Origin of the sequence: Winkia neuii subsp. neuii DSM 8576, assembly GCF_000420405.1 — a bacterium.
GTDB lineage: Bacteria > Actinomycetota > Actinomycetes > Actinomycetales > Actinomycetaceae > Winkia > Winkia neuii.
The window spans coordinates 172,546-287,888 of the sequence record NZ_ATUW01000002.1 but is presented as its reverse complement, the minus strand read 5'-3'; the positions used below and the strand labels follow the sequence as shown (position 1 = coordinate 287,888).

Below are 115,343 nucleotides of genomic sequence, written 5' to 3'. Positions count from 1 at the left end.
GGCGCGAGCAAATGGACATGCTTTTAGGGGCGGCGGACGACGTGTCCGCCCGCATGCCCAAAGGGCTCGACATCTTCAGCCGCTATTTAGGCGGGGATTCCCGCTACCAATTTCCAGCCCCGCTCGACAAACGAGTGGTTGGGTCCCTCTCATATCCCCAAATGCTGCACGCCTACCGGCGGTACAAGGCGTTCTTGAACGTCAACTCCGTGGTGAGTTCCCCGTCAATGTGCGCCCGCCGCATTTTTGAAATATCGGCTTGTGGCACCCCGGTGGTGTCTGCGCCCTCGCCGGCAATAGAAAACTTCTTCACGCCACAGGAAGTGGTACAAGTGTCCTCGCGCCCCGAGGCCGGTTATGCGCTGAGGGCATTAGTAAACGACAAGGAGTTGCGCGACCAGATCACGCACCGGGCCCAGCGGCGAATCTGGCAAAAACATACCTACGCCCACCGAATAAACCAGGTACTCGAAACAGTGGGGCTGGAAGGGAGCAGTTGGCATCTGCCCACGGTTACCGCCATGATTTCCACTAACCGCCCGGCCCAGGTGGACCACGTCCTCGATTATTTGCACGCGCAACGCGAAGTGCAGGTGCAGCCCGTAATACTAACCCACGGGTTTTCGCCCTCCGACCCTCAGCTGGGAAAAGCGAAGGACTTAGATCTGCAGATAACCTGGTTGCACGGGGATGCGCAGGACAGCCTTGGGGCTTGCTACAACCAAATTTTGCAGGCCGCCGAGGGCGAGTGGGTGGCCAAGATGGACGACGACGACCTGTATTCGCCGTACTATCTGTTCGAACAGTTGGTGGCCAGCGACTATTCGGGGGCCGACCTGGTTGGCAAACACGCTCACTACCTGTACCTGAAGGGGCGCGACCTGACGGTTTTGCGCTTTGGGGAGTTTGAACACCGCTTCACCAGTTTTGTCTCGGGGCCCACAATCGTGGCCAGGCGCGAGCTGGTCGAAGAAATTGGTTTCGCCGACCGCACTAGGGGCGAGGACACGGCGCTACTCAAGGCGGTGGCGGCGGCCGGGGGCAAAATATTCTCGTCCTCGCGCTTCGGCTTTGCCCAGATGCGCACGGGCGGTACTCACACGTGGGACATTTCCGACTACGAGATTTTGGCTAACTCCACTCTTGCCCACTGCGGGCGCCCCAACAGGGGCGAGCTGGGTTAGTTCTTCTGCAGTTCCACGGTGGTGGGCCCTTCTTCGACCTCAGGCTGGGGTTTCTTGAGCAGCTTGCGAATGGCCATAAGCGCCAGCGCCGCCGAATGTCCGTCCCCAAAGGGGTTCTTGGCATGCGCCATTTCCTGGTACTTTTCGGGATTTTCGATGAGGGCCAGGGCTTCGGAAACGATGTTGTCGGCATTGGTTCCAACCAGGCGCACGGTGCCGGATTGGACGGCTTCGGGGCGCTCGGTGTTGTCGCGCAGCACAAGCACGGGCTTGCCCAGGGCGGGGGCTTCTTCTTGGACGCCGCCGGAATCGGACAGGATTAGGTGGGAGCGTTCTTCCATGTGGGAAAATTCGCTGTAGTTTAGCGGCTCGCAGATAAGCACGTTGGAGTCGCCTTCGAGGTGGGGGCCGATGGTTTGGCGCACGGTGGGGTTGGCGTGAGCTGGGAAGACGATTTGCCAATCTTTTAGGTGCGTCGCCAGGCGGTGGACGGCCTCGCCCACGTGTTCCATGGGCTCTCCCCAGTTTTCGCGGCGGTGGCAGGTGAGCAGCAAAACGGGGGCCTTGGAGTCGTATATTCGCTGGAGGCGTTCGTCGGCAAAGGCAGCCGGCTTTTTTAGTACGTGCAGGAGTGCGTCGATCACTGTGTTGCCTACGACAGCAATGGTGTCGGGGTTTACCCCTTCGCGCAGCAGGTTGTTGCGAGAGACCTCGGTGGGGGCGAGGTTTAGGGAAGACACCTGCGTGGTGATCTTGCGGTTCGCCTCTTCAGGAAATGGCGAGAACATGTCTCCAGAGCGCAGCCCGGCCTCCAGGTGAATTACAGGAATCTGCATGTTGAATGCGGCGAGGGCGGCGATTGCCACAGTGGTGGTGTCACCTTGCACCAGTACAGCGTCCGGGCAGGTATCGGCGAGGATAGGAGTAAGGCGTTTGAAAATCTTTGCCGAAAGCTTGTTCAGCGACTGTCCTTTTTCGAAGGCCGACAGGTCGTAGTCGGGTTCAATGTCAAAAAGTTTGTTTACCGATTCGAGCATTTCTTTGTGCTGGCCGGTTGATACTGCGATAGGGGAAAAATCTGCAGCTGAATGCAATGCTCGGATTACAGGAGCGACTTTAATCGCTTCTGGCCTGGTGCCATATATCACAAGGATGCGGTGTTTATTAGGCATTTTATCGCTTTCGGATGGGAAGGGGAGCAAAAAATATACTAACATGTTTGCTTGAAGGCTCTCTTTGCTTGTGTTCCCCGCATGAATTGGAGTCTGAAGTATGTAGGTCCCACCAGAAGGGAAAAGAATGCGCGAACATGGTTCTTTAGCCGTAATTGGCCTCGGCTATATTGGTCTGCCCACCGCAGTGGTTCTGGCCCAAAACGGCTGGAAAGTGACGGGAGTCGACGTCTCAGAGCGCACTTTGGAATTCGTAAATGCCGGAAAGTTGCCTTTTGTCGAGGAGGGGCTCGAAAAAGCGCTCAAGGAGGTTGTTGATTCCGGCAGGCTCGTCGCGCAAAAAGAAACTCCGGCCTCGGATGTGTACATCATTTCGGTGCCCACCCCATTCCAGGGTGAGCACGAGGCCGACCTGTCCTACATAGATGCGGCGGTCGACAAGATAATCCCCCAGCTGCGGGGCAACGAGTTGGTAATTTTGGAGTCCACTTCGCCGCCGCTTACTACCGAGCGCATGGCCGAGCGCGTGTTTGCCGCTCGTCCGGATCTGAAGCGCGAGGGCGAGGGGCACGTAATGTTTGCTCACGCTCCTGAGCGCGTCCTTCCGGGGCGCATCATGGTCGAGATGACGGCCAACGATCGCATTATCGGGGGGCTGACTCCGCAAGCGACTCAGCGCGCCAAGGAGGTCTACGACACCTTTTGTGCTGGCCACGTGCACACTACCGATGCGAAGACCGCCGAACTGGCTAAGCTCGTCGAAAATTCCTTCCGCGACGTCAACATTGCCTTTGCCAACGAATTGTCGCTAATTGCTGACAAGTTGGGAATCGACGTGTGGGAACTGATCGACTTGGCGAACAAGCACCCGCGCGTGAACATTCTGCGTCCGGGCCCCGGCGTGGGCGGGCACTGCATCGCTGTGGATCCCTGGTTCATAGTCGCAGCTGATCGCCAGAATGCCCGTCTGATCGGGACCGCGCGCGAAGTAAACGATGCTAAACCAAAATTTGTGCTCAAGAAAGTGGCCGACGCCCTCGGCAATGTGGCCCGGCCGAAGATTGCAATCTTGGGGCTGGCCTTCAAACCGAATATTGACGATCTGCGCGAATCGCCCGCGCTGCGCATCGCCAAGGAACTGGTTAGTGGCAGGCAGGCCACCTTCGACATCTACGAGCCCAACGTCACCGAGCTGCCGCAGGCTTTACAGGCAGACGGGGTAACGCTGGCAGATACAGACAATCCCGGCTCCGGCTACGATTTGGCGCTGGTACTAGTTGGGCACGACCAGTTCACCCCGGAGTTTTTGGAAGGCCTCGGCGCCCACGAAACCCTCAATTTTATCGGCAGGTAACCATGGGCGGGCTAGTAGACAGCGCGGCAAATACACTCGTACTAGTAGAAGAATTTCCTGCTCCGCAACTAGCTGAGTTGGACTTGCCGGCGGGAAGCCGTATCGCGGTATTAGGGGAGCGGGAAGAGAAAACCTTCGACGGGGTCAGCCAAATCCTGCTGTGCTGCCAGGAGCCCAGTCTTGCTTTTCCCCTTGCCGAGCTCGCCAAAGACGGCGCCCACGCAGCCTTTTTGGCAGTTTCCCCACCTGCGGAATTCGACAACGTTTGGGTGCTGTCCTGGATGCGGATGCTGCGCTCGCTCGGTGCCAGCGCCTACGAGGGCGCAGCTGGCATGTGGCTATTCCAAATCGGGGGGCAAGCGGCGCCCTCGGTCATAAGCCGCTGGGTGGCAGACGCGCTCGCCGCGCCGGGGCGAGCCCTGCAAACTGGCACGGGCCAAGAGGTCGAAGAAAAATATTTGGGGTTGCTCAAATATGTGCGCAACCACCGCCAGGAAGCTTCGCCCTCGCCCGTCGCCAAAATCCCGGAAGGGCAGGGCCAAGACCGGGAACAGTTACTCAAAAAACTCAAAGATGTGCAAAACCAAAAGGACAGGCTGGCCGCCCGGTACAAATCGCTGGCTGAATCAAAACTGGGCTCGCTAACACTTAAATGGTGGGCGCGCGGAGGAAACAAGTGAAACGCACCGGAGAAGTACCCGAAGAAGTTCGCCGCCTGCTATTAGACGCCGGCGCCCTAGACGCCGAGATCGCGTCCCTTTCTAAGCACTTAGACCAAAACCAAAAGCTGCGCCCGCTCCCGCTCGAACAACATCCGTGCCGGGTATCCGTGATCGTCCCGGCCTACAATGCCGCTGCAACGCTCGGGCGCACCCTCACCTCTCTGGGCAGCCAGAGCCTGCCTGCAACAGACTACGAAGTGCTCGTAATTTTGAACGGGCCTGAAGACGGCAGTAGCAAGCTGCTGGAAGAATTCGGCCAGCAAAACCAGTACTCCAATCTGCGCTGGGTCAGAGCCGACCGAAAGGGGGCGGGGCGGGCCCGCAACATTGGCCTTTCGATGGCTAGGGGAGCCTACGTCACCTTCGTCGACGCCGACGACGCCGTAGAACCGCACTTTCTGGAGCAGCTGCTGGCCCACGCCGGTAAGGACGTAATCTCGGTAGCCCCAATAGTGAACTATGTGGGCAGTGCACCCCAAGCTCAAAACTCCCTCGCAGATCGAATAAACAACAATGCGGGCAAAGAAGTAGCCGTCGATTCGGTCCCGTGGATGCTGGGATTTAACGCCTGTAAGCTGCTGCCAGCCAAGATAGCGGCCGCCCTCAGCTACCGCGAAGACTTAGAATCAGGCGAGGACGTAGTGTACTTTGCCAGCGCGCTCGCGGGCAAGGGATTGCACTTTCACTTTCCGGATCAGGAAGGCGGCGCCTACCTGCGCTTCCTTACTCCCGATTCAGTTTCGCGCCAAGAGGTCTCCTACGCTTTCAACGTGCGGGCACGGCTGGACTGCGTGCGGGCTTTAGAGCAGGCGCGCAAGGCAGAAAATAGTGCGGTAATCACCTCTCTAATCAGCGCTCAATACGGGTTTGCGGTGCGCTATTTGCAGGCGTATCCCGAAAAGGCCGACTTGGTGGAAGCCGATCTTGCCGAGCGTTCACTGCTGGCATTTCCCTGGCAGAAGGTAAACGAGGGCAAGGCTACGAACCTGGTGTTTGCCTACTGTTTCTCGCCATTTTCCGACACTTCCGCTACGGTCGCGGCGAAGGTGGTTGCCGACCTCGGTGCGATCTCCGACGTTATTAGCAACGACATGTCCAAGTTGCGTCGCAAAGACCAGTCGTTGTCCGTGATCGCCGACCGCTGGATTGAGCATAAGTCTGTGGTCAACGCGCCCGTGTCTTTTTCGGGCTGGGAGCCCACGGTTTCATTTGCCCACCAGGCGGTTGCGGTAGCCGAGCGGCAGGCGGCAGCTGGAAGCGGATACCGCACAATGTATTCGAGGGCCTTGTGGGCGGCCTCCCACGTGGCGGCATTCCTGTTCAAACGGCGCCACCCTCAAGTACGCTGGACAGCCGAGTTTTCGGACCCGCTGCGGCGGGACGTTACGGGGAACCTGCGCTCGGGCACCTTTAGCGAGGGCGACATGTCAAAAATGATGCTGCGCTACCTGTCGCAGCAGGGCTACCAGTTGCTTGAGCAGAATTCATATTTTGAGCTGATCGAGATTTGTACGTTTCTCGCGGCCGATGAACTCATTTTCACGAACGACAACCAGTTGGACTACATGGTTGCCGACTACCCGGACGATATTCGGCGGCTGGTAAAAGCGAAAGCTACGGTGCGCCACCATCCCACCCCTCCCGCCGCCTCCTACGAGGTAGTGGAATCTGACTATAAGATGCCCTCGGGGGTTGTGAACATCGCCTACTTCGGGGCATTTTACAAAAATCGTGGTCTGGACGACGTGTTTGTGGCACTGCGAAATTTGTCGCAGGCAGAGCAGCGCAAGGTACGTTTCCACGTCTTTTGTAACAAACCTAAAGAGGTAAAAGAACGTGTTACCTCTTACGGGATCGACTTGCTCACCTACGTGAACGGGTACTTACCCTACTTAGAATTCTTGAATGTTTGCAAGCAATGTCAAGTACTCTTGCTGAACGATGCCATATGCCTCGACACCATGCCCATAAACCCGTTCCTGCCCTCCAAGTACGCTGACTATTTGGGAGCGGGGCGCGATATTTGGGCCCTGGTAGAACCGGGTTCTTCGCTAGCTAAGGCGAACGTGGCCTACAAGTGCCAGGCGGGCAACTCTGCGGCAATCTTGAAGCAGCTGCGCACAATCATTGCCCAGCAAGCTTAGCCTCGGCATCTTTCAGCAGCTGTAGGGTGCGTTGATATTCTAAGAAGTCCTTTTCGGTGTAGGGCAGAATACCGAAACCCGCTAGAGTCTTTATCAATCCGGGGCGGTAGCTAGGGGGAACTTTGTGTAAGAAGTTCGAATTGTAGCGTTCAAAGAAGGTCAAATCGGCCCGGGCAACGAACTCGTCTACGGCGGCGGGCACGTCTGAAACGAATATGTCGGCCACCTCCGCACCCAGGTGTTTTCTCATGTAGAAAGACAACATATGCGACGTAAAGGAAGAACCGAATGGCACGCGATGTTGGGGGTAGGGGCGGCGGGGTTCTTCCACAGGTAGGCTCTGGCCAGTGAGTCGTTCGACGAGCCTTAGCAGTACCCATTTGCGGTAGAGTTTTTCGGTCCCTGGTTCCGCCAGCGATTTCAGCGACTCAGACAGCAGTTCGGGGTGGGTTTTGGCGGAAATTAGTGCAGTCCCAATCTCGGTAAGGCCGAGGGCGGGGTTGTACCAGGTCAGGCCCAAGAAGTCGAAGACGGGATAGCCTGTCTCTATTTGCCCCAGTCCCCTGAAGGTCATGTTGGCCGAGCTAGCTTCTAAGATTGTTCCGAACGAGAGCGTCTGTAGGCCCAGGGTGGGGGCGGCCAAGATAGCGCCCAGGGCCATGAAGGCCCAGGTGTGGGTGTGGAATCTGGCGGCGACCAGGTTTGTCTTTACGGAAATTACGGGGAAATTAGTGAAGAACTGGGCTTCCCTCGAGAACCTGCCGCCGAAATCTAAACTGATCAAAGTGGTGTTTTGGGCCGGCAGCAGCTTCCAGGCAGCCAGGGAATCGAAACCTCCTGAAAATGACAGGCCGATATTTCCACTTTTTTGGGGCACGTAGGGGACGGCCAAATTCGGTGCTGAGGCAGAGGGGACAATTTCTGCCCTACAGAAGCTGCGGAGGAATTCCACACAGTCTGGGGGCAGGGGGTGGCCGACCTCTATGCGGTCAAAGGCTCTCCCCGAAATAATTGCCAAGGTGGCGGTCAGAGTCTTGTCGGTGAGCACAATCGGGCGCCCGAAGTCGAAGTAACAGCAAAAGTCCTTCCCCTCTCCACGCACCTGAAATTCGAACCTGGTGTTATCCACCAGTGCGAAATCAAAGTAGGAAACCGTAGCCATAGCGCCCTCTTTCAACAAATGTGTATAACCGCTAGTTAATAAAACTAGCCCAGTGGGGGAGCTAACCCAAGCCGTGACGGCGATTCGCAGAGGCTTCGACCTCGGAAAGTTCCACCAGATCAGGTTCGCTGTAGGCCGCCTTCGTTGCCGCCAAAATCTGCTGAGCCTGCTCGGGCTGGTCCTTTGCAAGCAGCCACGACCACTTGCGGTAGTTGCGCGCAACTAAGTAGGCGTCCCCGTCTTGAATAACACGCCCCTTGTGTATCCAAATCGCTCTGGTACACATTTCCTCTACCGTCTGGGCCGCGTGAGAAACGAGGAACATAGTGCCCGCGTTCTTGCGCATCTTTGTCATGGCCTCCTCGGAGCGTTCCCTAAACGCTGCATCGCCAGTATTCAAAGCCTCGTCGATAAGCAAAATATCTGGACGCGATGCCGTGGCAATAGCAAAGCGCAACCTAGAACCCATACCCGAGGAGTAGGTGCGCATGGGCCTGTAAAGCGCGTCCCCTATGTCTGCCAGCGCCGCCACGCGGGGGATAGCTTCTTCCACCTGGGCGGGACTCAATCCCATAGCGAAAGCCCCCAACTTGATGTTCCGGTAACCGGAAAGGTCGGGGATGAGGGCCGCAGACACACCCAGCAAAACCGGCTGCGAGGAAGCCTTTACCACGCCCTCGGTTGGGGTCTCTACGCCAGCGATAATTCGCAAGAGGGTGGATTTGCCAGAACCGTTTAGCCCTACCAGCCCCACCGCTTCACCCGAGCGAACTGCCAAAGACACGTTGGATAGGGCGTGCACCTGCCGGCGGGGATTGCGTCCCATAATCCGCATGGCCGCCCTTGCAGGCAATGAATGCGCCGCGCGCGCTTTGGCGTCGTTTACCTCGGTTTTGTAGGTGACGGAAATGTTATTCACCAAGACCGATATTGGTCCCAGGGGAACATCTACGCCCGTTTTATTGTTCTCGGCCATATTCGACCTCCCGCTGCCAGAAGAAAATAAAGCCAAATACGAATACGCCTGTGGACCAGGCACTTATTGCGGCAAAAAGTGAGGCTGAGGGGACGCGCTGGTAAAGCAAACACTCCCTGTACGCGGTTAGGAACTGGTAAGCCGGATTCCACTCCATCAACGTGACTGCAACAGGGTAGTGCTCGAAGCGCGAGACCGAAAAGAAAATGCCGGAGCCGTAGAACCAAAATCTGGAAAGCAAATTTATTAGCGCGCCCAAATCGGGAATCATATGGCAGAGCTTGCCGCCTATGAGGATCAGTCCCGTGCAGAAGAGCTGCTGGAGGGCCAAAAGGGGGATTAGAAACAACCAGGTAGGCCCGAAGGCGTTAGTGCCGTAGCCGATGGCCAGACAGATTAGCAGGGTGGCGATAGTGGGCAGGGAGTCCACAAAATTGCGTACGGATAGCGAAAATGCTAGCGCCGCCCGGGGGAACGTAAAGGCACGGATTAGATTGCGTCCGCCTCTAATCAGGTTAGAGCCGCCGTTTAGTGCCGAGGTGAAGAACGCGAAGAAAATAACGCCTATTGCTAAATAGCCAACGAATCTGGGCACGCCCCTGGAGGTCTTCAGCAGGAGGCCAAACATCAATCCGTATATGCCAATGTCTAAAAGGGGGTGCAAAATTAGCCAGATATGTCCGAGCAGCATATTTTTAGATTTGCCAAATGCGCGTGCCCTAGCGTTTTGCCAGATGAAATGGCGGCGCTGCCACAGTTGGCTGATGTATGTGCGAAGGGGTGGACGGCCGACTACGGGAGTGAGGTTCCAGTCGGCCAAATACGTTATGCCGTAGGGGGACGTATCTATGGCAATCTCGGAAAGCCAACTGTTCATGTCCTCGGTTACGCCCACTTCGCCGCCGCTCTTTCGGGGCCGGGTTGGGGGGTGCGTTACGGCTGGAATGTCCGCTTCTGGTTTTCTTCGCTTGCCAGCCATTAGAGCCCCCGAATTTTCTGGTAGATGGAATCGTAAATTTTCACGTTGTCTTCCCAAGTCCGTAGGCGGGGCGGGGCAAGCGGCGGTTGAGTCATTGCCCGCCAAATGGTCTTGGCCCACGTGGCTATGTCGGTCGGTTCTACTAAATAGCCCGAGGGCGCAGGTGGAGTGAGCTCAGCTAGCGCGGGGAGGTTTGAACTGACGATTGGCGTGCCCGCTGCTATCGCCTCCATCCCCTTGATTGGGGTGACGGTGCGACACACTGGTTCGTCGCGGCGGGGAATTACAAAGCAATCTAAAGCCTTGTACCACAGTCTGGCCTGCTGCGGGGATACCTTCCCTACGAAATCGACTAAGTCGGCTACTTGCTCCCTCTTTGCCAGGGCTCGCAGAGCAGGCAGGGATTCTCCGAATCCGACCAGCAGCAGGCGGGCGCGCCTACCTTGCCGCTTTAGTTCTTTGAGCGCCAAGATCGCCGTCTCGAAGCCCTCGTAGGGCACGAGCGAAGAAATGGAGCCAAACAGGTATTCGCCATCCGGTAGCCGCAGCTGTTGGCGGGCTTGTGCCTTAGAACAGGGAGCGGGCGGGTTGGCTGGAAGATTTGGCACCACATAAATTTTTTGCGGATTTACGCCGCGGTCAATAAGGCGTTGCCTGTGCACTTTCGACAGCACCACCACGGCGCTGGCCGCGTTGGCTAGTTGGGTTTCTTTGCGCGCAAGGGTGCGATACTGCCAGGTGCGTTGTCCGCCCTCGCGCGCGGCAGGAGGTAGTTTGGAAAGCCATGTGCTTTCTAGCTCTCCGCGCATTTCGTATACCCAGGGGAGGGCGAAACGCTCGGCCACGGCGCGGGTCATAAGCGCATTTTTGAAATCGGTGGTGGTGTGCAAAACGTTTGGCGCAAATGTGTTTGCCTGCTGCGCCAGAGCCTCAGCCTGGGCTTGTAACCTGGCAGGTAGAAAAGCGGGCCAGCGCCCCGGGAGGATGCGTCCGTACTCGACGCCGCCGAGTTGTTCTATATTGGCGTGGGCGAGTTTGCCTATAACTAGTGGGTATCCCAGACGGGTGAAGGCCCGCACCGCCATGTTCTGGCGCCTTTGGCCCGCAAGGATTTGCTGAGACCGCAAGGTGTAGCCCGACTGGGTGTGTGGCAGAGAATTGGTCAGCACGTGAAGCACGCGGTGGCGCCCGGTTGGGATCTGATAGCTGCGGGAGGCCAGCGAGGACGGGTGTAGTTGAAAACGCGGCGTCTGCACTGCGGCGATAGCTTGCAGGCGAGGGCGTAGCCGGCGGGGGGCAGCTTCGACCGCCTCGGGCAGGCGTCCGAGGCGCTGCAGGTACCTGGCGTGGGCAGCCCTAAAAGTGGGTGGGACCGGACGTCCGGCTAGGGCTAGTACTGCCGCTTCGAGCTGGTTGGTGGGACGGGCGCCAACTCGGTTTGCTGCCCCTTCTAAATTGCGCGCCAAAAGCTGGCAGATTACGGGCCCCGAAGGTAGTTTTTGGGCCGGCACGGCCAAAAGATTAGCTATCTTGGGCGGCATCCGGCGGCAGGCCTGCAAAGCCAATAGAGCGGGGTCGGTAGCGGCCATGGCCCGGGCTGCAGACACTCCTAGGAGTAGTTGCCTCAAGAAAAAGGACAAAGGGGCCATGGAACACCGATCTAGACGGGGATATACAACCGTCAATGATATCTGAACTTTCCTTCAGGGTTGAACAAAAGTGTGTCGGATTAGCAACGCGCGGCGGGGTGGTGTGAAACTGCCTACAATAGAAACGTTCAGTATAGACACTAGTGAAAGAAAAAGCTAATCTACTAGTTCGCGTGTTCTGTGTCCGAGGTGAGCTGGAAGTCCCGCATTTAAATGAGCGCAAGGTGCGGTTGAACCCAGTATCAGTTAGGGGCCAGTTCGACGCCGTGCGCAACCATCCATTTAGGAAGGGACACCTTTGGCTGCCTTGAGCACCTCAGACGCACCGGCAGTACGCCGCCGTATCTCATTTAACCAGATTCAAGAACCAATGCAGCTGCCCAACCTGCTGGGCTTGCAGATGCAGTCTTTCGACTGGCTGCTTGGTAACGAGGCGTGGAAAGAGCGAGTAGAAGAATCCCAGGCATCGGGTTCTAACGAACTCCCAGCGATGTCTGGCCTCGAAGAAGTGTTTGCCGAAATTAGCCCAATCCGCGATTTCGGCGAGACCATGTCGCTTTCCTTCCGCGAATACTACTTCGATCAGCCCAAGTACTCGATCGACGAGTGCAAGGAAAAGGACTACACCTATTCGGCGCCGCTGTTCGTTACCGCCGAATTCGTCAACGAAAACACCGGCGAGATTAAGTCGCAGACCGTGTTTATGGGCGATTTCCCGCTAATGACCCCGCGCGGTACCTTCATCATCAACGGCACTGAGCGCGTAGTTGTTTCCCAGCTCGTTCGCAGCCCCGGCGTATACTTCGAACGCACTGCCGACAAGACCTCTGACAAGGATATTTTCGGCTGCCGTTTCATCCCGTCGCGCGGGGCGTGGCTCGAGATGGAAATCGACAAGCGCGAGAACGTGGGCGTGCGCATCGACCGCAAGCGCAAGCAGTCGGCCACTATCTTCCTGCGCGCCCTCGGTATGACCCCCGAGGAGATCCGCACCGAATTCAAAGACTACCCGGTAATGCTCGAAACCCTCGAGAAGGATCCGGAAGGTATCCGCACCACCGAGGATGCGCAAACCGACATCTACCGAAAGATCCGCCCGGGCGAGCCTGCCTCGGCTGAGGCAGGGCGCTCCCTGCTCGAAGGCTTCTACTTCAACGACAAGCGGTACGACCTGGCCAAGGTTGGTCGTTACAAGATCAACAAGAAGCTTGGGCTCGAGACTTCGCTGGACGAGTCAACTCTGCGCCTCGAAGACATCATCACCGCTTTCAAGTACCTGCTTGCGATCCATGCCGGCCAGCGCACCTTCCCCGGTGTGAAGAAGGGCCAGGAAGTGGAAATGCGCGTCGAGACTGACGACATTGACCACTTCGGCAACCGTCGCATCCGCGCCGTAGGCGAACTGATCCAGGTGCAGGTGCGCACGGGCATGTCCCGCATGGAAAGGGTCGTGCGCGAGCGCATGACTACCCAGGACGTCGAGGCGATCACCCCGCAGACCCTGATCAATATTCGCCCGGTCGTGGCCGCTATCAAGGAATTCTTCGGCACCTCCCAGCTGTCGCAGTTCATGGACCAGAACAACCCGCTTGCCGGGCTTACCCACAAGCGCCGTTTGTCCGCCCTCGGCCCCGGTGGCCTGTCCCGCGACCGCGCTGGCATGGAAGTTCGCGACGTGCACCCCTCCCACTATGGGCGCATGTGTCCTATCGAAACTCCTGAAGGCCCCAACATCGGTCTGATCGGCTCGCTCGCTTCGTATGCGCGTATCAATCCGTTCGGCTTTGTCGAGACCCCCTACCGTCGCGTTGTGGACGGCAAGGTTACCGACGATGTCGAATACCTGACCGCAGACGACGAGAATGGCCACTTCATTGCTCAGGCGTCTACTCCTATGGACGAGCACGGCAACATTCAAGGGGACGAGGTCGTCTGCCGTATCGCTGGTGGCGACCCCACCTTGGTGCCGGTCGAGGACGTTGATTACATCGACGTTTCGGCGCGCCAGATGTGCTCGGTCGCGACCGCCCTCATCCCGTTCCTGGAGCACGACGACGCTAACCGTGCACTTATGGGCGCAAACATGCAGCGTCAGGCTGTGCCGCTGCTGAAGACCGAGGCCCCGATGGTGGGTACCGGCATGGAACGGCGGTGCGCCCTCGATGCCGGCGATTCCGTGGTGGCTGCCAAGGCTGGCGTAGTCGAGGAGCTGGATGCTGACTCGATTTCCGTGGCTAACGACGACGGCACCCACCAGGTGTACAAGCTCGAGAAATTTGAGCGCTCCAACCCGGGCAACTGCTCCAACCAGCACGTTGCAGTCGAGGTCGGCCAACGCGTCGAAAAAGGCGACCTGCTGGCGGACGGTCCCGCAACGGACGGTGGCGAACTCGCCCTCGGCAAGAACCTGCTGGTTGCCTACATGTCGTGGGAAGGCCTCAACTATGAGGACGCGATCATTTTGTCGCGCCGCGTGGTCCAGGACGACGTGCTCACCTCGATTCACATCGAAGAGCACGAAATTGACGCCCGCGAAACCAAGCTGGGCCTTGAAGAGATCACGCGCGACATTCCCAACGTGGGCGAGGACGCACTTGCTAACCTCGACGAGCGCGGCATCATTCGCATCGGCGCCGAGGTAACTTCCGGCGACATCCTGGTTGGCAAGGTCACCCCGAAGGGCGAAACGGAGCTTACCAGCGAAGAGCGCCTGCTGCGGGCCATCTTCGGCGAAAAGGCCCGCGAGGTACGCGACACCTCGATGCGCGTTCCGCACGGCGAGTCCGGCATTGTGATTGGCGTGCGCGAATTCAACGACGACGAGGACGAACTGCCCCCGGGTGTCAAGCACATGGTGCGCGTTTATGTTGCCCAGCGTCGCAAGATCACGGTTGGCGACAAGATGTCTGGCCGCCACGGCAACAAGGGCGTGGTTTCTAAGATTCTGCCCATCGAGGACATGCCGTTCATGGAGGACGGTACTCCGGTAGACATCATTTTGAACCCGCTGGGCGTGCCCGGTCGTATGAACGTCGGCCAGGTACTCGAGATGCACCTAGGGTGGATCGCTTCGCAGGGGTGGGATGCCACAGAGGCGCTGAAGAATAACGAGGAGTGGACCAAGCTGCTGCCCAAGGATGGCCTGAAGGCCCCGGCGCGCTCACTGCTGGCCACCCCGGTATTCGACGGTGTGCAGCAGGAAGAACTGAATGGCTTACTCACTTGCACTCTGCCTAACCGCGACGGGGTGCGAATGGTCAACGACCTGGGCAAGGCCCAGCTGTTCGACGGCCGCTCTGGCGAGCCGTTCCCGTACCGGATTGCGGTTGGCTACAAGTACATGCTGAAGCTGCACCACTTGGTGGACGACAAGATTCACGCCCGTTCCACTGGCCCGTACTCGATGATCACCCAGCAGCCACTAGGTGGTAAGGCGCAGTTCGGTGGCCAGCGCTTCGGCGAAATGGAAGTGTGGGCAATGGAAGCGTACGGTGCTGCCTACGCCCTGCAGGAACTACTTACCGTAAAGTCTGACGACATCGTCGGGCGCGTGAAGGTGTACGAGGCGATCGTAAAGGGTGACGACATTCCGGAACCGGGCATTCCCGAATCGTTCCGCGTGCTCATCCAGGAAATGCGTTCTCTGTGCCTGAACGTTGAGGCACTTGACGCAGAAGGCGCGGCGGTTTCGCTGCGCGACGAAGAAGATGATGCGGGCCGCGCAACCGAGGAGCTGGGTATTAACCTCGGCGCCAGGCCGAACGCTGCATCTTCCACGCTGGACGAGATTTAAGGAGTCGGTATGGACGCAAAGGCATTTGAAAAACTACACATTGGTCTTGCTACTGCAGAAGATATTCGCGGCTGGTCTCACGGCGAGGTCAAAAAGCCCGAGACAATCAACTACCGTACTCTGAAGCCCGAAAAGGACGGCTTGTTCTGCGAGCGTATTTTTGGTCCTACTCGCGACTGGGAATGTGCCTGTGGCAAGTACAAGCGTGTGCGCTACAAGGGCATTATCTGTGAGCGCTGTGGTGTCGAAGTAACCAAGTCCAATGTGCGTCGTGAGCGCATGGGCCACATTGAGCTGGCAGCTCCAGTTACCCACATCTGGTACTTCAAGGGTGTCCCTTCCCGTTTGGGCTACCTGCTTAACTTGGCTCCGAAGGACCTGGAAAAGGTCATTTACTTCGCTGCCTACATGATCACCGAGGTCGACGAGGAGGCCCGCCACGCGGATTTGCCTTCGCTGCGGAGCGAGCTTGAGGTCGAGATCAAGCGCGTTTCTGAAGGGGTTGACAACGCCATCAATAGGCGTGCCGAAAAGCTCGAGAAGGATCTTGCCACTCTTGAGGCCGAAGGCAAACCCACCAAGTCTCAGCTGGACAAGCTGAAGAAGGCTGCTGACAAGGAAATGGGGCAGATTCGCCGCAAGGGTGAGCAGACCCTGAAGCGTCTCGACGACGTGTGGGATAAGTTCGTCAACTTGAAGGTTGGCGATCTCGAGGGCGACGAGCTGATGTTCCGTGAGCTCGATTCGCGCTACGGCATTTACTTCAAGGGTTCGAAGGGTGCAGCTGCTGTGCAGAAACGCCTAGAAAACTTCGACCTTGAGGGCGAAGCTGAATCTCTTCGCGAGACCATCGCCACTAACACCGGCCAGCGCAAGACTCGCGCTTTGAAGCGCCTGAAGGTGGTTAATGCCTTCCTGCGCACCGGTAATTCGCCACAGGGCATGGTTCTCGACTGCATCCCAGTCATTCCGCCGGACCTGCGCCCCATGGTGCAGTTAGACGGGGGCCGGTTCGCCACCTCGGATCTGAATGACCTGTACCGGCGCGTGATCAACCGCAACAACCGTTTGAAGCGACTGTTGGATCTGGGTGCTCCCGAGATCATTATCAACAACGAAAAGCGCATGCTGCAGGAGTCTGTAGATGCCCTCTTCGACAATGGTCGCCGTGGGCGCCCGGTTTCGGGTCCCGGCAACCGTCCACTCAAGTCGCTTTCCGACATGCTGAAGGGCAAGCAGGGGCGTTTCCGCCAGAACCTGCTGGGCAAGCGCGTGGACTACTCAGGTCGTTCCGTTATCGTGGTTGGTCCGCAGCTACACTTGCACCAGTGTGGTTTGCCCAAGCAGATGGCATTGGAACTATTCAAGCCGTTCGTAATGAAGCGCTTGGTCGACCACAACTACGCCCAGAACGTCAAGGCTGCCAAGCGCATGGTGGAACGTCAGCGCTCCCAGGTGTGGGACGTCCTCGACGAGGTCATCCGCGAGCACCCGGTTTTGCTCAACCGTGCACCTACGCTGCACCGTCTGGGTATTCAGGCATTTGAGCCGGTGTTGGTTGAAGGCAAGGCAATCCAGCTGCACCCGCTGGTGTGTGGCGCCTTCAACGCCGACTTCGACGGCGACCAGATGGCAGTTCACCTGCCGCTGGGAGCCGAGGCACAGGCGGAAGCGCGCATCCTCATGCTGTCGGCAAACAACATTTTGAAGCCGTCTGACGGCCGTCCCGTGACGGTACCTTCGCAGGATATGATCATCGGCTTGTTCCACCTGTCCTCGGAGCCGGATCCGGCAGTCGAGGTTAAGAAGGACGAGGACGGCAACCCGGTGCTGCGCTACTTCTCTTCGGTAGCCGAGGCGATCATGGCGTTCGACCTGGGCGAGCTCGATCTGAACGCCAAGGCTCGCATTCGTTTCGAGGACATTGTCCCGCCAGCTGGCTGGCAGGCTCCCGAAGGGTGGCAGGCCGGCGACCCCGTGGTACTCGAGACCTCCCTGGGGCGCGCAATCTTGAACGAGACCCTGCCGGTGGACTACCCGTTCGTGGACGCGGTCGTAGACAAGAAGATGCTTGGCACCATCGTCAACACTCTCGCTGAACGGTACCCGAAGGTAGTCACTGCGGCATCGCTTGACGCCCTGAAGGCCGCTGGCTTCCACTGGTCCACCTGGTCTGGTATTTCCATTGCCTTTAGCGACGTCGTCAGCCCCGCTGTCAAGAAGACCATTCTGGCCGACTACGAAAAGCGTGCAGCGGACGTCCAGTCGAACTACGACCTCGGTCTTATTACCGACGAGGATCGCTACCGCGAAGTTGTGGCAATTTGGACCGAATGCACCGCGAAGGTGGCGGAGGCAATGCGCGCGAACTTCCCGGTTCGCAATACCGTGTTCCGCATGGTCTCCTCTGGTGCTCGTGGTAACTGGGACCAGATCCGCCAGATTGCGGGTATGCGTGGTCTAGTGTCCGACCCGAAGCAGAAGCTGATCGAACGTCCTATCAAGTCGAACTACCGTGAAGGTCTTACGGTTCTGGAATACTTCACCGCAACTCACGGCGCCCGTAAGGGGCTGGCCGACACGGCGTTGCGCACTGCAGATTCCGGTTACCTGACCCGCCGTTTGGTCGACGTGTCTCAGGACGTCATTGTTCGCGAGGAGGACTGCGGAACCCGGCGCGGTCTCACCATGAACATTGGTTCCATTGGCGAGGACGGCAAGGCAGTGCGTTCCGACATTGTCGAGACCACTGCATTTGCGCGCACCTTGCTGAAGGATGCTGTCGACGCCGAGGGCAACGTTGTTGCTGAAGCTGGAGCCGACGTGGGCGATGCCTTGATCGACAAGCTGATCGACGCCGGCATCACCACCATCAAGGTGCGTTCGGTGCTCACCTGTGAATCTTCTGTTGGAACCTGTGCAGCCTGCTACGGTCGTTCTTTGGCAACCGGCAAGCGCGTTGACATTGGCGAGGCTGTCGGCATTATTGCGGCCCAGTCGATTGGTGAGCCTGGTACTCAGCTGACTATGCGTACATTCCACACCGGTGGTGCTGCGGGTGCCTCCGACATTACGCAGGGTCTACCCCGTGTACAGGAACTTTTCGAGGCCCGTACTCCGAAGGGCGAAGCTGCTATCACCGAGGCCGCTGGTCGTGTGAAGATCGTCGACGAGGCCGATGGGCCGCGAGTGGTTACCATCACCCGCGACGATGGCGAAGCCGATCTCGAGATCGAGGTTTCGCGCCGCCAGAAGCTGTTGGTGGGGGACGGCGACCACGTTGCTGTCGGCCAGCAGCTGGTCGAAGGCCGCGTTGATCCCAAGAAGGTACTGCGTGTGCTCGGTGTCAATGCCACGCAGAAGCAGTTGGTCGACGAAGTGCAGGAAGTGTACCGCTCCCAGGGCGTGGACATTCACGCCAAGCACGTCGAGGTCATTGTGCGGCAGATGCTGCGCCGCGTGACAGTGCTCGATTCTGGCGACACCAAGCTGCTGCCGGGCGAGTTGGTAGACACCATGCGTTTCCGCGACGAAAATCGTCGCACGGTGTCCGAGGGCGGCAAGCCGGCCGCTGGGCGCCCTGAACTCATGGGTATCACCAAGGCGTCGCTGGCTACGGATTCCTGGCTGTCGGCTGCATCCTTCCAGGAGACCACCAAGGTCCTTACGGAGGCTGCTATGAACGGCAAGGACGACCCACTACTTGGGCTGAAGGAAAACGTCATTCTTGGTAAGTTGATTCCGGCCGGTACCGGCCTCACCAACTACCAGCACGTTTCCGTTGAGCCTACCGCCGAGGCAATGGCGAACGTGGGCTGGTCCGAAGAGGACTTCCGCGTTGGCGAGGTGGACGATGATTTCTTAGCCGGAATCAACTTTGAAACCGCCTTCCGCAACGGGTTGTAAATAGCGCAGAAAGGCCCGGGCTTCCCTCGTGGGGCCCGGGCCTTTCGCTTTTAAAGTCTCCGGTTGTGGAACCCTATCTGCGCTTCTGCCTGAGCGTTTGTGCCTTCGAGCTATACATTCAGAGTAAATTTACTCACATATGTGGGCTGACCTTTGACGGGTAGACACTTAGCCCGTAATCTTGACGCTGGTACCCGATGCGTCGGGTTGCCGCTTTTCGCCACTTTAGTGGCATCGGGCTTCTACCGTTGAGGCTCCGGACGTTCCAGTACAGCCAGTCTGGGCGGGCCGGCCCCTGGCGGTCGACGCTGCCCAGGGGCGGTAATCAAAAGTTAGGGTTTTTCCCAAGGACGCCGGAGCTAAACTTTATACATTTCATTTTCTAACAACGGAGACGTAGTGCCTACTATTCAGCAGTTGGTGCGCAAGGGTCGTCAGTCCAGGCGTAGCAAGGTATCAACACCTGCGCTAAAGGGCTCCCCGCAGCGCCGTGGCGTGTGCACCCGCGTGTACACCACCACCCCGAAGAAGCCGAACTCCGCTCTGCGCAAGGTTGCCCGTGTGCGCCTTTCGTCTGGCATCGAAGTTTCGGCATACATCCCCGGCGAAGGCCACAACCTTCAGGAACACTCCATCGTGCTTGTGCGCGGTGGCCGTGTAAAGGACCTTCCCGGTGTCCGCTACCGTATTGTTCGCGGCTCGCTAGACACCCAGGGTGTGCGCGACCGCAAGCAGGCTCGTTCCCGCTACGGCGCAAAGAAGGAGAAGTAAACTATGCCTCGTAAAGGTCCAGCTCCCAAGCGTCCGCTAGCAGTTGATCCCGTATACGGTTCGACAATCGTCACTCAGCTCGTAAACCGCGTGCTTCTCGATGGTAAGAAGTCGCTGGCGGAGCGCATCGTCTACGGCGCCCTCGAAGGCGTCCGCGGCAAGACCGACCAGGATCCGGTTGCCGTTCTAAAGCGCGCTCTGGACAACATTCGTCCTTCGCTCGAAGTGCGTTCTCGCCGCGTTGGTGGCGCTACCTACCAGGTGCCCGTCGAGGTGAAGCCGAACCGCGCAACTACTCTCGCGTTGCGTTGGTTGGTAGACTTTTCACGCAAGCGCCGTGAAGGCACCATGACTGATCGTCTGATGAACGAAATCCTGGATGCGTCCAATGGCCTTGGGGCTTCTGTGAAGAAGCGCGAGGACATGCACAAGATGGCCGAATCCAACAAGGCTTTCGCTCACTACCGCTGGTGATCCGCCGGGTTAAGCCGACGGCCACCGGATATTTCATCCGTTTCGTCAACAAGTTAGGACAACACCAGTGGCACTAGACGTGCTTACCGACCTTACTAAGGTTCGCAACATTGGCATCATGGCCCACATCGATGCCGGCAAGACCACCGTTACCGAGCGCATCCTGTTCTACACGGGCATCAACTACAAGATTGGTGAGACTCACGACGGTGCAGGCACCATGGACTGGATGGACCAGGAAAAGGAACGCGGCATTACTATTACTTCTGCTGCGACCACCTGCTTCTGGAAAGAAAACCAGATCAACATCATCGACACCCCCGGCCACGTCGACTTCACCGTCGAGGTTGAGCGCTCGCTGCGCGTCCTCGATGGCGCTGTCGCAGTGTTCGACGGCAAGGAAGGTGTGGAACCCCAGTCCGAGACCGTGTGGCGGCAGGCTGACAAGTACAACGTTCCCCGCATCTGCTTTGTCAACAAGATGGACAAGTTGGGTGCAGATTTCGACTACTCAGTAGGCACTATTCGCGAGCGTTTGCACGCGACTCCGGTAGTCATCACCTTCCCGATTGGTGCTGAGCATGATTTCGAGGGCGTCGTCGACGTGCTGCGTATGAAGGCCCTGCACTTCCCCGAGAAGGATGCTGATGGCAAGGAAACCTACGGTTCGATTGTCGAAGAGAGCGAAATTCCAGCAGAGCTAGCCGACAAGGCGGCCGCCCTCCGCGAGGAGGCAGTCGAGATTGCAGCTGAGGCTTCTGAAGAGCTCATGGAGACCTACCTGGAAAACGGTGAACTCTCCAACGAGCAGATCGTGGCCGGCCTGCGCAAGCGCACCATCGATTCCGAGGTTTACCCGGTGTTCGCTGGTTCCGCGTTCAAGAACAAGGGCGTCCAGCCCATGCTCGATGGCGTGTTGGCGTTCCTGCCCTCGCCGCTTGACGTTCCTCCGGTACACGGTTTCGAGCCGCGCCACGAGGACGAGGAGCTAATCCGCAAGCCCGACGAGAAGGAGCCGTTCGCAGCTTTGGCGTTCAAGGTTGCGGTTCACCCCTTCTATGGCAAGCTCACCTACGTGCGCGTTTACTCCGGTAAGGTGCACGCTGGCGATCAGGTCTCGAACTCCACTAAGGAGAAGCGCGAGCGCATCGGCAAGATCTTCCAGATGCACTCCAACCACGAGAACCAGGTGGATGAGGCTCACGCAGGGCACATCTACGCGTTTATCGGTCTGAAGGAAACCACTACCGGCGACACCCTGTGTGACCAGCAGAAGCAGATCATTCTCGAGTCCATGTCCTTCCCGGATCCGGTTATTCACGTGGCGATTGAGCCCAAGTCGAAGGCCGACCAGGAAAAGCTTGGCACTGCTATTCAGAAGCTAGCTGAAGAAGACCCGACCTTCACTGTCCGTCTAGACGAAGAAACCGGTCAGACCGTGATCGGCGGTATGGGAGAACTTCACCTCGACGTCCTCGTCGACCGCATGCGTCGTGAGTTCAAGGTGGAAGCGAACGTCGGTGCACCTATGGTTGCCTACCGCGAAACCATCAAGAAGGCCGTCGAGAAGGTCGACTACACCCACAAGAAGCAGACTGGTGGTTCCGGCCAGTTCGCAAAGGTGCAGGTTTCCTTCGAGCCGCTGCCGCTTGATGGGGAAGAGACTTACATCTTCGAAGATAAGATCACCGGTGGGCGCGTTCCTCGCGAATACATTCCGTCGGTTGACGCCGGTATTCAGGATGCGATGGAGTCCGGTATCCTCGCTGGGTACCCGCTCGTCGGTGTGAAGGCCACCCTTGTCGATGGCGCATACCACGACGTCGACTCTTCTGAAATGGCGTTCAAGATCGCCGGTTCTATGGTCTTCAAGGAGGGCGCCAAGAGGGCGAATCCGGTTCTGCTCGAACCGGTTATGGCCGTCGAGGTGCGTACCCCCGAAGAATACATGGGCGACGTGATTGGCGATCTGAACTCTCGCCGTGGCAGTATTTCTGCCATGGAAGATGCGCACGGCATCAAGATCGTGCGTGCAACCGTGCCTCTATCGGAAATGTTCGGCTACGTCGGAGACCTTCGGTCGAAGACTCAGGGCCGCGCAGTATACTCGATGGAGTTCGACAGCTACGCCGAGGTTCCTCGCAACGTAGCTGACGAAATCATTGCAAAGACCCGGGGCGAGTAGGACCCGCGGGTTTGATCCTGCACACAAAATTTAAAAACAAACCCGTAGTGGTCTCATTCGCCTGTTAGGCTTATAATCAGCCCAAGGCTTATTTGAGAGTAACTACCCGAGTCCCAGGAGGACAAAAGTGGCTAAGGCCCAGTACGACAAGTCCAAGCCGCACGTAAACGTCGGCACCATCGGTCACGTTGACCACGGTAAAACCACCACCACTGCAGCCATCACCAAGGTGCTGCACGACAAGTACCCCGATCTGAACGAGTTCACCCCGTTCGACGAGGTCGACAACGCTCCTGAAGAGCGCGATCGTGGTATTACCATCAACGTCTCCCACGTGGAGTACCAGACCGAGAAGCGTCACTACGCTCACGTTGACGCCCCCGGCCACGCCGACTACATCAAGAACATGATCACCGGTGCGGCTCAGATGGACGGCGCAATTCTAGTTGTTGCTGCCACCGACGGCCCCATGGCTCAGACTCGCGAGCACGTTCTGCTCGCCCGTCAGGTCGGCGTACCTGTAATCCTCGTCGCCCTGAACAAGGCCGACATGGTTGACGACGAAGAAATGCTGGAACTGGTCGAGGAAGAAGTTCGCGACCTGCTGAACTCCCAGGATTTCGATGGCGACAACGCCCCCGTCATCCGCATTTCCGCTCTGAAGGCCCTCGAGGGCGATCCGAAGTGGGTTGCTCAGATCGAGAAGCTGATGGATGCTGTCGACGAGTACATCCCGACTCCGGAGCGCGACCTCGACAAGCCGTTCCTGATGCCGATCGAGGACGTCTTCACCATTACCGGCCGTGGCACGGTTGTCACCGGTCGTGCAGAGCGCGGCAAGCTGGCTCTGAACTCCGAGGTCGAGATCGTTGGTATCCGCGACACTCAGAAGACCACCGTCACCGGCATTGAAATGTTCCACAAGACCATGGACGAGGCCTGGGCAGGCGAAAACTGTGGTCTTCTGCTGCGTGGCACCAAGCGCGAAGATGTCGAGCGTGGCCAGGTCGTTTGCGAACCCGGTTCGATCACTCCTCACACCAAGTTCAAGGGTCAGGTTTACATCCTGAAGAAGGAAGAAGGCGGCCGTCACAAGTCGTTCTACTCGAACTACCGTCCGCAGTTCTACTTCCGCACCACCGACGTCACCGGCATTATCCAGCTGCCCGAGGGCAAGGAAATGGTTATGCCTGGCGACACCACCGAGATCGAGGTTGAGCTGATCCACCCGATCGCTATGGAGGTCGGCCTCGGCTTCGCTATCCGCGAGGGTGGCCGCACCGTTGGTTCCGGTCGCGTCACCGAAATCGAGAAGTAAGCTTTTCGATTTAGCTAACTAGCTGCGTTGGGTCCGCCTGCTTTGGCAGGCGGACCCAACTTTTTTGTATTCTCTCTTTATGGGTAGAACGTCGGTTGTGGCCCACCTGCCAATTAGTGTCTCGAAAAGTGCCCCTGAGTCATTGCCGCAGCAGATTGTGGCGCAGATTCGCTCCGCGATTGGCAAGGGAGCGTTGGTGGGCCGGGATACTTTGCCCTCCTCGCGCTCGCTCGCGAATTCGCTTGGAATATCACGCGGTTCTGTTGTTTCGGCTTACGAGCAGCTTCAGGCCGAGGGCTATCTAGAAACCATTCCGGGCGGTCTAACTAGGGTGCGCACCGATATTGAGGTATACCATCCGGACATGCAGGGGCGGTCTGAATTGGGCACGTTCCGAGGGGTAAACGAGCCGGTAGCGGGCTTGTCGCTGGAGCCGGGACAACCCTACGAAGGCTCACTCGCAAACGCTAAATGGCGCTCAGCCTGGCGCAAAGGAGTAGAGCTGTCTACAATCTCTTCGCTGCCAAGGGCTCTTACGGAGCACCTGAGGCACATGCGGTCGGTGGTGGTGCCTGCTGCCAACGTGATGGTTACCTCCGGTGCTCGCGATGGATTGGCAACTATTTTGCATGCCTTCTCCTTGGTGAAAAAGCGTCCGGCGCGCGTTGGTTTTGAGTCGCCTGGAAACCCTCATCTGCGCGCTGTTGCGAAGATACTTGGGCACGTGCCCGTTCCCGTTGGCGTAGATGAGGCAGGGCCTCGGGTGAACCTCCTCGATTCTTGCGAGCTCGACCTTTTGGTTGTTACACCGTCTCACTTGTATCCGGCGGGTGCCTCAATGCCCGCGTCGCGACGCTTTGCGCTCTTGGAGTGGGCGCGAGCTAGGGGAGTTCTGATAGTTGAGGACGACTACGATTCGGAGCTGCGGCATGTCTCGGCCCCGCTGCCGGCGTTAGCAGCGTTAGATAGCGGAGATGATCCTCACGTGATTTTGCTCGGGACGTTTTCTACGTTGTTGACCCCAAAAATGTCCGCGGGCTGGCTGAGCGCTCCGGCTAGATTGTTCGATGTCTTGGCGAAGGTGCGCAACAAGATTGGCAATCCTGTAAGTTCAATCACTTCGCAGGCGTTGGCCGACTTGATCGAGACCGGTGAACTCGCCCGTCACACTAGGCGCATGCGTCGGCTCTACCGAACGCGTTCGGTGGCGCTTGAAGAGTGTCTTAGCCAGGTGCCTGGGGTGCGGATTCTTGCCCAGGCCTCGGGGCTCAACGTTGCCCTAACTAGTTCTTCCTATCCCGAGGGCGTACTCGTCGAACGCTGTGCTAAAGCGGGCTTGCGGGTGCGGGGGTTGCACGAATACTGGGGGAGCGCCTCCTGGCATGTTGGGCTCATGCTCGGGGTCGGAGCGCTTTCAAATGCCGATTACGTGCGTGCTCTTGACCGTCTTGCTTTAGCCTGTTCAGACGCTAGTGAACAAGTTCTTGCTCGTTGTGCGAACCACTAAGCACGAAGGCGCGACACGCCCGAGTGCGTGGAGCGGTGCAACTCACATCGGCAACGCCTTTTATGCCAGTCCAAAGGCTGTTATTGTAGATAACCGGTCTTCCGAAATGGCGCCTCTGCGCGCCCGCTCCGGAAAATCGGCAGTCAGAACTGCTCGAAAGAGCAGATGAGGCTGTTAAATAAGGAAACCACGAACTCGGTGCCGCGGAGCGCATGCGACACGCCCGAGTGCGTGGGTCGGCAAAATACGACATCAAAGATAGAGGTATGACGGCATGGCGGGACAGAAAATCCGCATCCGGCTGAAGTCTTATGACCACGAGGTCATCGACTCTTCGGCCCGCAAGATCGTCGACACGGTCACGCGCGCCGGCGCCACCGTGGTGGGCCCAGTGCCCCTGCCGACCGAGAAGAACGTGTTCTGCGTTATTCGGTCGCCGCACAAGTACAAAGACAGCCGTGAGCATTTCGAAATGCGCACTCACAAGCGGCTAATCGACATCATTGACCCGACGCCCACGGCAGTAGATTCGCTCATGCGACTCGATCTGCCCGCTGACGTCAACATTGAGATCAAACTCTGAGGAACTCTGCCATGAGCACGCTAAAGCAGACTGCGCCCGCAGTGCCCGTGAAGGCACTTCTCGGCCGCAAGCTAGGCATGACTCAGGTGTGGGATAAAGACAATAAACTTGTCCCCATCACGGTCGTGCAGGTTGATAAAAACGTGGTGAGCCAGATCCGTAACAACGAGACGGACGGTTACGAGGCAATTCAGCTAGCCTTTGGCGAGCTGGACCCCCGCAAGGTCACCAAGCCCCTGAAGGGGCATTTTGAAAAAGCTGGGGTAGCCCCCCGGCGTCACATCGTGGAAATCCGTACCCCCGATGCTAGCGAATACAAGCTCGGCCAGGAATTGGCTGCCGACACCTTCGAGGCCGGCACCAAGGTCGACGTCACTGGCAAGACCAAGGGTAAGGGCTTCGCAGGCGTCATGAAGCGTCACGGCTTCGGCGGCGGCCCTGCCAGCCACGGTGCCCACCGTATTCACCGCAAGCCCGGTTCCATCGGTGCTTGCGCGACTCCTGGCCGCATTTTCAAAGGCCTTCGCATGGCCGGTCGCATGGGCTCTGCCCGCCGGACCATCCAAAATCTGACGGTCCACGCAGTTGACGCCGAAAAGGGCATCCTGCTCATCACCGGCGCCATTCCGGGTCCCAAGAACGGGATCGTAGTGGTCCGCACTGCTGTGAAGGGTGCGTGAACATGTCCGAGAATCTGACTATTGAAATTGTGGACGCCGAAGGCAAGGCCACCGGCACTTACGAACTCCCGGCCGAAATCTTCGACCGCGAGCTCAACATTCCGCTGATTCACCAGGTTGTCGTTGCCCAGTTGGCCGCTGCCCGTCAGGGCACCCACGCCACCAAGACTCGCGGTAAGGTCCGCGGTGGTGGCCGCAAGCCCTGGAAGCAGAAGGGCACCGGTCGTGCACGTCAGGGATCCATCCGCTCCCCGCAGTGGGTTGGCGGCGGCGTCTCTCACGGCCCCCAGCCTCGCGACTACTCCCAGCGGACCCCCAAGAAGATGAAGCTTGGCGCGCTGTACTCGGCTCTTTCGGATCGTTTCCGCAAGAACCGTATGCACGTCGTTTCTCAGTTCATGGATGTAGACGCAACTCCCAAGACCAAGACTGCTAAGGCCGTTGTGAACGCTCTGGTTGCAGAACGTCACCCGCTGGTAGTTCTGGCTCGCGAGGAGCTGTCCACTGCGTCCTCGCTGTCTAACCTTCAGGAAGTTACCTTCCTGTGGGCCGATCAGCTGAACACCTACGACGTAGTTGACGCTGACGATGTCATCTTCACCACCGCCGCCCTCGACAACTTCTTGGGCAAAGGCAAGGAGGAAGACAAGTGAGCCTCGAAAAGCACAGGAATCCACGCGACATCATCATCGCTCCGATCGTTTCGGAAAAGGCCTACAGCCTGATGGATCAGGGCAAGTACACCTTCGAGGTGGAAAAGTCCGCAAAGAAGCCGGCGATTAAGGCCGCCATCGAATCCATCTTCGGCGTGAAGGTTGCTTCTGTGAACACGATCAACCGCCAGGGTAAGCGCGTTCGCACCCGCACCGGCTATGGCAAGCGCAAAGACACCAAACGCGCGATTGTCACGCTGCGCGAAGGCACCATCGACATCTTTGGCGATTCGGTTGCCTGAGCCGGGGAAATAGAGGAATAACATGGGAATCCGCAAATATAAGCCGACGACCCCGGGTCGCCGCTTCTCCTCGGTGTCTGACTTTTCGGAACTGACCAGGTCGACACCCGAGAAGTCGCTTCTTCGTCCGCTAACTAAGACTGGTGGCCGCAACTCTTACGGCCGCGTGACTGCCCGCCGCAAGGGCGGTGGCCACAAGCGCCAGTACCGCGTGATCGACTTCCGTCGTCACGACAAGGACGGCATCCCGGCTAAGGTCGCACACATTGAATACGATCCGAACCGCACGGCAAACATTGCTCTTCTGCACTTCGCAGATGGCGCAAAGCGTTACATTCTGCATCCGGCAGGCGTAAAGCAGGGCGACCGCATTGAGCAGGGCCCCAGCGCCGACATCAAGCCCGGCAACTGCCTGCCGCTGCGCAACATCCCACTGGGTACTGTTGTGCATGCAGTCGAGTTGAAGCCCGGCGGCGGCGCAAAGATTGCCCGCTCTGCAGGCTCTTCGGTTCAGCTAGTTGCTAAGGAAGGCCCCTACGCCCAGCTGCGCATGCCCTCCGGCGAAATCCGCAACGTTGAAGCTGATTGCCGCGCCACTGTTGGTCAGGTTGGCAACGCCGAGCAGATCAACATCAACTGGGGCAAGGCCGGTCGCATGCGTTGGAAGGGACATCGCCCGAAGGTTCGCGGTGTCGCTATGAACCCGATCGACCACCCGCACGGTGGTGGCGAAGGCCGCACTTCTGGTGGCCGTCACCCGGTGTCCCCATGGGGCAAGCCGGAAGGCCGCACCCGTCGTCCGAACAAGCCCAGCGACAAGCTCATTGTGCGTCGTCGCCGGACCGGCAAGAAGCGCTGATTAGGAGTTAGACGATGCCACGTAGTTTGAAGAAGGGCCCCTTCGTCGACGATCACCTAATGAAAAAGGTCGATGCCGCCGTCGAATCTGGCTCCAAGAATGTAATCAAAACCTGGTCGCGCCGCAGCGTCATTACCCCCGATTTCATCGGGTTGACCTTCGCTGTGCACGACGGTCGCAAGCACGTTCCTGTTTACGTGACCGAAGCGATGGTAGGGCACAAGTTGGGCGAATTCGCTCCCACCCGCACCTTCCGTGGCCACGACAAGGACGACCGCAAGGGTCGCCTCCGCTAGGGCAACCCATCTACTGGAAGAATTGAGGCAAAACGATGGAAGCCAAGGCGCAAGCGCGATTCGTGCGCTCCACGCCGATGAAGGCACGTCGCGTCGTGAACGAAATTCGCGGTAAGCGTGCCCTACAGGCCTACGACGTGCTGCGTTATGCACCCCAGGCGGTCGCCGAAGACGTCCGCAAGGTGCTACACAGCGCAATTTTCAACGCTAAGTACCAGGCCGAAGAGAACGGCCAGAACCTCAAGCTCGAGGATCTGACTATTCGTGCCGCCTGGGTAGACGAGGGGCCGACCATGAAGCGGTTCCAGCCTCGCGCCCAGGGCCGCGCAGGCCGCATTTTGAAGCGCACCTCCCACATCACCGTGGTTGTTGGCGCTGACGACAAGAAGGAAGAGGTCCGATAAATGGGTCAGAAGGTTAACCCCACAGGGTTCCGTCTCGGCATCACGACGGACCACCGCTCCCGCTGGTTCGCCGATTCGACCAAGCCGGGTCAGCGTTACTCTGACTTCGTCAAGGAAGATGTTGCCATCCGTCGCATGATGGAAGGCGAACTGGAACGTGCAGGCATTTCGAAGATCGACATCGAGCGCACCCGCGATCGGGTTCGCATCGACCTGCACACTGCTCGTCCGGGCATCGTGATTGGGCGCCGCGGCCTCGAGGCCGACCGTCTGCGCGACCAGCTCGAGAAGCTGACCGGCAAGCGCGTCCAGCTCAACATCCTCGAAGTGAAGTCGCCCGAAATCGACGCGCAGCTAGTTGCTCAGGGGATTGCCGAGCAGCTTTCGGCTCGTGTTTCGTTCCGTAGGGCGATGCGCAAGGGCATGCAGTCCGCGATGCGCTCCGGCGCTAAGGGTATTCGTGTCCAGTGCTCCGGTCGTCTCGGTGGGGCGGAAATGTCCCGCAGCGAGTTCTACCGTGAAGGTCGCGTACCGCTACACACCCTGCGCGCGAACATTGATTACGGCTTTTACGAAGCCCGCACCACCTTCGGCCGCATCGGCGTGAAGGTTTGGATCTACAAGGGCGATCTGACCGAACGCGAATTCGCGCGGCAGCAGGCCGAGGCCGCTCCGCGTGGTCGCCGTGGCGATCGCCGTGGCCAGCGCCGCGGACGCGGTGGCAACCGCCAGCAGCACGCTTCGAAGCAGCAGGCTCCGAAGCAGGATGCCAAGGTGGAAGCAGCTGAGGCCAAGAAGGCCGAAGCTCCGGCTACCGAGAAAAAAGAAACGGAGGCCTGAGCCGTGCTCATCCCTCGACGTGTTAAGTTCCGTAAGCAGCACCGCCCGAACCGACGCGGTGTAGCCAAGGGCGGTACCCAGATCAGCTTCGGCGATTTTGGTATCCAGGCAGTCGAGCACCACTATGTGACCAACCGTCAGATTGAGGCTGCCCGTATTGCCATGACCCGCTACATCAAGCGTGGCGGCAAGGTCTGGATCAACATCTTCCCGGATCGGCCGCTAACTAAGAAGCCTGCTGAAACTCGCATGGGTTCCGGTAAGGGCGCCCCCGAATGGTGGGTTGCAAACGTAAAGCCCGGCCGCATCATGTTCGAGCTGGCTGGCGTTTCCGAAGATGTGGCTCGCGAGGCCCTTCGTCGCGCACAGCACAAGTTGCCGATGCGGACTCGCTTCGTCACTCGTGAAGGTGGTGACCGCTAATGCCTAAAGGATCGAAGGGTCTGACTGCAGCCGACCTCGACATGATGGACGAGGCGCAGCTGGCGGAAGAGCTCGACAAGGCTAAAGCTGAGCTTTTCAACCTGCGTTTTCAGATTGCGACCGGTTCCGGGGCCGACAATGGCCGGGTCCGCGCACTGCGCCGCGACATCGCCCGTATTTACACAATTGCGCGTGAGCGAGAGCTAGGCATCCGCACCGCGCCCGAGGCAGGTAAGTGAGCAATATGAGCGAGACTGTAAACGAAGAGCGCAATCAGCGCAAGGTTCGCCGCGGTTACGTCGTATCCGACAAAATGGATAAGACTGTTGTGGTGGAACTGGAAGAGCGTTCCAAGCACGCTCTGTACGGCAAGGTTGTGACCAAGACTAAGAAGGTTAAGGCTCACGACGAGCAGAACGAGGCCGGAGTCGGTGACTACGTCCTCATCATGGAAACTCGCCCGCTGTCCAAGACAAAGCGGTGGCGTGTAGCCGAAATTCTCGAACGCGCTAAGTAGGCGATTCGAAAAGTGTGGCCCGAGCATCCGCTCGGGCCACACCCATATTTAAATCGGGCGATTTAAAACACGTTTGTTTGGGGCTTAGGTCCCTTCCGTATTAGCATCGGGGTTATGGCAAGAAATGGGAAAAGGGTCGTAGCTCCACGGTGCCCCCTCCGCCCGGGCGAGCCGTGCACGCTGTGCCAGGCGTTCGTTACGGGCCCCGAGGATTGTCAGACTGTAAAGCTCGTCATGGAGGATCCGGAGCTACGGGAATTGTTGGCGCAGCGCCGCCGTGAATATAACCGCCGGCGCCGGGCCGAGGCTAGCTCTTAGGAGCGCTTGCGGTAGGCAACGATGCCTGTTGCAGTGAGGGACAGCGCAGCTAGTAGCAGTGCTGCGGTGGGCGCCCCGGTCCTCGCTAGGTGCGAACCAGCCCGTGCGGAATGATTCGCCTGCTTTGGTGCTTTCGAAGCAGGTGCTTCGGAAGTTTCTGGTGCGGCGGTAGGTGAGGTGGTACCTGTGTCTTTCTTGCCCGGTGCTGGCGAAGGCATGCAGCTATCCCTGCCAAGCAAATCCTTTACGGTAGTTGCCTTGAAAAAGTAGGTTTCCCCGGAGGCATCTTTTAGACCATCGTTGTCGGTAGCTACGTAGAAATCGCAAGTCGGAGTTACTGCGAGTCCTTCGAATTTTTCCTGCATCCAACCGTGGTATTTGCCGGCCGGCCCCCGCAGATCTAACCCCGGCCCATTCTTTGTTAGAGGCGTTGGTTTGTCAGTACCGCCGGCTCTGTCTAGTGAAACGGTCTGCAGCTGTTTGAGGGCGGCTTTAGGTCCGTTTTGTTTGTCGCGTTCGATTACTGCCAACGTATTGTTATCGACGATCGCGATGTCGGAAAGCCCGATCCAATCGCCCTTCGTGCTTGTGTCTTCTAGTGGATAGGAATACCAACTCCACGTCTTGGTGGATACCTGATAGCGGCCTATACGTGCGCTGTTGCCTTCTGCAAATTCGAGCGGCTTTTGCGTGGGATTTTTCCAGAGCGGGCGCTGCAGAGCCACGTAGAGGACCTCGTCCTCGCCAGTGCCGGCGGCAGCGACTCCCTCGAGCCCCCACTTTCCAACCTTCTTGCTAACTTCGGAAGGAAGCGTTACCCGCTCAACGATATGCCCAGCCTGGTCCGTGCGAATCAGGGCGTTTTCGGATCCTTTTTTGCCCTCGTTAGCTAACCAGAATCCGCCCTCCTGGCGCGCGGCAATGCCCTCCAGGTCTAACGAGGCCGGTTCACCAGAATCGGTCACGGTGATTCTGCCCGAAATTGTTGGATGTGAGCCAATATTTTCGATGGTGTAGATATAGGGCTCTGCCAGTGCATCGTCTGAAATTGCATATAGCCTTGTTGGATCCTTTGGATTTGGGCTGAGTCCTGATAGAGCAGTCCACCCGATGGGCGCCCCATCTTGGATCTTAGAGGTGAGGTGGGCAGGTTCTTCAGCTCCAAGTTGGTACAGGCCAACCGAAGCCCGCACATTGTTTTTTGCGTTGTCGACCTCTGACGAGATCGCCAAAGTATTGCTCTTAGGGATTGGGAGGACGCCCTCAGGTCCGTTGGTAGTAAAAAGTGTCTGTTTGAAGAGCGGGTGAGAGGCGTCGGAAACGTCGTAAACTGCAACAAAATTGGAACGTTCAGAGGCCACAAATGCATAGGGCGTGCCCCCGTAGTTTGCTATAGCCAGGCCCTCGGGCTCAGGGCCTTTCTTGCCCGCACGCTTTTCGTTGTGAAGACCGTAGCTTGTGGCCAGATCCTCGATTTCGGTACCGGAATCCCAAACTATCTTTCCGTCAGTGTCGAATATGGTCCAACCTCGCGAGCCCCCCTTCCAATCGCCCTCGTTGGCTGTAGCCACGTGAGTGCCGTCGATCCAGCCGATGGCATCTGGTTCGCGTGGAACTTCGCGCAAAGATCCTGAGGCCTCGATAAGACCGTCCTTCTTCGTGTCGATGCCGTCCAGGTTAACCTTGCCCGCGCTGAAGGCGGCGGTGATCTTGCGGGTGGGTAGGTCGATGATCGCCACCCCGTTGTTTTCCTGAACCGTTACGGCTAGCTGGTTGTTCGAGTTGATCGAAACGTATTCAGGCTCCGGATCTTCTGGAGTGTCCCAGCCTGCTTTTGCGATTTGGGGAAGTGGCTTGCCGTCTTTGTCAGTAAAATTGATGGGCTCAGCCTGCCAAGAAGAGGGGCTGCCTGCCAGGTCGATCACCTGTACGAAGCCTGCCGGCAGCTGCGGCAGGCCGCCGTCGCCTGCGTCCTCGTCGCGCTGATTTTCGATAGCAATGGCTGCGTACTTGCCGTCGGGAGAGATTGCAATAGAATCGGGCTGGCCTTTCAGGTCAATGGAAGCAACCTTTTTTCGCGTTGCAGCTTCTAGCACGTCGAGCCGGCCAGCCGGGTGCGAGAAGTCTTGGCCCGATTGATCGATCACTACGAGCACATACTTTCCGTATGCTGCAACCGAGGTAGGTTGGTCGTCGGCGTGCCCGTTCTGGGCTAGATCATAGGAGCCGGCACCCTTAGGGTGGGAGGGATCTGTTATGTCTAGAAAGCCGATGCGTTTTCCGGCCGCGTCGGTGTAGATTAGCGTGTTGCCGTCTGCGGTAACAGTAGATATCTCGGCGTTAGTCTCGGCCTTCGGATCTACATCTTTAGGGACATTCTGGTAGACGGGGTAGGTTGCCACGCGCCCAAAAGGGGCATCTTCGGAGGCTGTGGCCGAGAGCGGAAGGGCTCCGGCAAACGCCAGGCAGGCCGAAACGGCGAGGGGACGACGCAAAAAATTCATCATGTTCCTTTCCTAGATAGTTCAATAAAACCCCGTAGGGGTGAACCAAAACTCTAGAAAAGGTGAATAAAAGGTAAATTGGTGTTCAGTCTTTGGAAGACTACCGATTTAACTATGCTAAATAAACGCCATAATTATTCTGGCTCAGTAACGAAAAAGGTAAGAGGAAAGTGCTGAAAGGTAAAAATAGTGGGTGCCTTCCAAAAGTGGTAAATATATAAGAATTAAAACTCAATTAAATACCTGGGGGGCAGGAAAACCTGCCCCCCCAGTCGATAGAAAACGCTTAGGCGGGAACGCTTTGCGTTTGCTCTATTTCGTCCTCTTCCTGGTTGTAAATGAACGGGTGCTTGCCATCCAATGTCTCGGCAACCCGTTTCTTGTCGAGCGTGTGAGTCCAAGTCGCCACGATCAAAGTTGCAACAGCGTTGCCAATGAAGTTGGTCAGCGTGCGCGCCTCATCCATCAGGCGATCGATGCCCACAATCAGGGAAACCCCATCGACTAGTTCGGGCCGGTAGGTTTCGAGGCCTGCGGCAAGCGTTGCCAGTCCAGCCCCGGTGACCCCTGCAATGCCCTTAGAGGCGATAATCAAAAACACCAAAAGGCCGATCTGTTCGCCTAGCCCCATGGGCTTGTTCATTGCGTCAGAAATGAAGATCGCGCACATGGTCACATACATGGACGAGCCGTCCAAATTGAAGGAGTAACCCGTGGGAATAACCAGTCCGACGGTGGCCTTTTCAACGCCCATGTGCTCGAGCTTTTGCATCAGGTGGGGCAGGCCGGTCTCGGAGGAGGAAGTAGCCAGCACGATCACCAGTTCGTTGGCTAAATACTTGAAAAGTTTGCCAATCGAAAGCCCGGTGAAGATCTTTAGCATAACTCCGAGCACCAAGAAGATGAATATGGCGCAGGTGGCGTAGTAAGTCAGTATCAGCTTCGCCAGTGCGAGCACTGCCTTCCAACCGGTTGTGGCCATTACTCCCGCCATGGCACCAAAAGCGCCAATAGGGGCGAGCCACAAGATCCAGCCCATGATCTTGAAAACGATTTTTTGTACGGAGCCAACCAGTTGCAACACGGGTTCGCCGGCCTTGCCCATGCCTAGCAGGGCAAAACCAACTAGCAGTGCCACTATCAACACCTGCAGCACGTTATGGGATACCAGTGGCGCAAATACGGATTCGGGAATAAGCCCCTGTATGAAACCGACGAGCCCACCAGGCCCCTCAGCTTTCTTCTGAACCTCATAGTGAAGATTCTCGAGGTTCAGCCCGGTCCCAGCCTTCACAAAGTTACCGACCGCAAGGCCAATGCCGAGCGCAAAAGTAGTCATGGTTATGAAGTAGACCAGGGCAATGCCGCCGATCTTGCCAACGGTAGCGGCAGCTTTAACCGAACCCACACCCTGCACAATCGTGCAGAAGATAATGGCGGGCACCATCATCTTGATTAGGCCTACAAAGGCTGACCCCAAGAAGGCCAGACCCACAACTTTTTCGCCAAAAATTGAGCCGACTGCAATACCGGCCACGACTCCAACTATTACCGCGATGAAAAGCCATTTCATCTTGTTGTTAGAAGGAGCTTTGGTTGACTTTACCGACGAAGACACCTCGCCCTCGCCCGCAGACTTAGTCTTAGATTCCATTTTTCTAACTCCGGGGAAATCTGGTACTTTATTTTTCGTCTTTGCCGTAGAACTTGCCCGAATAGTGCGGGTGCATCAAGTTCTCGGGAGCCAAGATCTGATCAATCTGCTCTTCAGACAATAAGCCCTTTTCGAGGATCACTTCCTTTACCGACTTGCCAGTGGCAGCGCATTCCTTGCCGATCTGATCGCCGGCAGCGTGGCCGATCACGTCGTTGAAGTACGTTACTATGCCGATCGAATTCATGACGTAGTTGTAGCAGCGCTCGCGGTTGGCAGTGATGCCGTCGATGCAGCGCTCGCGCAAGGTCTTGCAGGCGTTGGTCAGCAACTGGAGCGACTCGAACATTGAGGCGGCCAGTGCAGGCTCCATGACATTCAGTTCCAGCTGGCCCGCCTCCGCAGCAAACATGACGGTGGTGTTGTTCCCGAAAACTTTGAAGCAAGCCTGGTTTACGACCTCGGGAATTACGGGATTTACCTTCGCGGGCATGATTGAAGAACCAGCCTGAAGCTCGGGCAGATTGATTTCCTTTAGGCCGGCACGCGGTCCAGAGGCTAGCAGGCGCAAGTCGTTGCAGATCTTGGACAGCTTCATTGCCAGCCTGTTGAGGGCGGCATGCACCATCACGTAGGCACCATTGTCGTAGGTGGCCTCGATCAGGTCGGGCGAGGACACAACCTTGTAGCCGGTTACCTCGGCAAGCTTTTCAGCAGCAGCTTTTGCGTATCCCGGGGGAGTGTTTACACCGGTGCCAATAGCTGTAGCACCGAGGTTTACCTGAAGTAAAAGCTCGGTGGCGAACTCGATGGTCTTGAGATCTTCGGTTAGGTTGTGCTCGTACCCGTGGAATTCTTGTCCCAGGGTCATAGGTACCGCATCTTGGAGCTGGGTGCGTCCCATCTTGAGCACGTCGTCAAATTCGTTGCCCTTCTTTCCGAACGATTCGATGAGCTGCTCGAGCTGATCTGTTAGCTTCTGCTTCAGCGCGTAGACAGCCATGCGGAATCCGGTGGGATAGGCATCGTTAGTGGATTGGGATTTGTTTACGTGATCGTTGGGGTTTACAACGTCGTAACGCCCCTTGGGAAGTCCCATGGTTTCGAGGGCGAGATTGGCGATTACCTCATTCGTGTTCATGTTCACCGAAGTGCCAGCGCCGCCCTGGAACACGTCGATGGGGAACTGATCCATGCAGCGCCCTTGCTGCAACACTAGATCGCAAGCTTTCACTATTGCCTGACCGACTTCGTCTGGAAGTGCGTGGCAGGCCATGTTCGCCAGTGCGCAGGCCTTTTTGACCTGCACCATTGCCCTAACGAATTCGGGAACATCCTTGATCTTCTTTCCAGAAATCTGGAAGTTTTCCACGGCCCTAGCGGTGTGTACGCCGTAGAAATTCTGATCGTCGATCTCTTTGGTGCCGATAAGGTCTTCTTCGACTCGAGACATAATTTCCTCTACTGAATTAGTTAGTTATCGCACAAATGCGACAGCCGCATATGTGCGGCATGGCATAAGTCTAAACGACCAATTTCGCCGCAGAGGCGTCTTGAGTCCCAAATAAGAAAGTTTATTTGGCGTAGATCACTAAATTAGTCCAAGATATCGGAATGCATTTTTAATGCCATTCTCATATATCGAGGTAGAGGTCCATTTGCACATATCTTTAATTTCGGCAATCGCATTGCCCATCGCGATTGGAGTGCCCACTTTCTTCATCATGGGACCATCGTTGGCGCTGTCGCCGATACCTACAGTGTCGGAGAGTGGGATGCCGAGGTGGGTGGCTACCGCCTGAACGCCGCTGCCTTTGGAAACTCCCGCAGGTACTAATTCGCCGCCCTCGGTACCCTCGGCGGTAACTGAGCCAGCTACGATAGTGAAACGACTTCCAAAGTGGGATATAACGTCCGCTAGGGAAGCGGAGGCGGTCGGCGGCAAAGTGAAGGTGCATTTTGCGCAAGAACTAGGAGTTCCTGTTCGCAAGTAGGGTTCGACCTGTTTTAGATAAGGCCCCCAGTCGCCCGCAATGCGATCCGCACCTGCCCCAGAATAGGAATCGATAAAGGCTTGCGAGGGCATAATCCGGTCAGGGCCCTGCCAAATCCAATATCCGCCCACGGAATTGATGTATTCGGAGATTTCGCGAATTTCTTCGTCTGGGATGCGTACGTCTTGCAACACCTCGCCGTCGAATTGAATGTACGTGCCGTTAGCTCCGACTAACCCGGAAAATCCCAGGTCCCAAAGCCAGGGGTAGACCTCGGGCAAAGAGCGTCCCGTGCACATAACGAGTCTGTGTCCGGCCGCGGCGGCGTGCAGGCAGGCATCCTTTGTCGATTCGGGAACTTCTTGTGTGGAATCTATCAGCGTGCCGTCGACGTCTAGAAATACGAGTTTGCGCATGTTTGTATATTGTCATAGCTCACTTGCCCTGGCCATAGTGTGTAACTGGAGGCTTCGGAACTAAAGCCCATTTAGCCAGCACGTTTGGTGAGCAAAGGCACATGCGGTATTTAAGGCGCAGTGGTTTTATTTGTAGACGCAAGTCGGTAGGCTAGTTGAGTTGCGTGTCTACTGGGATTTTTCTAGTAGAAGTGCCGGACTGCCAATAGTTCGGCCGCTCAGGCAAAGCCTACGACGTGAGTTTTGCAGAGACCTGGCACGGATTGTGCCCGAGTCTGCGACTCACCTCTCAGGAGTTTGGGTGCGCAATAGTACAGATACGTTCGGCTAGGCTCACGGGCTCTGCCCAAAGAGAACCGGCACGACGACAGGAGATTACTCAATGATTCAGCAGGAGTCGCGACTGAAGGTCGCCGACAACACCGGTGCAAAGGAACTGCTTTGCATCCGTGTACTCGGTGGCTCGGGTCGGCGCTACGCCGGTATCGGCGACATGATCGTCGCTACCGTCAAAGACGCCATCCCCGGCGGCAACGTGAAGAAGGGCGAGGTCGTAAAGGCCGTTGTCGTTCGCACGAAGAAGGAACGCCGCCGCCCCGATGGTTCCTACATTCGATTCGATGAAAATGCTGCCGTGATCTTGAAGAACACGGACGGAGAACCCCGCGGGACGCGTATTTTCGGGCCGATCGGCCGTGAACTTCGCGATAAGAAGTTCATGCGCATCATCTCGCTGGCACCGGAGGTGTTGTAAATGGGAGCCAAGATCAAGAAAGGTGACCTGGTGCAGGTCATTGCAGGCCGCGCATCCGATCCTAAGGATGCTCGCCTAGTAGCCCGCAACAAGCGCCGCGAAGCCGAAGGCCTCAAGCCGCTCGCGCCTGGCGACAAGGGCAAACAGGGCCGCGTGCTCAAGGTATTTCCCAAGGAAAACCGTGCGCTGGTCGAGGGCGTAAACGTTCGCACTCACCACGTCCGGCAGGGCCAGAACGCCCAGGGGCAGGTAACTGGGGGCATCGAGAAGCGCGAGGCGCCGATTGATCTGTCCAACCTAGTCCTGGTCGATCCTTCCACCAAGAAGCCTGCCAAGGTCGGCTTCCGCGAGGAAGAGGTCGAGCGCGATGGGCGCACTCGCACTGTGCGTGTTCGTTACAACAAGGCGACCGGAAAGGATATCTGAGAATGACTGAAACTCAGACCCCGCGCCTGAAAGCGCGCTACCGCGAGGAAATTGTTCCCGCCCTCGAAAAGAAATTCGACGTCCAGAACCCCATGCAGATTCCTGGTCTTACCAAGATCGTTGTGAACATGGGTGTTGGTGAAGCTGCCCGTGATTCTAAGCTCATGGACGGTGCGATCCGCGATCTGGCCGCCATCACTGGTCAGAAGCCAGCTGTAACCAAGGCTAAGAAGTCCATCGCACAGTTCAAGCTGCGCGAAGGGCAGGCTATTGGCGCACACGTCACCCTTCGTGGCGACCGCATGTGGGAGTTCCTGGACAGGCTGCTCTCGACTGCTCTACCCCGTATCCGCGACTTCCGCGGTCTGTCGGCGAAGCAGTTTGACGGCAACGGTAACTACACCTTCGGTCTAACCGAACAGTCCATGTTCCACGAAATTGATCCGGATAACATTGACCGCGTTCGCGGCATGGATATCACCGTCGTCACTACGGCGAAGACCGACGAGCACGGCCGCGAGCTGCTGCGTCAGCTCGGCTTCCCGTTCAAGGAGGACTGACAAATGGCGAAGACCGCACTAAAGAACAAGGCTGCCGGCAAGCAGAAGTTTGCTGTTCGCGCCTACACCCGGTGCAACCGTTGCGGGCGTCCCCGCTCCGTGTACCGCAAGTTCGGCCTGTGCCGCATCTGCCTACGCGAGATGGCCCATGCAGGTCAGCTCCCTGGCGTAACCAAGAGCAGCTGGTAAAACGACTACTTCGCAGGTCCCCCGCCTAATGGGTGGTGTGGAAACCGCGTAGAGGAAGGGCTAAGGCCCAAAAATATGACTATGACAGACCCAATCGCAGACATGCTAACGCGTCTGCGTAACGCTAACTCGGCGCACCACCAGTCGGTGTCTATGCCTTACTCGAAGTTGAAGTTCGCTATTGCGGGCATCCTTGAGCGCGAAGGCTACATTTCCGGCTCCGAGGTCGCCGACGCCAGGGTTGGTAAGACCCTGACTTTGAATCTGAAGTACGGTCCGAAGCGCGAACGCTCCATTGAAGGCTTGCGGCGCGTTTCCAAGCCGGGCCTGCGTGTGTACGCAAAGTCCAACAACCTTCCCGAGGTTTTGGGCGGCCTGGGTGTGGCAATCTTGTCCACCTCCTCCGGCTTGATGACTGACCGTGAAGCAAATGACAAGGGTGTAGGTGGGGAAGTCCTCGCCTACGTCTGGTAAGGAAAGGGGGAAAGTAACATGTCACGTATTGGTAAGCTTCCCGTTTCCATCCCGTCCGGTGTCGATGTCACCGTTTCGGGCCAGAACGTTAAGGTGAAGGGCCCTAAGGGCGAGCTCACTTTGGATGTGCGCGAGCCCATTACCGTGAAGGTCGAAGACGGATCGATCACTCTGGAGCGTCCGGACGATTCCCGTACCGCTCGTTCTTTGCACGGCCTGTACCGCACCCTGATTGCCAACATGGTCGAGGGCGTAACCAACGGTTACAAGAAACAGCTCGAGATCGTGGGCACTGGTTACCGTGTCGTTGCCAAGGGCAAGAACCTGGAGTTCTCCCTCGGCCTGTCCCACCCGGTTGTTATCGAACCGCGCGAGGGCATTGAGTTCACTGTAGAGGCGGCGAACAAGTTCACCGTTTCTGGCATCAGCAAAGAGCTCGTCGGCGAAGTTGCAGCTAACATTCGGAAGCTGCGCAAGCCTGAACCCTACAAGGGCAAGGGCATCCGCTACGCGGGTGAACACGTACGCCGCAAGGCCGGAAAGGCAGGTAAGTAATGTCTTACTCTGTAAAAGGCAAAGGTAAGGTAGCCGCTCGTAAGCGCCGTCACCTGCGCGTTCGCAAGCGCGTATTCGGCACCACCGAACGTCCCCGTTTGGCAGTATTCCGCTCCAACCGCCACATGGTTGCGCAGATTATTGACGACGAAAACGGGCGCACGCTCGCTGCCGCGTCCACTTTGGAAGCGGATCTGCGTGCCGAGGGCGATTCCAAGACCGACGCAGCTCGCAAGGTTGGCCAGGCTGTGGCCGAGCGTGCGAAGACTGCCGGGATTGAAGCCGTGGTTTTTGACCGCGGTGGCAACAAGTACCATGGTCGCATCGCTGCTGTCGCCGAAGGCGCGCGCGAAGCTGGCCTGAGCCTCTGACCGAAAGAAAGGAAAAGCTGATGGCTCCTCAGAATAGCCGCCGGCAGGGCGGTCAGGGTTCCGCGGAATCGCAGGATACGGACCGTCGCGAACGCCGCGGCCGCAATAACAACGAGCGCAAGGACAACCGTCGCGGTGGTCGCAACAACGACCGCAACGAGTTTGTCGAGCGCGTCATTACCATTAACCGTGTTTCCAAGGTCGTGAAGGGCGGCCGTCGCTTTAGCTTTACCGCTCTAGTTGTGGTAGGCGATGGCGAGGGCACCGTCGGCGTTGGGTACGGCAAGGCTAAGGAAGTACCCCAGGCCATTTCTAAGGGCGTCGAGGAAGCTAAGAAGAACTTCTTCCGCGTTCCCATGGTTGGCCGCACTATTACCCACGTCGTGCAGGGTGAGGATGCCGCAGGCATTGTTCTGCTTCGTCCCGCCTCGTCTGGTACTGGTGTAATCGCGGGTGGTCCTGTCCGCGCCGTCCTGGAATGCGCTGGCATTCACGACGTTCTTACTAAGTCTCTCGGCTCGTCGAACGCACTCAACATCGTTCGCGCAACTGTTGCTGCTCTGAAGCAGCTGCACCAGCCCGAGGCAGTAGCAGCCCGCCGCGGTTTGTCGCTGGAACGCGTTGCTCCCGCAGCCATGCTGCGCGCACGCGCCGAAGCGGACGCCGAAAAGCGTGCTGAGGCCGAAAAGAAGGAAGCCGACAAGGCTGCCGCAGGAGTGAGTGCGTAATGTCGAAACTGAAGATTACCCAGGTTCGTTCCAAGGCTGGAGCAACTCCGAAGCAGCGCGCGACTCTCGCTGCTCTAGGCCTGAAGAAGATGCACCAGGTTGTAACTCACGAGGATCGCCCGTCTGTCCGCGGGCAGGTTAACATCGTGAGCCACATGGTGACCGTCGAGGAGGTCGACTGACAATGGCGAACACTGCTAAGAAGCTGGGCGATAAGCCCGTAAAGCTGCACCACCTGAAGCCTGCTCCGGGTGCCAAGAAGGCTAAGACCCGCATTGGTCGAGGCGAAGGCTCGAAGGGTAAGACCTCGGGTCGCGGTACCAAGGGCACGGGTGCACGCAAGAACGTTCCGGCAGGATTTGAGGGCGGCCAGATGCCCGCCCACATGCGTCTGCCGAAGCTGCGCGGGTTCAAGAACCCGTTCCGCGTCGAGTACCAGGTTGTGAACCTTGACGCACTCTCGGAGGCTTTCCCCGAGGGCGGCAAGATCGAGGTTTCCGATCTGGTTGCCAAGTCGCTGGTTCGCAAGAACAAGCCCGTCAAGGTGCTTGGTTCGGGCGAAGCTGCTGCTAAGTTCGACCTTGTGGTCGACAAGTGGTCCGAGTCCGCAAAGCAGAAGATTGAAGCTGCTGGCGGTTCTCTGACGGCTCGGTAAATGCCTTGAAGGACGGGCGGTTCGGCCCTTGGCCGGATCGCCCGTTTTTCGTTTTAGAAAAAGGCGATACCATAGAAGCCGGTTTTGGAAACTCGTGGTATCCCCATGAAAATCATTGGAGACAAGTTTGTTAGCTGCATTTGCACAGGCGTTCCGCACCCCGGATCTGCGTAAGAAGCTACTATTCACGGCTTTCATCATGCTGCTGTTTAGGGCTGGCTCATTCATACCTACCCCGGGCGTGTCGTTTTCGAACGTCCAGAAATGTTTAGCCAACAATTCCCAGTCCGGCCTGCTGGATTTGGTCAATTTATTCAGTGGCGGGGCAATGCTGCAATTGTCGGTCTTCGCGCTGGGCATTATGCCGTACATTACGGCTTCGATTATTACCCAGTTGTTGCGCGTGGTCATTCCGCGATTCGAGGATCTGCACAAAGAGGGGCAGGCCGGCCAGGCAAAGATGACGCAGTACACGCGCTACCTGACAATCGCCCTCGGCGTGCTGCAGTCCACTACGATTATTTCTCTTGCCCGCTCGGGGCGGTTGCTGCCGAACTGTTCGCCCACTGACCCGATCATCCCCAATGATTCGGTCATGAACTACATTCTTATGATCGTCACTATGACTGCTGGGACCGGCCTGATCATGTGGTTGGGTGAGTTGATCACTGAGCACGGTATTGGAAACGGCATGTCGCTGTTGATCTTTACTTCTATTACCGCGAATTTGCCGGCACACCTTTGGTCTATCTCCAAGGCCAATGGCGGGGTAGCTAAGGTGCTTGTAGTAATTGCGTTGATCCTGGTTGTGACGCTAGCTATTGTCTTTGTTGAGCAGGCGCAGAGGCGCATCCTTGTTCAGTACGCCAAACGTATGGTTGGGCGGCGCCTATTTGGGGGATCTACCACGTATATCCCGATGAAGATCAACATGTCCGGTGTTATTCCGGTCATTTTCGCGGCCTCTATATTGGCTATGCCTACTATGGTTGCTCAGTTTGGGGATCCGAAACAGGGCTGGGTGCAGTGGATTCAGCGTAACTTCTCCCAGCAGACTCCGTTCTACCTAGTCTGCTATGGCATCCTGGTGCTGTTCTTCGCATTCTTCTACACGGCGATCACTTTCAACCCCGAAGAAATCGCCGACAACATGAAGAAGTATGGCGGTTTTATCCCGGGCGTGCGTGCCGGGCACCCTACTGCAGACTTCTTGCGTTACGTAATCAACCGCATAACCACCGGCGGAGCTGTCTACCTATTGATTGTGGCGATGGTGCCCACCATCGTAATGATCGCCCTCGGCATCACCCAGATGCCATTTGGCGGTACCACCTTGCTGATTGTCGTGGGCGTTGGCTTGCAGACTGTTCAGCAAATTAATTCACAACTACAAAAACACCACTACGAAGGATTCTTGGCATCATGACCATGAAGAGAATCGTCATCCTCGGCGCCCCGGGTGCCGGGAAGGGAACCCAGGCTAAGAAAATTGCCGAATACGCGGGGATCCCTCACATGTCCACGGGCGCTATGCTGCGCACTCATCTAGACAACGGCACCGAACTTGGGAAGAAGGCCAAGGAGTACATTGTTGCCGGAAACCTGGTGCCGGACGAGGTTGTCAACGATATTGTCCGTACTCAGCTCCAGGAAGCTGCTCGCGACGGGGGCTTTTTACTCGACGGGTATCCGCGCAACCTGGATCAGGTGCACAACCTGGGCTACATTCTGCACGACCTGGGCGTAGAGCTCGACGGGGTGCTGGAACTGAAGGTGAACTTCGACGAGGTCGTCGAGCGCATCAAGAAGCGTGCCGAAATCGAAGGTCGTGCCGACGACAATGATGAGTCTGTGCGCAACCGGCTCGAGGTCTACAAGCGCGAGACGGCTCCGATCACCGCGTTCTACCAGACTGCCGGCAAGCTCACCGTAGTTGATGGGATGGGCACCGTCGACGAGGTGTGGGAGCGCGTTAAGGCAGCTGTTGACGCCGAATGAGGCACGGTATTGAGCTAAAGAGCATCGACCAGGTGCGGCACATGCGACGTGCCGATCTGGTCGTTGCCGATATTCATAAGGCTCTTCGCGAGGCGGCTAAGCCCGGAGTCACCACGGATGAGCTCGATACGGTTTCGGCCTTGGTAATTGAGCGAGCTGGGGCTAAGTCGAATTTCCTTGGCTACTACGGCTACCCGGCTACAGTATGCATTTCTGTAAACGACACGGTAGTGCACGGTATTCCAAATGACTATGCACTGCAGGAGGGCGACATTGTTTCGTTCGATTGCGGGGCTTACGTCGAGGCCGAAGGCAAGCAGTGGCATGGGGATTCCTGCTTCACGATGATTGTGGGCGGCGAAGACAAAGGTACTGCAGACGACATCGTGCTTTCGAAGGTTACCGAGGAGGCAATGTGGGCAGGTGTTGCCTCATTGGCTTCCAAGAAGCGCGGTTTGACTATCGCTTGCGTGGGGGATGCGGTAGAGCAAGTCGTTGCCGACGCAACCCTCGAGTACGGTTGGGAACCCGGGATCGTTGAAGAATTTATTGGGCACGGTATAGGCACACAGATGCATCAGTCCCCAGACGTGCTGAATTACTCCGTGCGTGGGCGCCAGCCGAAGGTTGTTCCGGGCATGGTTGTTTGTGTGGAGCCCATCCTTACTCGGGGCTCTGCTGCGGTTAAGACGCTTGAAGACGAGTGGACTGTTAAGACCTTGGACCATTCGCACGCGGCGCATTGGGAACATTCCGTGGCTATCTTGGAGGATGGCATTTCGGTTCTGTCCGCTCCGGATTTCGGCAAAGCTGGATTAGCTAAATATGGGATTGAGCCCATAGCGCTGTAAACGCTAGATGTAAATCCCCGGAAGTCCTTGACTTCCGGGGATTTTCTATGCCTGAAGACGGAGGTTTCGTAGGGAAAAGCCCGGAAGACAACATTTCGAATGTCTAAAACAACAAAAACAATGTTAGAACGTGTGAATTTATGTTAGATTGATCGTATCAATCAGGGCGATCCGGCCCCTGCGCATTCAATGACGAAAGCGGAGCTACATGAGTACTACTCGAAGGCCACTGAGCGACGGTCCTCTAGTCGTCGCGATAGATTCATCTACGACCTCGTCCAAAGCTATTTTGGTAGACGCCGGCGGATACATTTGGCAGACAGCAAAACGAAACATCCAGTTGCACACCCCGGCCATGGACTACTACGAGCACAATCCGTTGAGGTGGTGGGAAAGCTCGTACGCGGTTATCGGCGAAGTTTTATCGAAGCTGTCCGCGAAGGATCGCACTCGCGTTGCAGCAATTGGAATTACCCACCAGCGGGAATCTTTTGCCCCCTTCGACAAGGAGGGCAGGCCGCTCAGGAAGGGAATACTTTGGCTTGACGGTAGAGCTACGAAACAGATTCGCAAATACGGTAGCGAGAGGATACACGAGCTCTCGGGCAAGCCCGCTGGAGTTACCCCGGGCATTTATAAAATGGCCTGGCTCAAAGAAGAAGAACCTGAAGTTCTCCGGCAAGCGTACAAGGTAAGCGACGTCCACGGCTACATTGCTTTTAGGCTTACCGGCCAGTGGGTATCATCCCAGGCAGCTACAGATTCTTTGGGGCTGCTCGATATCCAAAAACGCACCTACGCCGAGGAACTGCTACAGATCGCGGGTGTGAGCCTAGAGCAGATGCCTGAGCTTGTCGAGCCTTCGAAGCCGATGGGTACGCTGCTGGGTGATCTTGCTGCAGAGTGGGGAATTAGGGAGGTCCCCATCGTTGCTGGGCTCGGGGATGGGCAGGCGGCGGGAATCGGCGCGGCTGCCGTGTCACCGGAAATTGGGTTCTTAAATTTGGGTACCGCCGTAAACGCCGGAGTTGAATCCTCTGTTTACAAGTTTGATCCGGTATTCCGAACCCACGTCTCGGGAATTCCGGGTAACTATGTGTTTGAGGTTTTGCAATCCTCTGGATCATATTTAGCCGGCTGGTTCCGGGAGGCGCTAGGCGATCCAAAGCTCCTGGGGGAGCCAGATCCGAAGCTCGATGCCGCGGCTGGGGAAATTCCGCCAGGTTGCGAAGGTTTAATCACCCTTCCTTATTGGAACGCCGTTCAAAGTCCCTACTGGGATCCAGTAGCTAGGGGAGCGGTGGTTGGTTGGCGCGGCACCCATTCCCGCGCACACATGTACCGTTCCATTCTGGAATCTATAGGATTCGAGATGCGCCTGAACTTGGATTCGATAGAAGCGGGAACCGGGGTGAAGCTCAAAGGATTGCGGGCTATGGGCGGAGGAACCAAATCAAAAATCTGGCGCCAAATAATGGCGGATTGTACGGGTCTGCCAATAACTATGTGTGCCGAGAGCGAGATCTCTGCGCTGGGAGCTGCAGTTCTCGCTATGGCCTCAACTGATGCGTATGAAAACCACGACGTAGCAGTGGCCGCAAAGAATATGGCCTCGTTCGGCGAAACTGTTGAGCCGAACAAAGAATTGCACGAACGCTACCAGGAAATAGCGGAAGTGCAACGCAGTTTGTACCCAAGGTTGAAGGATATTTTCGAAGATTTGCATCAGCTGGCAGAAAAATATCCCTCGACTAAACCGCAGTCGCCTGCGGCAGAACTATAGAGATTGGAATGATATGACCACAATTACGATTCTGGGCGCCGGAGCAATGGGATCTGCGCTTTGTACCCCCCTGGTAGATGCGGGTTGTAAGGTTCGACTTTGGGGAACTTGGCTCGACGATCATTTGTTAGATGCCGTCGAAGCAGGTGAGCCACATCCGCGCACCAATGAGCCTTTAGCGGCAGGTGTTAGAACCTATCGGTCGGATGAGCTAGCTGAAGCACTCGAGGGCGCCCAGGTAGTAGTGATGTCGGTTGCTTCAGTTGGTGTTCCAAAGGTTGCCGAGCTGGCTGCAGCCGGGATGGCAAAGGCAGATGCGCTCTGGCTCACATCTAAAGGTTTTAATGAAGATGAGCAGGGAAATATAGAACAGCTGCCCGATGCTATTCGTCGGATAGCTGCAGAAAATGGTTACGCAGACCTGCCCCCCTTGGTCGCAATTGCAGGGCCCGTAAAGGCAAACGAGTGCGCTGGTCGCAAACCTACCGCCACAATATTTGGGTGTAAGAATGAGGCTATTGCAAGAAAATACGCGCAGTTGGCTTCTACCACTAATTATGCAGTCGACTATTCTGATGACGAGGTAGGGGTTGAAATCTGTGCACCAATGAAAAATGTGTACGCCATAGCGCTGGGTATTTCAGATGGATTGGAAAAAGCAACAGGCGTTCCGCATCACAACTTGAAGGCTGCAACTTTCACTCAAGCGGTAAAAGAGATGTCGCTGCTAGGGAAATCCCAGGGCGCTGATCCTGCTACGGCCTTCGGGCTGGCGGGGGTGGGTGACCTTGAGGTTACTGGACTTTCGGGCAGAAACAAGGTTTACGGTGTGCGGATTGGGCGTGGGGAGACTCCCAGCGAGGCGCTTGCTGAAATGGATAGACTGGAACAAACAGTGGAGGGGGTTCCTGCAGCAAGGCTGGCATTGAAGTTTGTAGACCAGCACGCAGGCGATATAAAGGATAGGTTGCCCCTTTTGAACGCAGTGGCCAATATTTTGGATGGAGTAGACGAACCGGTGGATGCAATTCTCGCGCGGGCAGTGTTGCCGCGTGTTTGAGCAGAAAAGCGCTGACCCTGGATCACGACGTCAACAAATACTCGACGTCGTGATCAGGGAGGGGCATGCCCATATCGATGAATTAGCTGAGCTCATGGGCGTTTCCAGCATGACCGTCTATCGTGACGTTGCTGAACTGGAACGGGCCCGACTCGTAACCCGCCATAGGGGCGACATCTCAGCCGCAGAAACATCTTTAAGTGAGACTGCGGCGCAGTTGCGTTCGTCAACTAATTTGCCCTCGAAGAAGACTCTTGCCCGTGTAGCGGCCCGTTTCGTATCGCCTGGAATGTCTGTTGGCCTGGATGATTCGACAACGAACATTCCTCTGGTCGAGCAACTGGCCCAATGCAGTCCACTTACTATAGTTACCAACGCAGAGTTTATTGGCAGGGAAGTGCGTCAGATGAAGCATGCTCGCCTTCTTGCGTTGGGCGGAGAATACTTCCCGTGGGCGGACGCCTATTTTGGGGTTTTGACTGAAGCCGCGCTTTCCCAGATGAGTCTGGACATTTCAATTATGTCTACTACTGCGATACAAGCGGGGGCGTGTTACCACCCGGACGAGCGGGTGGCACGGCTAAAGAGGGCTTTCATGAAGTCGGCGCAGCAGAACATTCTGGTCGTTGACTCTTCAAAATATAGGAAGAGCGCGCTCCACAGGGTGTGCGCCCTCAATGACTTTGACGTGGTGATCACCGACCGCGATGCCGATAAACAGGTGCTCGCAGATCTTGAGAAAGCTGGCAGCCGCGTTGTAGTGGCTGATTAGCTACAAACCTAGCCAGGCTTTCAGATAGGGGAGGGTCTGCTGGCATTGGAAGTAACCTGCGTCGTAGTTTGCCTGTAGCTTTTCCACTGAGCGATCGAGGCCTGAAACCTTCATATCCCAGGGATAGTAGACATAGGCGCGGCCCTGCCGTTCCAACTCGAGAAGGCGTTTGCGCGTTGCCTGGTATTTCTTGTGTCGCTGCAATAGCGCCCGCAAGACGTGCGGGTGCTTGCGGAAGGCCCTGCGGTAGAGGGCGGGGTTTCTGGGCGGTTTTTTGACGTAGTCGCGAGGACGCGTCAACACGACCACGAAGTATTCGTACCCGTCCATTTCTGCGGCTTCGAGCGGGATTCCCCCTGAAGGTCCTAGGGCTCCGTCGGCGTAGAGCTCGCCATCAATTTCCACGTAATTCATAAGGCCGGGCATGGTAGAGGCTGCCCTTACCTTTTTCATTAGGTCTTCCTCGCTGCGGATTGAGTCTCTGTTCCAGTAGACGGCCTTCCCGTCGCGAACTCGGAAGGAGCTTATTCGCAATTCGGCCGGGTTGTTCCAGAAAGCTTGGAAATCGAACGGGAGGGAGGCGTTTTCTAGGCCAGCCTCCTCGTAGATGTATTTGGCGTTGAAGTAGCCTTCACCTCGAAGGAAAGAACCTATGGAACCGATGTTGGGATCTGCAATAAAATCTACAAAGGACTTTTTTGCCCGCTTTGCGTCTCCGGAGAGGTAGTTGACGGCATTGGAGGCGCCGGCCGATATGCCAGATACGTGCGGAAAATTTATCCCGTTCTCGAGTAGTGTCACTACAAAGGGAGCAGTGGCAGAGGCGCGCATTGCGCCGCCTTCAAAAATTAGTGCTGTCTTATCAAGTGTTCGCATAGCAGTCCTTCCTTGCTCAGTCTAGAGCCATAGCTAGCAGGCCCGCCCGCTAGTCTTTAGTCCTGACAGCGGTGAAGCTTTGCTCTAGGCTGAGGGCGGGGGAGCTGCCGTGTACCACAGTTTCCCTAGTAACAAGCTGCGTTGGAAGGCAAGTGGGTGGACTTATTTGTACTGGATTCCAGTTCCTGCTCCCACGGGCCAAATCAACTGCAATCCATTTGGTTAGGAGCAAGAATGGCAAAATTCATTTACTACACGGGGATTGTAATAGCAGTTATCGCATTCGTGATTTCGCTATGGGGCCTATTTGGCACCCTCCCTTACAAGCTCCAAAACATACCGGCTCCCCTGGTAATTCTCGCCTTAGCTATGGTGGCGGGTGCGCGAATGTCACTTAGGAAAAACGGTCAGGATGGCCGCTCCTCTGACGCCGGGCGGAGCAACTGACAGATAGGGCAGGGTTTCTAGGGCACGAACCGCGTGGGCGTTGCGCCTTAGAAAGGCAGCTAGTAGCCTTTGTCCTGGTCGAACCCGGGGAGGGCGAAATGGAATCTGTGTCAGTAATTTTAAAGTTTGTGATGGCCCTGCTCTTTGGAGCGCTGGTGTACTGTTTCCTGCAGGAGCACACTCCAGTTTGGTTTTGGGTAGTTCCCATCGCAATACTGGCCGCCTGCGGCGGTGAGCTATACATTGCTCACCTGCGCAAACAAGAAAAGGCTGACCGTGACTCTGAGCAGGAACTTTCGGCAGAAGAAAATAAGCGTTAGAATCACTCCTGGCGCGAAACTGTGCAAGCGCCTAAGTGTTCAACCTCACGTGAGGTATCAAACAGGTTAACTCCCTTTACCCTTTAGGCAAAGTCGCCTATTCTTGATAGTCGGGTGTCCGTGCATACAACTATGCCCGGATCTTGTCCACAAGATCTGTGGGCGCCCACTCACTTACAGACAAGGTAGACGGAAGGTTATGGCGAAAAAAGAAGGCGTCATTGAGGTAAAAGGAACGGTCGTCGAGGCCCTTCCCAATGCAATGTTCCGCGTCAAACTGGAGAATGACCACGTTGTGCTGGCCCACATTTCCGGCAAGATGCGTCAACACTACATCCGCATCCTCCCCGAGGACACGGTAGTAGTCGAAATGTCCCCTTACGACCTTTCCCGTGGCCGTATCGTATACCGCTACAAGTAATCGAGACCGCGGCCTAGCCGCAGAGGTGAAACCATGAAGGTCAAGCCCAGTGTCAAAAAAATCTGTGACAAGTGCAAGGTGATTCGTCGCCACGGCATCGTCATGGTCATTTGCGACAACCCAAGGCACAAGCAGCGTCAAGGCTAACTTGGCGTCGGCCTAAAGGCCGAAAGCGCTCGCTGAACGATCAACGGATCGACCCCTGGTGACGGAGGCCAGGGCCGCAAAACTGGTGCGGACGGCGAAGCGACGACCTCCGATTTAGATGGAGAAAACCAGATGGCACGTATTGCCGGAGTCGACCTCCCCCGCGAAAAGCGGTTGGAAGTCGCGCTAACTTACATTTACGGCGTCGGCCGGACGCTATCGCAAAAGGCTCTAAAAGAGACCGGCGTTAGCCCCGACCTGCGCGTGAAGGACGCAACCGAGGAAGACCTCGTAAAGCTTCGTTCCTTCATCGAGGGAAACTACAAGGTTGAGGGCGATCTGCGCCGCGAGGTGCAGGCAGACATTCGCCGCAAGATCGAAATTGGTTCGTACCAGGGGCTGCGCCACCGCTTCGGACTTCCTGTCCACGGCCAGCGCACCAAGACGAACGCTCGCACCCGCAAGGGCCCGAAGCGCACCGTCGCTGGCAAGAAGAAAGCAACTAAGTAGCAGCGCTAGTCGCTGACCGACGACCTCAGAAGAAGGAAAAATGGCCGCAAACCGCAGCTTCAAGTCGCGCCGCACGGCGCGCAAGAACGTCACTCACGGACACGCGTACATCAAGTCGACGTTCAACAACACCATCGTTTCTATTACCGATCCGACCGGCGCTGTCATCTCTTGGGCATCCTCTGGCCAGGTTGGTTTCAAGGGCTCCCGTAAGTCCACCCCGTTCGCAGCACAGATGGCAGCCGAAGCCGCTGCTCGCCGCGCACAGGATTCCGGCATGAAGAAAGTTGACGTTTTCGTCAAGGGCCCGGGCTCTGGCCGCGAAACCGCGATTCGTTCGCTTCAGGCAACCGGTCTCGAGGTTGGCTCCATCAAGGACGTCACCCCGCAGGCACACAACGGCTGCCGTCCGCCGAAGCGTCGCCGCGTCTAATCCGTCCGGCCTGGTTCCTTCGGAACATTGGCCTAACGCTGAAACAGGGAATAATCCCGCACTCGTTTCACAACAAAAGAAGAGCCGGCCCACCGTGGCCGGACGGAATCCTGGCTGACGTCATATAGCGGGCGTCGGCAAGAAAGGACACATAGTGCTAATTGCACAGCGACCGAATTTGACCGAAGAGGTAGTTAGCGAACAGCGCTCCAGGTTCACCCTGGAGCCGCTCGAACCTGGTTTCGGTTACACGCTGGGCAACTCCCTGCGTCGTACCCTACTTTCGTCCATTCCTGGTGCGGCTGTTACTTCCATCCGCATCGATGGAGTGCCGCACGAGTTCTCAACGATTGCTGGCGTTAAGGAAGATGTTGCCGAAATCATCCTGAACATCAAGCAGATCGTGCTTTCGTCAGAAAACGACGAGCCCGTAGTGATGTACCTTCGCAAGGCTGGCGAGGGCGAGGTCACCGCTGGTGACATTACCCCTCCGGCTGGGGTGCAGATCCACAACCCGGATCTACACATCGCCACCTTGAACGAAAAGGGAAAACTCGAGGTAGAGCTGACTGTGGAGCGTGGCCGCGGCTACGTTTCTGCCGATCAGAACAAAGACCCGGATGCCGAAATTTCGCGCATTCCGGTCGACTCGATCTACAGCCCCGTACTGAAGGTCACCTACAAGGTCGAGGCTACTCGTGTTGAGCAGCGTACCGACTTTGACCGTCTGATAGTAGATGTCGAGACTAAGCCGGCCATCAGCCCGCGCGACGCCCTCGCTTCTGCTGGCAAGACTCTGGTTGAACTATTCGGGCTGGCCCGCGACCTCAATATCGAGGCCGAAGGCATCGAAATTGGTCCCACCCAGACTGACGCCGAACTTGCCGCCGACCTGGCAATGACCATTGAAGATCTGGACTTGCAGTCCCGTTCTTACAATGCTCTAAAGAGGGAAGGCATTCACACTGTTGGCGAACTGGTTGCTCGCAGTGAGTCCGACCTGCTTGACATCCGTAACTTCGGTGCGAAGTCCATCGAAGAAATTAAGGCGAAGCTCGCCGAACTGGGCATGGTGCTGAAGGATTCTCCGATGCCCGCCGGCGGTTTTGACGGAGAAAACGCAGGATCCATCCAGTTCAGTGACGAGTAGTTCGGCGTAGCCGATAAGCTTTGATCTAAAAAATTATTACCTAGGAGTACTAAGATGCCTAAGCCCACTAAGGGTCCCCGCCTGGGAGGCAGCCCAGCTCACGAGCGCATTATCATCACTAACCTGTGCCGGGAGCTCATTGTTCACCGTTCCATAGTCACCACCGAGGCTAAGGCCAAGCGTGTTCAGCCCGTCATCGAGAAGCTGATCACCAAGGCTAAGCAGGGCACCGATCACGCCCGCCGCCAGGCCTACTCGAAGCTTCGCAGCAATACTGCCAAGCGCGATGCCAGCTACGTCGACTACGTCTATCAGCTGTTCGACGTAATCGGTAAAGAGATCGATCCGGAGCGCGAGGGTGGCTACACCCGCATCGTGAAGCTTCCGGCTCGCCGTGGTGACAACACCCCGATGGCCCAGATTTCAATCATCACCGACAAGGTGCAAAAGAAGGCTGTCGTAAAGGACGCCACTAAGACCGCTCAGAAGGCGGCTAAGGAAGAGGCAGCCAAGGAAGATTCCAAGGCCGCTGAAAAGGCCGAGGACGCTCCCTCGACTGCTCCGGAAGAGGCAGCTAAGGCAGAAGCTGCAGCAGGCTCTACTGCTGCCGAAGCTGAGCAGAAGTAGTTTTACTTCCAGCTGGGGCCGGTGCCGCAAGGCGCCGGCCCTCAGTATTTAACGGCTTGTTCGTTATAGGGTTGGCGTATGAGTATGCGAAATAGTGGGCCTGTTACCCTGACTATCGACTGCGGTGGGGGAGGCATAAAAGCAACTGCGCTAGATTCCCGTGGAACTGCTCTTGCTACCCCGGTTCGCACCCCTACCCCCTACCCGCTTCCGCCGGATATGCTCATCGACATTGTTTCGGATCTGAAGGGTGGTCTTCCCGCACCCGATCGGGTAACGGTCGGTATGCCGGGGATGATTCGGCACGGGGTAGTTGTGGCCACCCCTCACTATGTTTGCAAAGCAGGTCCGCGTACGCGCCCGCTTCCAGAGCTTATCGAGCAGTGGCATTTTTTCAATATGGGGCAGGCGCTCAGCGATTTTCTCAGCTTGCCGTCCCTGGTGCTAAACGATGCAGAAGTTGCAGGTTACGGCGCAATTACTGGCAAGGGCCACGAGGTGATAATCACGCTCGGCACCGGGCTTGGGAACGCCATTTTTGACGGGGGAGAACTTGCTCCGCACATTGAGTTTTCACAGTTGCCAGTTAAGTGGGGGCTCACTTACGACGATTATTTGGGCGAGCACGAGCGGCTCCGGCTGGGTGAGGTGCACTGGTCCCGCAGGGTGCGCCGGGTGGTGGAGTCCCTGAGGCAGGCAATTATGTGGGACCGGCTGTTTGTTGGGGGAGGCAATGGTGCCCACATTACGGCCAGGCAACGCGCTTTGATGGGGGATGAGGTCGTTATTGTTCCCAACGACGCTGGCGTCTTAGGGGGCGTGCGGGCCTGGGATTTTCAGGGGCAAAACTTGAAATAGGATATGAGCGTGGAAGAATCTCAGCGCCTGCGCTTTTTGATTGCTTACGACGGCACCCCATTCGCTGGTTGGGCTAAACAGCCCGGGCTGGCCACTGTCCAGGGGGAATTAGAGGGCGTGTTGGCCACTATTTTCCGAACGGAACTAGAGCTCACCGTTGCGGGGCGAACTGATGCTGGCGTGCATGCTCGGGGCCAAGTGGCGCATACTGATGTTCCGGGTGGGGCAATGCAGAAGTTGGGGCGAACCTCCATTGGGGGGCTCGCGGACCGCATGAATAAGCTACTTGGTCGGGCCACTAGAGGGCGGCCTTGTGGGCCCATTGTGGTGCGCGCGGTAGAGGCTGTGACAGCCGATTTTGACGCCCGCTTTTCAGCCACTTACCGCCGGTACGTCTATAGGATTGCGGCAGGAAAAAGAAACTGGGATCCCACGCGCGCCGACGTGTGGTGCCACCCTAAGGAACTGGATCTTGCGGCCATGGGGCAGGCAGGGGCAAGCCTGCTGGGGGAGCACGATTTTCTCTCGTTTTGCAAGCCGCGCGAGGGCGCAACCACTATCCGCACGCTCAAGAATATCTACCTGCGGCAGGTGGGCCGGATTATCGAGATCGAATTAGAGGCCGACGCGTTCTGCCACTCTATGGTGCGCTCTATTGTGGGGGCTTTGGTGGCTGTTGGAACTGGCAGGCACAAGCCGTGTTGGCCTGCAGCTCGCCTGGCCGAAGCAGCTCGCGGCTCAGAACCGCAGCTCGCCCCCGCTGCGGGCCTCACCTTAGAAGAGGTGGGCTACCCGAGCGAGGGCGAGTGGGCGCTTCAGGCACGCCGTACGCGACGCGTGCGCACGCTAGACTAGTCGCCTTTTAGGCGCTTTTTGCGCTGGTTTAGGTAGCCGGATAGGCCAAGTTCGGTGAGCGAGTCCAAAATGAGGGCCGCCCCCAGGCCGGCTCCGGCTTTGAGCCAACCGGACTTCTTGCCTTTGGTACGCATTGCGGTTACGAGCAGTGCGGTGCCGGCAGTTGCCTCGATGCCCGCCCAGGCTCGTACGATCCACGGCTTGTCTAGTGCGGCAGTGTGGTAGGCGGACCAGAGCTTTGACCCGGATTCTTCGGGCTTGTCGAGCATGATGTCCACGGAGGAGCCCAGAGCGGAACCCCAGTTGGAGGCTTCAAAGACGGCAACTTCGGGAAGGTCTGCAACCTCGACGTTTCCCCCTAGATAATCGGCTAAAAAGGCGGGCAGCCCCAGGGCCTGGATCATCTTGGCGAAGCCCTCTTGGCCGGGTGTAGAGAGCGCCCGATCGATGTCCTCGCGGTTGGAAAGTGGGTCTATTTGGCTTAGGCGGGCGGCAATTTGGTCTTCGCCAAAGTGAGCACGTACAGCCGCAAGTAGACCTGCGGGAGCCTTTCCGTTCCACCCGCCAACTACTAGGGCGGTGTTCATCTTCCACGAGTGGAGCATGAGCGATTCAGATGGAATGTGGTCGAGGCGCTCGGTGGGAGCTTCCAAGCCGGCCAGGCGGTGGTCGTCGTTCGAAGAGTACAGGGCGATTGCCGGAAGCTCGGAGACCATAACTCCGGAAACAATGTCTTCTTCTGTACCCGCGTAGATAACCGCGCGCATTCCCTTACCCAGTTCTACGGACCCCACATCTAGCCCCTCGGCTGCTGCTACGAAGGGAACTGAGGCGGCGGGCATCTTAGTAATTTCTACTACCCGCACTTCACCCTGCTTCGACTTTTCGGGATCGGGGAAGGTGCTGCCCTCAGGAACGTGGTCGGCAGAAGTGTTGCCGATCCATACCTCGGCATGAAATTGCTTGGCCAGCTCTTCAGTAACGTCTGCGAGATCTGGGCCCAAAGAGAGGGAAGTACTATCTTTTTCCACTACCGCCACTTGTGAATCTTGATTGATCAGGACGGTGAGCCCCAATAGGTGCGCTGTGCTGGGATACCAGTCTAGTTCAGCAACAACGCCCATATCTGCGAGAGCTTTGGCAACGTTTTGCGGATCTAGGGAGGCGGCAACGAGCGCGCCCTCTTCGGCTTTCCAAGTATCAGTCATAGCACTCCTTATGGTTATGCGTACAGTTTAGCGGTTTTCGTGGGGCGCGGGGGTTAGCAGATTCGCAGGTGGGGTGGAACAATAGTTTTTATGGCAGGAAGCATCGAGATCACCGCGGCGGCAGTAGACCCCGCACTCCTTGATCTACCGTGGGAAATACCTTTGGCTGAGTGGCCGTCTGAAATCCTCGCGGCCCTTCCCAGAGGCATTTCACGCCACGTCGTGCGATTCGTGAATCTGTCCGGCCGTATCATCGCTGTAAAAGAGATAAATACTGACATCGCCTACCGCGAATACGGCCTTCTGCGCGATCTGCACCGCATGGATCAGCCCGCTGTAGCCCCCACCGCGGTGGTTACTGGGCGCGAGACTATGCGAGGTAAACCTCTAACTTCTGCCCTGGTTACTGAGCACTTGCAGTATTCGCTGCCGTACCGCGCCCTGTTCTCGCAGACGGTGCGCCCGGACACCACCTGGCGCCTGATTGATTCGCTGGCAGTGTTGCTGGTGAGGCTGCACTTGGTGGGATTCTTTTGGGGGGATGTCTCGCTCTCGAACACACTGTTTCGCCGAGATGCGGGCGCCTTCGCCGCCTACCTGGTGGATGCCGAGACTGGGGCGCTGCATGGCTCGCTAACTAAGGGGCAGCGCTCTTACGACCTGGACTTGGCTCGCACCAACATCATTGGCGAGTTTATGGATCTGCAGGCAGGAGCCTACTTTGACGAATCGTTAGACGTTGTGGAAATAGGCGAACGTCTAGTTGACCGCTACGAATCGCTGTGGACCGAACTGACTGCTGAAGAATCCTTCGATCGCGAAGAACGCTGGAGAGTCGAAGGACGTATTTCGCGTCTGAACGATTTGGGCTTCGATGTAGGGGAACTGTCCATGTCTCGCAGTCCCGACGGACAAAAGCTGACTATCCAGCCCAAGGTTGTGGATGCGGGCCATTACCACCGCCAGATCATGCGCCTTACCGGGATGGATGTGGGGGAGCGGCAGGGCCAGCGCATGGTCAACGACATGAAGACTTTCAAGGCCATGAACCATCTGGAAAATCAACCGGCTGAACTGGCCGCCCACATTTGGCTCGAAAAGGTATTTAACCCGGTAATCAATGCTATTCCAGCAGAATATCGCTCGAAGCTCGAACCTGCCGAGATTTTTCACGAGGTGTTGGAACACCGCTGGTTTATGTCTGAACGCGAAGGTCGTGACGTGCCAATGAAGGAGGTGCTCGATTCTTACATCAACGAGGTTCTGGCCCATCACCCCGACGAAAAATCTGTAATGGGTTTTGCAGTCGACGATTCCGAAGGCTTGGACGCACCAGATGCCGACAAGCGGGACGTCACGGACATTCACGCCCTTGCTAGCGACGAGGGCGAGACGGAAGAAGAATTTGTGCCCACCTACCGACTATTTGAGCGAGCTCCAGAAGAGGACGAATAATGCGCGAGATTGCTTGGCGCGGGCTGCGCCAAAAGGCCCCTGAAAATACGATTGCCGCCTTTGACAAGGCCGTCACTGCGGGCAAGTGGTTCCACTTTGATTTGCGAATGCTGGCGGACGGTACACTAGTTTGCCTGGCCGACACCACGCTCGATCGCACTACAAATCTTGCAGGTCCGGTTGGCGAGGCCACCTACGCCGATATTCGCAGAGCTGACGCTGGGGCTTGGTTTTCACCCAAATTCCGTTTTGAACGCATTCCTGAGCTGGCTGACGTCATTTCCTTCATGAACAAGTGTTCTGGCAAGGGCCTCTGCCAGGTTCACGAGGGCGGAAGCGGCCTTATTTCTGCGCTCGCGGTTGGTCTCGAGCAGCTAGAGGGTGGGCGCTTGCTGCTCACCTCGGATTCCCCAGCCGTGCTTGCCGGCCTAGACTCTGCCCGCCTTTCCGTACCGTTAGTTTATTGGGCTGGTTCGGATTGGCGCGGCCAGCTTTCAGCCTGCGGCGGAGTGCTGAGTGAGGGCGGAGCGCTTTCGGGAATCATCTTAGATGCAGACCAGGTAGATGAGCAGGAAGCTGCTGCCGTGCGCGAAAGGGGTCTGGATTTGTACCTATTCGGTGCCACCCGCGAAAAAGCCGAAAGGGTTGCAGCAAAAGGCCTCTTGAGCTAGAACAATAACGCTACGAAGAGGTTTTTAAATATTTAAATGGTATTAAATTAGCGCAAAAAAATAGTTAACTAAGGGTTGCTTTACTAAGGTTATCCTATTCTTGTCTATAAACATCTGTCCAGGTCAGCGGGTGTTTTGGAGTTCTAATTTAGAGACTGGAATCAATGTTCTTTTAGAAAACTTTTTTCGTTGTCGCTGGGGCATACTGAAAGTGTCAAGAACTTCTGAAAGGAAAAGACATGTCTGCTCCAGCTATTGCTTCCTGCGCCGCAACCGACTGCTCCTTCAACCACGGCGGCTGTGCGGCCCCGATGGTCACTATGGGTACCAAAGCTTGCGTGACTTTTATCGACCTCGACAAGAAGGGTGGGCTTCCTACCCTCACCCCGCAGGTGGGTGCTTGTCAGCGCGCGGATTGCGTGCACAATGACAACCTGGTTTGCGATGCTGCCGGCGTAAAGGTTTCTTCCGACGAGACCTGCCTGACCTTCCAGGCTCGCTAAAGCGCGCAACATCTACTTGGCCCCTCCAGCTGGAGGGGCCAATTATTTTGCCCTGCTGCGGGGTGAAAGGTTTTTTATTCCCCCCTGGATTAATTCAGTCAAATAGGTTAGCGTAGGCTTGCCTAAATTGATCTAAGGAAGGATTAGGATGCGTAAAATCGCAACAGCTGTAGTTGCGTTTGCAGCCACGGCGGCAATGCTGGCAGGCTGCTCTTCAACGAACGATGCCAAGGACGACGGGGCCGGCCCCCCAGCTAAAGAAGGGGCTTTCCCGGTAACGGTAACTCATGCCTCGGGTAAGACTGAAATAAAGAAAAAGCCTGAACGCATCGTGGTCCTGGACATGGCCGCCCTCGACACGGTAGATGCGCTAGGGGAGGGCGACAAGGTAGTCGGAACTGTAACTAAATCAGTACCCTCTTGGCTGAAAGACAAGTACAAGAATGCTACTTCGGTAGGGTCCCTGAAGGAACCCGACGTCGAACAGATAGCCAAACTCAAGCCAGATCTGCTGCTGATCGGGGCGCGCAGCTCCTCAATGTACGGTGAACTGTCCAAAAATTTCACCACTATAGACGCGAATGTTGACTGGCAAAAGCCCAATTACTCGGAGCAGGTAGTTGACCAGGTGCGCCAGATCGGATCCGCCCTCGGCAAGAAGGACGAGGCCGAAAAACTCGTGGGGGCAATGAAAGACAAGATCGCCAAGTACAAAGACACCGCCAAAGGCAAAGGCAAGGCGCTAGTACTGATGGCAAACGAGGGCGAACTTTCGGTTCACGGCCCCCAATCCAGGTGGGCTCCCATATATGACGTTTTTGGCTTTGAAGAAGCCACCACCGACTACACCCCCGACGAAGGGCACAAGTCAAAGAAGATTTCGTTTGAGGCAGTAAAAGAACTAAACCCCGACTACATATTCGTAGTAGACCGAGCCAAGGCAATCGGCAAGGACAACGGGGCAACCCCGGCAGAGAAGCTGTTAGACAACGAACTGGTGAACTCCACCAAGGCTGCTCAAAACAAACACGTCGTGTTCCTAAACCCGGAGCGGTGGTACATAGTAATGTACGGCGCCAACAACTACCAGGCAGAGCTCGACGAAATCGCAAGTGCCATCAAATAATTTGCCGGAAAGACAAAATAACTTCGCCGAGCCACGGGTGCTGTGGCTCGGCGGAGCCACGCTAGCGGTACTAATCCTGGTATTCGTTTCGATTGTTACCGGGGCAGCAAAAATGTCGCTCGGGCAGGTACTGACCGGGCAGGCAGACCTAGATCAGCTGATGGTTCTAACCGTATCGCGGCTGCCGCGCACGCTCGCCCTCCTCTTGGCAGGATCAGCCATGGCGGTGGCCGGCCTAGTAATGCAGCTAATGGTTCAAAACCGCTACGTAGAACCTGCCACCACAGGAGTCACCGAATCGGCGGGACTAGGCGTTTTGGTGGCCGTCCTATTTTTCCCTACCCTTGCCATGTGGGCACGCATGCTAGTTGCAGTCTGCTTCGCGCTGGCCGGGACCGCGTTGCTAATGGGGCTCGTGTCCTCGCTGCGCTACCGCGACCCGATCGTGGTGCCGCTACTCGGCATAGTTTTGTCAGGGATAATTGGCGCTGCCTCCACGTTTTTAGCCTGGCAATTTGAAATGCAAGGCATGCTAAACCTATGGCTGACCGGAGACTTTTCGGGAATCATAAAAGGACGTTACGAACTGCTCTGGGTAGTAGCAGCAATGTGCGTGCTTGCCTACCTGTTCGCCGACACCTTCACCGTGGTGGGGCTGGGGAAAAATTTCTCCGAATCCCTAGGGGTGAGTCACCGCGCTATAACCGCCCTCGGGCTGGCAATAGTAGCAACCGTTGCCGGCGTTAGCACCGTCGTCACAGGAACACTGCCATTTTTGGGCCTTATAGTGCCGAACTTGACCTCGCTGATACTAGGCGACTACATGCGCCGGTCCCTGCCACTAGTAGCGTTAGGGGGAGCCTTCTTCGTGCTCGTCTCGGACATTATTGGCCGCACCCTAATAGCGCCAGCCGAAATCCCCGTGGGGGTTGTAATGGGTGTAATTGGGGCCGCAATATTCATTGGCTTCTTACTGAAGACGGTGAAACGATGAACCGTCGCTACCGCCTCACCCGCAATCGCACCCTAATATGCGCCGCCCTAGCAGTAGCTGGAGCAGCCTTCTTCGCCCTCTACGACGCCCTAGACTTTTGGCAGATAATTGGGCCGCTGCGCCTTACCCGCCTTGCAGCGCTAACCATAGTGGCAATTGCGCTCACCACCTCGACCGTTGTGTTTCAGGCCGTAACCCAAAACCGGATTCTCTCGCCCGGAGTGATGGGATTCGACTCCATCTACGTGCTAACCGCAACAGTGGGCACATTCTGCCTAGGGGCACAGGCTATAAGCCGGATTCCAGCGACAGTCTACTTCGCCTCCAACGCACTGGTGATGATGGCCGTGGCAACCGCCATGTTCGTATTCTTGATTTCAAAAAATACCCGCTCACTGCACCTACTCGTGCTAGTAGGAATCGTAATGGGCACCCTCTTTCGCTCGATATCGGCGATGCTCGGATTCATAATGGATCCAAACGAGCTACTCAGCGTGCAATCGCGAACCACCGCCTCCTTCGCCCTCGTGAATAAAGAGGCACTGGCGGCGGCAGCAGTGATCACAGCTGCAACCTGCACCTACATATGGCAAAAATCTCCCACGTGGGATGTGCTTTCCCTAGGGCGCGACATTGCGGTCGAACTAGGAGTCGAATACAAGGCGGAAACCCGCAAAGCGCTAGCGGCCTCAGCGCTACTAGTGGCCTGCGCCACCGCCCTCGTAGGGCCTCTAATGTTCTTCGGGCTGCTGGTAGTAAATATTGCGGTCTACACGGTGCACTCAGACAGAATCCGCCCCCTCATCCTGGCAGGCGGCTCACTGGGAATACTAATACTCGCAGGCGGGCAAGGATTGCTAGAGCACGTCCTGAACTCCGAAACCGTGCTGCCGGTACTAATCGAGCTAGTAGGCGGACTAGCCCTCCTAGTGCTCATATACAAGGACTCCAAATGATCGAAATTCGCTCACTCACCCTAGACTACGGCGCGTGTCCGGTAGTCGAAGATTTAAACCTAGACCTACCAGACGAAGGCCTGACCGCCCTGATCGGGCCAAACGGAGCAGGAAAATCCACTCTGCTCGCCGCCCTCGGCAGGCTGCACCCAAAAACAAAGGGAACAATAAAAGTTGACGGCACCGAACTTACGGACTGGAACAGCGCAGAACTCGCAAAAACTTTAGCCATCTTGCGACAAGAAAACCATCTGGCAGTGCGCCTTACCGTAGCCGAACTAGTGATGCTTGGCCGGCACCCCCACAACGGGGGGCGCCCCCGAAAAGAAGACCGCACAAAAGTTGCCGCCGCGCTGCAAACGGTGCAAATGGTAGATTTCGCAGACCGTTTTATAGACGAACTATCCGGGGGGCAACGACAGCGCGCCTTCGTAGCTATGGCCCTGGCGCAAGACACCAAATACCTGCTCCTAGATGAACCCCTCGCCGCCCTCGACATGCACCACAGCAGACAAATGATGAGGCACCTAAAAAACATTTGTGCCAAAGCTAACCTTGCAGTGGTAGTAGTCATACACGACGTGAACACGGCCGCCACCTACGCAGACCAAATGGTGGCCATGAAAAGCGGGAAAATCTGCGCCAAAGGCACGCCCAGCGAAGTCATGACCGAGCAGACCCTGCAAAAAATTTACGACGTTGAGGTAGAGGTAACCCACCTGTCGGGCCGCCCGATCGCAATGCCGCTGCCCTAAGAATTCTGCCTTGCATGAAGCTTTCGTTAGTATAGCTAGGTAGAAAAAGCAGTAGAAGGAATGGCGATGGCTGAAAGAACCCAACTAGAACGCCGCCTTACCAGCCCCCAAGTGGCAATGATCGGCCTCTCTGGAGCTTTGGGCACAGGCCTGTTCTTGGGGTCAGGATCCACAATTGCGCTCGCGGGGCCGGCAACGGTCATCAGCTACGTTCTAGCTGGTGCCTTAGCTTTAGAAATCGTGTGGGCGCTAGCGGAAATGGTGTCGGTACACCCGGTACCCGGCGGGCATGGGGCCGTAGCCGGCGCCTATCTGGGTCGCATGGGCGGCTACGTTGCGCGCTGGAATTTCGCCATCCAATCTTTTATTGCGGTGGGGGCCGAGGTCGTGGCTACAGCCACCTATCTTCAGCACTGGTTTCCGGGTCTCAATTTGGGCGCAGCTACCGCAGGCTGTTCGCTGTTTGTGGTCGGACTCAATTTGGCAACGGTGCGGTTGTACGGAGCCAGCGAGTACTGGTTTTCGATGATTAAAGTGGTTGCCATCAGTGTGTTCATCCTGTTGGGACTGTCTTTGATCCTGTTCGGGTGGCCTTCCGCGAATCCGCCTACCGGCTTGTCTAACCTGACGCGCCACGGGGGGTTTGCTCCCTCTGGCATCGGTGGTATTTTGCTGGCGGCTTGCACGGCGGTGTTCTCGTTTGGGGGCATCGAGAACGTGTCTACTTCGGCGGCGGAATCGGAGCATCCGGAAAAGGACATTCCCAGGGCTGCCAGCGCGATGATATGGCGGCTGCTGCTGTTTTACGTGCTGGCTGTTGGTGTAATCGTGGCGATGCAACCTTGGAGCCACACGGCCGCTAGCGATGGTTCTATTGAGTCCTCACCGTTTGTGCACGCGCTGGACAACGCCGGGGTACCTGCGGCTGGCCACATCATGAACGGGGTGCTTATCGTGGCGGCGTTGTCGGCTGCAAACGGCTGCTTGTACGCCTCATCGCGCATGTTCCATTCGCTTGCCTTGGACAAGATGGCGCCTGCTTTTGCAGGTAGAACCACCGCCTCAGGCACGCCCCGCGGAGCAGTGCTGATTGCCTCCACGGGTATGGTTGCCGCTTCCTTGCTGGCAATATTTGCCCAGGAGTCTGCGTTTAACTACCTCATGGGTTGCGCCATCTTGGCGATTTTGGTCACCTGGGTGATCATTTTGGTAACCCATTTGAAGTTCCGCCAAAAGAGGGCGGGGCGGCCGGCGGGCCCGGCCCGTCTTTGGGGAGCGCCCATAACTAACTGGCTCGGCATTGTCGCTTGCCTGGGGGTATTTATTTCGCTGCGCTGGCAGATGCCCGTGGTGTGGTGGGCAGGAATTCCGTATTTGGTGTTGCTGTGCGGGTCTTATTTCGTGTTGCGTGCTTTCCGGCACATTCCCAAGCCGGCTAGCTTACCCGAGGGGCATTAGGCTTGCGGTAGAGCGCACAAACAGTTCGTCTAGGGCCGCCGGCTGTCCGTGACCCATGCCCTCCACTAGAGTCATTTTGGCTCCCGGGATTGCTTCGGCTAGGCGGCGGCCTTCAGAAGGGGCGATCACTATGTCGGCACTGCCGTGAATTATGTGGGTGGGTATTTTCAGTTCCCCGAGCCGGTGGTACCAGGGCGGGGTGGTTTCCATAGCCCGGAGTTGGCGTTGCAGGCCTTGCCAGCTCACGCCTCGCTCGTAGTTTGTTTTCGCGAGGGCGGCCAATTCCGTTTTGTCCCAGGGGTAGGCGGGCCCCGCGATTGCCTGCAGGGAGTGTTGATACCACTCCAGGTACGAGGAGAGGCCGGTAAAAGGGGTGGGGAGGGGCGGACTAGGTGGGCGTGGGTGTTCGGTAGCAAATGTGTAGAAAAGCCCGAGGCCGCGCACGTCCTGGGGAAAGTTTAGAGCCAGCAGTTGGGCAATGGCCCCACCCATGGAGCGGCCAGTAACCACGGCGGAGGAGCCGAAGTGCGAGATCAGGGCGTGCACGTCGGCGGCCATATCCATAAGCGTATAGGGGGAGCGGATGCGGCAGCTGCGCCCCACATCCCGGTTGTCGAAACGGATGACAAACAGCCCCTTTTCGGCAAGCCGCTGGCAGTAGCTCTTGGGTGTTGAAACTAGTTGAGCACCGTGGCCCTCGATATTTACAACTAGCGGGTTATCTGGGCACCCGAAGGTTTCGACGCACAGGTCGATTCCGCCGAGTGCCACGAGCCGTTCCATTTAATCCCCCAGGCAGGTGCCTACGTGCCGGGCTGCCGAGACCCAGGGGTGATCCTTGGGTACGGTTTTTAGATTGCCGGCCACGTCTTTCAGGGGCACGGCTTGGGCCGATTGGCCCTTGGCTGCAACGGTTATCCCATACTTGCCGGCGGCAACTAGATCCGCACCTGCCCCGCCTAACAGAGTCCCGAGCAGGCGATCTTCTGCGTTGGGAGTGCCTCCCCGCTGTACGTAGCCAAGTACGGTAACGCGGGCCTCCAGCCCGGTGGCAGCTTCGAGCTGCTCGGCTAGTTTGAGGGCGTTGCCGCGGTGGGCTGCCTCGAGCATAGAGCGGTGTTTCTTGGCCGCAGCCTTGGCGTTGGCGTTGGAAGCGCCGTCGATAAGGGCTTGGGCTGCGGCGTAGTCGGCGGCGTCTGAGAGTTCGCGGGCGCCCTCGGCGATTGCGACTACAGAGAAGGGGTGCCCGTTCTTTGCGCGCTTAGAAATTGAGGCGGCTACCGAGTCAATGGAGTAGGGGATTTCGGGAAGCAGAATAATATCGGCCCCGCCCGCAATACCGGAGCCGAGCGCCAGCCAACCGGCTTTGTGCCCCATAATTTCCACTACGATGATCCGGTGGTGGCTGTGGGCCGTTGAGTGTAGCCGGTCGATCGCATCGGTGGCGATACCAAGCGCGGTAGAAAAGCCGAAGCTGGTGTCCGTGTGCGCAATGTCGTTGTCGATGGTTTTGGGCAGGTGAATAACGTTCAAACCCGCCTTCGCTAGTCGGTGGGCGTTTTTAGCGGTGCCGCCCCCGCCAATCATCACAACCCCGTCGAGGCTGGCGGCTTCACAATTTTTCAAAATTGTGGGGATCATGTCTTCTTTGCCGTTGCCTACGTCCATCTTGTGGGGCTTGTCCCTGGAGGTGCCAAGAATGGTGCCGCCAACGGTAAGGATGCCGGAAAGGGAAGCGGAGGTTATGGGCATAGTCTGATTTAGGGCCATGCCGCGGATGCCTTCGCGAAATCCCACAAGCTCCATGTTGTGGTGGCCGATGGCGGCTTTGCCAAAGCCGCGAATTGCGGCATTTAGACCAGGGCTGTCCCCGCCCGCAGTTAGGATGCCGATGCGTTTCTTTTTGGACATGCTCTTCCCTTCGCTGGACCAGGTTAACCCTACCGTACGGAAAGTGTGCTCGTGCATGGGGAGCAGCCATGCCCGAACTAGGTGAGTACGCTGCGGCATGTAGCGGGTGGCTTCGGTCCTACGGAAGGGGGAGCCTAGCCGGTTTTTGGGTGGGTAGTTTTTAGGAAGAGTGGGAAATTATTCGCCCTTGCTAAATATAGGGTTTAGAGTGGGAGCGATGAGTAATACTGTACCCGCATGGATGTTGATCCCCTTTGTGGTGATGCTGCTATCCATTGCCATAATTCCCCTTATTCCAGCAACAGCAAAGTTATGGGAGGACTGGCGTTTCCAGCTGACCATAGCCTTAGTCTTGGGCGTTCCGGTTGCTATATACATGGCCGTCAATTTTGGGCTCATGCAGGTTGCCGACACCGCCTTTGAATATTTCCAATTCATTGCGCTACTGTTCGCCCTCTTCGTGGTGTCGGGCAGTATTTATTTGGAGGGCGACATTAGGGCGACGCCCAAGAACAATTCGCTCTTTTTGGCCATTGGGGGCGTTATCGCCTCCTTCATTGGTACCACCGGGGCAGCAATGTTGCTGATCCGGCCGCTGCTGAACATCAATTCGGAGCGAAAGCACAAGGCGCAGACTGTAATTTTCACAATTTTGATTGTGGCCAACAACGGCGGTTTGCTAACCCCGCTTGGGGATCCGCCGCTATTTTTGGGATTCTTGCGAGGGGTGCCGTTTACTTGGACATTCCACCTGATCCCCGAATGGTTCTGCATTAACGCGCTGCTACTTATCACTTACTTCGCGTTAGACACCAAGGCCTATGCTCTGGAGTCTGTCGAGGATCTGAAGATGGACGACACAAACATCACCCCCATAAGGGTGCGCGGGGCAATAAACTTCATTTTCTTCGCCCTGATCATCGTGGCCGTGGCAGTTGTGCCGTCTATGAACCTGGAGGCCATCGAGCACGGCACCGCCGCCTGGCACGAATACCTGCCTCTACGCGAGATCGTGTTTGCCATAGCGGTCATTGGTTCGTTCGTTTTCGGTTCTAAAGAGATCCGCTACAAACTCAACGAGTTCACCTGGGCTCCGATTGTCGAGGTCGCAGTGCTGTTCATCGGCATCTTCTTGACTATGATGCCGGCACTGAAATATTTGGCCCAGATCGCTCCGAAGCTGCCGCTCAACGAGGTGACGTTCTATGTCTTTACGGGCGGGTTGTCGAGCTTCCTAGACAATGCCCCCACCTACGTGACTTTCTTCGAGATGGCAGCCCAATTGGATGGGGGAGCCAAGGTGGCGGGCGTGCCCGAGGCTTACCTGGTGGCTATCAGCTTGGGTGCAGTAACTTGCGGCGCCATGACTTACATTGGCAATGGCCCCAACTTCATGGTCAAGTCTGTTGCCGAGGCGAACGGCGTGAAGATGCCTTCTTTCGGGGGCTATATCGGTTGGACTTTGCGCTACTTGGTGCCGGTGCTTGCCGCCATGGTGCTGATCTCTATTGCCGAGGGCGCAGTGACCAGCGTCATTGGTTTTGTCGTAGTTTTGGTGGTGCTTGGCGAGGCCGGGTGGATCATTGCCCACGCCCGCAAGAGCGAGAACCACCAGCTGCTGCGTGAGGGCAAACTGTAGAGACAAAAATAATCTGGGTGTGGGATCGGCTTTTGGCCGATCCCACACCCAGTTAAGGGCTGTTTGCAGGGACTAGGATTCCTTGCGGGAACGGTGTAGTGCCGTGCCCGCGCTTAGCGCTAGCAGGGCACCTACCGCTAGGGCAGTTGAAGCTGAACCAGTGTGTGCTAGCGTTGGCGATTCGTTTGCCTGTTTCCCGGATGTGCGGCTAGCCTTCGCAGGCTTAGAAGTGGCCGCTTTTACGTGCTTGGGCGAGGGGGCCGAGGGGACCTTGCCGGCCTTAGCAGGCTGGGCCGGCACAGTAGCACTCGGTTTGCCCGCGGGGGCGGATTTTGCGGGGGCAGGCCGACTCTCTTCGCTTCCCTTAGGAGGTATAACTTCGGGAGTGGCCGGAGCTACTAGCTGCAAACGCAACTTCAAGTACGCCAGTTTCGCCTGTGCTCTTTCGATTTGTGCCGGCAGGTTAGCTTTCGTTGCGCTTAGGGAGGCTATATCGTCCTTTAGCTGCTTTAGGGCGCGTTCAGCCTCTTTCAGCTTTTCCTGCAGGCCCTGTGGGCTAGCTGCTTGCTGCTTTGCCAGCTTGTCCTTTGTGGCCTGTACCACCTGGAGTCTATCCTGTAGCTCCTGCTGGGCAGCCTTCACCTGGTGGATGTGTGTGCGCAGTGTTTCGGCGGCTTTGTCTGCGGCCTGTGAGGCTGCTTCGTGAACCGCTTGGCTTTGGGCTAGAGCAGCTTGGGCCCGGCCTTTTTCTTCTGCGGCTTTTTGGAAATCCTTCAGTGCGCGAGCGGCCTCGGCCTTTGTTGCCTCGTAGTTCTGCAGCGCCTTGCTAATCTCAGCTAGTTTTTGGTTGGCAGCTTGCAGATCTGCCTGGGCCTTGGCTAAACCGGTGGAGGCGAAGGCTGCCGTTTCGTCCTTTTGCGCCTTGGTAGCCTTCAGAGTGTCTAGTTGCTGTACTGCCTTTGCATTTGCAGCCGTGGCTTCTGCCTGGGCTGTGCGGGCCTCTTCTAGATCCTTTTCTTTCTTCTGCAGGTCTACCGTGGCCTCCTGAATGCGGATCTTATTTTCTTTCAGCTCGCGCTGAAGGCGTTCTATGTCCTTGTCCTTCGTTTCGACTATGGCCTCTTGCGCGTCCAGTTCGGACTTGATCCGTACGGCTTCTTGCTTTGCCGCGTCGTGGTGTTTTTCTGCTTCCGTGGGGGCCTTAGCCTTTTCCAGGGCGGCTTTTGCCTGCTCTAGTTCAGCAGAGGCCGAGGTGAATTGAGGCAGCAGCTGGTCGCGGGTTTGCTTTGCCTCAGCGTGTTTTTCTGAAGCCTGCCTGCGAGCCTGCTCAGTAGTGGTAATTGCCTGCCCTAGCTGCGCCTGGTTGGCTTTAGCCTTGGTGTAGGCGGGCTGGAGGGCGTTGATTTGGCCCTGCATTTGCTGGGCCGCCTGCGAGGCCTGCTGGTGAATCGATACGGCTGTCTCGAGCTTGGCTTCAGTGGCAGCTAGCTGCGTGTTTGCTTCTTGCAGTTTTTGCTGGGCGGCGGCGTATTCCTTCTGGTTTGTCTTGTCAGTCTTCGCGAGTGCTGCCTGGGCGGCATCCCGCGCGGCTGTCAGCGCGTTCTTTTCTTGTTCGAGGCGCGCCGCATTGATCAGTTCGGTGTCTGAGGTTTGCTTGGCGGTGCTTTGCTGAGCAACCAGCCTCTCGTGCTGGGCAATAGTTTCGTCAGCCTGCTTCTTAGCCTCGGCAGCTGCGTCGTAAGCAGATTCAGCAGCCTTTAGATCCTTGTCTGCTGCGTCTAACGCATCTATGGCTTTCGAGACTTTGTCGTGGGCTGAATTGAAATCTTGCTGCTTTTTTTCTAGAGCCTTCTGCGCATTGGCGACAGCCTGCTTTTTTGCTTCGCGGGAAGCGTTGACGGCTTTCTGCGCCTCTATCTGCCGGGCGGTAGCTTCAGAGAGGGAGTCCGTGAGCTTTTGCGTGTTAGCATCTGCGGACTGCCGATCCGCCTGGGCTCGCCTTAGAGCTTCTTCCTTTTCTGCCTTTTCGCTGGTGGCTGCCGATTTTTCTTTTTCTGCTGCCTGCTGGCGGGTCTTTGCCTGCGCTAACTCGTTGTTCTTTTCAGCTAGCGCTGCTCCCTTAGTAGCTGCCTCCGCTTTTGCGGCAGTGAGCTCATCTTCAGCACGTTTGGCTTCTTCTAAGGCCCGCTCTTTAGCGGTCTGAGCCTCGGCGACGGCCTCCTGCTTCTTCTCGGCCTCCGCCTTTGCAGAAGTCTTTTCGGCTGCTAGCTGACCGGCGTCTTTGCCCTTTAGTTTGCCCTCGACCTCATCTTTGGCAGCGCGGGCTGCAGCCTCAGCCTTGTCTGCTGAATCCTTGTCGGCGACAGCTTTCGCTAGGTTGGTAGCTGCGGCTGTGAGCTTCCTCTGAGTGTCAGCTACCGCATCCTTGTAAGTTTTGCCGGCCTCCGCTAGAGCCTGCACGCGCAAGTTGGCCTGGTGAGCCTCTTGCATCGCCTGGGTGAGATAAGCCTTGGTCTGTTCTATTTCTGCGCTATTGTCCGCGGCCTTTTTTACCGCCTGCTTCGCTAGGGCAACTGCTTTAGTGCGCGCGTCCAATTCTGCCTGCGCGTTCTTCAACTTGCCCTCAGTGTCCTCCACTGCCTTGTGAAGGGAAGAAAGTTCTGCCTCAGCTTGCGCAACCTGCTGCTTGAGGTCGTTAGTTTTTTGCTCGCTGCTAGTTGCCGCTTCCGTCTTCGGGGAATTCTGCTGGGGTGATGGTGCAGCCAGGGCGGCGGGGCTCAAAAGCGACAGAGAAGCCCCCACAGCGAGGGCAGGTACAACGATTTTAGAGGGGTTCATTTTAGTGAGCCTTCCGGGTTTAGATTTGTTTCTACAAGATCGAAAGACTACAAGAGTAATTTTTGGTTGGTAAAGCCATTTAGGGCGGAAATAGCTTTTTCATGGAAAAGTCATAGGAAACAAATTCCGCCTTCATAAAATTCCTCCAAAACGCGTGTGACCAGGGGTTATAGCGGTAAAGAAAAATACACGCAAAATTCATTTAAGAATCCTGCGTGTATTTCTCTGATTAGATCTAGCTATTGCAATTTATTGCCGTATGGGGCAAGGGGGCTACACTCCCAGCGGTATCGCCAGAGCGAGGATGCATAGGAGCCCCGTCACCGAAAGAATCGTTTCCATCAGTGACCAGGTTTTAAAGGTCTCCCCAACACTCATGCCGAAGTATTCTTTGACGAGCCAGAACCCCGCATCGTTCACGTGGGAAAGGAAAACTGAACCCGCCCCAATTGCCAGCACCAACAGCGCTGTTCCCGCCGGCGGCAGTGTGGTGGCCATGGGGGCCATGATGCCGCTGGCTGTAATAGTGGCAACCGTGGCCGATCCAGTTGCCAGACGCACCGCCACGGCTACGATCCACCCGGCAAGCAAAATCGGCATCCCGAGCTGCTCAATCCACTGGGCTATAACCTGGGCAATGCCGGATTCGACCAACGTTTCTTTGAAGCCGCCTCCGGCCCCCACGATGAGCAAAATGGACGCGATCGGAGCAAGCGAAGACCCTACGAGCTTGTTTACTTCCGCGACGGAGCGCCCGCTTGCCCTCCCCAGTACCAGCATCGAATACAAGACGGTGAGCAAGAGGGCGACCAGCGGTTCGCCAACGAACTCGAAAGCCTTGTAAACAAACGAGGCTTCCGCCCCTCGCATAGCCATCTCGACAACTGTGCGCGCCAGCATAAGCACGACTGGGAGCAAGACTACCGAGATTGCCACCCCAAACGAAGGCCGGCTTCCGCCCTCGGTGGCAGGAGCATCCTCGCCCCCTAAAAGTGAATTAGCCCGGCGGGGTACCCAACGCACCATGAGCCGTGCCGCCAACGGGCCAGAAACGACAACCGTGGGGACCGCCACCAAAAGGCCCAGCCCCAAGGTCAATCCAATGTTTGCCTTTAAAGCATCGATGGCAATAAGCGGGCCCGGGTGCGGCGGAACCAGCCCGTGCAGGGCTGAAAGACCGGCCAAGGCGGGGATCCCAACGGCAATCACGGGCATCTTTGCCCGCCGCGCGACAAGCATCACCACCGGAATTAGTAGTACGATCCCAACCTCGAAAAATAGGGGAATGCCGACTACAAACGCAACCAGCGCCATAGCCCACGGCAACACCTTTGTTGAAGTGCTCGAGAGCACCGTGTCGACAATCTGGTCGGCTCCACCCGAATCGATCAACAACTTGCCGATTATGGCGCCGAAGGCGATAAGTACGCCCACGCCCCCAACGGTAGAACCCAACCCCTTAGTGAATGCGGCAAAAGTATCCGGAAGTGGAATCGCAGCAACGAGGGCCAGCACCGCGCTCCCTAAAGTTAGGGCTAAAAACGGGTGCATCTTGCGCCACACAATAAGCAGCACAATCGTGACTATTCCTGCCAGCGCTGCAATGACTAGCTGCGGCACTGAATTCGTGTGTGCAAGGCCGGAAGAGGCCGCGAAAAATAAACAGTTCATTAGATAACTTTCTAGAACGTGGTTTCTAGCAAGCTGCGCTCGCGCAAAGCCGCTATTACTGACTGCAGGGTTTCTTCTTTGGAACCCAACACGGAAATAGCGAGGCCGTCCTCGTCCTCGCCTAATTCCTGCAACGTTTCGAACTGGGAGGCGAGCATGCCCGGCTTCATGAAGTGCTCGCGGGTGGCCATCCTCTTAGAAAGGACATCCGCCGGAGCGTGCAGATGCACAAAAAATACTCTGCCGGGCCCCTGGCGCAGCAGGTCCCTGTAGCTGCGCTTCAGGGCCGAACAGGTAACAATCGTGGAAGAACCAGCTAGGGCATGTTCGGTCATCCAATTACGCATCTTTTGAAGCCAAGGCCAACGGTCCTCGTCGGTGAGCGGATGGCCTGCACTCATCTTGTCTATATTTGCCTGCGGGTGAAAATCGTCAGCTTCCGCCTCGGGCCAGCCAAGCCTTTTCGCCAACGCATCAGCAGCAGTAGTCTTTCCAGAACCAGCAACACCCATAAAAATTAGGTGAACAAGATCGTTACTCATATGTATCTCCCGACTTCGGCGTCCTTACGGACAATTTACTAGCCATGGCAAAAAAGAGGCATATTCGCCCGCATTTTTTGTGCAAAAGTGGCAAAAACCGCAGTTACTGGGCGCTCAATTCGTCCAAGCGCGCGATGAGTTTTGCGGCCCCCTCGGCAAACTGGCTGGGGCGGGGAAGTAGCGACAGACTGACAAAACCTGGGGTGGGCATGTCGAAAAAGTACCCCGGCTGGGCCGAAAGGCGGTATTTACTTATTAGGGATGTGACCAGCTCGTCCTCGTCAATCCAGGCGGGGAAGCGAAGCAGGGCGCTCCAGCCGCCCTCGGGCTCGTACAGGCTCACTACTCCCGTAGACGAGGCGTGCACCAGGCGGCGCAAAATGGCAAGATTTTCTGCTAGCCTGGCCCTAACTTTTTTGAGCTGGGCCGGAATCTGTGCCAACAGGCCTGGGATTTGAGCGGCGATAATTTCACTCATGGGCAGGTAGGCGTCGGCAATTGAATCTAGTTTTTCTAGTGCCCGGCTAACCTGGCTAGCGGGCCCGCTTACTTCCAGCCAGGCTACTTTCGCGTGCGGGGCAGCTAGGTTTTTGGAAAGGCCGTCGAGGGCGAAAGTAAGCACCTTTTCGGATCCCGCTATGCGCCTGCGCTCGCGGGAGATAAGTGGATAGTCAAAAAATACTTCGTCAGCGATTAGGGGAAGCTGGTGCGTGGCGCATATACGCTGCAGCTCGGCCAGTTCGGCGGGCCGCAAGTATGAGCCTGTGGGATTGTTGGGATTTATTGCTACGAGGGCGCGCGGGGAGTGGAGTTGCAAATACTGCTTGAGCCCGCCCAGGTCGGTCATCCACGTGCCATCCCAAGTGAGGTAGTAGTTGTCGACCTCGGCGTTTTCAAGTTGGGCAAGCTGATCGACCATCGGGTAGCCGGGCCGGGGGGTGAGGACGAAATCGCCGGGATCGCAAAACAGCTTCAGTAGCCAGGAATAGCCCTGTGACGTGGAACTGAGTAGATAAAGGCGATTCGGGTCGAGGGGCCGGCCCTCGCGCCGGGTTAGAAATGCGGCCAGCTGCTCGCGGGCTTTGCGCGGGCCCCTGGGGTCAGCCTGATAGACGCTAGGAAGCAGCGAGGGGGCCAGGCCGTGGCGGGTCGGATTGGAATCGCTCAGATTGGTTAGCGGGCCCGTTGCCTGCTGCTGCGCCAAGGAAATGGGGTTGGGAGAGGGCGAAGTGGCGCGAGCAGAAAATTTCATGCTCCCATCGTAGCCAGCCGGGCGGGCCCGGCTAAACTGCCCTGATTGCTTCGAGTAGCACGCGGGCGTGTGAATTTGCTACATCGCGCGTCGCCACCAGCAAGGTAACGGGTTCTTCGCCCGCTATTTTCGCTAGTTTTTTGAGGGCGGGATTCCCTTGCAGTTCCCCAAGATAGTTCTGTCTAAAATCAGTGTCGCTAATGAGCCCGGAATGCCAAGCTTTTCTCAGAGCCGTCGAAGGCGTTAGCTGCTTAGCCCACCAATCCATCTTCAAGGCGTCTTTGCGTATTCCGCGCGGCCAAAGCCGATCCACCAAAACGCGGTAACCGTCCTCGGAAGAGGGCGCGTCGTAGACACGCTTAATTTGGATGGCCAAGATACCTACCTTTCTGCCTCGGTGTCAGAAGGAGTACACCTTTATGTATCCCTTGGGAACGGGCGCATATTTTTGCCAACTAAAAGGCGTCCGAACTCCGCCAAAGCTTGCGGCACACCAATACTATGCCGCCAACTATTAGCACCGTTGCAAGGCCTGTAAATACGAGGGCGGGGGTGCCGGTGTTCGGGCCTTCTAGAGGCTTCGCGTTCGTATTGTTGCTGCCCTTCGGGGACTTGTGCGCTCCCGAAGCGGGTGAGTCTGCCACGGGAGCCTTGCCGGGAGTGGAAGCTGCCTGCACGCGTATCGGATAGGCAAATGCGTTGTTGCCGAAGCGCAGCCCGAGCGAGTAGTAACCGGTTTTTTCTACCCGCGGCACTGTAAAAGTGACCTCGGCGCGTCCGGTTTCGTCGAGACTGGGAACAACCTTGTTGTCGATTGGGGCGGCGCCCACCTTCTTCCCGGCAAATTCGATAGTAACCGTCTTAGCGTTTGGTTCGGAGGTGGTCCACGACAGAGACGACAACTTGAAGTGAGCAGTTTCGCCCGCCTTCAAGGTGCTTGGTCCGGTGATGCCAATCGATTTTTGGGTATGGTCCACCGCATAGTTGGGGTTAGCGGCAAGGAACTTATTGAAAGCGCCGAGGTCGTTCACGCCGGGAAGTTGAGTAAAGTTAGTGCCTTCGCGCAAGGCTGTATAGCCATCCCCGCCCTTCAGTAGGAAGGTGCCACCGGCCACCCGAACTTTTGAGGCAGTGTCGTTGCGGGCTAATTTCTTTCCATCTAAGAATATCCCTAATACTTTGCTGCCCAGTTTGGCCGTGGGGTCGAAGGTGTAGACAAAGTTGTTGGAGAAGGCGAGTTTCAGCATGGGGCGGGAGGCGCCCTCACCCTTCCACTGTTGTTCCACCAGTTGGTAAACCTGGGCCGGGGTGAGGTCGATAGTACCCATGTCCCCATTGAAAGGTTGGACGTTGTAGGACTCTTCGACGGTTACAACCCCGTCGTTGTTAGTATCCAATGCTGGGGCTCGCAAACCGCCCGCGTTCATGATCGCAAAGCTGGGCCGGCTGCCTTGAGTCTTCGCGTACTGGTAGAAGCCCTCCGCTATTAGGTTTCCCAAAGTGGATTCAGCACCCCGATTTTCACTTCCCCCAGTGTCTCCTTGTACTCCCCGCTTCGCGGGGCTGGTTATGGTTCCGATTTTTTCCTTGCCGAGTTCTGCGGCTCGTGCGGTAGCCCGGCGCACCATCGAGAAAATGGTTGGATCTGCAGCTGCAGCGGAATCTTTTGTGGCGTCCAGGACTTTTAGCATCTTAGAGCTGGATGAGGTGACCTTCTTAGTATTGGCGTCGACGGTAATTTCTATGTCTCCCAACAGCCGCCCGAAGCAATCGGGCTGGATGACGGGAGCTCCAGAAGCTGTTTTCGTAGTCTGGTTGGTGTGGGTGTGGCCCGCAACAACTGCATCGACATTGGCGCCTAAGCGGGCTGCGTCTGTGTAATCTTCGTGTAGGAGGGCAACCACCACGTCAGCTTCCCCGTTTTCTTCCTTGCCATCTTTTAGTGTTGCGGCGGAATTATCCAAAGCCGCGATTGGGTCGGAAATGCGCAGTCCTGCAAGGCCTTCTCGGTTTACCAGATTTGGAAGGTCAGAGGTAGTCGCGCCTATAAAACCGACCCGGACGCCCTCCTTGGTGGTTCGGATTTTGTAGGGGAGGATTTTAGAGCGGTCGAGACCCGAAATGTTTGAATTGACGAAGTCCCAGCTAACCTGCCCGAGCTGACGATCGACTATGTCGGAGTAGCCGCCGTCGAATTCGTGGTTGCCAAGCCCCGATACGTCAAGTCCCAGAGCTGAAACTATCTTCATAGTCGGTTCGTCTTTGGCTATAGAAGATACGTAAGTTGACCCGCCTACCGTATCGCCTGTGGACACGAAGAAGGTGTTAGGGTTTGCCTTGCGCAGGGCTTTAACTTGTTCGGACAAGTTTGGGGCCATCTCGATATGCCCGTGGAAATCTGTAATAGCAGCGATGTCGATTTTCACCCCGGCCGCCGCATGAGCGGTGGGGAAGGGCAGTGTTAGCAAGCCAAACGCCATTGAAGCGAGGGCAGGCAGACTAAATAAGAGGCATCTGAAGCGAAGCATAATGTTCCTCTGTGGCACCGGTAGAGACGATCACAAACTGCTGCCAATCTAGTGAAAGCATGTAAATAGGGGGTGAATCTCTGTTTACCTGTGGGCCAACCCAAGATAAGTTTGGCTTGCTTCGTGCTTAAAGCGCCACGGGGCGGCCAAGGCCCGTTTACGGGGCCTGTTAGCCGTCCTCGAAAGAATCTTCCGCGAATATGTTTAGGAAAAACGACGCTCTATCTTTAGAGTCATCTTTAATTACCTATGCTTGGGCGGCGCTTCATGTACAGGAGCGAGAATGGTCGTCCTTCTTCATCAATCTCGCTGCGTTTGTAAATACTAAATCCGTGACGTGAATAGAATTTCACCGCCAACGGATTTTCTTCGTTTACAGTTAACTCGGTTACGCCATAGTCCTTGATTGCTAGATTCAACAGCTTCGTACCAAAACCGGCACCGCGAAACGGCGCGGCAATAAATAGCATCTCGAGACGGCAGGCCTGTGCACCCATGAAACCAACCGCTCGCCCCTCCCGGTCCCTAGCCACCACTAAATGTTCTATTCCAGTAAACGCTTGCGGTAACACCTGCTTTATCTCGTCAATATCGGCCTCAGATAGAAACAGGTGACTCGCGCGTACCGAAGACACCCACACCTGAGCCAACTCGTCAATAAGATCTTCAGTCCGGTTCGCTGCACATGCCTCAACTAATGTCGCCTGTCCCATACCTTCACTGTAGTTAGGTGACCTATTCACAATTATTAGATCCGTGTGCAATGAAAAATCTTCTACCTAATCAAGTGACAGCGCTAGAACGCGCTGGGCTGCTTTAAACGTAGAAAGTGCTAATCAGAAACAGAACAGGCTGCCAGTTTCTTCCATTTGCGGATCTTGGTGCGGAACGTGGTGAACGGGGCGACCGTGTTGATATGCACCCATTTCCATACTGGCCAGGCTGATGGGGGGGGGGGGAAGAAGCTCACGCCCGCTGACCCGACTCAAACTAATCTTCCGCGAATTCCCCGAGGAAAAGACTCCCGCGTTTAGCAATCTCTACTTGCAGCTCAGTGCCGGATTCATACGATCTCCCCGCGCACTTCCTTGCGAAACTGCCTTAAAAATACCGTCCGTTAGCGGGTTCAATGACAAAACAGCATTTTACAGGGGGGCGCGATACGGGCTAACGCAGTCGATTTTCGCACCCCTAGGGGGCATACTCGCTAACGCAAACGCTTACCTATCAAATCCAGCGTCTATGTGGAGCCACCTGTCAGACTCGAACTGACGACCGTCCGCTTACAAGGCGGGTGCTCTACCAACTGAGCTAAGGTGGCTGGGCAAGGACTAGTTTTACACATAACCTTCCCCAATGCGAAACTGGCTCGATATTGGCTAGCTCACTTTGTTGCTTGCTCCAACATGTCCTTGAACGATTTGGCCTGAATTACTTTCCCGTCACGCACGAGCATAGGGGTTCCATATGACTTCTTGTCGGTGAGCCCCGAATTCACCCAATCCTTAGTCCACGCCTGCAACGTATCTTTAGTCTTATCCACGTCAAACGAATCGATAACTGCCTGGTCTATTCCCTGCTCTTTAGCAACCTGAGCGACCTCTTTTTTGCCCTCTTCAATACTGGTCAAAGAGGATTCGGCCCGCCCTTCCTTAGCGTCTTTCAAAACTTGGTCGGTCAGGGCGAAATGCAGGTCAACAAACTTCTGGGGCTGCTTAGAAGCAACCTGCAAAGCAGCGGTAGCAGCGGGGAAACCCCAGGAATAATGTGAGGACATGGTAACAACAGGCTTGAAAATCAGGTTGATCTTGCCATCCTTAGCTGCCTGAACCAGGTCGTGGCCAATAGCCTGTTCCAGATCCAGGCAGTGCACGCACACGTAGTCCGAATAAAGCTCCACGTTAGGCAGGCCCTTCACTCGCTTGCCCACCCCATCCTTAGAAAGGACTATGCCCTTGTTGGACTTGACCGATTGGGAATAACTGGCCCCGCCAGCCTTCGAAGAAGACTTCTTCGACCACAGCACGCCCCCGATGAGGCCAATGGCAACCAAAGCCGCAACCACAATGACCCCAATGGTTATATTCCTAGTGGTCCTGGCTTTTTGTGCCTTCTTGCGCTTCGCCTGAAGTTGCTGCTTAGCCTTCTCCAGGCGCTCGCGTTCTTTAGGGCTCATCTTTTCAGTTGCGGATTTCTTATTCGAAGACTTAGCCATATTGTTTCCTTTGCGAACCTACTGTGGGATCCAAATTCCAGACGTCGACAATAACGGTACAACTAGAAAGGCACTCGCGCCTAAGGCTAGCAGTCCGAGCAAGACCCGCACGGGGAAAGAAGTCAAAAATCGATCGGTGATAGCTCGCCCCCCTCGCCGGACTTTGCCCATGCCGGGCAGAACCCACCAGAGGAACGTGGCCCCCACCAAAAAGAGCCAAAACTCGGGTTCAGCCTGTAGCTGAGAAACCAGATTAGAAATATCTGCCGGATTTACCACCTGCACAGACAAACTGGCAAAGGCGCACGCGGACGCAACCGCCAAAGAAATAGTCCCCGCGAAAGCGACCCCCAACACATTTCGCAGCAAGTGCAAAGGAAGCCGAGCAAACGCACGGGGGCCGTCAGACCCCTCCGGGCCCCCACGAGGAAGCCGCACCGAATGGTAGAAGGACTGCTGGGAGCCAACCACGCCCTCGAAAACAAAAAAAGCCGCCAGCGCTGGAGCCGCCCCCAAACCCAAGCGGGCCATGAAAGCCGCCGCCAAACAGAGCAGACAAAATCCGAAAAAAGGGTGCATCTTTGCCGTGGAAGGCCGATAGGGGGCGGGCAGCGGCACCTGACCTTCCTGCGCCAACAAATCGGGGACTTCGCCCTGGGAAAGTCCCGGCGTAGCAACAACCCCCGGGGCGCCATAGGAAGGCAATTCCCCTGCAGCAGCTTGAAAAGCCTGCACCGGATAGGCCAGAGTTTTCGCAACCGGCTCCTGGGGGATGACGCTGGTTTCATCCGGGGCTAGAACCTCGGTCTCGGGAACCAGCAGCTGAGTTTGCGCGCCCTCGTCGATTCCTCTGCGCAACAGCTCAGTTACCTGGGCGGAATCAATTGGGCTGCGCGTGGGAGCAAGAGCGGACCTGAGCGCCCTCTGCACGCTAGGAGCAAGCCCGCGCACATCCGGGTTGCCCGTTCTGACCCGGGCTAGCACGGCCTCGATTGGGCCGTCCCCAAAAGGAGGGCGGCCGGTAGCCGCATGAACCAAAACTGCGGCCCACGACCACCAATCTGAAGCCGCATCGGGGCTAGCACCATCTAACACCCAGGGTGCCAAATACCCAGGGGTGCCGGTTACTAGCCCGGTTGACGTGAGCCGCTCGTCGCCAGCAGCCTGCGCAATACCAAAATCTATTAGCACGGGCCCCCGGGAAGACACCATAATATTTCCCGGTTTAATGTCACGGTGAATTACTCCAGCCTCATGTAGCTGCTGCAGTGCTGAGGCTAGCCGCTCAGCTAGATCGACCAAGTCTTCCCCGCTCCACGGCCCCGCCTCCTTGACGTCCTGAGCTAGGGTAGGCCCCGAAATAAACTCTGTGACAATAAAAGCGTCTGCGCCCTCGGTCTCTAAATCTAAAACGCGCGCAACCGCCTGGGAACGGACCTTGTTAATAGTGGCAGCCTCGCGCGCCAGCCGCTTGCGGGCAGAAACATCAGAACCCAAAAAGGAATGCAAAAGCTTGAAGGCAACCTCGTTGCCAGCGGGATCCTGCGCCAAATACACGGTTCCCGTGCCCCCAGCCCCAAGCTGGCGCAGCAACTGGTACCCGCCAATGTTTCGCAAAACTTCCACGTGCCAATGGTAATAGAGGCCGCCCCCAAATGAGACGCGCAGCAGGGGAAGCATCCCAAAAGACTAAAAGGTGAAATAGTGGGCCCAAAGGTTATGGAAACTCAGAAAAAGTGTGCGAAGATAGCTTCAGCGCTTTTTGCAATGAAAGCGTGTGTCAGCGAAGACACCTGACACTCCACTCGGATCGTCCGGCACGTACCTGCCGGTGGAGGGAATAATAGAAAAATGGCAACTGTAACCTTCGACAAGGCTACTCGCGTATACCCCGGGGCAACAGAACCGGCGGTAAGCGAACTGGACCTACATATCGAGGACGGGGAGTTCCTGGTTCTTGTTGGTCCATCTGGCTGTGGTAAGTCCACCTCACTGCGCATGCTCGCAGGGCTTGAGGATGTAAACGGTGGACGAATATTCATCGGCGACCAAGATGTGACCGACGTCCAGCCCAAGGACCGCGACATTGCAATGGTCTTCCAGAACTACGCTCTTTACCCCCACATGACCGTCCGCGAAAATATGGGTTTTGCCTTGAAGATCGCGAAGGTCGATAAAGCCGAGATCCGGCGCCGCGTTGACGAGGCCGCCCAGATCTTGGATCTAACCGAATACCTAGACCGCAAGCCGAAGGCCCTTTCTGGCGGGCAACGTCAGCGTGTGGCGATGGGTCGCGCAATCGTGCGCAAGCCCAAGGTATTCCTAATGGACGAGCCCCTTTCCAACTTGGATGCGAAACTGCGTGTGCAGACTCGTACCCAGATTGCCACCCTGCAGCGCAACCTGGGCGTAACAACCGTATACGTTACCCACGACCAGACCGAAGCGTTGACCATGGGCGACCGCATTGCGGTGCTCAAAGAAGGCGTACTGCAGCAGGTGGGCACTCCCCGCGAAATGTACGAACGTCCGGCGAACGCCTTCGTAGCTGGGTTCATCGGCTCCCCGGCAATGAACATCGGTACTTTCGAAGTGCAAGGTGACCACGCCGTGCACGGGCCCGCCCACGTCAAGCTATCCAGGGAGGCGATTGACGCTCTAGCCCCCGAGGACGGTGGCAAGATTCAGATCGGCTTCCGCCCCGAGGCGATGGAGGTGGTCGACTCTAATGACGAGGCCACCATTCCGCTCACTATCGACATGGTCGAAGAGCTCGGCTCCGATGCCTACATCTACGGTCACGTCGAGGGCGCCGAGGGCCTAGGTTCCGGCAACGATTCGGACGCTAACACCATGATTGTGCGCGTCCCACCGCGTACTGCCCCCGGGATTGGCAAGACCATCCACGTGCGCCCGCGCCCGGGCATGCAGCACAACTTCTCGGTATCTACCGGGCTGCGTCTACCCGACTAAAATTTTCAAACAAAAGGGTTGGGGGCAAGGTGAAAGCCTTTCCCCCAACCCTTAGTTAACGCCCGCTAGGGCAACTGCCAGTTGATCGGAGCTATCCCCAGGGACTCCAAGGCTGCATTCGCCCTCGAGAAAGGTCTGGAACCGAAGAAACCCCTTGAGGCCGAAAGAGGTGACGGATGAGGTGATTCGATACGGGGGTTGTCTCCAAGCTTGGGTGCTAACTTGCGAGCGTCAGCACCCCAAAGAATTGCTACAAATGGTTGCTCGCGGTTCACGAGTGCCGAAATAGCACATTCTGTTACCTCTTCCCAGCCACGCCCGCGGTGGGAGGCCGGGGCGCCGGGCCGTACCGTAAGGACGCGGTTGAGCAAGCAAACGCCCTGCTCGCACCAGGGAGTAAGATCCCCGGAGCTGGGTTGCGGCACATGGAGATCTTCGGTCAATTCGCGAAAAATATTCACCAGCGAGCGCGGCGGCTTCACCCCAGGCTGCACTGAAAAACTTAGTCCCATCGCGTGCCCGGGAGTGGGGTAGGGGTCCTGGCCAACAATCAGGCACTTCACCTTGTCAAAAGGGTAAGTAAAAGCCCGCAATACGTCGGTCCCAGCGGGAAGATACCCATTGCCGGATTGGATTTCGGAACGCAGCATCTGTCCCAGCTCATGCACTTTTCCTTCCACGGGGGCGAGGGCGCGCGCCCAGCCAGGGTCAATCAGTTCAGAGAGCGGTTTGGGTTCATTCATGTTTCTAGTTTCCTCTTTTACGCCCATTCTTGTGAATACTCCGCGCCATTGCTCCCCGGATTTGTCGCGAACAGGTAGTCTAAGCGCGTGAGCGAGAATAGCTATCCTGAAGATGAATTCGACCAGATCGGGCGCGACTTGCCTGCCGGGGTGCACCGCGCCCCCAGGTCCACTTTCTCGAAAGTGCTACCCTTCTTGATCGTCCTGATCGTTATGCCGTTACTCGCCTGGGGGGTGGTGGGTTTGGTAAAGCACAACTCGACTACCCCCTCGCCTAAAGCGCAGACCACAAGTCAACCTCCCAAAAAGAGCCAGCCTCCCAAGGCCTCTCCTTCGCCCTCGCCAACCGAGGAACCTAAGAAGGAGCAGGAAACCGAGGAGCCTAAGAAGGAATTCGACTCGGCGCAGGCTGCCAGCATTCCGGTGTCCGTATTCAACGTAGACGCTGGCAACGGGGTAGCTGGGGCCGCAGCACAGAAACTAATTGACTACGGTTTCACCGATTCTGCCGCGTCGAACCGCCCTGACGCCGTATTGGACCAAACCACCGTCTACTACGGTTCTGAAGATTTGGCCGAAGCAGCAAAGGCAGTGGGGGAGCAGCTGGGCATTTCTTCAGTGCGCCTAGCTCCCGACATCGTTGCAGAAAAGGGCCGCATCTACGTTTACATAAAGAGTGACTACCAGCAATAATTTGTGTTTTGAGGGAGCGCATCCGCTTTTTGCGGATGCGCTTTTTCGCTACTGGGCGAACCTAGCTGTAAACAAATAGCTCATCTTGCACTCTGGGGCTTAGAGTGCCAAACTTTAGTTAGCACTCCACCGGTGCGAGTGATAATCAGGTTGCTTATACCGGTGAGGCAAAGACCAATACAGGTGCTGCATGAGGCCAAGAGAAACCGGAAAGTCCGGTGGCTGTTGGCTGTCCGTCGCGGGCATGCACACCGCCAACCGTAGGTAGGAATAATCCACAATGGCAAAGATCATTAAGTTTGACGAGGAGGCTCGTCGTTCTATTGAAGCTGGCCTGAACCAGCTTGCCGACACTGTCAAGGTCACCCTTGGCCCCAAAGGCCGTAACGTTGTCCTAGACAAGAAGTGGGGCGCCCCCACCATCACCAACGACGGCGTGTCCATCGCGAAGGAAATTGACCTGGAAGAGCCTTTCGAACGCATTGGCGCCGAACTGGTCAAGGAAGTTGCCAAGAAGACCGACGACGTCGCTGGCGACGGCACAACCACCGCTACTGTCCTGGCACAGGCCATGGTCCGCGAAGGCCTGCGCAACGTTGTTGCGGGAGCAAACCCGATCGCGCTGCGTCGCGGCATCGACCAGGGCGTAGAGGCAGTAGTGCAGCACCTACTCGATTCCGCTAAAGAAATCGAGACCACCGAAGAAATCGCTGCAACTGCATCGATCTCTGCTGCTGATCCCAAGATCGGCAAACTCATTGCCGAGGCAATGGATATCGTTGGTGCAGAAGGCGTCATTACTGTTGAAGAATCTAACGCCTTTGGCATCCAGCTCGAGACCACCGAAGGTATGCGTTTCGACAAGGGCTACCTGTCCGGCTACTTCGTAACCGACGCGGACCGCCAGGAAGCCGTCCTAGAAGATGCCTATGTGCTGCTGGTGGAATCTAAGGTTTCCAACATCAAGGATTTGCTGCCCATCCTCGAAAAGGTCATGCAGTCCGGCAAGCCGCTGCTGATCGTAGCCGAAGATGTCGAGGGCGAAGCCCTAACCACTCTGGTCGTCAACAAGATCCGTGGCACCTTCAAGTCCGTTGCCGTCAAGGCTCCAGGATTCGGCGATCGCCGCAAGGCAATGCTGCAGGATATGGCTGTGCTGACCGGCGGCCAGGTCGTATCCGAGACCGTGGGCCTCTCGCTTGAAAACGTTGAGCTCGACATGCTCGGCAAGGCTCGCAAGGTTGTTGTCACCAAGGACGACACCACTATCGTCGACGGTGCAGGCGCCAAGGAACAGATCGACGGTCGCGTGGCCCAGATCCGCCAGGAAATCGAAAACTCCGATTCCGACTACGATCGCGAGAAATTGCAGGAGCGTCTGGCCAAGCTGTCCGGTGGCGTCGCAGTCATCAAGTCCGGTGCGGCAACCGAGGTCGAGGCCAAGGAACGCAAGCACAGGATCGAAGATGCCGTGCGCAACGCTCGCGCTGCCTCCGAAGAAGGCATCGTGGCCGGCGGCGGCGTAGCTTTGCTACAAGCTGCGGCCAAGGTGCTAGATAACTCCGACCTCGAGGGCGATGAAGCTATTGGCGCCCAGATCGTGCGTGTGGCTGCCGAAGCCCCGCTGGCCCAGATTGCCGACAACGCTGGCCTAAACGGCGGCGTTGTTGTCGACAAGGTACTCTCGCTCAAGGAAGGCGAAGGCCTGAATGCAGCAACTGGCGAATACGAAGACCTCATGGCAGCAGGCATTGCTGATCCGGTCAAGGTAACCCGTTCTGCACTGCAGAACGCTGCCTCGATCGCAGCTCTGTTCCTGACCACCGAGGCTGTAGTAGCTGACAAGCCGGAACCGCCGGCAGCTCCGGCCGCCGGTGGTGGCGACGACATGGGCGGAATGTACTAAACCGCTATTTTGTAGGGCCCGCGCTAGCTTGCGAACAGTGAGGTAGCGCGGGCTTCCGCATCCTCATAGGTGGCAGAAGCCGAAGAAAGTGCCTGTGAAATAGAATCCAATGCGGCCTCGACCTGGGCCTGTGCCGAGCGCCACTGGGTAGCTGCGGAACTGAAAGCCGCCGATGCGGCCCCCTGCCACTGCCCCTCCAACGCCCCGAGCTGGCCCATCATCAAAGCTACGTCCGAGCGTATCTGACCCGAAATTGTCGACACCTGCCCAGCAGCGGTAGCGATCGAAGCGGAATCTGCTGTAAAACGTGCCATGGTTTTCCCTCTCTGTAAGTTCCCAACTGGCAGCTACAGATTAGGTAAAAGCCCCAACAGATATGTTCCAAAAACCGCTTTGCTGTGGAAAACTGCCTTTAGCACGCCTGTGGAAAACTAAAGGCACTGCCGCGAAGGCAATTAATCTTGTTCGGGTGGCTTTTTCTCTTCCCGCTTCGGCACGGTATCGAGCACATCGATAGCAAGCTCCAAAGAGGAAGATAGATCCTCCTCAGCCTGCTCGCTGGAATCGGCCTCGTCCTCTTCATCCTCCAAAGCGCCCTCGTCAGGAGCCATCTGGGGGCTATCTTGTGTGTCCTCATCACTAACCACCGGAAGTTCGGCGGTAATTACCTCAGGCTCAGACACTGACTTGAGAGGGGCTACCCCCTTGATAACCCCCGTAGACGGATCATCCGAGCGATGCTGATAACGTTCAATCGCCTCATCATGTTCCTCAGCTGCATCGTTGGCCTCCCGACGCACGTCAGACTCCAAACACTCGAGCTCGGCATCCAAACGCGCCTCTTCGGCCTCCAAATTATTGCGTGCTACCGACTCCCAATCCTCGGCGAGCGGAGAGTTAAAAATAGCATTGCGGGCAAGTAGCTTTCGCACGATCCGGCGGCGAAAACGGCAGTACGAGGCAGCAGGCACGTGAGCGTATTCCTCACGCACCGCACGCACATAATCCCTGTAATCTTGCGGATCCGTAGCAAGCATGGACATATCCGCGTCCAACAAAACCTGCTGGTCCACATCGTCCGGGTACGACCTGTGGGATTTCATGGAAATAATCAGCCCACAAATGCGCTCGACCACAGACTCGTCAAGACCCGTTTTCTGCAAAATCTTAGCCGCAGCAGCCGAAGAAGCCACCTCGTCCTCGCCAACCGCGCGAGCATCGTCGCCCTCTTCATAATCAGAAAACACTATTCCGTGCAACCAGGCGGCCACACGCAACAAATCGGGATCGTGAGTGCACCCCTGCAACTCGTCAATACCTGTAAGAACAGCTACCAAATGGTTCACATTGTGATAGTGGCGGTTAGGGGAAGTCCACTTCACCAACAGTTTCTGAGCAAGCTCTTCAAGCTGGGCACGATCCAACTTCACGCCAATATTCGACATGGAACGTGCAAATGCGCCCGGAAGCCATTGCGGAGTTTCAGCAGAAGTCATAAACAACCTCAAAAGACTACGATGACACCGGTAAGCTTATGCCCCAAAACGCAAAATATCCCAACTATTAGCCTCCGGAGTGGTGAATATTGCTTTAATTAGCGGGTAGGTAAGTACAGCCTAACCGTCAAACCGCCGCCCTCAGTAGTGCGCAACTCGGCGCTGCCCTCGTGCGCTTTCGCAATCGCGCTAACAATCGCCAGCCCCAAACCAGAACCCCCAGTATTGCGCGTACGCGAAGTATCCGAGCGGTAAAAACGCTTAAACACGTTGGCCCTCTCGGCCTTCGCAATACCCGGGCCGTGATCGCGAACCTCCAAAATTGCCATGCCCCCGCGGGTTCCCACAGCAAATTCTACCGGCGAACCCACAGGAGTGTATCGTGTCACATTTCCAACTAGGTTGGTTAAAACCTGCGAAATTTGGTTGCGATCAACGTGCGCCCAAACCTCCCCGGGCCGATCCGGCGACGTCAAAGAAACGATAGAAGTCGCCCTCTTCCGATCCAACGCCTTCAAATCGGCAGAAGCATGCTCGAGTAACTGCACCAAATCTACGTCCTCGAGCTTGAGCTTGCGCCCCTCGTCCAAACGCGCCAATTTGAGCAGATCCTCCACCAGCTCGCTCATGCGGGAGGCCTCAGACTCAATGCGCCCTATCACGTCGCTAACCCCTTCGCTGGGAACCCCGCCCATGCGGTACAGCTCCCCATACCCGCGAATGGCCGCCAGGGGGGTGCGCAGCTCATGTGAAGCGTCAGAAACGAACTGGTGCATCTTCTTTTCGGAAGCGGCACGGGCTGAGAAAGAATCCTCCAGATGGGTGAGCATCTGGTTTAGCGACTGCGAAAGCGAACCAATTTCGGTGCTAGGAGGTTCGTTCTCCACGCGCTGGGTCATGTCCCCAGCTGCAATTTTGCCCGCCACAGATTCAATTTCACGCAGCGGGCGCAACGAACGACGCACTAGATAGTAGGCCGCGCCGGCCCCCGCCATCACGATGAGCAGCGACGAGAAAAACAGGTACAGCGAAGTGCGGTAAATTGTCTGCGAAACTCCTGCCAGGGGAAGGGCTACTGTCGCTACCCCCACCGGCGCGGAATCGCGGTAAATAGGGACAGCGACCGCCCTCCAGGAAACGCCGATCTTCGAAGAAGGGACCGTGATCGGCTGCGTCATTTGCGAACTGGAAAGCTGGTTAAACGTCAGTAGCTGGCCCGGCTGCGGTTCGCCGAACTGCTCCCGCGTTGCAGGAGTGATAATAGTGCGCTTTTTGTCCACTCCAAATTGCATTCGCACGTAGTAGTGGGAGGGCAACTCGGGGTTGGTTTTTACCTCGAGCGAGGGCGAAAACGAGGCAAGCTGGCGTTGTGCAGTAGAAATCAGCTCATGGTCGACTTGACCGACCAAATGGGACTGCAAGATACCAAGCATCGAGGCACCAGCAAGTACCAACCCAACGGTAATTAGCGAGGTAGTAACCGTTACTAGGCGGAAAGTAAGCGGTGTCGAATGCCAACGCAGTCGCAGATTTCGAAGGAGGGCGACGTCCGCTTCTTCCTTTTTGGGCCTCCGCGTGTGCGAGCTAATCATTCTTCACGCATGATGTAGCCGACGCCGCGTCGAGTGTGGATTATTTCGCCGCTCGAACCGGGCACGTCGAGCTTGCGGCGGAGGTAGGAAATGTAGGATTCAACGATCGCGGCCTCCCCGTCCCAATCGTATTCCCACACGTGATCCAGGATCTGCATTTTTGATACCACGCGGCCTTCGTTGAGCATAAGGTAGCGCAGTAGTTTAAATTCTGTGGGGGATAGGTCTACGAGGGTGCCTGCGCGGTGAACTTCGTGGGCGTCCTCGTCAAGGGAAATGTCGCCGACGCGCATGGTGGATTCCTCGGGGGAGGCCGGTTTGGTGCGGCGCAAAATGGCACGTATTCGGGCGACAACTTCCTCGAGGCCGAATGGTTTTGTAACGTAGTCGTCTCCGCCTACGGTCAGGCCTTGAATCTTGTCTTGCATGTCGTCGCGAGCGGTCAGGAAGAGGACGGGCATTTGGAGCCCCGCTTCGCGCAGCTGCCGGGTTACGGCGAAGCCATCCATGTCGGGCATCATCACGTCTAGGACTATTAGGTCGGGGCGGTAGTTCTTTGCGGCACGCAGGCCGGTGGCGCCGTCCTCGGCAACTTCTACGTCGAAACCCGCGAATCTGAGCGAGGAGGCTAGTAGGTCGCGGATGTTCGGTTCGTCGTCTACAACGAGCAGTTTCGCTTCCGACTGGTTTTTGTCCATGCTTAGATTTTACCTAAGCACCTGAATGGTTGCTGGATGCTTCCTGGGTGGATAGTTGGATGCTGGCGCGTTTTCTAGCTCTGTGTTCGCTGGGGGAGGGCAAGTACGTTTGTGCAGGTGAAGGCCCCGCCCCCTCCTCAAATTAGTGAACGTACACTTAAAAGTAGTGGTTGGGATTGGCGGGGGAAATAGTGAACGTACACTTAAAAAACGGGGGTGGCAGAGACTTGCAGGGGCCCGCCACGTCGCCAATACTGGACACATGAGCCAGACAGAACAAAATAGCATCAAACAACCCACACGAGCGGAAGGGCAACCTGCCGGCGACCCCTTCAACCCGCCCGGCGCGCAATTTCGCCCCGTGTCAATGAGACTTTGGAAAGCCCGCCTCGCCGGCGCCCTAATCGTCCCAGCAATAGCTCTAATAGCCGCAATCGTCACCGCGGTAATCACCAAAAGCATCGTCGCCTGGATCGTCGTAGCAGCCGTAATTGCCTTCGGAATCTGGCTAACCTGGCTCATCCCCCGCCAAGTCCGCGCAATCGGTTGGGCAGTAACCAACGAAGAACTCCTAATCCGCCGCGGCATCATGTTCAAATCCTTGTGCGCCGTCCCCTACGGGCGCATGCAATTCGTAGACGTAAAAGAAGGCCCCCTGGACCGGTGGATGGGTATCGCCTCGGTTGAACTCCACACCGCCTCCGCTACCACCGACGCCGACATCCCAGGCCTACCCAAAGAGGACGCAAACCTCCTGCGCGACCGCCTGTCCGCCCTCGGCAACGCAGAGATGGCAGGACTATGACACCCCAACAAACCACACAAACCGCCCCCCAAAGCTCGGCAAACGAAGTACGTGAAGACCAATGGCGGCGCGTGCACAAACTTTCGCCACTACTGAACAGCGGCGCAGCCCTAGGCGCCCTCGTGGGTGTTTTCGCCCTCAACAATGTCAAACAGCTATCGGAATTAGCTGGAACTATCTCCCACCGTTTTTCAGCATTGGGGGCAACCGCAGTAACGCTAGGGGCCATAGTGGTGGTTTTTGCCCTCATCGGGGGCCTAATGTTCTGGCAGTGGCGCAACACTTACTTCGCCATAACAACTAAAGCGGTCCATTTCCGCCACGGCATATTCTTCAAAGCTCACAGGCGCGCCCCACTCGACCGCATCCAATCGGTTGACATCTCTCGCCCTCTGCTAGCGCGCGTTCTGGGACTGGCTGAACTCAACGTCGAAACTGCCGGAGGTGCCGACTCCCACGTAAAAATAAAATATTTGGCAGTGGGCGAGGCCGAGGACGTACGCCGCGAAATTCTCCACCAAGAAGATGCCGCCCGCCCCAACGAGGACGAAGCCCCAAGCCGGGTGCAGGAGGTAGAAGATTCCGGCGTGGCCCATTCAGGCATACTCGGGAAAGCATATTCGGGCCCGAACTTCCAGCCGTGGAAACTTTACGAACTGGACTTGCCAATATTTTTGGGAGGCCTAGTCCGGTCAATAGGAAATATTGTTGCCGCCCTGGTAGTGATAGCAGCCCTGGTTGCCGCCGTAGTTGGCGCCTCCATTTTTGGATCGGGGGAACTAGCGGTTGCACTCGGAGGCGTTGGCGCGATTATCAGCCTCGTTGCAGCGGTTGCGGCAGTGGGGTCTGTAATCTGGACTCGAGTTAATTCGGAGTATGGGTTTGCTGCCTCAGTAACCCACTCGGGCATCCGCATTACCCGCGGTCTAACTAAACAGGTGTCCCAGACCATTCCACCAGGGCGAATTCATGCAGTTCGGCTGCGCCAACCTTTGCTATGGCGTTCTAAGGACTGGTGGCGTGTCTCGGCTCTGCAGGCCGGGGTGGGATTGTCGGCGAAGTCGTCAGAAGATTCCACCGGCAACGGAGGTAAAGGTGAAGTCACTCTTTTGCCCACCGGCACACGTGACCAGGCACTGCGCGCCCTCTGGCTGGTAGTACGCGACCTGGGGGTAGAAAATCCAGACGAATTTTTAGAAGAAGCCTTAACTGGCAGCGGCGAAGGCAAATATTTTACCCCGGTGGGACGCAAGGTACGCCTGTTGGACCCGCTCACCTACAATCGCAAATCTGTGTTCATCACCGATACGGTGGTGGTGGTGCGCGACGGGCGAATCACTCGCCATCTAGACATAATCCCGCACGAACATGCTCAGTCAGTCACCGCCGAACAGGGCCCGCTCGAACGGCGCTTGAAGGTAGGCAACATGAATCTGGACGTGGTTCCCAATGCCATGGGCATCGGAAAGGTCAAGCACCTAAACCAGCGGGTGCTCGCCGAGGCCGTCTTGCAGCAGGCTGAGCTCGCCCGTCTTCGCCGCGGCGAGGAACCAATGGCCGACTGGCAGGCCCGAATGGCGAAGGCGTCCGCATGAACACAGCCCAATCCCGTCTGCGCGTGGCAGTCGTTGGGGCAGGCAAGGCGGGCTGCGTGCTCGCCTCAGCGCTGCGCGCAAGCGGCCACCAAATCGTAGGGGTTACCCCCGCCTCCGACATGGACCGGGTTGAGGCAATGTTGCCGGGGGTGCCCGTCCTCGACGCCGACAAACTGGTCCCCACGGCCGATCTGGTGCTGCTGACTGTGCCCGACGAACTCATTGGCCAAGTGTGCACCGGTCTAGCCGACCTCGGAGTATTAAAAACCGGGCAACTTATAGTGCACGCGGGTATGGCGGGCCTGAGCGCACTCTCCAGCGCCGCCCCGGCCGGAGCCCTTCCCCTTGCAATACACCCGGTCGTCTCGCTCACCGGCACTTCTATTGACCTGTCCCGGCTGCAAGACCGTCCCATAATTGTTTCCGCCCCCGCGCCTTTGCTGCCTATCGCTCAGGCACTGGCGGTTGAACTTGGTGGCAATCCCATTCCAGTTGGCGAGGCCGACCGCCCGCTGGTAGCTGCAGCCCTAACCCATGCTGGAACACACGTGAGGACTGTACTCGCGCAGGCAAAGGCGTTGTTGGCGGCAGGGGGAATCGAAAATCCCGAGGCGATCTTGGATTGCCTTTCCGAGGCACCGTCCTCTCAGCGTATCGCGGCCTCGGAGGCGCTCGAAGCGATCAATAAGGCCGAAAGTGCCGCCCTCGCGCTGCAAATGGATCCCGACAATGTGGAGCTTGCGCCAAATATGGGGGGCATCGCCGAAACGTATAAGCTGCTATCTGAACAAAGTGCAATTCGCGCTAACTAGGGAAAGGCGAAGATGGATCCTCAGCTCGTCTACACGTCAATGGAGCTGCGTCAGGCGCTCCAAGAGCAGCAGGGCAAAATCGGGTTGGTAATGACTATGGGGGCTCTGCACGAAGGCCACCTCGACCTGGTCCGGGCTGCGCGCAAAGCCAACGACGTGGTAGTGGTTTCGGTTTTTGTGAATCCGCTGCAGTTCGCCCCTGGCGAGGATTACGGCACTTACCCGCGCAATCTCGACCAAGATGTTGCTTTGCTTTCGCGCCAGGGGGTGGACGTGGTGTTTGCGCCCTCGCCCGAAACCATGTATCCCACCGGTCAGCCGCAGATCACTTTCCAGGTGGGGCCCGTGGGGGCACGGTACGAGGGCGCAGCCCGCCCCACACATTTTGCTGGGGTGGCGCAGATCGTCTCTAAGATGTTCAATCTGGTGCGCCCTGAGCGAGCCTATTTTGGGCAAAAAGATGCTCAGCAGCTGGCGGTTGTGAGGCAGCTGGTGCGCGATTTGGACTATCCGATCCAAATTGAGGCCGTTCCGACCCGGCGGGAGGCGAGCGGACTTGCCTGTTCGTCGCGAAACGTGTATCTGAGCAAGCCAGAGCGCGAGGAGGCTACGGCTCTTAGTAGGGCGCTCACTGCCGGGTTACAGGTGGCTGCCGCTACGGGGTCGGCTGCGCACGTGTTGGAGGCGGCAACTTCGGTTTTGGAAAATGCTTCGGGAGTGCAAACTGAATACGTAGCTCTAGTCGATCCGAATACCATGGAAGAAGTGCAAGAGGGCCAAAAAATTACCGCCACGCTTATGGTTGCGGCGCGCGTGGGAAGGACTCGGCTGATTGACAACACCCTGGTGGTTTTAGGCCCTCGCTAGAGAGAATTTCAATCCCAGAGCACGGAAGGAATGGGAAATGCCTTGGAAGACTAGTGCCATCTACTACGGCGGCGACTACAACCCGGAACAGTGGGATCGTGAAACACTTGCGCAGGACATTCCGCTCATGAAGCAGGCGGGCGTAAATATGGTGACGCTCAACGTGTTTGCCTGGGGTGAGCTGGAAGCCGACGAAGGGGTCTGGGACGAGGACGGTTTTTCGCGTTTAGGCGAACGCATAGATTCTTTGGTCGACGCCGGTATTGCAGTTGATTTGGCGACGGGTACGGCTTCCCCGCCAGCGTGGATGGCTAAGAAGTACCCTGACTCGCTGCCCGTAACTAAGGCGGGGGTGCGTTTAGGGTTTGGCTCGCGGCAGGGCTATTGTCTTTCCTCGCCTGCCTACCGCGAGGGCGTGGTGCGCCTTTCGCGGGAGGTTGGAAGACGTTTTGGCCACCACGAAGGGGTAGCCCTTTTCCATATAAATAACGAGTACGGTTGCCACATAAACGAGTGTTTCTGCGATCGGTGCGGGCAGGAATTTCGGAGTTGGCTGCAGCGCAAATATGGGTCTCTGCAGGCGCTAAACGACGCCTGGGGGACCGCTTTTTGGTCCCAGCGCAGGCGCAGCTGGGAGCAGATTGATCCGCCTGCTCAGATGCCCACTTTCCCCAACCCCGCCCAGCTTGCCGATTGGCGTCGTTTTAACAACGACCAGTTACTGGGCTTATACCGGCTCGAGAAAGCGCAGCTGAACGAGATTGCCCCGCAGGTGCCTGTAACCACTAACTTTATGGGTTACTTCCCGCCGTTGGACTACCGCCAGTGGGCGCGCGAGGTCGACGTCGTCTCGAATGACGAATACCCGGATCCGGCGGATCCGGCTGCAGCCGCCGAACTGGCTTGGTCGGCGGATATGCAACGCGGCTACAAGGGCAAATCGTGGCTGACTATGGAGCAGGCTCCTGGCGCCGTCCAGTGGCGTGCCGCCAATGCTACTAAGAGGCCGGGGCAGTGGGCGCTATGGTCGCTGGCGCAAATTGCGCGCGGAGCTGACGGGGCTCTCTGTTTCCAATGGCGGCAAAGCGTTGCCGGTGCCGAAACCTGGCACGGCGCAATGGTGCCCCATGTTGGTACGGAGAATCCGCACTGGAAGGAAATGGTCGCCCTTGGCAAGCAGTTGGCCAATCTGTCGCCCGTAGCGGGCACGCCGGTAAAAGCGGACGTGGCCATCCTGGTTGACTGGCAGAGCGAAATTATTCGCTCCACTGCTATAGGCCCGGTTCCGCATTCGTGGCTGGGGCAGGCTAGGGCCTGGCACCGCAGTCTATTCGAGGCAGGTATCACTGCCGACGTCGTTGGCTCTGACGCTGACCTGAGCGGTTACCGAATGACGATTGTGGCCGACATGGCTGCTCCCGACAAAGAGCTGGCAAAGAAACTAGAAAAATTTGTTGCCGGCGGGGGGCAGCTGATTGCCACCACGGGTACGGGCCGCTTCACCCCTGCCGGAAAGGCCACCCAAGGGGGGTATCTGGGGGAGCTAACGTCGCTGTTTGGCGTAAACGTTGAAGGCACCCTCTACGGGAGCAACGCTGCCGAAGCAGACGTAGTTACCGAGGGCGAAGACGAGCACTTGGGCGGTTCCACCCCTCCCGGCAGCCCCGCGGGAGGGCCGGATCCACGTGTTTGCCGAATAACCGCGGCTATAGGTGCGCCCGCTTCCAAACGGTACGTAGGGCTGGAAACAGTGGACCCCGCCCTCGAACGGGCCTTGGACAGCCTGTGTGAGGTGCGACCTGCACTACGTGGAAGGACCCGCGCCGATGCGATTCGCGTAGATGATGCCGAGGCTATTGCATTCTTCACCGACGGGATTGCTTCCGACCTGAATGGTCAGGCTGCGATCTGCAAACGCAAGGTGGGTAAAGGGCAGGCCTGGTATGTGGGAACGGACCTAGACTTTGCGGGGAGGGCGGCAGTCCTCGCCCTCGTGGGTGCCCACGCCAGAATCAGGCCCACTTTACCGGATGCCCCCGCGGGCGTCGAAGCGGTAAAACGTGGCAAGGTATTGTTTGTGCTAAACCACGCGGACAAGGCCGCCGAGCTGGCTGGCATAGTAGGAACAGACCTGCTGAGCGCCACGCAACTAAGCGGACACGTGTTACTTCCGCCTCGCTCGGCCATCGCTGTTTGGCAGTGAGTTATTAGCCACACCGCTTTGAAACGAGCACTCAGGCCAGTTACTATTATCTAGTTGTGCGTTACGTAGGCACGCAGGCGCTTCCCACTCGCCCGCACTGCCCGAACGCAATAACCATTAGCATTTGACCGAAGTTGGTCGCCTCCGGGCACCAATCAACTACGACGAACGAAGGCTACGCCGTGCGCACCTATACACCTAAGGCTGCCGATGTAACCAAGAAGTGGTACATCGTTGACGCCGAGAATGTCGTCCTTGGACGACTCGCGACCACTGTCGCAAACCTGCTCCGTGGGAAGCATAAGCCGACTTACGCGCCCCACATTGACACCGGAGACTATGTCATCGTTATTAACGCTGACAAGGTCGTCCTGACGGGCAGCAAGCTGGACACCAAGCGCGCTTACCGCCACTCGGGTTACCCGGGCGGGCTGCGCTCCGTTTCCTACCGCGAACTGCTCGAGAAGAGCCCTGAAAAGGCGGTAGAAAAGGCTGTCCGGGGCATGGTCCCCCACACCAAGCTTGGTCGCGCCCAGATGAAGAAGCTGCGCGTGTTCGTTGGTTCTGAACACCCACACACTGCTCAGCAGCCCGAAACTGTCGAGATCAAGAAGATCGCTCAGTGACCGGGTCGCTGGCTTTAGAAGTTTGAGGAAAACCGTGGCTGAGAACACTGCAACTGTAGAAGAAAACGAAGAGCTGGAGAACGCTCCAGCCGAATACACTTCCGAGACCGAGGCCCCCGCTGCCGGTGCCGGCCAGTCTGTGACCGCTCCCGGTTCGGGCTTGGGCCGCCGCAAGTCTGCTGTAGCTCGCGTTCGCCTGATCCCAGGCGAGGGCAAGTGGACCATCAATGGCCGCTCTTTGGAAGACTACTTCCCGAACAAGCTGCACCAGCAGCTCGTAAACGATCCGTTCACTCTGCTTGATCTGGCTGGTCGCTTCGACGTGATCGCCCGCATCAACGGCGGTGGCATTTCCGGGCAGGCTGGCGCCCTGCGTCTTGGCGTTGCCCGCGCGCTGAACGAGATCGATCGCGATGCAAACCGTCCTGCTCTTAAGAAGGCAGGATTCCTGACCCGCGATGCTCGTGCAACTGAGCGCAAGAAGGCTGGTTTGAAGAAGGCCCGCAAGGCGCCTCAGTACTCCAAGCGCTGATTTTACTTCTGGAAGGCCCGCCCCTCTTTGGGGCGGGCCTTTCGTTTTAACGGTACGGGCGGCGGGGCGCGGGCACTGCCCGGCGGTCCTGCTTCGGTCGGGGTTTTGCGCAGGTGGGGGGCTGTGCACCTGGCATGTTGATCGCCGGTGTTTTGGAGTGGGTGGTCGGGGACGGAGTGGTGGTCCAGGAGCTAACAGTTTCGCCAGCGCACCCTAGTCAGCGCGGTAGACTTGGGGCGAACTATTGTTACCTGGAAGGAACCTAAATGCCTAGATTGTTTGGCACCGATGGCGTGCGAGGCCTGGCAAATAAGAAGCTGACTCCCGAGCTTGCTACCAATCTGGGAATCGCTGCAGCCCGACTATTTTCTGCCGATTCGAAGAGTGGGCAGAAGCCCCGCGCGGTTGTTGGACGTGACACTAGGATCTCGGGTGAGTTTCTCGACCACGCAATTGCTGCTGGCCTGGCCTCAGCCGGTATGGACGTGGATCGGGCCCGAGTGGTTACCACCCCAACTGTTGCCTTTTTGACGGCCGAAGGGGACTACGACCTCGGCGTTATGATTTCGGCTTCACACAATCCCATGCCCGACAACGGAATTAAGTTCTTTGCGCGCGGGGGGTTTAAGCTGCCTGACGACGTCGAAGATCAGATTGAGGCAATGTTGGGCGAAGAATGGGAGCGGCCGCTCGGTGGCGACGTCGGTGAAGTGGAAGAGGAATCCAAGGCGGTGGATCGCTCGTACGTCGATCACCTCGTGTCGGCTGTGGGAACTGATTTGTCGGGGCTGCGCATTGCTGTCGATTGTGCGAATGGGGCTGCTTCGTTCCTGGGGCCCGAGGCACTTCGCGAGGCGGGTGCGGACGCGGTTGTTATCAATGCTTCGCCCGATGGGCGCAATATCAACTACGAGTGTGGCTCTACCCACCCTGAGGCGCTGCAGGCTGCAGTTGTGAGCCAGCACTGTGATTTTGGGGTCGCCTACGACGGGGATGCGGATCGGTGTTTGGCAGTTGATTCGCAAGGCAACTTGGTTGACGGCGACAAGATTATGGGAATGCTCGCGGTTGGGCTGAAGGACGAGGGCAAGCTGGCTGGCAACACTTTGGTTGTTACAGTTATGTCCAATCTGGGTTTGCTGCTTGCAATGAAAGAAGCTGGTATTGACACCGTACAAACTGCGGTGGGGGATCGTTACGTTTTGCAGAAGATGCGCGAGGGCGGATTCGCGATTGGGGGCGAACAGTCCGGGCACGTAATCATTTCCGACTATGCGACTACCGGCGACGGGGTGTTGACTTCGTTGATGATTGCCAGGCGAGTTAAGCAGACGGGTAAGTCCCTTGCCGAGCTGACGTCTTTTGTGAAGCGCCTACCGCAGACGTTGATCAACGTTTCGGGGGTTAACAAGGCGGCAGCTAATGCTAACGAGGGCGTGGCTAAGGCGGTTGCGCAGGCTGAGGGCGAGTTGGGCGAGACCGGGCGGGTACTGTTGCGTCCGTCGGGTACTGAGCCGGTTGTTCGGGTGATGGTGGAGGCGGCTACCCAGGACACTGCTGATCGGGTTTGCCAGAAGCTGGCAGGAGTTGTCAAGGCGGAGTTGGCTTTGTAATTTGCTCAATTGCTGCGTAAAAGTGGGGGCGTGCCGGTAGACGGTGCGCCTCCACTTTCGTTTTCTCTCATCCACAACAGTGAACGTACACTTAAAAAATCAGTGAACGTACACTTAAAATTTAGAGCTTGCGCAGCCGCAACCTGTTCACCCTGTGGGCCGAATTCTTCGTGATAACCAGTGTTGCTCTACCTCGGGTGGGGCGAATGTTTTCGATCAAATTGACCAGGTTGATGTCGTTCCATATGCGCTCAGCGGTGGCCACAGCCTCCTGGTCGGTTAGCCCGGCATATGAACGGAAATAAGATTTTGGCGATGTGAAAGCAGTCTCGCGCAGGCGCAAGAATCGGTCGACGTACCAATTCTTAATGTCCTCGTGCCGCGCATCCACATAGATTGAAAAGTCGAAAAAATCTGAAACCCCGAGCGCCGTAGACGCCTCAGAGGAACGCAGCGGCGGCTGCAGCACGTTTAATCCCTCAACGATAAGCACGTCAGGTTGGTCTACAACGTTTCGCTCATTCGGCACGATGTCGTAGGTCACGTGCGAATACACTGGAGCTGACACCTGTGGTGCCCCAGACTTGATCGCCGCCAAAAAGCGCAGCAGCGCCCGCCGGTCGTAGGATTCTGGGAACCCCTTTCGGTGCATTATTCCCAGTCGCTCCAGTTCCGCGTTGGGCTTCAAAAAACCGTCGGTAGCCAGCAGCTCCACTTTGGGAGTTTGCGGCCAACGGCGCATCAGTTCGGTCAGAAGCCTCGCCACTGTGGATTTCCCGACGGCAACAGATCCTGCGATCCCAATAACGAAAGGAGTTGTCCGCCCCCTCGGTTCCCGCAAGAATCCCGCCCTCGAATTAGCGAGGGAACGCTGCTCGTTCACGTACAACTGCAAGAGCGCAGATAGTGGCCTGTAGATGGCGTCGACTTCCCGCATGTCGATGGGATCGCCAAGCCCGGCAAGGCGCCGAATGTCTGATTCTGTAAGCGGCAAAGGCGTGGCGGAGGCGAGTGAAGCCCAACTGTGCCGATCGAACTCCTGGTACGGGCTGCGCTCCGAAGTTTGCGGGCCCTTAGCTCGAAAAGTGGACCGGCTGTTTTCGCCCTCGAAAAAACTTTCCGGCATTCCCCACGGGTTATTTTTTGCTGCGTTCACGCTCCATTATTGCTATAAAAAGGCCAGTTTGTGCAAAGTTCATGGCGTATTCCACTTATTTTGGGGCGGCTTTTCAGGTTTTGTTTGCTGAAAATATCGCCGGTCCGTGGTTTGATTTAGGCATGTGCGGAATTGTTGGACATATTGGTTGTAAGCTTGGCTTCCGAAGTGCCGAGGTCGTGATGGGCGGTTTGGCGCGTCTGGAGTACCGCGGTTACGATTCGGCCGGGATAGCGGTTGCGGCCCCGCAGCTGTTGCAAGTGCGCAAGTCTGTGGGGAAGTTGGCGAATCTGCGCGAGCTCCTCAAGAAGGAGCCATTGGATCAGGCCATTGCGGGGATTGGGCATACGCGTTGGGCTACGCACGGGATTCCGACTACTGCTAACGCCCACCCGCACGTTGCCGATCAGGGGCGATTGGCGTTGGTGCATAACGGCATTATCGAGAACGCGGATGCGTTGCGTGGGGAACTCACGCGTGCTGGCGTGGAGTTTGTTTCTGACACTGATACCGAGGTCGTGGCCCACCTTCTTGCGCACTACTACCGGGCCGATCAGGATGATTCGGTAGCGGTTGCCGAGGGCGGCGCCGAGGTTCCTCAGACCGAAAACAGGTTGGCGTTCGCTCGTCTGGCGCGTGCTATGCGCAAAACTACAGCCCGTTTGGAGGGGACATTCACACTGCTGTGCTTGCACCAGGATTGCCCTGAGGTGATTGTTGCTGCACGCAGGTCCTCGCCGCTCGTAGTCGGGATTGGCGAGGGCGAAAACTTCCTTGGGTCCGACGTGTTGGCTTTTGCTGAGCACACCGACCAGGTAGTCGAGGTTGGTCAGGACGAGATGGTTCTGCTCACTGCCACCGAGGTGGTGATTGTAGACGTTGAGGGCAAGCCTACTGAGCCGTCTACTTATAAGATCGATTTCGAGACGGAAACTGCCGAGAAGGACGGCTGGCCTACTTTCATGGAGAAGGAGATTGCAGAGCAGCCGAAGGCGATCTCTGCGACGTTGGCTGACCGTTTTGATTCAACCGGGCATTTGGCACTTGACGAGCTGCGCATTCCCACGGAAATTTTGCGCACTATCGACAAGATAATCGTGGTGGGGTGTGGCACTGCAGCGTATGCGGGGCAGGTGGCAAGGTACGCGATTGAACATTGGTGCCGTATTCCGGTAGAGGTGGAGCTGGCCCACGAGTTTTCTTACCGCGATCCCGTGGTTACCGAGAAGACGCTGGTGGTGGCCATTTCACAGTCTGGGGAGACGATGGACACCATCATGGCTATAAGGCATGCCCGCGAACAGGGGGCCCGCGTTTTGGCTATTGTCAATACTCCGGGTTCCACTATTTCGCGTGAATCTGATGCGGTGCTGCTGACTCACGCTGGGCGCGAGATTGCGGTGGCGTCTACCAAGGCATTTACCGCTCAGCTTTCGGCCTGCTACCTGCTGGGGTTGTTTCTGGCCCAGGTTCGCGGCAACAAGTACGTGGACGAGATCGAAGATTACATGGAGAAACTGGCGAAGATTCCAGCTAAGGTGCAGGCCGTCCTCGACGGTGCCGAAACTGTACGGCAGGTGGCGCGCACGCTCGCCAACGAGGAATCTGTTTATTTCTTGGGGCGCCACGTGGGTTTCCCGGTAGCGATGGAGGGCGCGCTCAAGCTGAAAGAGATCGCGTACATCCATGCGGAGGGTTTCGCGGCGGGCGAGCTCAAGCATGGTCCGATCGCCCTGGTCGAGGACGGGGTCGCAGTGGTTTTCATTGTGCCTACGCCGCGTAGGCCCGAGCTACACCGCAAGGTGTTGTCTAACATTCAGGAGGTTCGCACTAGGGGAGCGCGCGTGTTCTGCGTTGCTGAGGAGGGCGACAGCGCTGTTGACGATTTTGCTGAGGCCGTTTTCCGCGTTCCGCAGGCGCCCACCTTGTACTTGCCGCTGCTGACGGTGGTGCCGTTGCAGATTTTGGCTTGTGAGGTTGCTAAGACCCGCGGGCTTGACGTTGACCAACCGCGCAATTTGGCGAAGTCGGTGACTGTCGAATAATGCTACGTGCCTATGCCTCCAGTGATGTTCGACGTGCCGAGGGCGAGCTGGTTGCGTCTGCTCCTACAGATGCGCTTATGAAGCAGGCAGCTGACGGGGTAGCTGCGGCTGTTTCGGATCAGCTGACTTTGGCTGGTGCAACCGTGCATGGGTCTACTGTGCTGGCGCTGGTGGGCGGCGGCGACAATGGGGGAGATGCCCTCTACGCGGCTAAGTATTTGGCAGATTCCGGTGCGAAAGTGCAGGCTCTGTTGGTTTCGCGGAAGGTGCACCAGCGTGCTCTGGCAGCTGCGAAGGCAGCTGGGGTGCAGATTCTGCAGGTCGCCTCGCATACTTCTCGTGCCCAGTTGCGCGCGCTGGTTGCTAAGGCGGCGAACAGGGCGGGCGTATGGATCGACGGGATCGTGGGTACCGGAGGGCGTGGGCCACTGCGTTCAGTTGCGGCCACGGTTGTGGGTTTGTTGATTTCGATACGCGATTCCAGCCCGGATGAGCCGATAGTGGTAGCGATTGACATTCCTTCAGGGCTGGGCGGCGAGGACGGAAAAGTAGTTGGGCCGCACCTTGCGGCGGACGTGACTGTGACTATGGGGCGGATGAAGAACCCGTCTTTACTGCCGCCGGCGTGTTTGTCGTTTGGCCGCGTCGAGGTGGTTGAGCTGGGTCCTATAGAGGCACCGGTTTCGGCATGTCGGCTGGGTCGAGCTGACGTTGCAGATTTGTGGCAGGTTCCGGGGAGGGCCGACCACAAATATACGCGTGGGGTGGTGGAAGTCGTTGCCGGTTCAGACGCGTACCCGGCTACGGGCATAATTTGTGCTAAAGCTGCCGCCCGTGCCGGCGCTGGGATGGTGCGAGTGAACGTGCCAGCTGTGGCTGCGCCCTCCTTGTTTGCTGTCTTGCCCGAGGCGGTGCCAGGGGCGGGCCGGTCGCAGGCTGTGGTTGTGGGGCCTGGGCTCGATTTGCAGGACGAGGGCCGTGTCGACGAAATGGTGAGGGCTGCCACTAAAGCTATTTTGCGTGGTCTTCCTGTGGTTGTCGATGCGGGAGGTATTTCGATCATCGATCGCATCTTGGCGCGTTTGCCTGAACGGGCGGAGTCTATGGGGAATCGTCCTGTGCGGCGCGTGCGCAAGTTCGCTCCGAATGTGGTGTTGACGCCGCATGCGGGGGAGGCGGCACAATTGGCTACGAGGCTCGGCTTTAAGCAGTCTGCTGGAGGGGTGGCGCGTTCCGACATCGAGGCGGGCCCGGCTAAGTGGGCGGGTTTGCTTGCTGAGAAGACGGGGGCCACAGTGTTGTTGAAGGGGCCGGTCACTGTTGTTTGTGGGCCCGAGGGCGATACTTTTACCCAGGCGGAGGCGCCGGGGTGGACGGCCACTGCTGGTGCGGGGGATGCGCTCGCGGGGATCGTAGGTACGGTTTTGGCTATGTTGCAGGCCGAGGCGGAGGCTGCTGGGCCAGCTTTGGGGGCAGGGCAGATTGCTGCTGGGGCCGCGGCGGGCACGTGGGTGCATTCGGTGGCTGCAAGATTGGCGGCCGGGCTGGACGCCGAGGAGCCGTATGCGCGGCGCCCAGCAAAGGTTGGTAGGCCTATTTTGGCTTCCGACATTGTGGAGGCAGTGCCGAGGGCGGTTGAATTCGCCCTCGCCCCTTAAATCGCCGTCTCCCCTTGAGTCGCCCCTGCCCTAAGGTGTACGTTCACTATTTTCCCACCTGTTTTAAGTGTACGTTCACTAAATTGCGGGGGCGCGTGTTAGTGTTTCGTAGCAGAAAAGCGGTAATGACCTTGGGCTATGTTGCCACCCGGTATAGGCGGTGCAGGAAAGAACATTAGATGGTGGCAGAATGGATGTCATGAGTTCGGACCAAAGTTCTTCCTACGGCGGGGCAGCGTATATTGACACCGCAGCTATCGCGTCCAACATAAAGAGGTTGCACGCAGCCGCGCCTGATTCCGAACATATGGTGATTTTGAAGGCGAATGCCTACGGGCACGGTTTGGCGGTTTGTGCAAAAGCTGCGCTCGAGGGCGGAGCCCGCTGGTTTGGCGTTGCTCAACTTTCGGAGGCGCTTGAGCTGCGGAAGATAGTTGGTCCGCGGCCGCGAATCTTTTCGTGGATTTTTCTTCCAACTTCACCGCTCGAAGAGGCCGTACGCGCGGGGCTAGACCTCTCTGTATCGGATATTTGGGCGCTTGACAGAATTGAAATGGCAGCCACCCAAACCCAAAAAGTAGTGAACGTACACTTAAAAATCGATACGGGAATGTCCCGAGCAGGCGCGACCGCAAAGAGTTGGCCCCATCTTTGCCAAGTGGCCGCAAAAATGGAAGCTGAGGGCAAAATAAAGGTCGTGGCTGTGTGGTCGCACCTTTCCCGAGCCGACGAAAACACCCCGGCTGGCCTCGCCCAGACTAAGGAAGCCGGCGAGGAATTTGCCGCCGCCCTCGCCGTAGCGAAACGGGCTGGCCTCACTCCCGAACTGTCCCACCTGAGCGCAACGGCGGGTATGCTGTGGCACCCGGAATTACGCACTCCTATGGTCAGGGACGGAATCGCGGTCTACGGCCTGTCCCCAAACGACGAACTTCAATCGAGTGTTTCTCTTAAGTTGCTGCCGGTAATGCGACTGCAGGCGTGGCTCACGGTGGTGAAAAAAGTAGATGCGGGCCGCCCCGTTTCCTACGGCGGCACCTGGCAGACCCCGTCAGAGCGTTGGTTGGGGGTAGTTCCACTCGGCTACGGCGACGGCATTGCCCGCCATTGCAAGGGGGCCCACGTGCGCATCAAGACTTCGAATGGTGCGTTCGATGCCCCGATTGTTGGCCGCATTTGCATGGACCAACTGGTGGTGGATTTAGGTGAGGGCGAAGAAGCTCCCGCGAGGGTGGGGGACGTAGCAGTTTTCTTTGGTGACGGCTCTGACGGGGAACCCGCCGTCGAGGACTGGGCCCGCTGGAGTGAGACTATAAATTACGAAGTCGTGACACGAATTGGACCACGTGTGCCCCGTGTCGAGGTATCAGACAAAGGTAGGCAAAATGGTGACGAATAGTTTACAGATTGAGGTTGCTGACCCCGACGAGACCCGTCAGGTAGGTGAACGCCTCGCCAAACTGTTGGGGCCTGGGGACCTGGTTATGCTTTCGGGTGAGCTGGGCGCCGGGAAAACCACTTTTACTCAAGGCATCGGTAAGGGGATGGGGGTGCAGGGTAATATTTCCTCGCCTACTTTCATTGTGGCGCGGGTGCATCCTCCCCAGAGTGGGGCTGTTCCGTTGATTCATGCCGACGCCTACCGCATCGAGGGCGCCGAGGATTTAGCAACGTTGGATTTGGAGTCGTCGTTGGCGGAATCTGTCACTGTGGTCGAGTGGGGGAAGGGCAAGACCGAGGGGCTCTCTGAGGATCGCTTGGAGGTTGACATTATTAGGCCTACGGGTGGCGAGGCGCAGATTGACGCTGGCGGAGTGGTTGATTTGACGGCGATGGACGATGGTAGGCGCAGGTTGGTGCTGAGGGGCTACGGCAAGCGGTGGGCGAGTGTTGACTTGCGGCAGTTGGCCGGTGTTTCTTCCGTTGTCGGTGGGGCTTCGGCTGGGCAGGCAGGTTGTAAGAACTAGTAGGCGAAGGCTTAGGATTACATCGTGCGTTTTTTGTGTATTGATACTTCTGCTGGCGCGGGTGTTGCCCTGGTCGACATTTCTGATTCGGTAGAGGTTTTGGCCAAGGATGTTATTTCGGACCAGCGGCGTCATGCTGAGGCTCTTGGCGGGTTGATTCGGCAGGTGGTGCGTTCGGGAGCTCGGGGTGAGCTCGCTGAGGCTGGTATTGAGGCTATTGCCGTGGGTACGGGGCCGGCTCCGTTTACGGGGTTGCGTGCGGGGTTGGTTTCGGCGCGTGTAATTGGTGAGGTGCTGGGTGCGCGCGTGCTTGGCGTTTGTAGTCTTGACGTGTTGGCACGTCAGGCGCTTGACCAGGTACGTGATCGGAAAGTGTTGGTGGCTACCGATGCTAAGCGTAAGGAAGTTTACGCGGGGCTTTACCAGGCTTGTGGCCCGGATGATGTGAAGTGTTTGTGGGGTCCCGAAGTGGGGTCTGCTGAGTCATTTTTTAATCGGGTGCGTGCGGATGATCCTGTGATTGTTGGAGCGGGGGCTGAGCTTTATCCTGAGGCGTTGCCTCCTACCGGACAGTTGGCGAGGGCTTTGGATCCCGTTATTTTGGCGCGTATTGCGGCGGCTCGTTTGGCTAGTGTGGCCGAGGGCGGGCAGGCCGATTTTTCGTCTGAGCCTTTGTATTTGCGTCGTCCGGATATTCATCCGGGGGTCTCTGCGAAGTTGGCGAAGCCGCGCCGCTAATCTCTCTCAATGAGTGAACGTACACTTAAGGCGCCCGAGGGCGAAGCCCCATTTGCGCTGGTCAGGCTCGATTTGTGTTGGGTGGACCAGATTGCCTCATTGGAGCGGAACCTATTTGGTGGAGAAGCTTGGGATGCGCAGATCTTGCGGAAAGAGCTGTCGAGGCCAGATCGCGCGTACGTGGGCGCGGTAGCGTCGGTAGATTCTGTTGAACTACTCGGATACGGAGGGGTGCGTTTCGTTGGCGACCAGGCCGACGTCATGACGGTAGCTACTGTCCCGTCACAAAGGTGTAAGGGGATCGGCGCGGCAATTGTCTCTTGGCTCGAAAATGTTGCCGCCTCCCTAGGTGCTGACGCAATATTCTTGGAAGTGCGCAGCAAGAACGCGCAGGCCCGGCGCCTTTACCAGCGTGCCGGTTACAAGGAACTCGGCGTGATTCGCCACTACTATCGCCTGCCCCCGGATGACGGTATCCGGATGGGTAAATCCTTACTTTTGTCCTCGGAAAAGAATACCCCCTAAGGTGAACTCCTTAAACAAGCAGATGGCTTTCACCCCCCCGTTACTTGCGGCCTGCCCCTGCAGCCCTCTGTGGTGCACGTCCGGAGCGCGCTTCGTCCTCGCAAATAAACGCCCCTAGAAGTTGCGGGCTGGCACGTCGCCGTCTTTACTCAAAGCAATGATGCGCGTGCTAAGTCCGGTCTACGCGTATAGCGAGAATCACCTTAAAATTTGCCCTGAAGTAGTTTACGTAACAGTTCTGTTGCCAAAAGATCGCCGGAAAATAGCCAAAATGCGCTGTCAAGCCCCCCTGAGTGTCAGAAAAATGCAACCTATTTGCGCGCCGCCGTTCTTTTAAATGCCACGAATAACGCGGCAACCAGGCCGCGGCTGGCTTTTGTTATCCCGTTTTGGGACTGTGGATCTACCTCGTCTAGTGATCTGTGCGACTAGGCTAAAAACGTGGCGAATTCAAATGTGACGACCAAGAAGAGACATGCTTGGAATACCACCGTCTTCATGAAGCAGGCGATGGCTATCTCGGGTCTCTTCTTCGTCTTTTTTCTGTTATTTCATTCATACGGAAATCTAAAGGCGTTCGGCGGGGCGGCCAGTTACAACGGCTACGCCCACCACCTGAGGATGTTCCTCTACCCGATCCTGCCTTACGAAGGGTTCTTGTGGATCCTGCGCGTAATCATGATTCTGCTCATTGTCGTGCACATGGTTTCGGCGCTTTACCTGTGGCACCGCGCTGGCGCGGCTCGGGGAACCCGCTATGACGTAAAAAAGGCGGTGACAAATTCCTATGCGGCGCGGACAGTGCGAGTCGGATCGCTGCTGTTGATCGGCCTAATCATTTTCCACATCTTGCACTTCACTACTAAGACGTTCAAGATTGGCGACAATGCTGCATACGCCTCCCACACAATGGTGGTTGACGGCGAGAAGGTGCCAGCAATGCCGTTCTCGATGATGGTTACTACCTTCTCCAATTGGTGGATGGTCCTGGTCTATGTGGCGTTTGTGTCGATTGTGGCTTTGCACGTCGCGCACGGTTTTTGGTCGGCGTTCCAAACCATGGGTTGGATGCGCGAAAATACCCGCAAGCCTATGACTGTGTTGTCTGGGCTTATCGGGTTTGCCATCTGGTTCATGTTTGTGTTGCCGCCGCTCTGTATCGCACTTGGCGTCATCAAGTAAGGGGTGAAGATCATGAGCGAACTTATTTCCGGACTTTATTACGAGGGCGAGAAAATTGCCGACACTAAGGCGCCGCTTGATGTGCCAATCGAGAAGTGTTGGGAGACTCGCAAGTTTACGGCGAAGCTGGTCAATCCTGCGAATCGTCGCAAGCTAAAGATTATTGTTGTGGGCACTGGTTTGGCTGGTGGCGCTGCCGCTGCTTCGCTTGGCGAGATGGGTTACCACGTTGACGTCTTCTTCTACCAGGATTCGGCGCGGCGTGCCCACTCTATTGCAGCTCAGGGCGGTATCAACGCCGCGAAGGATTACCGCAATGACAACGATTCGGTCTATCGCCTTTTCTACGACACTGTAAAGGGGGGCGACTACCGGGCACGCGAGACTAATGTTTACCGTCTTGCGGAGGTCAGTGCCAATATTATTGACCAATGTGTGGCGCAGGGGGTTCCCTTCGCTCGCGAATATGGTGGGTTGCTCGATAACCGCTCTTTTGGCGGGGTGCAGGTTTCGCGTACATTCTATGCACGTGGGCAAACAGGCCAGCAGCTGCTGATTGGCGCGTATCAGGCACTGGAGCGGCAGGTTAAGGCGGGCACAGTAATCGAGCATTCACGCCATGAAATGGTCGAGCTTATCCTGAAGAATGGTCATGCCAAGGGCATCGTTGCTCGCGATATGACAACAGGTAAGCTTGAGGCGCATACGGCCCACTGCGTTATTTTGTGTACTGGTGGATACGGAAACGTTTTCTTCCTCTCCACGAATGCGATGGGGTGCAACGCTACGGCTGCGTGGAGGGCTTACCGAAAGGGCGCCTATTTCGCTAATCCGTGCTACACGCAGATTCACCCGACTTGTATTCCGCAGCATGGGGATCAGCAGTCGAAGCTTACGCTGATGTCTGAGTCGCTGCGTAATGACGGGCGTATCTGGGTGCCTAAGAAAGCTGAGGATTGCGACAAGGATCCACGTGATATTCCGGAGGAAGATCGCGATTACTACTTGGAACGCATCTATCCGTCTTTCGGTAACTTGGTGCCGCGCGATATTGCTTCGCGTCAGGCAAAGAACATGTGTGACGAGGGTAGGGGCGTCGGTCCGGCACTTGCCGAGGTCGGCCCTGACGGCCAGGAGCGTATGGTTCGCCGCGGTGTGTACCTTGATTTTGCCGATGCGATTGAGCGCATGGGTAAGGATGCTGTTTCGGCTAAGTATGGCAACTTGTTCGAAATGTATGAGCGTATTACGGACGACGATCCGTATGAGGTGCCCATGCGTATTTACCCGGCGTCCCACTACACCATGGGCGGGCTTTGGGTTGATTATGACTTGGAGTCGACCATTCCGGGCCTGTATGTAGGCGGGGAAGCTAATTTCTCGGACCATGGGGCCAACCGGTTGGGTGCTTCGGCGCTCATGCAGGGGCTCTCTGACGGTTATTTTGTCCTTCCGAATACGGTGAATGACTATTTGGCAGATAAGTTGGCTGAGCCGTTGCTGGATGGCGACGATCCGGATGTGCAGGCGGCTTTGGCCGAGGCTCAGGAGCGTATTGACCGCTTTATGAGTATCGGCGGTTCCCGTTCAGTGGATTCTTTCCACAAGGAATTGGGGCGGATAATGTGGGATTACTGCGGGATGTATCGCACCCACGATGGCCTGTTGGAAGCGATCGAGAAGATTCGCGCGTTGCGCAAGGAGTTTTGGCAGAATGTGCGCGTTCCCGGTGAGTCTGTTGGGCAGATGAATCAGTCGCTTGAACGGGCGGGTAGGGTCGCTGACTTCTTGGAGCTTGGCGAGCTGATGTGCATCGACGCCTTGCATCGTAATGAGTCTTGCGGCGGTCACTTCCGTGGTGAGTCCCAGACTGAAGAGGGCGAGGCGTTGCGTCATGACGACAAGTACCTTTACGTTGCGGCGTGGGAGTACAAGGGCGAGGACCAGCCACCGGTTTTGCATAAGGAAGATTTGATCTATAACAACATCGAGCTGAAGCAGCGGAGTTACAAGTGAAGATTAAACTGCGTATCTGGCGCCAGGCTGGCCCTGAGGCTGAAGGCGTAATGAAGGAATATGAGCTCGTTGGGGTGCAAGAAGAGACGAGCTTCCTCGAGATGCTTGACATCTTGAACGAGGAGTTGTTCGCGAAGGGCGAGGATCCGGTTGCGTTCGATTCTGATTGCCGCGAGGGAATTTGCGGCATGTGTGGTTTGGTGATCAATGGTGTTCCGCATGGCAATGATGGGGCGTCTCCTAAGGGGAATACTCCTACTTGTCAGTTGCATATGCGTTCTTTCAAGGATGGGGACACGATTACTATCGAGCCGTGGCGTTCGAAGGCGTTCCCTGTCATTAAGGATTTGGTGGTTAATCGGAGCGCGTTGGATCGTATTATTCAGGCTGGCGGGTATATTTCTGTCAACACTGGGGCGGCTCCTGACGCGCATTCGACTCCGGTGCCTAAAGAGAACGCAGATAGGGCATTTGAGGCTGCGGCTTGTATTGGGTGTGGTGCCTGTGTGGCGGCGTGTCCTAATGGGTCGGCTATGTTGTTCACTTCTGCGAAGGTCACCCATTTGGGTTTGTTGCCGCAGGGTGAGCCCGAGAATCTTATGCGCGTGAAGAACATGTTGTTGGCGCACGACGCTGAGGGCTTCGGTGGGTGCACGAACTTTGGTGAGTGTGCAGCTGTGTGCCCGAAGCAGATTCCTCTTGAGACGATTTCTGTGTTGAATCGTCAGTTGGGTAAGGCCGTGCTTAAGGGCATGTAGTTTTGCTCGAGTTGGGGTCCCGGGGCTGTGAATGAACGGTTTCCGGGGCCCTTTGTTGTGTTTGATTGTGTGGGAGGGCGTGTGGTTGTGTCTTTCTCTGGGGGAGAGAGAAGAGGTGGGAAGGGCCGTTCCACATAGTCCCTTCCCTAAAAGGGTGAACGTACACTTAAAGTGTTGGACACTCACCCCGAAAAGGGTGAACGTACACTTAAGGAAAGAGTGAACGTACACCTGAAATATTTGCGCTCCCACCCGTGGGGGAGTGAACGTACACTTAACTTCGTACTGATCAAGGGAACGCGTAGGATGAAACAGTGACTGCTGAACCGCTAATACTAGGTATTGAATCTACTTGTGACGAGACAGGTGTCGCCCTCGTGCGAGACCGCGAGCTTCTAGCCGACGTTACAGCTACATCGATGGATCAACATGCTCGTTATGGCGGCATAATCCCGGAAATTGCTTCACGCGCTCACCTCGAGTCTTTTCTGCCTACAATGCGCGCCGCTCTCGAAAAGGCAGGAGTTGATTTAGATCAGGTAGATGCTATCGCCTGCGCGGCTGGTCCCGGCTTGGTCGGCTCGCTAACGGTTGGGATTTCTGCCGCAAAGGCGTTGGCCGCGAGCTTGAATAAGCCCCTGTATGGCGTAAATCATGTGATTGGACACCTTGCCGTAGATGAGCTTGTTGATGGACCATTTCCGGATCATTTTGTCGGTTTAATCGTTTCAGGGGGACATTCCAATCTTCTTGATGTGCACAATATTGCAACTGATGTGCGCGAATTGGGGGGAACTCTCGACGATGCTGCGGGGGAGGCATTCGACAAGGTGGGGAGGATGCTCGGAACTCCTTACCCGGGCGGGCCGCACGTTGACCGCTTGGCGCAGGCTGGAAATAAGAAGGCTATTCGTTTTCCGCGCGGGTTAGCATCTTCGAAGGATAAGAATGCCCACAGGTACGATTTTAGTTTTTCAGGCCTAAAAACGGCTGTGGCCAGGTATGTCGAGGGGCTTGAGCAAGCAGGGAGGCAAGTTCCCGCCGAGGACGTGTGCGCGGGGTTTTCTGAGGCGGTAAATGATTCTTTGACCGCTAAGGCTGTTTTGGCGGCGCAGGACCTGGGCTGTTCAACGATTGTTGTCGGGGGTGGGTATTCAGCTAATTCGCGGTTGCGTGAGTTACTTTCTGCTCGTGCGCAGAGTGCTGGGCTGGAGGTTAGATTGCCTCCGTTGCGTTTTTGTACAGATAATGGGGCCCAAATAGCGGCAATAGGGAGTGCGCTTGTGCGCGAGGGCGTGGAACCCTCAGACCCGTCATTTGGCCCGGATTCTGGTTTGTCGTTGTCTGTGGCGCGAGTTTAGAATAGCGCCGTTGGTCGGGGCGGTTTGTCTTGGCCGGGTTGTGTTCAGCCAGGCTCCCGCCCCGCCTGTCGTTAAGTGTACGTTCACCCAAATGCCAAGATAGCCACATGCTTAGATTTGCCCGTGACTTGCGCTCTAGTAAGAAATAGTGTTGCTGAAAGATTACCGGTTGGTTTTGGCAACACCCTTTTGCGAAAGGCAGCGGGATCAATCTGGATTCCTCGCTTTTTGATTTCTAAGGTGCCGACGCCCAAGTCTGCTAAACGCCGTTTTATCTTCTTAGCGTTGAGGGGTAGTACTGAATGAACTTTCCAAAACCTACCAAATTTTGCGGCTACTGCTGGGGGAGCGATTTCTGACGTTGCATATGCGATTCCCTCGTGAACTAGCGTTGCCCCCGGCCACGACTTTACCCATTGCGCTAACCCACCTGCGCGCAATATGGCTCCGTCGACCTCGCCAATCCATTCGGCGACAGAATTGCCTACTTCAGCCCTAGCAGCGGGTGCATTTGGTGAGTCGGTGTAAATAGGGAAGGTGGAGTATTGCCCGCCCCGTATGCATAGCGCCGCGCGGCCGGCCCTTTTGCGTAAATCCCCGAACCATAAACTCGTTTCGACGACTGCCCCGTCGACACTTACCCACAGCGCCTCCGCGTCGCTCGGAATATCCGAATAGTGCAGGCCCGGGGCAACTTTCACGCCTAAATTCGGGATTGAGTTACGCCAGTTTAGGACTAGAGGCAGCGCCGGAGACCAGGTGCTTGGGTCTATCAGACGGCCACGTGGGCCACGTCGGGCCGGGTCTGCGAAGAGCGCGTCCACGCCAGCATCGGCAAGCGTCTGCATGCTAATTTTTGTAACGTCGGCTATCTTGACTGTCGCTTGTGGGTACTCTGCGAGATTGTGCTTCGCGCAGCTTGCGGTGTAGTCGTCAAGTTCTAGTGCTAAGACTTGTATGCCCGCTTTCGCGAAGGCAATTGCTTCGGTGCCGAGGCCGCATCCTAGATCTGCGACGAAGTGTACGTTCACTTCAGCAAGCCGTTTTGCATGAATCGATGCCACACATTGTCGGGTGGCTTGTTCGAGCCCTGGCCGAGTGAAAAGCATTTTCTTGGCCTGTGTGCCGAATTTAGCTTCGGCGCGTTTGCGGAGGTCGCATTGGATGGCGATCTCCGTCGCTATCTGAGGTGCCAGCCCTTGTTTGCGGAGCAAAAGGCCAACTCTGTCTGGGCTGGCGCCAATCTTACATGCCTGTTCGAGTTCTTTATAGTAGTTTCCGCCCGGGCTGAAAGGGTTTTTCTGAGGGCGGGTACCAATGTTTGGAAGAGGCATATGGAAAGCCTACCTGGCCTGGTCGGTCCTATAAAGTTGGCTAACAGAGAACCGTTGGCACTCAGGTTGTCAGAGTGCTAAGGGTGGGGCTAATCTATATCTTGTACGTGAAGCGAATAGCTAAGCGCAGGTCGCCTATTCGACCACCCGCGACGGAGGGTAGGGGGCCGTTAGCAATCCCATTCGATCTACAAGAAAGGGAGGTCCGCAGTGTCGGTCTCCATTAAGCCGCTCGAGGACCGCGTCTTGGTCCAGCAGGTAGAAGCCGAGAAAAAGACTGCTTCAGGCCTTGTTATTCCGGATAACGCTAAGGAAAAGCCTCAGGAAGGTACTGTTTTGGCAGTTGGTCCGGGTCGTATTGATGACTCCGGCAAGCGCGTTCCGGTTGATGTTGCCGAGGGCGACGTCGTGATTTATTCGAAGTATGGCGGCACCGAGGTGAAGTACAACGGGCAGGAGTATTTGCTGCTCAATGCTCGCGATATTTTGGCTAAGGTTGATCGCTAAGCCTTTTTAGGAAATGCGGCTGGTAGCGTTGCTGCCGGCCGCTTTTTCTTTAAGTACGGTAACTTCTCGTAGTGTTTTGCAGCAAGACTTGGGGTGGGCGTGCGTTATCGGGGGTGAGTGAGGGAGGCATGTGTACCCGTAACGTAGTGAACGTACACTTAAGTTTTGCTGGTAACGGCACTGGTTCTGAAGCGGTATGGTCGCCACCGAAGATAGTGAACGTACACTTAAGTGCCGGAGGGTAGTCGCATAAAAATGGGATAAAAATGGGAGCAGCCCTGCGACTGCTCCCATGGAACTGTTGTACGAAAGCTTTCTACGCGCTCTTACGAGCCTTCTGAATTTGTGCCCTACGTTCTTCCTCTGTCATTCCACCCCACACGCCGTATGGTTCGTGGGCTTTTAGTGCGTATTCGCGGCATTTATCGATAACCGGACACGTAGCACAGACGGCTTTCGCGGCCTCCGCGCGACGCCTACGAGTACCTCCGCGTTCGCCCTCGGGATGAAAGAAAAGTTCCGTATCAAGGTCGCGGCAGGCACCCTCGTACTGCCATTCCCAAAGGTCTATGCTGGGACCGGGAAGTCGCGATACATCTGTCATTCGCATCTCCTTAGCAGTTGCGTGGGCTCTGTGAACCCCAGGGGCTGACTTGATCAGATCCCTTATACAAGAGTGTTTCAGGTGAATCTTAGAGTTTCCTGAATGCAAGCCGAAAATAAAGCTAACAATTCGGTAAGAATTAGTTAAGCCGGTGTTCAGGCGGGCGGCTGTTAGCGTTCTTCTTCTATGGCGAACGGCTGCGTGCATGATAAAAATCCCATTGCTGAGGCTTAAGCCTCAAGAAATTGGGCGTTAGTATTGAAATGTGAGCCACGATATGCAAAATCCAGTTGTACTGACAGGTCTTACCTACGACGATGTTCTGCTGCTTCCGCGAACAACGAATGTCGTCCCCTCCGATGTGAATACGGAGGCGGTGTTGACGAAGAAGATTAAGCTGCGCATGCCGCTGATCTCCGCGGCCATGGATACTGTGACTGAGGCCAGGATGGCGATCGCGATGGCGCGGCAGGGCGGAATTGGTATTTTGCACCGCAACCTCTCCATTGAAGAGCAGGCTCACCAGGTGCGGCAGGTGAAACGCTCGGAGTCGGGGATGGTTTCGGATCCCGTTACTGTGCAGCCGGAAGCGACAATCGAGGAGCTGGACAAACTCTGCGGCCATTATCGCGTGTCTGGGCTTCCTGTCGTCGACGAGGACAATAAGCTACTTGGCATTATTACTAACCGTGATCTCCGCTTTATTCCTCCGTCAAAGTGGGCCGAGATGAAGGTTTCGGAGGCTATGACACCGATGCCACTGATTACTGGCAAGGTTGGTATTTCTCGGGACGAAGCAAAGAAGCTTTTGGCTCAGCATAGGATCGAGAAACTCCCGATCGTAGATGAAAATGGGCGTCTCGGCGGTCTGATTACGGTGAAAGACTTTGTGAAGACCGAGAAATATCCGAATGCGACCAAAGATTCTAAGGGGCGTCTGCTCGTGGGGGCCGCCCTTGGCTACTGGGGTGATACTTGGGAGCGCGCCGAAGCCTTAGCCGAGGCTGGAGTCGACGTCCTCGTCGTTGACACAGCCAACGGTGCAGCTGAGCTTGCT

At 56.9% G+C, this 115,343-nt stretch carries 112 protein-coding genes and 1 tRNA gene (2 of these 113 only partly in view); 81 read left to right on the top strand and 32 right to left on the bottom strand.

Annotated features, from left to right (window positions below; genetic code table 11):
• Positions 1-1,184, top strand: the 3' portion of a protein-coding gene (locus G437_RS0103065) for a glycosyltransferase family protein (protein WP_024331128.1). It extends 685 nt beyond the left edge of the window; 1,184 of the gene's 1,869 nt are visible here — the last part of the coding sequence; the start codon falls outside the window, past its left edge; the stop codon is at positions 1,182-1,184.
• On the opposite strand, the gene wecB is transcribed toward G437_RS0103065, so the two are convergent.
• Complete coding sequence (gene wecB, locus G437_RS0103060; protein WP_024331127.1) at positions 1,181-2,356, bottom strand: non-hydrolyzing UDP-N-acetylglucosamine 2-epimerase; 1,176 nt, start codon at positions 2,354-2,356, stop codon at positions 1,181-1,183. The genes G437_RS0103065 and wecB overlap by 4 nt on opposite strands.
• Positions 2,357-2,483: 127 nt before the next feature.
• Between wecB and wecC the strand changes: the two genes are divergently transcribed.
• Genes wecC through G437_RS10875 form a run of 3 tightly spaced genes read left to right on the top strand, consistent with a single transcriptional unit; the run spans position 2,484 to position 6,576 of the window.
• Complete coding sequence (wecC, locus tag G437_RS0103055) at positions 2,484-3,710, top strand: UDP-N-acetyl-D-mannosamine dehydrogenase (protein WP_024331126.1); 1,227 nt, start codon at positions 2,484-2,486, stop codon at positions 3,708-3,710.
• A 2-nt stretch (positions 3,711-3,712) separates the two neighbouring features.
• A complete protein-coding gene (locus G437_RS0103050; RefSeq protein ID WP_024331125.1) occupies positions 3,713-4,390 on the top strand; it encodes a hypothetical protein in 678 nt (225 codons plus the stop codon).
• The gene (locus G437_RS10875) at positions 4,387-6,576 is read left to right on the top strand and encodes a glycosyltransferase (RefSeq protein ID WP_024331124.1); all 2,190 of its coding nucleotides are present in this window, start codon (positions 4,387-4,389) and stop codon (positions 6,574-6,576) included. The genes G437_RS0103050 and G437_RS10875 overlap by 4 nt, the downstream gene beginning before the upstream one ends.
• Here the strand turns inward: G437_RS10875 and G437_RS0103040 are convergent.
• The 4 genes from G437_RS0103040 to G437_RS10485 all read right to left on the bottom strand — a co-directional run bounded on the left by G437_RS0103040 (position 6,557) and on the right by G437_RS10485 (position 11,282).
• On the bottom strand, positions 6,557-7,738 hold the full coding sequence (locus G437_RS0103040; protein WP_024331123.1) for a hypothetical protein: 1,182 nt from the start codon (positions 7,736-7,738) through the stop codon (positions 6,557-6,559). The genes G437_RS10875 and G437_RS0103040 overlap by 20 nt on opposite strands.
• A gap of 61 nt (positions 7,739-7,799) precedes the next feature.
• Complete coding sequence (locus tag G437_RS0103035) at positions 7,800-8,714, bottom strand: ABC transporter ATP-binding protein (protein ID WP_024331122.1); 915 nt, start codon at positions 8,712-8,714, stop codon at positions 7,800-7,802.
• A complete protein-coding gene (locus tag G437_RS0103030; protein ID WP_024331121.1) occupies positions 8,698-9,693 on the bottom strand; it encodes an ABC transporter permease in 996 nt (331 codons plus the stop codon). The genes G437_RS0103035 and G437_RS0103030 overlap by 17 nt, the downstream gene beginning before the upstream one ends.
• The gene (locus G437_RS10485) at positions 9,693-11,282 is read right to left on the bottom strand and encodes a glycosyltransferase family 4 protein (protein WP_024331120.1); all 1,590 of its coding nucleotides are present in this window, start codon (positions 11,280-11,282) and stop codon (positions 9,693-9,695) included. Before G437_RS10485 ends, G437_RS0103030 begins: the two co-directional genes overlap by 1 nt.
• Positions 11,283-11,640: 358 nt before the next feature.
• Here G437_RS10485 and rpoB point away from each other — a divergent pair, with 358 nt between their 5' ends.
• The 19 genes from rpoB (at position 11,641) to G437_RS11145 (ending at position 31,171) form a co-directional block, all read left to right on the top strand.
• Positions 11,641-15,135, top strand: coding sequence for a DNA-directed RNA polymerase subunit beta (rpoB, locus tag G437_RS0103020; protein ID WP_024331119.1), 3,495 nt, complete (start codon positions 11,641-11,643; stop codon positions 15,133-15,135).
• Positions 15,136-15,144: 9 nt separating this feature from the next.
• Complete coding sequence (locus G437_RS0103015; protein ID WP_024331118.1) at positions 15,145-19,041, top strand: DNA-directed RNA polymerase subunit beta'; 3,897 nt, start codon at positions 15,145-15,147, stop codon at positions 19,039-19,041.
• A 399-nt stretch (positions 19,042-19,440) separates the two neighbouring features.
• Entirely contained in the window at positions 19,441-19,812 is a 372-nt protein-coding gene (rpsL, locus tag G437_RS0103010) for a 30S ribosomal protein S12 (protein ID WP_004805669.1), read from the top strand.
• A 3-nt stretch (positions 19,813-19,815) separates the two neighbouring features.
• Positions 19,816-20,286 (top strand): 30S ribosomal protein S7, encoded by a 471-nt coding sequence (rpsG, locus tag G437_RS0103005; protein WP_024331117.1) that lies wholly within the window; start codon positions 19,816-19,818, stop codon positions 20,284-20,286.
• A 67-nt stretch (positions 20,287-20,353) separates the two neighbouring features.
• Positions 20,354-22,471, top strand: a complete 2,118-nt coding sequence (fusA, locus tag G437_RS0103000) for an elongation factor G (RefSeq protein WP_024331116.1) — start codon at positions 20,354-20,356, stop codon at positions 22,469-22,471.
• A 127-nt stretch (positions 22,472-22,598) separates the two neighbouring features.
• Positions 22,599-23,789 (top strand): elongation factor Tu, encoded by a 1,191-nt coding sequence (gene tuf / locus G437_RS0102995; RefSeq protein WP_024331115.1) that lies wholly within the window; start codon positions 22,599-22,601, stop codon positions 23,787-23,789.
• Positions 23,790-23,868: 79 nt separating this feature from the next.
• Complete coding sequence (gene pdxR / locus G437_RS0102990; protein ID WP_070454399.1) at positions 23,869-25,296, top strand: MocR-like pyridoxine biosynthesis transcription factor PdxR; 1,428 nt, start codon at positions 23,869-23,871, stop codon at positions 25,294-25,296.
• A gap of 274 nt (positions 25,297-25,570) precedes the next feature.
• Positions 25,571-25,879 (top strand): 30S ribosomal protein S10, encoded by a 309-nt coding sequence (rpsJ, locus tag G437_RS0102985; protein WP_004805679.1) that lies wholly within the window; start codon positions 25,571-25,573, stop codon positions 25,877-25,879.
• 11 nt (positions 25,880-25,890) lie between these two features.
• A complete protein-coding gene (rplC, locus tag G437_RS0102980; protein ID WP_024331113.1) occupies positions 25,891-26,559 on the top strand; it encodes a 50S ribosomal protein L3 in 669 nt (222 codons plus the stop codon).
• Between the two features lie 2 nt (positions 26,560-26,561).
• Positions 26,562-27,212 (top strand): 50S ribosomal protein L4, encoded by a 651-nt coding sequence (rplD, locus tag G437_RS0102975; RefSeq protein ID WP_024331112.1) that lies wholly within the window; start codon positions 26,562-26,564, stop codon positions 27,210-27,212.
• Complete coding sequence (gene rplW / locus G437_RS0102970; protein ID WP_004805684.1) at positions 27,209-27,514, top strand: 50S ribosomal protein L23; 306 nt, start codon at positions 27,209-27,211, stop codon at positions 27,512-27,514. The genes rplD and rplW overlap by 4 nt, the downstream gene beginning before the upstream one ends.
• 22 nt (positions 27,515-27,536) lie before the next feature.
• Positions 27,537-28,373 carry a 50S ribosomal protein L2 gene (rplB, locus tag G437_RS0102965; protein ID WP_024331111.1) on the top strand — a complete coding sequence of 279 codons (837 nt, stop codon included), beginning with the start codon at positions 27,537-27,539 and terminating at the stop codon, positions 28,371-28,373.
• Positions 28,374-28,387: 14 nt separating this feature from the next.
• Positions 28,388-28,669: a 30S ribosomal protein S19 gene (rpsS, locus tag G437_RS0102960; protein ID WP_004805686.1), complete on the top strand. Its 282-nt coding sequence runs from the start codon at positions 28,388-28,390 to the stop codon at positions 28,667-28,669.
• 35 nt (positions 28,670-28,704) lie between these two features.
• A complete protein-coding gene (rplV, locus tag G437_RS0102955) occupies positions 28,705-29,073 on the top strand; it encodes a 50S ribosomal protein L22 (RefSeq protein ID WP_024331110.1) in 369 nt (122 codons plus the stop codon).
• Positions 29,074-29,913: a 30S ribosomal protein S3 gene (gene rpsC, locus G437_RS0102950; RefSeq protein WP_024331109.1), complete on the top strand. Its 840-nt coding sequence runs from the start codon at positions 29,074-29,076 to the stop codon at positions 29,911-29,913.
• A 3-nt stretch (positions 29,914-29,916) separates the two neighbouring features.
• Positions 29,917-30,336, top strand: a complete 420-nt coding sequence (rplP, locus tag G437_RS0102945; protein ID WP_024331108.1) for a 50S ribosomal protein L16 — start codon at positions 29,917-29,919, stop codon at positions 30,334-30,336.
• Positions 30,336-30,575, top strand: a complete 240-nt coding sequence (gene rpmC / locus G437_RS0102940) for a 50S ribosomal protein L29 (protein ID WP_004805694.1) — start codon at positions 30,336-30,338, stop codon at positions 30,573-30,575. Before rplP ends, rpmC begins: the two co-directional genes overlap by 1 nt.
• A gap of 5 nt (positions 30,576-30,580) precedes the next feature.
• Positions 30,581-30,853, top strand: coding sequence for a 30S ribosomal protein S17 (gene rpsQ / locus G437_RS0102935; RefSeq protein ID WP_024331107.1), 273 nt, complete (start codon positions 30,581-30,583; stop codon positions 30,851-30,853).
• A 114-nt stretch (positions 30,854-30,967) separates the two neighbouring features.
• Complete coding sequence (locus G437_RS11145) at positions 30,968-31,171, top strand: DUF6767 domain-containing protein (RefSeq protein WP_081638884.1); 204 nt, start codon at positions 30,968-30,970, stop codon at positions 31,169-31,171.
• Here G437_RS11145 and G437_RS0102930 read toward each other — a convergent pair.
• From G437_RS0102930 to G437_RS0102915, 4 genes are all read right to left on the bottom strand, one after another.
• Positions 31,168-33,678, bottom strand: a complete 2,511-nt coding sequence (locus tag G437_RS0102930) for an esterase-like activity of phytase family protein (protein ID WP_231782344.1) — start codon at positions 33,676-33,678, stop codon at positions 31,168-31,170. The two genes, G437_RS11145 and G437_RS0102930, sit on opposite strands and share 4 nt — an antisense overlap.
• Before the next feature lie 283 nt (positions 33,679-33,961).
• Positions 33,962-35,329 carry a dicarboxylate/amino acid:cation symporter gene (locus tag G437_RS0102925; protein ID WP_024331105.1) on the bottom strand — a complete coding sequence of 456 codons (1,368 nt, stop codon included), beginning with the start codon at positions 35,327-35,329 and terminating at the stop codon, positions 33,962-33,964.
• A gap of 28 nt (positions 35,330-35,357) precedes the next feature.
• Entirely contained in the window at positions 35,358-36,782 is a 1,425-nt protein-coding gene (gene aspA, locus G437_RS0102920; protein ID WP_029769204.1) for an aspartate ammonia-lyase, read from the bottom strand.
• A 138-nt stretch (positions 36,783-36,920) separates the two neighbouring features.
• Positions 36,921-37,739, bottom strand: coding sequence for an HAD family hydrolase (locus tag G437_RS0102915; RefSeq protein ID WP_024331103.1), 819 nt, complete (start codon positions 37,737-37,739; stop codon positions 36,921-36,923).
• Positions 37,740-38,121: 382 nt separating this feature from the next.
• On the opposite strand from G437_RS0102915, the gene rplN reads away from it, so the two are divergent.
• The 16 genes from rplN to G437_RS0102835 all read left to right on the top strand — a co-directional run bounded on the left by rplN (position 38,122) and on the right by G437_RS0102835 (position 48,915).
• Positions 38,122-38,493 carry a 50S ribosomal protein L14 gene (rplN, locus tag G437_RS0102910; protein WP_004805710.1) on the top strand — a complete coding sequence of 124 codons (372 nt, stop codon included), beginning with the start codon at positions 38,122-38,124 and terminating at the stop codon, positions 38,491-38,493.
• Complete coding sequence (rplX, locus tag G437_RS0102905; RefSeq protein WP_024331102.1) at positions 38,494-38,919, top strand: 50S ribosomal protein L24; 426 nt, start codon at positions 38,494-38,496, stop codon at positions 38,917-38,919.
• A gap of 2 nt (positions 38,920-38,921) precedes the next feature.
• Entirely contained in the window at positions 38,922-39,479 is a 558-nt protein-coding gene (gene rplE / locus G437_RS0102900; RefSeq protein WP_024331101.1) for a 50S ribosomal protein L5, read from the top strand.
• 3 nt (positions 39,480-39,482) lie between these two features.
• Positions 39,483-39,668, top strand: coding sequence for a type Z 30S ribosomal protein S14 (locus tag G437_RS0102895; protein WP_004805716.1), 186 nt, complete (start codon positions 39,483-39,485; stop codon positions 39,666-39,668).
• Positions 39,669-39,743: 75 nt separating this feature from the next.
• Entirely contained in the window at positions 39,744-40,142 is a 399-nt protein-coding gene (rpsH, locus tag G437_RS0102890) for a 30S ribosomal protein S8 (protein WP_024331100.1), read from the top strand.
• Between the two features lie 18 nt (positions 40,143-40,160).
• Complete coding sequence (rplF, locus tag G437_RS0102885) at positions 40,161-40,697, top strand: 50S ribosomal protein L6 (protein ID WP_024331099.1); 537 nt, start codon at positions 40,161-40,163, stop codon at positions 40,695-40,697.
• A complete protein-coding gene (gene rplR, locus G437_RS0102880) occupies positions 40,697-41,068 on the top strand; it encodes a 50S ribosomal protein L18 (RefSeq protein ID WP_024331098.1) in 372 nt (123 codons plus the stop codon). The genes rplF and rplR overlap by 1 nt, the downstream gene beginning before the upstream one ends.
• A 17-nt stretch (positions 41,069-41,085) precedes the next feature.
• Positions 41,086-41,796 carry a 30S ribosomal protein S5 gene (gene rpsE, locus G437_RS0102875; protein ID WP_425273935.1) on the top strand — a complete coding sequence of 237 codons (711 nt, stop codon included), beginning with the start codon at positions 41,086-41,088 and terminating at the stop codon, positions 41,794-41,796.
• Positions 41,796-41,978: a 50S ribosomal protein L30 gene (gene rpmD, locus G437_RS0102870; RefSeq protein ID WP_024331096.1), complete on the top strand. Its 183-nt coding sequence runs from the start codon at positions 41,796-41,798 to the stop codon at positions 41,976-41,978. The genes rpsE and rpmD overlap by 1 nt, the downstream gene beginning before the upstream one ends.
• 2 nt (positions 41,979-41,980) lie before the next feature.
• The gene (gene rplO / locus G437_RS0102865) at positions 41,981-42,451 is read left to right on the top strand and encodes a 50S ribosomal protein L15 (protein ID WP_024331095.1); all 471 of its coding nucleotides are present in this window, start codon (positions 41,981-41,983) and stop codon (positions 42,449-42,451) included.
• A 127-nt stretch (positions 42,452-42,578) separates the two neighbouring features.
• Entirely contained in the window at positions 42,579-43,877 is a 1,299-nt protein-coding gene (gene secY, locus G437_RS0102860) for a preprotein translocase subunit SecY (protein ID WP_024331094.1), read from the top strand.
• Positions 43,874-44,449 carry an adenylate kinase gene (locus G437_RS0102855; RefSeq protein WP_176745080.1) on the top strand — a complete coding sequence of 192 codons (576 nt, stop codon included), beginning with the start codon at positions 43,874-43,876 and terminating at the stop codon, positions 44,447-44,449. The genes secY and G437_RS0102855 overlap by 4 nt, the downstream gene beginning before the upstream one ends.
• Entirely contained in the window at positions 44,446-45,300 is an 855-nt protein-coding gene (gene map, locus G437_RS0102850) for a type I methionyl aminopeptidase (protein WP_024331092.1), read from the top strand. Before G437_RS0102855 ends, map begins: the two co-directional genes overlap by 4 nt.
• A 208-nt stretch (positions 45,301-45,508) precedes the next feature.
• The gene (locus G437_RS0102845; protein ID WP_024331091.1) at positions 45,509-47,083 is read left to right on the top strand and encodes a xylulokinase; all 1,575 of its coding nucleotides are present in this window, start codon (positions 45,509-45,511) and stop codon (positions 47,081-47,083) included.
• 13 nt (positions 47,084-47,096) lie between these two features.
• Positions 47,097-48,143, top strand: coding sequence for an NAD(P)H-dependent glycerol-3-phosphate dehydrogenase (locus tag G437_RS0102840; RefSeq protein ID WP_024331090.1), 1,047 nt, complete (start codon positions 47,097-47,099; stop codon positions 48,141-48,143).
• The gene (locus G437_RS0102835; protein ID WP_029769203.1) at positions 48,136-48,915 is read left to right on the top strand and encodes a DeoR/GlpR family DNA-binding transcription regulator; all 780 of its coding nucleotides are present in this window, start codon (positions 48,136-48,138) and stop codon (positions 48,913-48,915) included. Before G437_RS0102840 ends, G437_RS0102835 begins: the two co-directional genes overlap by 8 nt.
• Here G437_RS0102835 and G437_RS0102830 read toward each other — a convergent pair whose 3' ends face one another.
• Entirely contained in the window at positions 48,916-49,791 is an 876-nt protein-coding gene (locus G437_RS0102830; RefSeq protein ID WP_024331088.1) for a patatin-like phospholipase family protein, read from the bottom strand.
• A gap of 234 nt (positions 49,792-50,025) precedes the next feature.
• Between G437_RS0102830 and G437_RS0102825 the strand changes: the two genes are divergently transcribed.
• The 10 genes from G437_RS0102825 (at position 50,026) to truA (ending at position 55,559) form a co-directional block, all read left to right on the top strand.
• Positions 50,026-50,238: a hypothetical protein gene (locus G437_RS0102825; RefSeq protein WP_024331087.1), complete on the top strand. Its 213-nt coding sequence runs from the start codon at positions 50,026-50,028 to the stop codon at positions 50,236-50,238.
• A 98-nt stretch (positions 50,239-50,336) separates the two neighbouring features.
• Positions 50,337-50,558 (top strand): hypothetical protein, encoded by a 222-nt coding sequence (locus G437_RS0102820; protein WP_070622420.1) that lies wholly within the window; start codon positions 50,337-50,339, stop codon positions 50,556-50,558.
• A gap of 199 nt (positions 50,559-50,757) precedes the next feature.
• Positions 50,758-50,979, top strand: a complete 222-nt coding sequence (gene infA / locus G437_RS0102815; protein WP_024331085.1) for a translation initiation factor IF-1 — start codon at positions 50,758-50,760, stop codon at positions 50,977-50,979.
• A 33-nt stretch (positions 50,980-51,012) separates the two neighbouring features.
• A complete protein-coding gene (rpmJ, locus tag G437_RS11140) occupies positions 51,013-51,126 on the top strand; it encodes a 50S ribosomal protein L36 (protein WP_004805743.1) in 114 nt (37 codons plus the stop codon).
• Positions 51,127-51,258: 132 nt separating this feature from the next.
• Positions 51,259-51,636 (top strand): 30S ribosomal protein S13, encoded by a 378-nt coding sequence (gene rpsM, locus G437_RS0102810; protein ID WP_024331084.1) that lies wholly within the window; start codon positions 51,259-51,261, stop codon positions 51,634-51,636.
• Positions 51,637-51,676: 40 nt separating this feature from the next.
• On the top strand, positions 51,677-52,069 hold the full coding sequence (gene rpsK / locus G437_RS0102805) for a 30S ribosomal protein S11 (RefSeq protein WP_024331083.1): 393 nt from the start codon (positions 51,677-51,679) through the stop codon (positions 52,067-52,069).
• Between the two features lie 154 nt (positions 52,070-52,223).
• Positions 52,224-53,219: a DNA-directed RNA polymerase subunit alpha gene (locus tag G437_RS0102800; RefSeq protein ID WP_024331082.1), complete on the top strand. Its 996-nt coding sequence runs from the start codon at positions 52,224-52,226 to the stop codon at positions 53,217-53,219.
• 54 nt (positions 53,220-53,273) lie between these two features.
• Complete coding sequence (gene rplQ, locus G437_RS0102795) at positions 53,274-53,846, top strand: 50S ribosomal protein L17 (protein ID WP_024331081.1); 573 nt, start codon at positions 53,274-53,276, stop codon at positions 53,844-53,846.
• Positions 53,847-53,924: 78 nt separating this feature from the next.
• Entirely contained in the window at positions 53,925-54,704 is a 780-nt protein-coding gene (locus tag G437_RS0102790) for an ROK family protein (RefSeq protein WP_029769202.1), read from the top strand.
• A 3-nt stretch (positions 54,705-54,707) separates the two neighbouring features.
• Positions 54,708-55,559: a tRNA pseudouridine(38-40) synthase TruA gene (truA, locus tag G437_RS0102785; protein ID WP_024331079.1), complete on the top strand. Its 852-nt coding sequence runs from the start codon at positions 54,708-54,710 to the stop codon at positions 55,557-55,559.
• Here truA and G437_RS0102780 read toward each other — a convergent pair.
• Positions 55,556-56,767: a hypothetical protein gene (locus tag G437_RS0102780; protein WP_024331078.1), complete on the bottom strand. Its 1,212-nt coding sequence runs from the start codon at positions 56,765-56,767 to the stop codon at positions 55,556-55,558. The two genes, truA and G437_RS0102780, sit on opposite strands and share 4 nt — an antisense overlap.
• A 90-nt stretch (positions 56,768-56,857) precedes the next feature.
• Between G437_RS0102780 and G437_RS0102775 the strand changes: the two genes are divergently transcribed.
• The 8 genes from G437_RS0102775 (at position 56,858) to G437_RS0102740 (ending at position 64,685) form a co-directional block, all read left to right on the top strand.
• A complete protein-coding gene (locus G437_RS0102775; RefSeq protein WP_024331077.1) occupies positions 56,858-58,222 on the top strand; it encodes a DUF4032 domain-containing protein in 1,365 nt (454 codons plus the stop codon).
• Positions 58,222-58,893, top strand: a complete 672-nt coding sequence (locus G437_RS10870) for a glycerophosphodiester phosphodiesterase family protein (protein WP_024331076.1) — start codon at positions 58,222-58,224, stop codon at positions 58,891-58,893. Before G437_RS0102775 ends, G437_RS10870 begins: the two co-directional genes overlap by 1 nt.
• 239 nt (positions 58,894-59,132) lie before the next feature.
• Positions 59,133-59,396: a DUF1540 domain-containing protein gene (locus G437_RS0102765; RefSeq protein WP_024331075.1), complete on the top strand. Its 264-nt coding sequence runs from the start codon at positions 59,133-59,135 to the stop codon at positions 59,394-59,396.
• A 148-nt stretch (positions 59,397-59,544) separates the two neighbouring features.
• Positions 59,545-60,522, top strand: a complete 978-nt coding sequence (locus G437_RS0102760; RefSeq protein WP_024331074.1) for a siderophore ABC transporter substrate-binding protein — start codon at positions 59,545-59,547, stop codon at positions 60,520-60,522.
• Entirely contained in the window at positions 60,509-61,516 is a 1,008-nt protein-coding gene (locus G437_RS0102755) for an ABC transporter permease (RefSeq protein WP_231782342.1), read from the top strand. Before G437_RS0102760 ends, G437_RS0102755 begins: the two co-directional genes overlap by 14 nt.
• A complete protein-coding gene (locus tag G437_RS0102750) occupies positions 61,513-62,472 on the top strand; it encodes an iron chelate uptake ABC transporter family permease subunit (RefSeq protein WP_024331072.1) in 960 nt (319 codons plus the stop codon). The genes G437_RS0102755 and G437_RS0102750 overlap by 4 nt, the downstream gene beginning before the upstream one ends.
• On the top strand, positions 62,469-63,227 hold the full coding sequence (locus G437_RS0102745; RefSeq protein ID WP_024331071.1) for an iron ABC transporter ATP-binding protein: 759 nt from the start codon (positions 62,469-62,471) through the stop codon (positions 63,225-63,227). Before G437_RS0102750 ends, G437_RS0102745 begins: the two co-directional genes overlap by 4 nt.
• A 66-nt stretch (positions 63,228-63,293) precedes the next feature.
• Positions 63,294-64,685: an amino acid permease gene (locus G437_RS0102740; RefSeq protein WP_024331070.1), complete on the top strand. Its 1,392-nt coding sequence runs from the start codon at positions 63,294-63,296 to the stop codon at positions 64,683-64,685.
• On the opposite strand, the gene G437_RS0102735 is transcribed toward G437_RS0102740, so the two are convergent.
• Both G437_RS0102735 and G437_RS0102730 read right to left on the bottom strand, forming a co-directional pair.
• Positions 64,668-65,468, bottom strand: a complete 801-nt coding sequence (locus tag G437_RS0102735; RefSeq protein ID WP_024331069.1) for an alpha/beta fold hydrolase — start codon at positions 65,466-65,468, stop codon at positions 64,668-64,670. The two genes, G437_RS0102740 and G437_RS0102735, sit on opposite strands and share 18 nt — an antisense overlap.
• A complete protein-coding gene (locus G437_RS0102730; RefSeq protein WP_024331068.1) occupies positions 65,469-66,596 on the bottom strand; it encodes a 6-phosphofructokinase in 1,128 nt (375 codons plus the stop codon). It abuts the gene before it with no gap.
• 217 nt (positions 66,597-66,813) lie between these two features.
• On the opposite strand from G437_RS0102730, the gene G437_RS0102725 reads away from it, so the two are divergent.
• A complete protein-coding gene (locus G437_RS0102725) occupies positions 66,814-68,235 on the top strand; it encodes a sodium:proton antiporter (RefSeq protein WP_024331067.1) in 1,422 nt (473 codons plus the stop codon).
• A 72-nt stretch (positions 68,236-68,307) separates the two neighbouring features.
• On the opposite strand, the gene G437_RS0102720 is transcribed toward G437_RS0102725, so the two are convergent.
• The 11 genes from G437_RS0102720 to G437_RS10865 all read right to left on the bottom strand — a co-directional run bounded on the left by G437_RS0102720 (position 68,308) and on the right by G437_RS10865 (position 80,907).
• Positions 68,308-71,073: a coiled-coil domain-containing protein gene (locus G437_RS0102720; protein WP_024331066.1), complete on the bottom strand. Its 2,766-nt coding sequence runs from the start codon at positions 71,071-71,073 to the stop codon at positions 68,308-68,310.
• 273 nt (positions 71,074-71,346) lie between these two features.
• Positions 71,347-72,744, bottom strand: a complete 1,398-nt coding sequence (locus G437_RS0102715; RefSeq protein ID WP_024331065.1) for a GntP family permease — start codon at positions 72,742-72,744, stop codon at positions 71,347-71,349.
• 11 nt (positions 72,745-72,755) lie between these two features.
• On the bottom strand, positions 72,756-73,286 hold the full coding sequence (locus tag G437_RS0102710; protein ID WP_024331064.1) for a gluconokinase: 531 nt from the start codon (positions 73,284-73,286) through the stop codon (positions 72,756-72,758).
• A 103-nt stretch (positions 73,287-73,389) separates the two neighbouring features.
• Positions 73,390-74,538 carry a pyridoxal phosphate-dependent aminotransferase gene (locus tag G437_RS0102705; protein ID WP_024331063.1) on the bottom strand — a complete coding sequence of 383 codons (1,149 nt, stop codon included), beginning with the start codon at positions 74,536-74,538 and terminating at the stop codon, positions 73,390-73,392.
• Between the two features lie 31 nt (positions 74,539-74,569).
• Entirely contained in the window at positions 74,570-74,914 is a 345-nt protein-coding gene (locus G437_RS0102700) for a DUF488 domain-containing protein (RefSeq protein WP_024331062.1), read from the bottom strand.
• 79 nt (positions 74,915-74,993) lie between these two features.
• Entirely contained in the window at positions 74,994-77,018 is a 2,025-nt protein-coding gene (locus tag G437_RS0102695; RefSeq protein WP_158237505.1) for a bifunctional metallophosphatase/5'-nucleotidase, read from the bottom strand.
• Between the two features lie 287 nt (positions 77,019-77,305).
• Entirely contained in the window at positions 77,306-77,779 is a 474-nt protein-coding gene (locus G437_RS0102690) for a GNAT family N-acetyltransferase (RefSeq protein ID WP_024331060.1), read from the bottom strand.
• Between the two features lie 119 nt (positions 77,780-77,898).
• Positions 77,899-78,036, bottom strand: coding sequence for a ClbS/DfsB family four-helix bundle protein (locus G437_RS11495; RefSeq protein WP_208854302.1), 138 nt, complete (start codon positions 78,034-78,036; stop codon positions 77,899-77,901).
• Between the two features lie 275 nt (positions 78,037-78,311).
• A tRNA-Thr gene (locus G437_RS0102685) sits at positions 78,312-78,387 on the bottom strand.
• Between the two features lie 63 nt (positions 78,388-78,450).
• On the bottom strand, positions 78,451-79,281 hold the full coding sequence (locus tag G437_RS0102680; RefSeq protein WP_024331059.1) for a DsbA family protein: 831 nt from the start codon (positions 79,279-79,281) through the stop codon (positions 78,451-78,453).
• An 18-nt stretch (positions 79,282-79,299) separates the two neighbouring features.
• The gene (locus tag G437_RS10865; RefSeq protein WP_162138732.1) at positions 79,300-80,907 is read right to left on the bottom strand and encodes a serine/threonine-protein kinase; all 1,608 of its coding nucleotides are present in this window, start codon (positions 80,905-80,907) and stop codon (positions 79,300-79,302) included.
• Between the two features lie 225 nt (positions 80,908-81,132).
• Between G437_RS10865 and G437_RS0102670 the strand changes: the two genes are divergently transcribed.
• Positions 81,133-82,254 carry an ABC transporter ATP-binding protein gene (locus tag G437_RS0102670; RefSeq protein WP_024331057.1) on the top strand — a complete coding sequence of 374 codons (1,122 nt, stop codon included), beginning with the start codon at positions 81,133-81,135 and terminating at the stop codon, positions 82,252-82,254.
• A gap of 65 nt (positions 82,255-82,319) precedes the next feature.
• On the opposite strand, the gene G437_RS0102665 is transcribed toward G437_RS0102670, so the two are convergent.
• Complete coding sequence (locus G437_RS0102665; RefSeq protein WP_024331056.1) at positions 82,320-82,997, bottom strand: uracil-DNA glycosylase; 678 nt, start codon at positions 82,995-82,997, stop codon at positions 82,320-82,322.
• A gap of 87 nt (positions 82,998-83,084) precedes the next feature.
• On the opposite strand from G437_RS0102665, the gene G437_RS10860 reads away from it, so the two are divergent.
• On the top strand, positions 83,085-83,690 hold the full coding sequence (locus G437_RS10860) for a LytR C-terminal domain-containing protein (protein ID WP_024331055.1): 606 nt from the start codon (positions 83,085-83,087) through the stop codon (positions 83,688-83,690).
• A gap of 280 nt (positions 83,691-83,970) precedes the next feature.
• Positions 83,971-85,596, top strand: a complete 1,626-nt coding sequence (gene groL, locus G437_RS0102655) for a chaperonin GroEL (RefSeq protein WP_024331054.1) — start codon at positions 83,971-83,973, stop codon at positions 85,594-85,596.
• A gap of 23 nt (positions 85,597-85,619) precedes the next feature.
• Here the strand turns inward: groL and G437_RS0102650 are convergent, their stop codons facing one another.
• From G437_RS0102650 to G437_RS0102635, 4 genes are all read right to left on the bottom strand, one after another.
• On the bottom strand, positions 85,620-85,910 hold the full coding sequence (locus G437_RS0102650; protein ID WP_024331053.1) for a WXG100 family type VII secretion target: 291 nt from the start codon (positions 85,908-85,910) through the stop codon (positions 85,620-85,622).
• A 141-nt stretch (positions 85,911-86,051) separates the two neighbouring features.
• Positions 86,052-87,092: an HD domain-containing protein gene (locus tag G437_RS0102645; protein ID WP_024331052.1), complete on the bottom strand. Its 1,041-nt coding sequence runs from the start codon at positions 87,090-87,092 to the stop codon at positions 86,052-86,054.
• Positions 87,093-87,190: 98 nt separating this feature from the next.
• On the bottom strand, positions 87,191-88,684 hold the full coding sequence (locus tag G437_RS0102640) for a sensor histidine kinase (protein WP_024331051.1): 1,494 nt from the start codon (positions 88,682-88,684) through the stop codon (positions 87,191-87,193).
• Positions 88,681-89,382: a response regulator transcription factor gene (locus tag G437_RS0102635; protein WP_024331050.1), complete on the bottom strand. Its 702-nt coding sequence runs from the start codon at positions 89,380-89,382 to the stop codon at positions 88,681-88,683. Before G437_RS0102635 ends, G437_RS0102640 begins: the two co-directional genes overlap by 4 nt.
• A gap of 262 nt (positions 89,383-89,644) precedes the next feature.
• Between G437_RS0102635 and G437_RS0102630 the strand changes: the two genes are divergently transcribed.
• The 8 genes from G437_RS0102630 to glmM all read left to right on the top strand — a co-directional run bounded on the left by G437_RS0102630 (position 89,645) and on the right by glmM (position 98,435).
• On the top strand, positions 89,645-90,187 hold the full coding sequence (locus G437_RS0102630) for a PH domain-containing protein (RefSeq protein ID WP_024331049.1): 543 nt from the start codon (positions 89,645-89,647) through the stop codon (positions 90,185-90,187).
• Positions 90,184-91,782, top strand: coding sequence for a PH domain-containing protein (locus tag G437_RS0102625; protein ID WP_024331048.1), 1,599 nt, complete (start codon positions 90,184-90,186; stop codon positions 91,780-91,782). Before G437_RS0102630 ends, G437_RS0102625 begins: the two co-directional genes overlap by 4 nt.
• Positions 91,779-92,594: a DUF2520 domain-containing protein gene (locus tag G437_RS10475; protein ID WP_024331047.1), complete on the top strand. Its 816-nt coding sequence runs from the start codon at positions 91,779-91,781 to the stop codon at positions 92,592-92,594. Before G437_RS0102625 ends, G437_RS10475 begins: the two co-directional genes overlap by 4 nt.
• Positions 92,595-92,606: 12 nt before the next feature.
• On the top strand, positions 92,607-93,461 hold the full coding sequence (panC, locus tag G437_RS0102615; RefSeq protein WP_024331046.1) for a pantoate--beta-alanine ligase: 855 nt from the start codon (positions 92,607-92,609) through the stop codon (positions 93,459-93,461).
• Positions 93,462-93,498: 37 nt separating this feature from the next.
• Complete coding sequence (locus G437_RS0102610) at positions 93,499-95,664, top strand: beta-galactosidase (protein WP_024331045.1); 2,166 nt, start codon at positions 93,499-93,501, stop codon at positions 95,662-95,664.
• Between the two features lie 182 nt (positions 95,665-95,846).
• Positions 95,847-96,290 (top strand): 50S ribosomal protein L13, encoded by a 444-nt coding sequence (rplM, locus tag G437_RS0102605; RefSeq protein WP_024331044.1) that lies wholly within the window; start codon positions 95,847-95,849, stop codon positions 96,288-96,290.
• Between the two features lie 34 nt (positions 96,291-96,324).
• A complete protein-coding gene (gene rpsI, locus G437_RS0102600) occupies positions 96,325-96,822 on the top strand; it encodes a 30S ribosomal protein S9 (protein ID WP_024331043.1) in 498 nt (165 codons plus the stop codon).
• Positions 96,823-97,088: 266 nt separating this feature from the next.
• The gene (gene glmM / locus G437_RS0102595) at positions 97,089-98,435 is read left to right on the top strand and encodes a phosphoglucosamine mutase (RefSeq protein ID WP_024331042.1); all 1,347 of its coding nucleotides are present in this window, start codon (positions 97,089-97,091) and stop codon (positions 98,433-98,435) included.
• 121 nt (positions 98,436-98,556) lie between these two features.
• On the opposite strand, the gene coaA is transcribed toward glmM, so the two are convergent.
• The gene (gene coaA, locus G437_RS0102590) at positions 98,557-99,561 is read right to left on the bottom strand and encodes a type I pantothenate kinase (RefSeq protein ID WP_081638893.1); all 1,005 of its coding nucleotides are present in this window, start codon (positions 99,559-99,561) and stop codon (positions 98,557-98,559) included.
• Positions 99,562-99,713: 152 nt separating this feature from the next.
• On the opposite strand from coaA, the gene glmS reads away from it, so the two are divergent.
• The 10 genes from glmS to tsaD all read left to right on the top strand — a co-directional run bounded on the left by glmS (position 99,714) and on the right by tsaD (position 111,841).
• Entirely contained in the window at positions 99,714-101,636 is a 1,923-nt protein-coding gene (glmS, locus tag G437_RS0102585; protein ID WP_024331040.1) for a glutamine--fructose-6-phosphate transaminase (isomerizing), read from the top strand.
• Positions 101,636-103,294, top strand: a complete 1,659-nt coding sequence (locus tag G437_RS0102580; protein ID WP_024331039.1) for a bifunctional ADP-dependent NAD(P)H-hydrate dehydratase/NAD(P)H-hydrate epimerase — start codon at positions 101,636-101,638, stop codon at positions 103,292-103,294. Before glmS ends, G437_RS0102580 begins: the two co-directional genes overlap by 1 nt.
• Positions 103,295-103,493: 199 nt before the next feature.
• Positions 103,494-104,693, top strand: coding sequence for an alanine racemase (gene alr / locus G437_RS0102575; protein WP_081638892.1), 1,200 nt, complete (start codon positions 103,494-103,496; stop codon positions 104,691-104,693).
• Positions 104,680-105,261, top strand: a complete 582-nt coding sequence (tsaE, locus tag G437_RS0102570) for a tRNA (adenosine(37)-N6)-threonylcarbamoyltransferase complex ATPase subunit type 1 TsaE (protein ID WP_029769192.1) — start codon at positions 104,680-104,682, stop codon at positions 105,259-105,261. Before alr ends, tsaE begins: the two co-directional genes overlap by 14 nt.
• Before the next feature lie 24 nt (positions 105,262-105,285).
• On the top strand, positions 105,286-105,999 hold the full coding sequence (gene tsaB, locus G437_RS0102565) for a tRNA (adenosine(37)-N6)-threonylcarbamoyltransferase complex dimerization subunit type 1 TsaB (RefSeq protein ID WP_024331036.1): 714 nt from the start codon (positions 105,286-105,288) through the stop codon (positions 105,997-105,999).
• A 9-nt stretch (positions 106,000-106,008) separates the two neighbouring features.
• Complete coding sequence (rimI, locus tag G437_RS0102560) at positions 106,009-106,524, top strand: ribosomal protein S18-alanine N-acetyltransferase (RefSeq protein WP_024331035.1); 516 nt, start codon at positions 106,009-106,011, stop codon at positions 106,522-106,524.
• 441 nt (positions 106,525-106,965) lie between these two features.
• Positions 106,966-107,706, top strand: coding sequence for a succinate dehydrogenase cytochrome b subunit (locus G437_RS0102555; RefSeq protein WP_024331034.1), 741 nt, complete (start codon positions 106,966-106,968; stop codon positions 107,704-107,706).
• A gap of 12 nt (positions 107,707-107,718) precedes the next feature.
• Positions 107,719-109,722 (top strand): fumarate reductase/succinate dehydrogenase flavoprotein subunit, encoded by a 2,004-nt coding sequence (locus tag G437_RS0102550; protein ID WP_024331033.1) that lies wholly within the window; start codon positions 107,719-107,721, stop codon positions 109,720-109,722.
• A complete protein-coding gene (locus tag G437_RS0102545) occupies positions 109,719-110,480 on the top strand; it encodes a succinate dehydrogenase/fumarate reductase iron-sulfur subunit (protein ID WP_024331032.1) in 762 nt (253 codons plus the stop codon). The genes G437_RS0102550 and G437_RS0102545 overlap by 4 nt, the downstream gene beginning before the upstream one ends.
• A gap of 314 nt (positions 110,481-110,794) precedes the next feature.
• Positions 110,795-111,841, top strand: a complete 1,047-nt coding sequence (gene tsaD, locus G437_RS0102540; RefSeq protein ID WP_024331031.1) for a tRNA (adenosine(37)-N6)-threonylcarbamoyltransferase complex transferase subunit TsaD — start codon at positions 110,795-110,797, stop codon at positions 111,839-111,841.
• Positions 111,842-111,924: 83 nt separating this feature from the next.
• On the opposite strand, the gene G437_RS0102535 is transcribed toward tsaD, so the two are convergent.
• Positions 111,925-113,175 carry a THUMP-like domain-containing protein gene (locus G437_RS0102535; protein WP_024331030.1) on the bottom strand — a complete coding sequence of 417 codons (1,251 nt, stop codon included), beginning with the start codon at positions 113,173-113,175 and terminating at the stop codon, positions 111,925-111,927.
• Between the two features lie 210 nt (positions 113,176-113,385).
• On the opposite strand from G437_RS0102535, the gene groES reads away from it, so the two are divergent.
• On the top strand, positions 113,386-113,682 hold the full coding sequence (gene groES, locus G437_RS0102530) for a co-chaperone GroES (RefSeq protein ID WP_024331029.1): 297 nt from the start codon (positions 113,386-113,388) through the stop codon (positions 113,680-113,682).
• Between the two features lie 316 nt (positions 113,683-113,998).
• Here the strand turns inward: groES and G437_RS0102525 are convergent, their stop codons facing one another.
• On the bottom strand, positions 113,999-114,286 hold the full coding sequence (locus G437_RS0102525) for a WhiB family transcriptional regulator (RefSeq protein WP_024331028.1): 288 nt from the start codon (positions 114,284-114,286) through the stop codon (positions 113,999-114,001).
• A 277-nt stretch (positions 114,287-114,563) separates the two neighbouring features.
• On the opposite strand from G437_RS0102525, the gene guaB reads away from it, so the two are divergent.
• Positions 114,564-115,343: the 5' portion of an IMP dehydrogenase gene (gene guaB / locus G437_RS0102520; RefSeq protein ID WP_024331027.1), read on the top strand. 726 nt of this gene lie beyond the right edge of the window; the window shows 780 of its 1,506 coding nt (coding positions 1-780); its start codon is at positions 114,564-114,566; its stop codon lies off the right edge, out of view.

Coding starts and splice junctions, on each gene's coding strand:
- G437_RS0102670 (WP_024331057.1), top strand. CDS start 81,133: ATGGCAACTGTAACCTTCGACAAGGCTACTCGCGTATACCCCGGGGCA.
- G437_RS0103050 (WP_024331125.1), top strand. CDS start 3,713: ATGGGCGGGCTAGTAGACAGCGCGGCAAATACACTCGTACTAGTAGAA.
- rplF (WP_024331099.1), top strand. CDS start 40,161: ATGTCACGTATTGGTAAGCTTCCCGTTTCCATCCCGTCCGGTGTCGAT.
- rpmC (WP_004805694.1), top strand. CDS start 30,336: ATGCCTAAAGGATCGAAGGGTCTGACTGCAGCCGACCTCGACATGATG.
- rplV (WP_024331110.1), top strand. CDS start 28,705: ATGGAAGCCAAGGCGCAAGCGCGATTCGTGCGCTCCACGCCGATGAAG.
- truA (WP_024331079.1), top strand. CDS start 54,708: ATGAGCGTGGAAGAATCTCAGCGCCTGCGCTTTTTGATTGCTTACGAC.
- G437_RS0102645 (WP_024331052.1), bottom strand. CDS start 87,092: ATGACTTCTGCTGAAACTCCGCAATGGCTTCCGGGCGCATTTGCACGT.
- G437_RS0102690 (WP_024331060.1), bottom strand. CDS start 77,779: ATGGGACAGGCGACATTAGTTGAGGCATGTGCAGCGAACCGGACTGAA.
- G437_RS0103035 (WP_024331122.1), bottom strand. CDS start 8,714: ATGGCCGAGAACAATAAAACGGGCGTAGATGTTCCCCTGGGACCAATA.
- G437_RS11145 (WP_081638884.1), top strand. CDS start 30,968: ATGGCAAGAAATGGGAAAAGGGTCGTAGCTCCACGGTGCCCCCTCCGC.
- G437_RS0102680 (WP_024331059.1), bottom strand. CDS start 79,281: ATGGCTAAGTCTTCGAATAAGAAATCCGCAACTGAAAAGATGAGCCCT.
- G437_RS0102760 (WP_024331074.1), top strand. CDS start 59,545: ATGCGTAAAATCGCAACAGCTGTAGTTGCGTTTGCAGCCACGGCGGCA.
- G437_RS0102780 (WP_024331078.1), bottom strand. CDS start 56,767: ATGACTGATACTTGGAAAGCCGAAGAGGGCGCGCTCGTTGCCGCCTCC.
- rpmJ (WP_004805743.1), top strand. CDS start 51,013: ATGAAGGTCAAGCCCAGTGTCAAAAAAATCTGTGACAAGTGCAAGGTG.
- glmS (WP_024331040.1), top strand. CDS start 99,714: ATGTGCGGAATTGTTGGACATATTGGTTGTAAGCTTGGCTTCCGAAGT.
- G437_RS0102750 (WP_024331072.1), top strand. CDS start 61,513: ATGAACCGTCGCTACCGCCTCACCCGCAATCGCACCCTAATATGCGCC.
- panC (WP_024331046.1), top strand. CDS start 92,607: ATGGATCCTCAGCTCGTCTACACGTCAATGGAGCTGCGTCAGGCGCTC.
- G437_RS0102550 (WP_024331033.1), top strand. CDS start 107,719: ATGAGCGAACTTATTTCCGGACTTTATTACGAGGGCGAGAAAATTGCC.
- rplX (WP_024331102.1), top strand. CDS start 38,494: ATGGGAGCCAAGATCAAGAAAGGTGACCTGGTGCAGGTCATTGCAGGC.
- G437_RS0102745 (WP_024331071.1), top strand. CDS start 62,469: ATGATCGAAATTCGCTCACTCACCCTAGACTACGGCGCGTGTCCGGTA.
- glmM (WP_024331042.1), top strand. CDS start 97,089: ATGCCTAGATTGTTTGGCACCGATGGCGTGCGAGGCCTGGCAAATAAG.
- G437_RS0102635 (WP_024331050.1), bottom strand. CDS start 89,382: ATGGACAAAAACCAGTCGGAAGCGAAACTGCTCGTTGTAGACGACGAA.
- G437_RS0102625 (WP_024331048.1), top strand. CDS start 90,184: ATGACACCCCAACAAACCACACAAACCGCCCCCCAAAGCTCGGCAAAC.
- rplR (WP_024331098.1), top strand. CDS start 40,697: ATGTCTTACTCTGTAAAAGGCAAAGGTAAGGTAGCCGCTCGTAAGCGC.
- G437_RS0102705 (WP_024331063.1), bottom strand. CDS start 74,538: ATGAAATTTTCTGCTCGCGCCACTTCGCCCTCTCCCAACCCCATTTCC.
- G437_RS0102725 (WP_024331067.1), top strand. CDS start 66,814: ATGAGTAATACTGTACCCGCATGGATGTTGATCCCCTTTGTGGTGATG.
- G437_RS0102830 (WP_024331088.1), bottom strand. CDS start 49,791: ATGCGAACACTTGATAAGACAGCACTAATTTTTGAAGGCGGCGCAATG.
- G437_RS0102715 (WP_024331065.1), bottom strand. CDS start 72,744: ATGAACTGTTTATTTTTCGCGGCCTCTTCCGGCCTTGCACACACGAAT.
- wecC (WP_024331126.1), top strand. CDS start 2,484: ATGCGCGAACATGGTTCTTTAGCCGTAATTGGCCTCGGCTATATTGGT.
- G437_RS0102775 (WP_024331077.1), top strand. CDS start 56,858: ATGGCAGGAAGCATCGAGATCACCGCGGCGGCAGTAGACCCCGCACTC.
- G437_RS10870 (WP_024331076.1), top strand. CDS start 58,222: ATGCGCGAGATTGCTTGGCGCGGGCTGCGCCAAAAGGCCCCTGAAAAT.
- rplQ (WP_024331081.1), top strand. CDS start 53,274: ATGCCTAAGCCCACTAAGGGTCCCCGCCTGGGAGGCAGCCCAGCTCAC.
- G437_RS0102825 (WP_024331087.1), top strand. CDS start 50,026: ATGGCAAAATTCATTTACTACACGGGGATTGTAATAGCAGTTATCGCA.
- G437_RS0102740 (WP_024331070.1), top strand. CDS start 63,294: ATGGCTGAAAGAACCCAACTAGAACGCCGCCTTACCAGCCCCCAAGTG.
- tsaE (WP_029769192.1), top strand. CDS start 104,680: ATGGTGACGAATAGTTTACAGATTGAGGTTGCTGACCCCGACGAGACC.
- G437_RS0102695 (WP_158237505.1), bottom strand. CDS start 77,018: ATGGCGTTTGGCTTGCTAACACTGCCCTTCCCCACCGCTCATGCGGCG.
- G437_RS0102855 (WP_176745080.1), top strand. CDS start 43,874: ATGACCATGAAGAGAATCGTCATCCTCGGCGCCCCGGGTGCCGGGAAG.
- G437_RS0102650 (WP_024331053.1), bottom strand. CDS start 85,910: ATGGCACGTTTTACAGCAGATTCCGCTTCGATCGCTACCGCTGCTGGG.
- infA (WP_024331085.1), top strand. CDS start 50,758: ATGGCGAAAAAAGAAGGCGTCATTGAGGTAAAAGGAACGGTCGTCGAG.
- map (WP_024331092.1), top strand. CDS start 44,446: ATGAGGCACGGTATTGAGCTAAAGAGCATCGACCAGGTGCGGCACATG.
- rpmD (WP_024331096.1), top strand. CDS start 41,796: ATGTCGAAACTGAAGATTACCCAGGTTCGTTCCAAGGCTGGAGCAACT.
- rpsS (WP_004805686.1), top strand. CDS start 28,388: ATGCCACGTAGTTTGAAGAAGGGCCCCTTCGTCGACGATCACCTAATG.
- G437_RS0102535 (WP_024331030.1), bottom strand. CDS start 113,175: ATGCCTCTTCCAAACATTGGTACCCGCCCTCAGAAAAACCCTTTCAGC.
- G437_RS0102610 (WP_024331045.1), top strand. CDS start 93,499: ATGCCTTGGAAGACTAGTGCCATCTACTACGGCGGCGACTACAACCCG.
- rpsC (WP_024331109.1), top strand. CDS start 29,074: ATGGGTCAGAAGGTTAACCCCACAGGGTTCCGTCTCGGCATCACGACG.
- alr (WP_081638892.1), top strand. CDS start 103,494: ATGAGTTCGGACCAAAGTTCTTCCTACGGCGGGGCAGCGTATATTGAC.
- G437_RS0102820 (WP_070622420.1), top strand. CDS start 50,337: ATGGAATCTGTGTCAGTAATTTTAAAGTTTGTGATGGCCCTGCTCTTT.
- G437_RS0102630 (WP_024331049.1), top strand. CDS start 89,645: ATGAGCCAGACAGAACAAAATAGCATCAAACAACCCACACGAGCGGAA.
- G437_RS0102730 (WP_024331068.1), bottom strand. CDS start 66,596: ATGTCCAAAAAGAAACGCATCGGCATCCTAACTGCGGGCGGGGACAGC.
- G437_RS0102895 (WP_004805716.1), top strand. CDS start 39,483: ATGGCGAAGACCGCACTAAAGAACAAGGCTGCCGGCAAGCAGAAGTTT.
- G437_RS0102930 (WP_231782344.1), bottom strand. CDS start 33,678: ATGATGAATTTTTTGCGTCGTCCCCTCGCCGTTTCGGCCTGCCTGGCG.
- wecB (WP_024331127.1), bottom strand. CDS start 2,356: ATGCCTAATAAACACCGCATCCTTGTGATATATGGCACCAGGCCAGAA.
- G437_RS0103040 (WP_024331123.1), bottom strand. CDS start 7,738: ATGGCTACGGTTTCCTACTTTGATTTCGCACTGGTGGATAACACCAGG.
- coaA (WP_081638893.1), bottom strand. CDS start 99,561: ATGCCGGAAAGTTTTTTCGAGGGCGAAAACAGCCGGTCCACTTTTCGA.
- rpsQ (WP_024331107.1), top strand. CDS start 30,581: ATGAGCGAGACTGTAAACGAAGAGCGCAATCAGCGCAAGGTTCGCCGC.
- G437_RS0103015 (WP_024331118.1), top strand. CDS start 15,145: ATGGACGCAAAGGCATTTGAAAAACTACACATTGGTCTTGCTACTGCA.
- G437_RS10485 (WP_024331120.1), bottom strand. CDS start 11,282: ATGGCCGCTACCGACCCCGCTCTATTGGCTTTGCAGGCCTGCCGCCGG.
- rplD (WP_024331112.1), top strand. CDS start 26,562: ATGTCCGAGAATCTGACTATTGAAATTGTGGACGCCGAAGGCAAGGCC.
- rplN (WP_004805710.1), top strand. CDS start 38,122: ATGATTCAGCAGGAGTCGCGACTGAAGGTCGCCGACAACACCGGTGCA.
- G437_RS0102790 (WP_029769202.1), top strand. CDS start 53,925: ATGAGTATGCGAAATAGTGGGCCTGTTACCCTGACTATCGACTGCGGT.
- G437_RS0102735 (WP_024331069.1), bottom strand. CDS start 65,468: ATGGAACGGCTCGTGGCACTCGGCGGAATCGACCTGTGCGTCGAAACC.
- groL (WP_024331054.1), top strand. CDS start 83,971: ATGGCAAAGATCATTAAGTTTGACGAGGAGGCTCGTCGTTCTATTGAA.
- rimI (WP_024331035.1), top strand. CDS start 106,009: ATGAGTGAACGTACACTTAAGGCGCCCGAGGGCGAAGCCCCATTTGCG.
- rpsM (WP_024331084.1), top strand. CDS start 51,259: ATGGCACGTATTGCCGGAGTCGACCTCCCCCGCGAAAAGCGGTTGGAA.
- G437_RS0102640 (WP_024331051.1), bottom strand. CDS start 88,684: ATGATTAGCTCGCACACGCGGAGGCCCAAAAAGGAAGAAGCGGACGTC.
- G437_RS0102665 (WP_024331056.1), bottom strand. CDS start 82,997: ATGAATGAACCCAAACCGCTCTCTGAACTGATTGACCCTGGCTGGGCG.
- G437_RS0102765 (WP_024331075.1), top strand. CDS start 59,133: ATGTCTGCTCCAGCTATTGCTTCCTGCGCCGCAACCGACTGCTCCTTC.
- rpsJ (WP_004805679.1), top strand. CDS start 25,571: ATGGCGGGACAGAAAATCCGCATCCGGCTGAAGTCTTATGACCACGAG.
- G437_RS0102840 (WP_024331090.1), top strand. CDS start 47,097: ATGACCACAATTACGATTCTGGGCGCCGGAGCAATGGGATCTGCGCTT.
- pdxR (WP_070454399.1), top strand. CDS start 23,869: ATGGGTAGAACGTCGGTTGTGGCCCACCTGCCAATTAGTGTCTCGAAA.
- rpsH (WP_024331100.1), top strand. CDS start 39,744: ATGACTATGACAGACCCAATCGCAGACATGCTAACGCGTCTGCGTAAC.
- rplC (WP_024331113.1), top strand. CDS start 25,891: ATGAGCACGCTAAAGCAGACTGCGCCCGCAGTGCCCGTGAAGGCACTT.
- G437_RS0102525 (WP_024331028.1), bottom strand. CDS start 114,286: ATGACAGATGTATCGCGACTTCCCGGTCCCAGCATAGACCTTTGGGAA.
- rpsG (WP_024331117.1), top strand. CDS start 19,816: ATGCCTCGTAAAGGTCCAGCTCCCAAGCGTCCGCTAGCAGTTGATCCC.
- G437_RS0102710 (WP_024331064.1), bottom strand. CDS start 73,286: ATGAGTAACGATCTTGTTCACCTAATTTTTATGGGTGTTGCTGGTTCT.
- rpsK (WP_024331083.1), top strand. CDS start 51,677: ATGGCCGCAAACCGCAGCTTCAAGTCGCGCCGCACGGCGCGCAAGAAC.
- G437_RS0102845 (WP_024331091.1), top strand. CDS start 45,509: ATGAGTACTACTCGAAGGCCACTGAGCGACGGTCCTCTAGTCGTCGCG.
- G437_RS0102925 (WP_024331105.1), bottom strand. CDS start 35,329: ATGGAATCTAAGACTAAGTCTGCGGGCGAGGGCGAGGTGTCTTCGTCG.
- rplO (WP_024331095.1), top strand. CDS start 41,981: ATGGCGAACACTGCTAAGAAGCTGGGCGATAAGCCCGTAAAGCTGCAC.
- G437_RS10475 (WP_024331047.1), top strand. CDS start 91,779: ATGAACACAGCCCAATCCCGTCTGCGCGTGGCAGTCGTTGGGGCAGGC.
- G437_RS0102580 (WP_024331039.1), top strand. CDS start 101,636: ATGCTACGTGCCTATGCCTCCAGTGATGTTCGACGTGCCGAGGGCGAG.
- G437_RS0102720 (WP_024331066.1), bottom strand. CDS start 71,073: ATGAACCCCTCTAAAATCGTTGTACCTGCCCTCGCTGTGGGGGCTTCT.
- aspA (WP_029769204.1), bottom strand. CDS start 36,782: ATGTCTCGAGTCGAAGAAGACCTTATCGGCACCAAAGAGATCGACGAT.
- G437_RS0103030 (WP_024331121.1), bottom strand. CDS start 9,693: ATGGCTGGCAAGCGAAGAAAACCAGAAGCGGACATTCCAGCCGTAACG.
- rplB (WP_024331111.1), top strand. CDS start 27,537: ATGGGAATCCGCAAATATAAGCCGACGACCCCGGGTCGCCGCTTCTCC.
- rplE (WP_024331101.1), top strand. CDS start 38,922: ATGACTGAAACTCAGACCCCGCGCCTGAAAGCGCGCTACCGCGAGGAA.
- G437_RS0102915 (WP_024331103.1), bottom strand. CDS start 37,739: ATGCGCAAACTCGTATTTCTAGACGTCGACGGCACGCTGATAGATTCC.